We start from the raw sequence: 111,629 nt of genomic DNA, 5'->3' as shown, positions 1-111,629 counted from the left end.
GTTGTCTTCGACCAGATAGGTCTTGAAGGGCATGAGGGAATAGGTCACTGGAATGCTGCGGCTCAGAAGAATCTCTGAGACCCATGATCGCGCCGCATCGGCTGCAGGCGGTGAGCCATGCAGGCCAATGCGGGTAGTCCGATGCCTACGGGGTCCGTGCGCCGCCGGCGCGGGCCGGGTCGGCGTTCAGGCCGTGACCGTGCTGCGCGCGCGCTCGCCCAGGCCCAGTCGCGCCGGCGACACATACTGCTGCCGATAGACCTCGAAGGGCATGGTGTCGGCCGCCTCGATGTCCTTCTGCGCGCCGATCGAGTCGGCGCTCTCCTGCGCGAAGCGCGCCTGGTCCTCGGGCGCGAAAGGCTGGGTGAGCAGCGCCTGGCGCGTGGCCTCGGACTGCGCCCGCACGAAGGAGGTGAAGGAGTTGCCGTGCTCGGCCGCCATGGCCGCGAGCACGCGCGCCGAAGGCAGGCTGTGGGGATCGCGCAGGCCGTTGAGGGCCGCGTGCACCGCATCGGCATAGGCCGAGCCCCCGTGGGCCGCATCGAGGGCCGCGGCGATGGGCGCGCACTGCGCGACCAGCTCGGCCCCCCATTCGGTCAGCGCCACCTCCTGGCCGCCGCGCAGCAGCTGCAGGCCGGGCTCGCGACCGCGGGCGGCCGTCAGGTGCTGGTTGTGCGCCAGTTCGGTGATCTCTTGCGGCGTGTCGTCGGGGCTGTCAGACAGCAGGCAGTGCAGCAGGAACACGTCGAGGAAGCGGATGGTCTGGGCCGTGATGCCGACCGGCACGAAGGGGTCGAGGTCCATCAGCCGCACTTCGACGTATTCGACGCCGCGCTCGCGCAGCGCATGCAGCGGGCGCTCGCCCGGGTAGATCACGCGCTTGGGACGGATCGTGCCGTAGAACTCGTTCTCGATCTGCAGCAGCGTGGTGCCCAGCTGGTTGTAGTCGCCGCCGGGGTTCTGGATGCCGATGGTTTCGTAGGCCGGCCAGGGCCGCGTGAGCGCGTCCTGTAGCGAGGCACCGTAGCCCTCGAGGCTGTTGTAGCTGACCTTCAACGACGCCTGCGCCTCGCTCTGGTAGCCGAGCCGGCCCATGCGCAGCGAGGTGCCGAAGGGCATGTGCATGCTGCCGTCGCCCAGCGGCCTGAGTTCGTGCGGACGGTTGGCGACGAAGGTCGAACACAGCGCGGGCGAGGCGCCGAACAGGTACAGCAGCAGGAAGGCGTGGCGGCGGAAGTTGCGGATCAGCCCGAAGTACTGCTCGCTCGACACCTCGGGCAGCGACCAGTTGTAGTGGATGCCCGAGATGGTCTGCATGCGCCGGCCGTAGCGGTGGCTCAGGCCCATGCGGTAGACGCTCTTGGCACGCCCGACGTTCGAGCTGCCGTAGCGCCCGATGGGAATGGTCTCGTCGGTCGGCAGGCCGCAGGGCATGCTCGACACCCACATGCGCTCGTCGCCCAGCTCGTTGAGCACGCGGTAGGTGAACTGGTGCACCTGCGTGAGTTCCTCCAGCGCGGCCTCGACGCCGGCGTGCACGCCGGTGATCAGCTCCAGCTGCGATTCGCTGAAGTCGGTGGTGATGTGCGGATGCGTGAGCGCCGACCCCAACGCGGAGGGGTGCGGCGTGAGCGCCAGCTGTCCATCCGCGCGCGCGCGCAGGCTTTCCTTCTCGATGCCGCGCCGCATGCCCTTGAGCCGCGCGGGCGAGAGCGCGTCCAGTCGCTCCTGCAATTTGCTCATGTTCTTATCACTCATCCGTCTTTGGTGGGGCTGGAAGGTAGCACTTCTCGGTACAGGCTGCTCGCACGGGGAATCCGCCGGGCATTCGGCCGTGGCAACCCGCGATCCCGCTTTTTTTGCTAGGCCAGCACGCGTAGCAGGAAAGCGTTGAGGTCGGCGATCTCTTCCATGCAGACCGAGTGCGCCATCGGATAGTCGTGCCATTCCACCGCATAGCCCAGATCCTTGAGCGCCTCGCGCGTCTCGGCGGCCCGCGGCAGCACGACCACGCCGTCCTGCGTGCCGTGCGCCAGGAACACCGGCGTGTGCTGGTTGGCCGGCGCGCGTTCGGCCGCCAGCGTCGAGGCCAGCGGCAGGTAGCCCGAGAGGCCGACGATGCCGGCCAGGCGCTCGCCGTGGCGCAGGCCGGTCATGAGCGCCATCGCGCAGCCCTGCGAGAAGCCGGCCAGCACGATCCGGCTGGCGGGGATGCCGCGCGCCTTCTCGTGGGCGATCAGCGCCTCGATGCTGTCGCGCGAACGGCGCAGGCCGGGCTCGTCCTCGCGGCGCACCAGGTCGGGCTGGAAGATGTCGTACCAGGCGGGCATCGGATAGCCGCCATTGACCGTCACCGGCATCACCGGCGCGTTGGGGAACACGAAGCGCACCGGGCCGACGGCCGACAGGTCGAGCTCGCGCGCGATCGGCACGAAGTCGTTGCCGTCGGCGCCCAGCCCGTGCATCACGATGACGGTGGCGGTGGGTTCGGGGGCGGTTTCGATTTCGATGGGCGCGAGCGACATGACGGGTTCGGAATGAGTGACAGGCCGACACGATAGCGCACGCAGGCGGCCTACCCTGTGCGCACACCCCACGAACCCCGAAAGCCGCCATGTCCGATGCCCCCACCTCCCTGCCTCCGGCCGCCGACGCCGAGCCCTTCGTCAAGCCCAAGTTCGGCGGCCTGCTGACGGTCTGCGGCGATTGCCAGCGGCGCAGCAGCGGCCCGACCCGCCACACGGCCAAGGAATTGCGCAGCGAACTCAGAAAGGCCGTGGGCCACGCGCCGGTGCGCTGGCGCGTGGTCGAGTGCAGCTGCCTGGGCCTGTGCCCGAAGAAGGCCACCGCCGTGGCCGCCTGCGCCAACGGCGCACCGCCGCTGCTCGCCGCGGTGCGCAAGCGGCGCGACGTGGCGGCCGTGGCGCAGCGGTTGCGCGACGGCACGCGCTGAGCCCGTGCCCACCCGGGTGGGCCGTTAAATCCTTGGTTCTAACACCGAGCGACTGTGCCGCGCTCTGTGCGTTCCTTCACGAAAAAAACCGTCTACAAAAAGTCACAAGTTGCTCTTGAATGTCACACGGACGAAACGCCAGCGCACATTGAAGGCTGTGTGTCGAGCGGCCGCTTCCCGGGGCCCTGGCACACGTCGAGGCGCCTTCGCCGCGCAGCCCGCGGCAGGCCGGTTTCACGTCCACTTCAGGAGTCACACATGACTGTTTCTTTCCAACCGCGATTTCAATCGCTCGTGGGCGTTGCGGCGGTGGCCGCGGCGCTGGCCCTGCTCGGTGGCTGCTCTTCCAGCGGCCGCATGGGTTTCGATGCTGGCGGCGCGTCCGGCTCCGCCCAGCCCGGTGGTGCCGGCAGCGGCGGCGGTGACAGCGCCAATGCCGGCGGCGGCGGTGCGGGCAATGGCGGCGGCGGCAACAACAATGGCGGCGGGGGTGGCGGCAATGGCGGCGGCAACCCCGTCGCGTCTTCGGCCACCGGCCAGGTGATCGGCGGCGTCGGCCAGACCGTGACCGGCGCGGGCACCGTGGTCTCGAGCCTCGGCCAGACCACGCCGGCCGCCGGCGTGCTGGCCAATGCCGGCAACACGGTCGGCAGCGCCGGCACCGCGGTGAGCGGCGGCCTGGGCCAGCTGGGCACCGGCAAGGACGCGCTGGGCAACACGCTGGGCGGCCTGCCGCTGGTGGTGGACAACACCGGCAAGACGGTGTCCAGCGCCGGTGAACTGGTCAGCAGCATCGGCAAGACCACGCCGCTGCAGCCAGTGACGAACGCGGCCGGCGGCCTGGTCGACAAGGTCGGCGACGGCGTCAGCGGCCTGGCGACCCCGCTGGCCGGCGTCACCAACAACGGCGCGGTGCGCAAGGTCACCGGCGGCGCGACGCAGGCGGTCGACCGCATCGACGACAAGCTGGTCACGCTGACCCAGAAGGTCGGCGACGGCACCGGCCTGGGCCTGCCCGTGGCCGGCCTGGCCAACCAGGTGGGCATGGGCGTGCAGCAGGCCGGCGCGGGCACCCCGCTGGCCGCCGTCACGCAACCGCTGGGCGGCACGGTGGGCTCGGTCGGCGGCCTGGTGACGGCGGGCAACGGTGCGGGCACCGGCCTGGGTGGCCTGGCTGCGGGCGTGGGCCTGGGCGGCGGCGTGGCGCTGGCCAGCAACGGCAGCGGGATTTCCGCGGGTGCCGGCGTGGGCGCCGGGCTGGGCGTGAGCGCGCCCCTCAATGCCGTCGCCCCGCTCACGACCCCGGTGTTGCAGGCGGCAGCCCCCCTGACGGCGCCGGTGCTGCAGGCCACGGCGCCCTTGACCGCGCCCGTGCTGGCGGCGGTCGCGCCTTTGACCGGCGCGGTCACGGCACCGCTGACCGGCGGCAGCACGCAGGCATCCGCCGGCAGCACCGTCGGCGGCGTGGTCCAGAACGTCGTGGGCGGCGTGACCGGCGTCGTCGGCGGCCTGGGCCTGAAGAAGAACTGAAGCCGATGCGGATGCGCCCTCCTCCTGTCGCAAGGACCGGCCTGGCCGGCCTAGCGCTCGCGCTGGCCGGCGCGGCACCGCTGCTCCATGCGCAGACGCCCTCGGCCGGCAACCCCCTGAGCCAGCTGCCGGCGCCGGCGCCCATCCCGCAACCGGCGGCCGTCGCGCCGCAGGTGGAACTGCGCGCGCCGGCCGGGCCGAGCGGCAGCGCGCTCGACCGGGCGCTCACCCCCACGCGCTTCGACATCGAGGGCGTCGACGCGCTGGCCTTCGCCGACGTGGCGCGCCGCTTCACGGCGCTGGTGGGGCGCCCGACGACGGTGGGCCAGCTGGTCGCGATCGCGAACGAACTCAGCACCCTCTACAAGGACAGCGGCCTGCCGCTGTCCTTCGTCTACGTGCCCGACCAGCGTTTCGAGGGTGGCGTGGTCCGCATCGTCGCGGTCGAGGGCTACATCGCCAGCGTGCGCATCGAGGGCGATGCCGGCCCGGCCACGCCCAAGTTGCGCGCCATGGCCGAGCGCCTGACCCAGGAGCGGCCGCTGCGCCTCGCGACCTTCGAGCGCGTCACGCAGCTGCTGGCCCGGCTGCCGGGGCTGCGCGTGAGCGCCGAGGCCTCGATGCCCGGCAGCACCGACGGCGCCACCGCGCTGGTGCTGAAGGTCCAGCGCGAACCCTACAACGTCTCGGTGGGCGCCGACCTGCGCCAGCCGACCTCGCGCGCCGTGTTGAGCGGCGTGTGGAACGACCCGCTGCTGCCCGGCAGCCAGATCAACGCCTCGACCCTGCTGGGCGACCTGCGGCGCGAGAAGCTGCTCACGCTGGGCTACAGCCAGCTGGTGGGCACCGACGGCCTGACGCTCAAGGCCCAGGCCACGGCCTACAACGGCTACCCCGACAAGCGGGCCCAGGAAGGCGCGCCGCTCGAACGCTACAACACCAACCGCCGCGTCGAGCTGTCGGCCAGCTATCCGCTGATGCTCAGTGCGCGCAGCAGCCTCACGCTCAACGGCGGCTTCTACGGCGTCGACAACACCGACGACTACCGCGTGCCCGCTACCGGCCTCCGGCTGGTCGACCAGGCCCGCGTGCGCGCCCTGTTCGCCCAGCTGGCCTATGCCGACGCGCAGCCCGATCGCAGCCGCAGCGCCAGCCTGCTGCTGGCCCGCGGCATCGACGGCTTGGGCGCCTCGACCGAACTGCGCAGCAACGTGCCCGGCCTGTCGGGCCCGGGCACCAGCAAGCTCGACTTCACCCGGCTCACGCTCGATGCGAGCCAGCGCGACCGCTTTGCCAACCGCTGGGGCACCGCCTTCGGCCTGGGCGCCCAGTACAGCCCGGATTCGCTGGCGGCCTCGGAACGCATCGCCTTCGGCGGCGCGCGCTTCGGCCGCGGCTATGCGGCGGGCGACGGCGGAGGCGATTCGGGCTGGGGCCTGTCGGCCGAACTCAACCGCGCCTTCCCACTCGACATGGTCTGGCTGCGGCAGGTCGAGCCCTACCTGCTGCTCGAGGCCGCGCACGTGTCGACGAAGCTCGGCCAGCCCGTGCCCCGGAGCCTGCGCTCGGTGGCGCTCGGCGTGCGGCTCACCGATGCAAAGCACTACAACCTCGACCTCGCGGTCGCCAAGCCCACGGGCGACCCGGCCGTGGACAACCCCGAACGCAAGCTGCGCCTGAGCGTGCAGCTCAGCTACCAGCTCGCGGCGCCCTGAGGCGGCGCGGCCGGTTCAGGCCGCGTCGGAAGGCCGCAGGTCAAGTGCGGCCGAGGCCTGCGCGATGCACTCTGCGAAGAGCTGCGCGGCCGGCGTCTGCGCCCGGCCACGCCGCTGCAGCACGCACACCCGCAGCATGGGCATCGCATCCTCGACCTCGATGCGTCGGATGCCGTGCCGCGCAAAGGCCAGCTGCGCGAGCGGCTCGACGAACAGACCCACCAGGTCCATGTGGCCGACCAGCGCCAGCGCCACGGTCACCGACTGCCCCTGGATCACGCGCGCCGGCGCGTCGAGGCCGTGCGGCGCGAACAGCGGCAGCACCGACGTGCGGCCCATGTCGCCATCACCCGGCAGCACCCACTCGGCGTCGTGCAGTTCCTTGAGGGTGCGCGCATGGCGCAAGGGGTGGCGCTGCCGCGCCCCGACCACCAGCCGTACCGCGAACAGCTCGAAGCTCTCGAACTGCGGGTCGAGCGTGCCGGGCACCACATGCGCCACCGCGAAGTCGAGCCGCCCGTCGCGCAGGCCGTCGAGCATCGAGGGCAGCACCGCTTCGCTGAAGCGCACCTCCACGGCCGGCAGCTTCTCATGGAAGGTCTTGAAGGCGGCCGGCAGCACGGTCAGCGCGAAGGAGGTGCTGACCGCGACCGACACGGTGCCGGTCGCGCCGTCGCGGATCTGCGCGATCTCGTCGCGCGCGCGCCGCATGTCCTCGAGCAGCAGCCGCGCACGCGGCGCGAAGGCCTCGCCGAACTGCGTGAGCCGCACGCCCTTCACGCTGCGCTCGACCAGCGGCGCGCCGACCTCGCGCTCGAGCTCGCGCACGATCTTGGTCACGGCAGGCTGCGACAGGCCCAGCACGCGCGCCGCCCCGCGGATGCTCATCTGCTCGACCACGGCCACGAAGGCGTGAAGCTGGTTGGGTTTCAAGGGTGTGCCGTCCTCATGACAACGAAAAGTTATCGTTCGACCCCGATTATTGTCTTTTCACGAGCGCCATCGCTCTCTAGCATCCGCGCCAAACAACACCCGGAGTCACATGCCTTCCTCGCCCGCCCACACCCGGCCCGGCCGTCGCAAGACGATCGTCGCGACCACCATCGGCAACGCCCTCGAGTTCTTCGACTTCACGGTCTACGGCTTCCTGGCCCTGACCATCGGCAAGCTCTTCTTCCCGACCTTCAATTCCTACGGCCAGCTGCTGCTGACGGTGGCGAGCTTCGGCGTCGGCTTCATCATGCGGCCGCTGGGCGGCATCGTGATCGGCGCCTATGCCGACCGCGCCGGGCGCAAGAAGGCCATGACGCTGACCATCTTCCTGATGGCGCTGGGCTGCCTGCTGATCGCCGCCGCGCCCACCTACGCCCAGATCGGCGTGGCCGCACCGCTGCTGATCGTGCTGGCCCGGCTGATCCAGGGCTTCTCGGCCGGCGGTGAAGTCGGCGCCTCCACCACCTTGCTGGTCGAGCACGCCACGCCGCAGAACCGCGGCTACATGGCGAGCTGGCAGTTCGCGAGCCAGGGCCTGGGCATCCTGCTGGGCGCGGTGGTGGTGGGCCTGCTGTCGTACACGCTCACGCCGCAGGCGATGGAAAGCTGGGGCTGGCGCGTGCCCTTCGTGATCGGCCTGGCGATCGCGCCGGTCGGCATGTACATCCGCCGCCACCTCGAGGAATCGCTGGAGGTCGCGCCCCCGCCGCCGGCCGGCACCAAGCGCGAAAGCAGCATCAGCGAGGTCTGCCGCCTGCACGGCCGCACCGTGCTCAACGCCATCCTGACCATGGTCGGCGGCACCGCGGCCGCCTACGTCGTGAGCTTCTACATGCCGACCTATGCGATCCGCGAGCTCGGCATGGCGCCGCCGGTGGCGCTGTTCGGCGCGGCCATCACCGGGCTGCTGTCCTTCGCCCTGGCGCCGCTGGTGGGCCTGTGGGCCGACAAGGTCGGGCGCAAGCCGCTGATCCTCTGGAGCCGCATCGCGCTGGCCATCATGATCTATCCGGGCTTCTACTGGCTCAACGCCTCGCCCACGCCGGCCGTGCTGTTCACCGTGGTCGGGCTGCTGAGCATCACGCTGGTGATCCAGAGCGTGCCCGGCATCACGATGCTGCCCGAGATGTTCCCCAAGCACGTGCGCGCCAGCGGCATGTCGCTGGTCTACAGCGTGGGCGTGGCGCTGTTCGGCGGCTTCTCGCCCTTCATCAGCACCTGGCTGCTCAACGCCACCGGCAACAAGCTCGCGCCGGCCTGGTACTTGCTCGCCATGACGCTGGTCTCGCTGATCGGCCTGTACAGCCTCAAGGACCACACCGGCCAGGACATCGACAAGGTCGCGCGCCCCGCGGCCGCCTGATCGCCTCTTCCGCGCTTCTTCGCACAAGGACACACCCCATGCACAGCACCCAAGCCACCCGTCATTTCTCCGGCACCTATGTCGAGGCGCGCCGCAAGTTCCTCGAGGCCGCGGCCGAGCGCCAGGCGGCGATCGAATCCTTCCCGCTCGAGGGCCACACCGGCGCCCTGGGCGAAACGCTGTCCACCGACACCGCCTACATCGGCGCGCCCAATGCCGAGAAGCTGCTGCTGGTGAGCTCCGGCACGCACGGCCCCGAGGGCTTCTGCGGCTCGGGCTGCCAGGTCGCGATGCTGCACGACACCGACCTGCTGGGCCGGTTGGAACGCGCCGGCGTGGCGCTGCTGCTGGTGCATGCGGTGAACCCGCACGGCTTCTCGCACCTGCACCGCACCAACGAGGACAACATCGACCTCAACCGCAACCACATCGACTTCACGCAGCCGCTGCCGGTGAACGCGGCCTACGCCGAGGTCGAGCCGCTGATCCTGCCGACGCAATGGCCGCCGACCGCCGCCGACGAAGCCGCCGTCGCGGCCTACATCGAGAAGCACGGCATGCGCGCCTACCGCGCGGCCGTGACCACCGGCCAGTACACCTCGCCGGACGGCGTGTTCTATGGCGGCACCGGCCCCTCCTGGAGCAACCGCACGATGCGCGCGATCCTGCGCAAGCACGGCGCCGCCGCCAGGCACATCGCCTGGATCGACGTGCACACCGGCCTGGGCCCCTACGGCCACGGCGAGAAGATCTACCCGGGCCGCCCGGCCGGCCTGCCACGGGCGCTGGCCTGGTGGGGCGCGGACGTGTTTGCACCCTTTGACGGCACCTCGGCCTCGGCCGACGTGACCGGCCCGGTGGTCTCGATCGTCTACGACGAATGCCCGCAGGCCGACACCGCCCTGATGGGCCTGGAGTTCGGCACCCTGCCCGACCTGGAAGTGCTCGACCGGCTGCGCGCCGACACCTGGCTGCGCCGCCATCCCGAGGCGCCCGCAACGCAGCAGCGCGCCATCCGGCGCGACGTGCGCGACGCCTTCTACTGCGACAACGACGAGTGGAAGGGCATGGTGCTGGGCCAGGCCCGCGCGGTCATGCTGCAGAGCCTGCAAGGCCTGCAGAAGGCCTGAGGTTCAGCGGCGCGCGGCCTGCCGGCACTGCTGCCGGTTGGCCTCGAAGCGCGGCGCCAGCCCGGGCTCGCATTCGCTGCCGTTGGGCATCAGCCTGCAGAGCCCGACGATCACGAAGTCGGACACCGCGTCGGTGCACATCCGGTAGCCGGCCAGCGCCGGACTGGCGTGCGACTTGAAGCCCCAGTCCTCGGAGAACGCGACGATGCGGCCCATGGCCGCCTCGAAGTAGTCGCGGTCGCGCTCGGCCACCGCGGCCGCCATCTTCGGCAATTCCTCGTCGAGAAAACCCGTCGCGGCCGCCGGGTACTGCGCGGGATCCGACTGGGCCGCGGCGCCGGCACAGGCCAGCGCGGTCGAGAGGGCCAGCATCAGCCGCGCAAGGGGTCGGATCAGGGGCATATCGGCTCGTGTCATGGCGTTGATTCTCGCCTGCCGAACAAGGGGAAATCGGCGCCGCACGAGGCCATGCCGCGCGCGCGGCTACGCTGTAGCCTTTGACCTGCAGCGAGACCCATGTTCACCGGCATCATCCAAGGCACCGCCACCCTCACGCACATCCTCGATCACGAGGGCATGCGCACCTTCACGCTGGCCTTTCCGCCCGGCTTCTGCACCGACCTGGCCATCGGCGCCAGCGTCTCGGTCGATGGGGTCTGCCTCACGGTGACCGAGTTGCTGTCGGCCGACACGGCCTCCTTCGACGTGATCCTCCAGAGCCTCAACGTGACAACACTGAGCGCCTATGCGGTCGGTGCCGTCGTCAACGTCGAGCGGGCCGCGAAGGACGGCGCCGAGATCGGCGGGCACCCGCTGTCGGGCCACATCGATTTCTCCGCCACCATCGAAGCGGTGCGCAGCTCCGACACCAACCGCGTGATGCGTGTCGCCATCCCGAGCGACTTCCGCAAGTACGTCTTTGCCAAGGGCTACATCGCGATCAACGGCGCGAGTCTGACGGTCTCCGAGGTGAACCGCGCCGAGGGCTGGTTCGAGGTCTGGCTGATCCCCGAGACGCGCCGCATGACGGTGTTCGAGCAGAAGCAGGCCGGCGACCGCCTCAACATCGAGATCGAGCGCGGCACGCAGGTGGTGGTCGACACGGTGCGCGAAGCGGTGCAGGAAAGCCTGGGCAAGCTGCAGCCGCTGCTCGAGGCCATCCTGAAGGAAAAGGGCCTGGTGCTCGAGGACCTGCTCGAGCTGCCGAAGCAGGTCCGTTGAGGGCGGCGGCGGCGCGGCCGCCTACACTCGCCCCATGGCTTCCAAACCCTCCCGTCAACCGCGCATGGTCGAACGCGGCATCCTCTGCCTGCTGATCGGCGTGGCCGTGATCGTCGCTCCCTATTTTCTTCCGCCCTCCGGCACGCGCGACATGATCGCCGGGGCCGTCGTGGTCGGCTGGTTCGCCGTCGTGCTGGGCGCGGCGCTCACCGTGGTCGCGCTGGTGCAGCGCGCCAAGGGCCGCGGCGGCTAGCCGCGCTTCAAGACCTTCTTCGCCACCTCGACCACCGCCAGCACCAGCGCGCCGACGACGATGCCGACGCCCGCGTTGGCGAGCATGCCGCCGACCGTGCCCAGCGTGTCGTTGGCGGCGGCCCAGGCCTCGACCGCATGGCCCAGCGCCGGCACGCCGTGCACCAGGATGCCGCCCCCGACCAGGAACATGGCGGCCGTGCCGGCCACCGACAGCGCGCGCATGAGCCAGGGCGCGAAGGCCAGGATGCCGCGGCCCAGCGCCTGCGAGGCCGCGCCCGCGCGCTGGCTCAGGTAGAGGCCGGCGTCGTCGAGCTTGACGATGCCCGCGACCAGGCCGTAGACGCCGACGGTCATCAGCAGCGCGATGCCGACCAGCACGCTGAGCTGGGTGCCGAAGGGCTGGCCCGCCACGGTGCCCAGCGTGATCACGATGATCTCGGCCGACAGGATGAAGTCGGTGCGGATCGCGCCCTTGACCTTGGCCTTCTCGGCCGCCGCCACGTCGACCGCGGGATCGGCCGTGCCCTGCGCGGGGCTTGCGGCCTCGTCGGCATGGTCGTCCTTGTGCAGGAACTTGTGGGCCAGCTTCTCGACGCCCTCGAAGCACAGGAAGGCGCCGCCGACCATCAGCAGCGGCGTGATGGCCCAGGGCAGGAAGCTGCCGATGAGCAGCGCGGCCGGCACCAGGATCGCCTTGTTGACGAAGGAGCCCTTGCACACCGCCCACACCACGGGCAGTTCGCGGTCGGCCTTGACGCCGGCCACCTGCTGCGCGTTGAGCGCCAGGTCGTCGCCCAGCACGCCGGCCGTCTTCTTGGCCGCCACCTTGGTCAGGATGGACACGTCGTCGAGCACCGTGGCGATGTCGTCGAGCAAAAGGAAGAGACTGGCGGCCATGGAGGAGGGTCGGAGCGGATGAAGCGCCGGAGCTTAGCCTGCCGCCGCGACGGGCCCGCGAAAAGACGTCGGCGGCCTACGCGCTGTCGCGCCCGTCCGGCAAGCCGGGGGCGGACGGGGGATGCGTCAGGCGACCGAGCGCTTGAGCCGGATCTCTTCGATCTTCACCGTGCCGATCGCGGTGGTCTTGGCGGTCTTCATCTCGCGCTTGAAGCCGGCCAGTTCGTGGAAGCGCATCGCGCGCTCGTTGCGCAGCGGCACCCAGATGGTGACGACCGTGCAGCCTTCTTCCTCCAGGCCTTCGCGGGCGGCGTCCCACAGCGCGACGCCGACGCCCTTGTCCCAATGGGCGGGCAGCACGTAGACGGCCCAGATCTCGCCGGTGGTCGAGGGGGTCTTGGGGTCGCGCGAGCGGTCGTAGCCGACGAAACCGACGACCTCGTCGCCCAGCACCGCGACCTGCACCTGGGGCTCGGCGAACTCGATGGCTTCGCGCCACTTGGCTTCGCGGGTGGCCGGGGCCAGCGCGTGCAGTTCCTCTTCGGGCAGGATGTCCTTGTAGGCGGCCCTGGCGGCGGCGGCATGGACTTCGGCGATGGCTTTGGCATCGCGCATCGTGGCGGGGCGGACTTCGTAGTGGGACATGAAATGCAGAGTTCTTCGATGGAACCGCCTATTGTCGCCGCGCCGCTAAACTCCCCGCCATATCAACCATTCTTCTGCGGAGAGTCCACCATGGCCAAAGGTCAGCAACGCGCCAACAAAGAGGCCAAGAAGCCCAAGAAAGACACCTCGCCGCCCAAGCCCATCTCGGCCGCTGGCGAGCCGATCCGGACCATCACCACCGCGGTGATCCCGCGCGGCAAGCTCAAGAACAAGTGACGTCTTCCGACGCCGCACCGCCGCCCGCGCCGGCCCAGCCGCGCAACCCGCTGCACGGCCTCACGCTCGAGGCCATCGTGCGGGCGCTGCAGGCGGAGTACGGCTGGCCCGGGCTCAACGAGCGCATCCCGCTGCGCTGCTTCGAGAGCGACCCGAGCGTCTCGTCCAGCCTCAAGTTCCTGCGCAAGACGCCCTGGGCGCGCGAGAAGGTCGAGAGCCTGTACCTGTTCATGCTGCGCGACCAGCGCCGGCAGCAGCAGCAAGGCGCGGCGCCGCGCTGAATTCCATGAAAGTGCGCATCGCGCCGGGCGGCTTCGAATTCGAGGCCGCGCCCGAGCAAACCCTGCTGCGCGCCGCCGATGCCGCCGGCATCGAACTGCCCAGTTCCTGCCGCAACGGCACCTGCCGCACCTGCATCTGCCTGCTGCGCGACGGCCAGGTGCGCCACACCATCGACTGGCCCGGCCTGAGCGCCGAGGAAAAGACCGAAGGCTGGATCCTGCCCTGCGTGGCGCAGCCGCTGTCGGACGTGACGCTCGAGGTGCCGCAGGCCTTCTCGGTGTTCGGCGACGCCTGACCGCCTGCGCGCTTCAGGACGCGTCAATGCCCGCGCGCAGGGCCGCCGCCAGGATCGCCTGGCGCAGGCCGTCGTTGCGCGCGAGCGGCCCGCCGATGCGCGTGCCCGCCAGCACGCCCTTGACGCGGTCGCCGAAGAGCACGACCGAGCGGTCGCGGTCGCGCTGGCGCGACATCCACACCAGCCCATCGACATCGGCGAACCGATGGTGCAGCGCCTGGGCCCAGGCCGCCGTCGCCGGGTAGTCGCGCGAGGGGCTGGCGATCAGCTCTTCCTTCGGCACCTTGATGCGGTGCAGCCCCTCGCTGGTGAGGTCGACCAGCCGCAGCGCACGCTGGGGCTGCAGCTGGCCGTGGCCGCGCTGGGCGAAGGCGTCGAGGTCCACGTACTTGTCGGGCGCATCGAAGGGCACGTCGTGGAACACCGTCTCGAAGATGGCGCAGTCCAGGGTCGCGCCACCATACAGGTACGGGACGAGCTTGCCCTTGGCGTCGCGGATCGGCGCGAAGCGCGTCGGCTTGCGCGGCACGCCGGCCGCATCGGCGCCCGGGTTGAAGCTCTCGGGCGCGAAGGCGGTGTCATGGATGACGTGGATCGTGTCACCCGCGGGCCAGTCTTCGAACAGGGGGTCCAGCGGCGCGGTCGGGACGCGGCAGCTCAAGCCGCGCTCCCCTCGGCGTCGCGCCGCGCGGCGGCGACCACGGCCTGCGGGTTGGTGCCCAGCAGGTCGACCGGCCGCGCGCTGCCGGGCAGGCCGCCGTTGTTCGAGGTGAACCACAGCGCCAGCTTCCAGCCGCCCTTGTGCGCGCCGAAGGCTTCGAGCACCTCGTGCACCGCCTTGATGGGCTTGTGGGCCTCGAACTGGAAGGCCGGATAGACATCGCGCTCGCGCGCCGTCTTGTCCGGATGCGGCACCGTGAACACCTGCCGGCGCTTGCGCCAGTTGTCGGCCAGCGCGGAGCGGTTGCCGGCCTGGGAGCCGTTGGCATCCGCCAGCTGCTCGGCCGTGAAGTGGCCGAACTCGTTGAGCACGCGCGCGTGGCGGGTGGCGAGCCGCCGGGCCATGTCCAGCTCGACCGCGCTGGGCACCAGCATGCGCTCGGCCATGAAGTCGACCACCTCCGCCATCTGCCGCTCGCGCACCGTCGTCATCTTCTCGACCAGCAGCCGGTCGAGCATCGACAGCGAGGCCAGCAACATGCTGGAGCTGGCGGCGTCCTTGACCTCGAGCAGGAAGGTCCGGCCCGGCGTGCGCCGGCCCGAGGCGTCGCGGTAGGGTTCCACGGAGAGCAGATCGCCCTGCAGCGTGGCGGATGCGGCTTTGGCCATGTTGTGGGCTCCTTTGATCTGATTGATGAGATTTTACGCCTTCAGGTCAATCAGATCAAACTCACCTCCTCGTGCCACCGGTCCAGGTCAGCGCGGCGGCGCGGACACCATCCGATCCCGCTTCGCCAGCGAGGGGAACAGCCGGAACCAGGCCAGCGCCACCACCATCGTGCCGGCCCCGCCCAGCACCACCGAGCCCACCGGCCCGAGCAGCGCGGCCGTGGCGCCCGATTCGAATTCGCCCAGCTGGTTGCTCGCGCCGATGAAGATCGAGCTCACGGCGCCGACCCGGCCGCGCATGTCGTCGGGAGTCTCGAGCTGCACCAGGGTCTGGCGGATCACCACGTTGACCATGTCGGCGCCGCCCGAGATCGCCAGCGCGATCAGCGAGACGGTGAAGCTGCGCGAAAGGCCGAACACCACCATGCAGAGCCCGAAGGCGCCGACCGCGAACAGCAGCGTGCGGCCGATGTGGCGCTCGATCGGCCGGCGCGTGAGCACGATCGAGGTGAGCAACGCGCCGACCGCCGGCGCGCTGCGCAGCAGGCCCATGCCCCAGGGCCCGGTGTGCAGGATGTCCTTCGCATAGATCGGCAGCAGCGCCACCGCCCCGCCCAGCAGCACCGCGAACAGGTCGAGCGAGATCGCGCCCAGCACCGGCTTGCGACGCCAGATGAAATCGACGCCCGCAAACACCGTGGCCAGCGTGACCGGCTCGCGCACCCGCACCGGCTGCACATAGCCCAGCCGCGCCACCAGCACGCAGCCGATCGCGAACAGCAGCACGCTGACGCCGTAGACCACGCCGGTGCCGGCCGCGAACAGCAGGCCGCCCAACGCCGGGCCGCCGATGACCGCGCCCTGCATGCCGGCCGAGCTGAAGGCCATGGCGCGCGGCAGCATCAGCGGCGGCACCAGCATCGGCGTGAGCGCCTGCTGGGCCGGCATCTGGAAGGCGCGCACCGCGCCCAGCACCACCGACAGCCCCAGCAGCAGCGCACGCGAATCGTGCTGCAGCAGATGCGCGCCCAGCAGCGTGGCGCCGACCGCCCCCTGCAGCGCCAGGCAGGCCGCCACGATGCGGCCCCGGTGGTGGCGGTCGACCACATGGCCCGCATAGAGCGCGAGCACCAGCGCGGGCACGAACTGGTAAAGCCCGACCAGGCCCAGGTCCCAGGCGCTGCCGGTCAGGTCGTACATGTGCCAGCCGATGGCCACCAGCAGCATCTGGCTCGCGGCCGTGCCGAACAGCCGTGCCACCCACAGCCGCATGAAGGGGCGCTCGCGCGTGAGGTCGGAAAAGGTCGGGGCGAACGGGGGATCGGAGGCGGGAGCGGCGGCGGACATTCGTTCGAGAATAGCCCAGCCCATGAAACCTTCGCTGCCGCTCAACCTGCCGCCCGAGCCCACGCTCGTTCACGAGGACCCGCACCTGCTGGTGCTCGACAAGCCCTCGGGCCTGCTGTGCGTGCCCGGCCGGGGCGAGGACAAGCAGGACTGCCTGAGCGCGCGCGCCCAGGCGCGCTGGCCCGAGGCGCTGGTGGCGCACCGGCTCGACATGGCGACCAGCGGCCTGGTGCTGATGGCGCGCAGCCCGGCGGTGCAGCGCGCGCTGGGCGATGCCTTTGCCGAACAGGCGGTCTGGAAGCGCTACGAGGCCGTCGTCGACGGCGTGCTGGCCGAGGACCCGCACTGGTCGGTGATCGACGCGCCCTTGATGGCCGACTGGCCGCGGCGCCCGCTGCAGAAGATCGACCCCGCAGGCAAGCCCAGCGTCACGCGCTGGAGGGTGCTGGAAGCGCTGCCTGCGCTGGGCGCGAGCCGGCTGCTGCTCGAGCCCCGCACCGGTCGCACGCACCAGCTGCGCGTGCACCTGGCGTCGATCGGCCATCCGATCCTGGGCGATGCGCTGTATGCCGACGCGGCGGTGCAGGCTCGCGCCTCAAGGCTGATGCTGCATGCCAGCGTGCTGCAGTTCCGCCATCCGGTCGATGGGCAGGCGCTGCGCTTCGAAAGCCCGGCGCCGTTCTGACGGCCCCCCTGGCTCAGGTGCCTTTGACCACCAGCACCGGCACGCGCGAATCCTGCAGCACGCGCTGCGTCACGCTGCCCAGCAGCAGCTTCTCGATGCCGGTGCGGCCGTGCGAGCCCATCACGATCAGGTCGACGCCCAGGGCATTGGCGGTGTCGACGATGCCTTCGTGCACCACATGGCCGTCGATCACGCGCTGGTCGCTGTGCAGGCCTTCGGCCGCCAGCGCCGCCACGCCGCGGGCCAGCGCCGCATTGGCGCTGGAGGTGGCCGCGGCCAGGTACTCGTTCTGGCCCAGCGCGTAGTCGGCGCCGACGCCGATGAAGGGGTAGTTGTCGATCACATGGATCAAGGTGATGCGACTGCCGAAGGCGAGCGCCAGTCCGCTGGCCTTGCTGACCGCGTACATCGATGTTTCGGAACCGTCGATCGGAACCAGGATGTGGTTAAACATGGCATGCCCTCGCTGCGTTCTTGGCTCGCGCGGAGCCGGGGTTGCAATTTAACCCGAGTGCGGCACTCGGGCTTGTAGGACGGGCGCGGCGACAGGCCGCGCCCCCCGCGCGTTCTGCCCGCGTCGCGCTCAATCGCCCTGGAAGGCGCCCGCGCGGCAGGTCACGACCAGCGTGTCGCGGTGGCCGCCCTCGCCTTCGGCCAGCGGCTGGATCGGCGTCGATTCGTGGATCACGCGCGCGTCGTCGAGCAGCAGCAGGGTCCAGGGCTCGGTCATGGTGAAGCGCTCGCCGCGCCGGCCATCGGCCTCGAACACGCGGGTCTCGCCGCCCTTGATGCCCTCGCGCCCGACCAGCATCACGGCCACCAGGTCGACCCCGTCGCGGTGCGCGCCCTCGGGCGTGGGCCGGCCGATGCCGTCGGCGGTGTCGATGCGGAACTGGTGCGCCTCGACGAACCAGCGCTGCGCGCCGCGCAGGTCGCTCGCGGCATCGGCGATGCGCATCATCAGCCGCTGCCAGGTCGGGCTCTCGACGGTCTCGGCCACCATGGGCGCGAACCAGCGCTGCATGCCGCCATGCAGCGCGTTGTACTCGACCGGCTGCCAGTGGGCGCGGTGCGGCACCGAGGCCAGCGACGGGCCCTCCACCTCGAAACAGGCGTGGCGCCGCTGCCGGTAGCGGCCGCCGTCCTTGAGGTACTCGTCGGGCGGCAGCGCATTCCAGTCGGCCTGCAGTGCATCGAGCGCCGACAACGGCAGGCCCAGCCATTCGGCCACGCCTTCGGGGCTCAGCACCCCGTAGCCCTGCGTGCGCAGGGCGGTGGCGAGTTCGGCGGGTGGGGTGGCGAGGGGTTGGAAGCTGGTCGCGCTCACGCTTCGACCTTCACGCCCTTCCAGAAGGCGACACGGTCCTTGATCTCTTCGGCTTCGGGCTTGGGGTCGGCGTAGTACCAGGCGGCGTCGGCATGCAGCTCGCCATTGACCAGCAGCGAGAAGTAGCTCGCCGAGCCCTTCCAGGGGCAGGTGGTCTTGTGGTTGCTGAAGGTCACGTAGTCGCGATTGAGCGCGCTCATCGGGAAATAGTGGTTGCCTTCGACGAGCACGGTGTCGTCGCTCTCGGCGATGGTGACGCCGTTCCAGGTTGCTTTCATGGTCTTGGTCTCTATGGGAGGGGTTGCGGGCGCGGGGCGTTGCGCTGCCGTATGGGGCGGTTGGTATTGTGACGCTGTGGCGACGGGGGTTTGCTTGTTCGACGGATCAACCCTTTGCGGGGGTCTGGGGCCGGGTCTCGCCCCGGCGGGCGACTCACTTTTCTTTGCTTCGCCAAAGAAAAGTAAGCAAAAGAAAGGCGACCCCACCGTCTGCGACCCTTCCGCTTCGCTCCAGGGCACCTTGCGGTGCTCACGTTTCGCGGGGTCTCGCTCGAACTCGCTTCGCTCAAACATGAGCGAGCCCTGATCCGCGAAACGCTCCGCTCCTCAGCACATCCAGAGGGGCTTGAAGACCGCTCGGGCCTTTGCTTCGCTCGGCCTCCAACACGCTGCAGGCGCGTGGCGCCTGCAGCGCTGGGGTTTGTTGTTCTTGTATTTCGTCGGGCCGAGCGAAGCGATGGCCCGTTCGTCTCCCCAATCCCTTCTGGCTGCGCCGAGGAGCGCAGCGGTTCGCGGATCAGGGCTCGCGATTGTCTGAGCGAAGCGAGTTCGAGCGAGACCCCGCGAACCGCGAGCACCGCAGGTTGCCCGCAGCGAAGCGGAGGGTCGCAGACAGCAGGGTCGCCTTTTCTTTGCTTACTTTCTTTTGGCGAAGCAAAAGAAAGTGAGTCGCCCGCCGGGGCGAGTCCCGGCCCCCGTCCCCAGCAGAGACAACTAAGCAGCCAACCAATGCACGCTGAACAACCTCTCCGGATCCGTCCAAACCGCCACCGGCCGAAACCCCGCCCGCACAGCCAGAGCACGCAACCCCTCCACCGTGAACTTGTGCGAATGCTCGGTATGCAAGGTCTCCCCTTCCGCAAACTCGAAGGTCTCACCGTTCAACACCACGCTCTGCGCACAGCGGCTGACGAGATGCATCTCGATCCGCTGCAAGGGCGCGTTGTAGAAGGCCGCATGACCGAAGGCCTCGAGGTCGAAGTCGGCCCCCAGCTCGGCATTGGCGCGCCGCAGCAGGTTCAGGTTGAAGGCGGCCGTCACGCCTTGCGCATCGTTGTACGCCGCGTGCAGCAGCGCCGGGTCCTTGACCAGGTCCACGCCCAGCAGCAAGCCGCCGCCACGCAGCAGGCGGGCCGCCAATTGCAGGAAGCTCAAGGCCTCGTCCGGCGTGAAGTTGCCCAGGGTCGAGCCCGGGAAGAAGCCCACGCGCCGCCCGGCCCCTTCGCCCGGTGCGGGCAGCACCAGCGGCATCGTGTAGTCGGCCGCCACCGGCTGCACCACGAGCTGCGGATAGTCGGCGCGCAGGCGTTCGGCCGCGGCCTTGAGGTGCTCGCCCGAGATGTCGATGGGCAAGTAGCGCCGCGGCGTTTCCAGTGCATCGAGCAGCAGGCGCACCTTGGTCAGCGAACCGGCGCCGAACTCGATGATCTCGGCGTTCGGGCCGATCTGCTGCGCGATCTCCGCGGCGCAGTCGGTCAGGATGCCCAGCTCGGTGCGCGTCGGGTAGTACTCGGGCAGCTCGCAGATGCGGTCGAACAGCGCCGAGCCCTCGACGTCGTAGAAGAACTTGGGTGACACGCTGCGCGCGCGGCGTGACAGGCCGGCCTGCATCTCGCGGCCGAACTCGGACAAGGGCACCGGGGTGGAAGGCGTGGCGCCGCGCGAGACGTCCGCGGGCAGGGAGGCGGGATTGCGCATCAGAGATCCTTTGCGAGCCGCAGGCCCGAGAACTGCCAGCGCGCGGCCGGCGGGAAGAAATTGCGGTAGCTGGGCCGCGTGTGGCCGGCCGGCGTCGCGACGCTGCCGCCGCGCAGCACCAGCTGGCCGACCATGAACTTGCCGTTGTATTCGGCCGCCACGCCGGGCAGCGGCCGGAAGCCGGGATACGGGTCGTAGGAGGAACGGGTCCACTGCCAGACATGGCCGGTCATCTCGCCCATGCCGGCGTCGGCGCAGGCGGCCTCCCACTCGAACTCGGTCGGCAGGCGCGCGCCGGCCCATTCGGCGTACGCGGCGGCTTCATAGAAACTCAGCTGCGCCACCGGCGCCTCGTGCGCCAGCGGCCGCACGCCGTGCAGGCCGAAGAGCTGCCAGCCCACGGCCGCGGGCGCGCCGCCGGCCAGGCCCAGCCGCGGATCGTCGGGCGCAAGCCAATAGGCCGGCGCGCGCCAGCCCTGCGACTGCACCGCGGCCCAGCCGTCGGACAGCCACAGCTCGGGCCGCTGGTAGCCGCCGTCGGCGATGAACTGCGCATAGTCGCCGCAGTTCACCAGCCGGTCGGCGATGGCATAGGGACGCAGCAGCACGCGGTGACGCGGCGTCTCGTTGTCGAAGGCGAAGCCCTGGCCCTCGTGCCCGATCTCGAGGTGGCCGCCGGACTGGGCGCGCCAGTGCATCTCGGGCGCCACCGTGGCCAGGCGCAGGGCCGGGCCGCCCGCGGCGCGGTAGGCCGGCAACAACGGGTTGCAGGACAGCGCATGCAGGATGTCGGTGAGCAGCAGTTCCTGGTGCTGCTGCTCGTGGTGCAGCCCCAATGTGAGCACCGCCGCCACCTCGTCCCAGGCCGCCGCGTCGACCGTGTCGAGCAGCCGCTCGACGCCGGCATCGACATGGGCCCGGTAGGCATGCACCTCGTCGACCGAGGGCCGCGTGAGCAGGCCGCGCTGCGGGCGCGGATGGCGCGGGCCCAGGGCCTCGTAGTAGGAATTGAACAGGTACTGGAAGCGCGGGTCGAAGGGCCGGTAGCCGCTCGCATGGGGCTGCAGCAGCACGGTCTCGAAGAACCAGGTGGTGTGGGCCAGGTGCCACTTGGTCGGACTGGCGTCGGGCATCGATTGGATGCACTGGTCCTCCGCCGACAACGGTGCCGCGAGTTCGAGGCTGGCAGCGCGCACCGCGCGAAAGGTGTCACGCAAGGCGTCGGGGGCCTGCGTGCTCGGCCGGGAAAGCTTCATGGGGAGGACTCCAGGGATCGCATCGGGCGTTGTAGTCGATGACGGTGACATGCGTCCGTAGGACAAGCCCGCGCGCGTGCGACCCGACGTAACAGCAGCTTTCCGTTGCCCATAATGCCTGCATGAATTCCACCGCCCCTGCCCGCCGCCCCCATGTCCTCATCGTCGGCTGCGGTTTCGGCGGTCTAGAGGCCGCCCGCCGGTTGCAGCGCGAGGCGGTCGACGTGACCGTCATCGAGAAAACCAACCACCACCTGTTCCAGCCGCTGCTCTACCAGGTGGCCACCGCCGGCCTGGCCGCGCCCTCGATCGCGGCGCCCACCCGGCTGCTGTTCCGCGGCCAGGCCTCCATCACCACGCTGCTGGGCGAGGTGACCGACATCCTGCCGGCCGAGCGCGCCGTGCAGCTGCGCGACGGCCAGCGCATCGGCTACGACCACCTGATCGTCGCGGCCGGCGCCACCCACAGCTACTTCGGCAACGACCACTGGGCCCGCTTCGCGCCGGGCCTCAAGACCCTGGCCGACGCCTTCGAGATCCGGCGCCATGTGCTGATGTCCTTCGAGGCGGCCGAGAAGGAAAGCGACCCGGTGCGCCAGCGCGCGCTGCTGACCTTCGCCGTGATCGGCGCCGGCCCGACCGGCGTCGAGATGGCCGGCACGCTGGCCGAGATCGCGCGCCACACGCTGGCCGGCGAGTTCCGCCGCATCGATCCGGCCAGCGCCGAGGTGCTGCTGATCGAGGGCGGCCCGCGGGTGCTGCAGGCCATGCCCGAGGGCCTGAGCCAGAAAGCCAGGGAACAGCTCGAGCGGCTGGGCGTGAAGGTGCGGTTGAACGCACGGGTCACCTCGATCGACGCCACCGGACTGGACATCGCGGTGGGGGCCGAAGGCAGCACAGAACGCATCGACACCCACTGCGTGGTCTGGGCCGCGGGCGTGGCGGCTTCGCCACTGGGCCGGTTGCTGGCGACCGCGGTCGGCGCCGAGGTCGATCGCGCGGGCCGCATCCGCGTCGAGCCCGACCTGAGCCTGGCCGGCCATCCCGAGATCAGCGTGGTGGGCGACCTGGCGGCCGCCCTGAGCCATGCGCCCGGCAAGGACCCGAAGCCCGTGCCCGGCGTCTCGCCCGGCGCCAAGCAGATGGGCCGCACCGCCGCGGCCAACGTGCTGCACCGGCTGGCCGGCGAGCCGACCGAGGCCTTCCGCTACCGCGACTACGGCAACCTCGCGACCATCGGCCGCAACTCGGCCGTGGTCGACCTCGGCACGCCCTTCGGCCCGCTGCGCTTCAGCGGCAAGCTCGCCTGGCTGTTCTGGCTGTTCGCCCACGTCTACTTCCTGATCGGTTTCCGCAACCGCCTGGTCGTGCTGATGGACTGGGCCAGCGCCTACTGGAGCTTCCAGCGCTATGCGCGCGTGGTGGCCGACGTGGACGTGGCGGGCAAGGGCGAGTCTTAGCGCCCCTTGCGCTTCAGAGCGTGGCGTTGCCGTCGCGCGCGGCCTGCCGCGCCTGCGCACGCACCGCATCGCGTGTGATGGCGCCCTGCCCCAGGCTCAGCACGCCGGCCGAGGCCGCGTCGCCATAGAGGTTGCCGGCGCGGCTCGCGGCCAGCGCACCGGCGCGCACCGCGCCGCGGTCGGCCTGGTTCACCGCCACGGCCGGGGTCTGCGCCACCGAGGCTTCGCCGAACACCGGCGCGCGGGCCGCGGCACGCGCATCGACGGCGACGTCGGCACGCGAACGGACCGCATCGATGCGCTGCACGCCCTGTTAGCTTTCGGCCTGCACGCCGGTGGCGACGCCCAGCAGGGAGAGAACGATGGCGCCGAGAACTTGGGTGGTCTTCATGATGGATTTCCTTGGGTTGAAACGGGTGCGGCGGAGATCACTGCTGAAGGAAATTCAGCAGGTCGTTGTTGAGCCGGTCCTTGTGGGTGTCGGTCAGGCCGTGCGGCGCGCCTTCGTAGACGATCAGCTTGGCGTTCTTGATCAGCCGGGCCGAGGCGCGGCCGGCGGCGTCGATGGGCACGATCTGGTCGTCGTCGCCGTGGATCACCAGGGTGGGCACGTCGAAGCGCTTCAGGTCTTCGGTGAAGTCGGTGGCCGAGAAGGCCGCGATCGAGTCGTAGGTGTTCTTGTGGCCGCCCTCCATGCCCTGCGCCCGGAAGGACTGGATCGCGCCCTGCGAAGGCTTGGCGCCCGGCCGGTTGAAGCCGAAGAAGGGGCCCGAGGCGATGTCCAGGTACAGCTGCGAGCGGTCTGACAGCGAGGCCTTGCGCAGGCCGTCGAAGACCTCGATCGGCAGGCCGCCCGGGTTGGCCGCGGTCTTCAGCATCAGCGGCGGCACCGAGCTCACGAGCACCGCCTTCTTCACCTTGGCCGTGCCGTGGCGGCCGATGTAGCGCGCCACCTCGCCGCCGCCGGTGGAAAAGCCCACCAGCGTGACGTCCTTGAGCTGGAGCCCGTCGATCACGGCGGCCAGGTCGTCCGCGTAGTGGTCCATGTCGTTGCCGTCCCAGGGCTGGCTCGAGCGGCCATGGCCGCGGCGGTCGTGCGCCACCACGCGGTAGCCCTTGGAGGCCAGGAACAGCATCTGCGCTTCCCAGCTGTCCGAGTCCAGCGGCCAGCCGTGGCTGAAGGTCACGACCGGGCCGTTGCGCGGACCCCAGTCCTTGTAGTAGAGCTGGACGCCGTCCTTCGTGGTGATGTAGTTCGCGCTCTGCACGACGCCCGCCACGGGGCGTGCCGGCGTCGGCTCGGCCGCCAGCGCGGCGCCGCATGCGAGGGCCACGGCGGCGAGAGCGGCAAGACGGGGGATGGTTTTCATGGCTTTTTCCTTTGACGGGGATGTGTTGAAGCGACAAAGGCAACTTTAGGCGCCTGGAAAAACGATTGGTGATAAAAAGTCCTGATAATTTGACTTGGAGTATTCATGGTCGATCGACTCGAGGCGCTGCTCGCGCACTTCAGCGTGAGGGCGAAGGTCTTCCAGCGCGGCGCGCTGTGCGGCATCAACGAACTCTCGGACCGGGGCGGCTGCGGCCACCTGCACCTGGTGCGCAGCGGCGAGGTGGGCGTGAGCCATGGTGGCGCGGAGGTGCTGCGGATCACGCAGCCCAGCCTGCTGCTCTACCCGCAGCCGATGGCGCACCGCTTCCTCACCGACCCCAAGCACGGGGCCGATTTCGTCTGCGCGCAACTGGATTTCGAGGGCGGTGCCCACAACCCGATCTGCGCCGCGCTGCCGCCCTTCGTCTGCGTGCCGCTGGCCGAGATCGGCGGCGCGCAGCAGGTGCTGACGCTGCTGTTCGAGGAAGCCTTCGCGCAGCACTGCGGCCGGCAGGCGCTGCTCGACCGCCTGTTCGAGGTGGTGCTGATCCAGGTGCTGCGCCACCTGATGGAAAAAGGCCAGACCCGCGCCGGCATGCTGTCCGGGCTGTCGCACGCGCGGCTGCGCAACGCGATCGTGGCGATGCACGAGGGCGCCGAGCGCGACTGGACGCTCGACACGCTGGCCGAGCGCGCCGGCATGTCGCGCAGCGTGTTCGCCACCCAGTTCCGGGACACGGTGGGCTGCACCCCCGGCGCCTACCTGCAGCGCTGGCGCGTGGGGCTGGCGCAGCAGGCGCTGCGCCAGGGGCGATCGCTCAAGCTGATCGCCGGCGAGGTCGGCTACGGCAGCGAGGCCGCGCTGTCACGCGCCTTCAAGGCGCAGTGCGGGCTGTCGCCGCGCGAGTGGAAGCAGGCGCAGCAAGCCTAGGGCGATCAGGTCGCCGCGGCCGGCTCCTTCTCCTGCAGCAGCCGCCACATGACCTTGCCCGCGCCGCTCTTGGGCAGCGCGTCGACGAATTCCACCCGGCGCGGGATCTTGTAGACCGCCATGTTCTCGCGGCACCAGTCGATGATCTGCTGCTCGGTCGTGTCCTTGTGGGTGGCGCGCAGCACCACCACGGCCTTGACCGACTCGCCGCGGTAGGCGTCCTTCATCGCGATCACGCAGGCTTCCTGGATCGCCGGATGCTTGAACATCAGCAACTCGACCTCGGCCGGCCAGACCTTGAAGCCGCTGGCGTTGATCATGCGCTTGAGCCGGTCGGTGATGAAGAAGTAGCCGTCTTCGTCGACCCGGCCCATGTCGCCGGTGCGGAAGTAGCGCTTGCCCTCGAACTCGATGAAGGCGGCCGCCGTGGCGTCGGGCCGCTTCCAGTAGCCCTGGAACACTTCGGGGCCGCAGGTGATGATCTCGCCGGACTCGCCGACCGGCAGCTCCTTGAAGGTGTCGGGGTCGACCACGCGCGAGTCGCTGCTCATGAAGGGAATGCCCAGGCACTGCTGCTTGGGGTGGTCGGCCGGCTGCGCGTGCGAGGGCGCCGCGGTCTCGGTCAGGCCGTAGCCTTCATGGTAGTGGAGGCCGTACTGCTCGAACAGCCGCTGGGCCACGGCCTGCGGCATGGCCGCGCCGCCGCCGCCGATGTAGACCATGCTGCGCAGGTCGAAACTCGCGAAGTTGGGGCTGGCCATGAGGTCGATCACCATGGTCGGGATGTTGGTCCAGCTGGTGATCTTGCGCAGCGAGATCAGCCGGCCCGCGACCTCGCGGTCCCAGCGCGGCATGATGACCAGCGTGCCGCCCGAGAAGATCGTGGTGTGCATCATGCTCACCACGCCGGTGATGTGGAACATCGGGACCACCGCCAGCACCACCGCCTCCGCCGACACCGAGCCCCAGAGCTGGCTGGCGACCGCGTTGTGCATCAGGCTCGAATGGTGGTGCACGCAGCCCTTGGGCAGGCCGGTGGTGCCGCTGGTGTAGGGCAGCAGTGCCATGTCGTTGGCGCCGACCACGTGCTCCGGCACCGGATGGCCCGCGTCCAGCGCGTCCTGCCAATGCATGGCGCTGCCGCCGGCCAGCGCCGGCAGCGGGTGGCGCGCCAGCAGCCAGTCGCGCCAGGCCTGCGCGGGCGCCTCTTCGCCGCTCACCTCGGCATCGAAGGCGTCGGTGAACTGGGTGACGATCAGGTGCGCCAGGCGTTGCGCGGGCTCGAGCGCGTCGCTGGCCTTGGCCAGTTCGGGCGCCAGGTCGCCGGTGGTGATCGCCACCTTGGCGTCGGGGTCGACGATGTAGTGCTTGAGCTCCTCGGCCCGGTTCATCGGGTTGACCGGCACCACCACCGCATTGGCGCGCAGGATCGCGAAATGCGCGATCACGAGTTGCGGGCAGTTCTGCATGTCGAGCACCACGCGGTCGCCGCGGCGCACGCCCAGAGCGTGCAGCGTGCCGGCCAGGCGCTCGGCCTGGTCCACCAGTTGGCGGTAGCTCAGTTCGCGGCCGAAGAAGACCAGCGCCGCCTTGTCCGGGTACCGCGCGGCCGAAACGGCGAGGTTGTGCCACAGCGAGGTGGCGGGCACGGTGATGGCATGGGGCAGGCGCTGTGGCCAGAACTTGTGATGTGGACGGTCCATGAAGTCTCCCTTTTGAGCCCGACAGCCTACGACGCGAAGTCGGGCCCATGCATCGGGGAAGCCCCGAAGCGCGTCACCTGCGCGACGCCGAAAAAACCGACGATGGGCTGCGCGCCGACAGACGGCCGGGCGCGGGGGCTCTAAAAGGGGTCTCCATCCACCACCCCGAGGAGCTCCCATGGCAGCAGACAAGAAGGCAAGCGTTCACTGGGAAGGCGCCGGCAAGACCGGCCAGGGCCAGGTCAGCACCGAGACCGGCGCCCTCAAGGACTACCCCTACGGCTTCGCGAGCCGCTTCGGCGACGACCGCAAGGGCACCAACCCCGAGGAGATCGTGGGCGCGGCGCATGCGGCCTGCTTCACCATGGCCTTCGCCTTCGCGCTCGAGGCCGAGGGCCTGGCCGCGACGACCATCGACACCCGCGCGGCGGTGCGGCTGGCGAAGGACGGCGCGGGCTTCAAGATCGACCGCATCGCGCTGGAACTCGACGCGGCCGTGCCCGGCCTCGACGAGGCGAAGTTCCAGGCCATCGCGGCCGCGGCCAAGGCCGGCTGCCCGCTGTCGAAGGCGCTGACCGGCGTGCCCGAGGTCACGCTGAAGGCGGTGCTCAAGGGCTGATCCAGGCGGAGGGGTCCGGCTCGGTGCCGGTGAGGCACTCGCCGAAGACCCGGATGCCCGCCACCCCCTGCGCCTTGGCGGCATACATGGCGCTGTCGGCATGGCGCAGCAGCAGGTCGGGGTCGCGCCCGGCCTGCGGGTAGAGCGCGATGCCGATCGAGGCCGCCACCGACAGCGCATGGCCCTCGATCCGCAACGGCTCGGCCAGCGCCGACAGGATACGCTCGGCCAGGCGCCGCGCCGGCGCTTCCTCGCGCACGCGGTGCTGCAGCACCGCGAACTCGTCGCCGCCGAGCCGGGCCAGCACCTCGCCCGCCCCGCTCACCCGCCGCATCCGCTCGGCCACCGCGATCAGCACCTGGTCGCCCACGGCATGGCCGAAGCGGTCGTTGATCGGCTTGAACTGGTCGATGTCGATGTAGTGCACGGCGAAGGGCTCGCCGCCCTGCGCGGCCGCGGTGCTCGCGGTGCGCAGGTGCTCGAGGAACACCTCGCGGTTGACCAGCGCGGTGAGGCCGTCGTGGCGCGCCAGGTGGCGGATGCGCTCCTCGCTGCGCCGCCGCTCGGTGATGTCGGTGTAGGTCCGGACCACGCCGCCGCCCTCGATCGGCACGCTGAAGATCTCGATCACGCTGCCGTCGGGGCGCTGCCGCTCGTAGCGCTGGACCGTGTCGAGGATGCCGCCGGACCGGATGAAGTCCATCACGTCCGCGGGCGTGCTGGAGAACTCGCCCTTGGCCATCTGGTGGTCCAGCACCTGCTGGAAGCTGGGGCGCGAGGCCATCAGCGCCTCGGGCAGGTCGAGCAGCTGCATGGCGCGCCGGTTGCACACCTCGACCACCCGCTCGGCACTGACCATCATGATGCCTTGCTCCATGCGCTCGAGCGTGGCCTCGAGCACTGCCGATTTCTGGCGCAGCAGCGCCTCGCTTTCGCGCGCGCGCCGCTCGGCCACCCGCAACTGCTGCTGCTGGCGCTTGAGCGTCGTGATGTCCACGTGCGCATAGAAGCCCTTGCCGTCGGGGCTGCGCTGCGCGATCACCCGGCTCCAGCGTGCGCCGGGCAGCGGCAGCTCGAAGGGGGCGCCGGCAAAGCGCATGTTCTCCTCGAGGATCGCCATCCCTTCCTCGAACAGCGCCCGCTCGTCGCCGCGGTTCTCGGCCCAGGCCTGGCGGTAGGCTTCGGCGAAGCGCAGCCCGTGCGCCGCGCGCCGGTGCGGCAGCCCGTACATCGCGACGAAGGGTTCGTTGACCCACAGGATGCGGTCGTCGCTGCCGGTCACCATGACGCCGTCGGCCACGTGGTCGAACAGCACCGTGCCGTCGATCTCGGGGGCGCCCGACAGGCCGCCGAAGGCCGAGATCACGTCGCCATCGCGTTCGGCCGTCTCCTGCTCCTTCCAGAGCCGTATCCGCCCCACGCCCGGCAGGGGCAGCGATGCGACGCACAGGGAGCGGCCCTCGTGCTCGAAGACGAAGGGCCGCTGCTGCGCATGGTGGCGTGCCAGGCCCTCGGCGATGTAGCGCTCGATGGCCGGCATCTCGCGCTTGTCGAGCCGCCCTTCGTAGAAGCGGCGCAGGTTGGCGGCATAGGGCTCGCCGACCTGGACATGGCCCGCGTGCTGGGGAAAGAAGCGCAGGAAGCTGCGGTTCCAGAGCAGGACGGCGTCGTCCTCGTCGAACAGGCAGAGCGCGACGCCCAGCCCGTCGAGCGCAGCAGCCACCGGCCTCAGCAGATTGGCGGCGGCATCCGGGCCGACGCCCGCCGGCAACTCTTGAGCGCTCATCGAAAGGTCTCCACGCGGTGTTCTGGCTGGGTGCAATTTTTGTTTTGCGTGGATTCTGCCTGCGAAGCCGGCGCCCCCCGGCGCGCGGCCGCCCGGACGGCCGTGCGCACAGCGCTTGCATACCAGCAGGCACGGAACCTGCTGATGCCTGTGCCATGTCCATCTCCGCCTCCGAAATCAGTGCCCGCATCGTCGAAGCGGTGATGGCGGGCAAGCTCGCCCCCGGCTCGCGCCTGGGCGAGCAGCAGCTCGCCATGCTTTTCGACTGCAGCCGCACCATCGTGCGCGAGGCGCTCACGCGCCTGGCGGCCCGCGGCATCGTGACCGTGTCCTCGCGCCGCGGCTGGTTCGTCATCGAGCCCTCCGAGGACGAGGCGCGCGAGGCCTTCGAGGCCCGCCGCGTGATCGAGGTCGGCCTGATCCGCAGCGCCGGCCGCATCGAGAAACCCGCGCTGCGCCGGCTCAAGCTGCACCTGCAGCGCGAGCAGGCCGCCGTGCAGGGCACCGACGTGGGCACGCGCAGCTTCCTGCTGGGCGACTTCCACGTCTGCCTGGCCGAGTGCCTGGGCAACAGCCTGCTGGCCGACACGCTGCGCGACTTCACCGCGCGCACCACGCTGATCGCGATGCTCTACCAATCGACGCACGATGCCGCGCAATCGTGCGGCGACCATGTGCGCATCGTCGATGCACTGGCACGGGGCGACGCGGCCCAGGCCGAGGCATTGATGGCCGAACACATCGGCACGGTGCAGTCGGCCCTGCGCCTGCAGGCCCGCAGCGACCCGCTGGCGCACCTGCGCGATGCATTGGCACCGGTTCAGGGCGGCGACCTGAACGACAAGAACAAGGCACACGTCTTGCATACAAGCCCCCGCAAGACGAAGGCCCCGCGCAAGGCGACGCCCTCTTCCCCCTCTCCCGACGATTCATCGACCTACCTAGGAGCCCTGCTGTGAAGTCCTTCCTTTCCGCCACCCTCTCGACGCGCCGCGTCGCCGTGCTCGCGCTGGCCTCGGCCACGCTGTTGGCCGCCGGTGCCGCCCAAGCCCAGGCCGCGCTGGACAACATCCTCAAGTCGAAGACGCTCAAGGTCGCGGTGCCCACCGACTACCCGCCCTACGGCTCGGTCGACCGCACCATGACGCCCATCGGCCTCGACGTCGAGATGGCGCAGCTCATCGCGTCCAAGCTGGGCGTGAAGGTCGAGCTGGTGCCCGTGACCAGCGCCAACCGCATCCCCTACCTGCAGACGAAGAAGGCCGACCTGGTGATCTCCACGCTGGGCAAGAACCCCGAGCGCGAGAAGGTGATCGATTTCTCCTCCGCCTATGCGCCCTTCTTCCAGGCCGTGTACGCGGCCAAGAGCATGAAGCTCGCGAGCTTCGCCGACATGGCCGGCAAGACCGTGGCCGTGACGCGCGGCGCGATGGAGGACCAGGAGCTCAACAAGGTGGCGCCGCCCAACGTCGACTACCGCCGCTTCGAGGACAACAACGCGACCATCGCCGCCTTCGTGGCCGGCCAGACCCAGACCATCGCCACCAGCGCCGCGGTGGCGGGCGACATGCTGGCCAAGAACCCCAAGGTCAGCGCCGAGTTCAAGCTGCTGCTCAAGGACAGCCCCTGCTTCGTGGGCATCGCCAAGAACGAGACCGCGTTGAAGACCAGGGTCAACGAGATCATCGCGGCCGCGAAGAAGGACGGCACGCTGGACGCCATGTCGAAAAAATGGCTCGGCAAAGCCGCCGGCGACCTTCCTGCATAGGCCCACCCCCGACGCGGCTCACTCCGTGTAGCCGCCTCCCCCTCCAGGGGGCGACACCAGCGGCCCGGCGAAGCCGGTTCCGCGGTGTCCCACGACTGAAGAACAAGTGCGATCGCTGTTCATGTGCCTGGCACCAAGGAGCCTTTGATATGGAATTCGACTTCGGCGCCGTCCTCGTCGACTGGCGGCTGCTGGCCAAGGGCATCGGCTGGACCGTGGGCCTGACGGCCATCGCCACGCTGATCGGCATGGTGGTGGGCGTGGCCTGCGCCTGGGCGCGGTCCAGCGGGCCGGCCTGGCTGCGCTGGGGGGTGGGCACCTATGTGGAGCTGATCCGCAACACGCCCTTCATCGTGCAGCTGTTCTTCATCTTCTTCGGCCTGCCGGCCGCGGGGGTGAAGCTCACGCCGGAGACGGCCGCGGTCATCGCGATGGTGGCCAACCTCGGCGCCTACGCGACCGAGATCATCCGCGCCGGCATCGAGGCCACGCCGCGCGGCCAGATCGAGGCCGCCGTGAGCCTGGCGCTCAACAAGGTGCAGGTGTTCACCCGCGTGGTGCTGCCGCCCGCGCTGAAGAAGGTCTGGCCCGCGATGGTGAGCCAGATCATCATCGTGATGCTGGGCTCGGCCGTGTGCAGCCAGATCTCGGTCGAGGACCTGAGCTACGCCGCCAACCTGATCCAGAGCCGCAACTTCCGCGCCTTCGAGGCCTTCATCATCGCCACCGTGCTGTACCTGGCGCTGTCGGTCGGCCTGCGCCGCCTGCTCAACTGGGCCGGCCCGCGCTGGTTCTTCGGCCGCTGAAAGCGGGGGAAAGACCATGAACGACTTCTCCCTCTGGGACATCCTGCGCAACCTGCTGATGGCGCTGCGCTGGACCGTCGCGCTGTCGGTGATCGCCTTCGTGGGCGGCGGCGTGGTGGGCGCGCTGCTGCTGTTCCTGCGGCTGCGCGCGGGCAAGGCGCTCGACCGCGCGATCGGCACCTATGTGCAGCTGTTCCAGGGCACGCCGCTGCTGATGCAGCTGTTCCTGGCCTACTTCGGCATCGCGCTGATGGGCATCGAGGTCTCGGCCTGGACCGCGGCCTCGGTGGCGCTCACGCTCTACACCAGCGCCTACCTCACCGAGATCTGGCGCGGCTGCGTGGCCTCGATCCCCAAGGGCCAGTGGGAGGCCTCGGGCAGCCTGGCGCTCGGCTTCGGCGAGCAGATGCGCCACGTGATCCTGCCGCAGGCCCTGAAGATCGCGACCGCGCCCACGGTCGGCTTCCTGGTCCAGGTGGTCAAGGGCACGGCGCTGGCCTCGGTGATCGGTTTTGTCGAACTGACCAAGGCCGGCAGCATGATTTCCAACGCCACCTTCCAGCCCTTCGTGGTGTTCAGCTGCGTGGCCCTGATGTACTTCGCCCTCTGTTTCCCGATCAGCCTCTATGCGCGGCACCTCGAAAGGAAGATCCATGTCCATCGTCGCTGAAGCCCCGGCGCATGCCGCCCATGTGGCGGCCGGCGCGCCCATCGTGCAGATCACGGCGCTGCGCAAGTCCTACGGCACGAACGAAGTGCTCAAGGGCATCGACCTCACGGTCAAGCGCGGCGAGGTGATCGCGATCATCGGCAAGAGCGGCTCGGGCAAGAGCACGCTGCTGCGTTGCATCAACGGGCTCGAGGTGTTCCAGCAGGGCTCGCTGAGCGTCGACGGCAAGCCGCTGCTGCACGAGAGCGCAATGGCGATGCGCGAGCTGCGCCAGCGCGTGGGCATGATCTTCCAGGGCTTCAACCTGTTCCCGCACCTCACGGTGGGAAAGAACGTGATGCTCGCGCCCACGCTGGTGAAGAAGCGCAGCACGCTCGAGACCGCTTCGCAGGCCCGCAAGCTGCTCACGCGCGTGGGCCTGGCCGAGAAGTTCGACGCCATGCCCGACCAGCTCTCGGGCGGCCAGCAGCAGCGCGTGGCCATCGCCCGCGCGCTGGCGATGGAGCCGGCGGTGCTGCTGTGCGACGAGATCACCTCGGCCCTCGACCCCGAACTGGTGGGCGAAGTGCTGCGCGTGGTCGAGTCGCTGGCCGACGAGGGCATGACCTTGCTGATGGTCACGCACGAGATGAGTTTCGCGCGCAAGGTCGGCGACCGCGTGATCTTCATGCACCAGGGCCGGGTGCACGAGATGGGGCCGCCGGCCGAGCTGTTCGCCAATCCGCAGACGCCGGAACTCCAGCAGTTCCTGTCCTCGCTGCACGACTGACGGTCATCGCTCAGCCCGCCTCGGGCTGGTACTGGCAGACCGCCTTGGCCGCCTCGAGCGCCGCGATCTCGTCCGCTTCAAAGCCGAACTCGGCCAGCACCTCGCGCGTCTGCTCGCCGATGCGCGGCGCGGCCGAGCGCGCGAAGGGCGCCTCGCCGTCGAAGTGGATCGGCAGCCCCAGCGAGCGCGTGTGGCCGCCTTCCGCATGGTCGACCTCGACCACCATGCCGATGGCGCGCGACTGCGCATGCTCGAGCGCCTGCCCCACGTCGTGCACCGGGCCGACCGGCACGCCGGCCTGGTCGAAGCGCTCGATCCAGTAGGCCGCCGGATGCGCGGCCAGCGCCTCGGTGATCAGCGCCTCGAGCGCACGCTGCGCACCCAGGCGGTCGCGGCCAGTGCGAAAGCGCGCCTCCTGCAGCCATTCGGGATGGCCCAGCACCTCGGTGATGCGCTGCCAGTTGGCCTGGTTGCCGCCGCCCAGCGCGATCGCGCCTTCGCCGCAGCGGAAGGTCTGGTAGGGCGCGATCAGCGGATGCGCGGTGCCCATGGGCTTGGCCACCGAGCCGTCGGAGAAGTAGGCGGCCGCGAACCAGTACATCTGCTGCAACGAGGCCTGCAGCAGCGAGGTCTCGACCTTGGCGCCCTGCCCCGTGCGCAGGCGCTGGATGTAGGCCGCCAGGCAGCCCATCGCGGCCAGGATGCCGGCGTTGATGTCGGCCACCGAATTGCCGGGCTTGGCCAGTTCGCCATCGATCGAGCCGGTCACGCTGATCAGTCCGGAGAAGGCCTGCAGCACCAGGTCGAAGCCACCCTTGTCGCTCAGCGGGCCGTTGGGGCCATAGCCGGTGATCGAGCAATACACCAGCTGCGGGTTGATGGCGCGCAGCTGTTCGTAGCCCAGGCCCAGCGCATCGAGCTTTCCGCGCCGGTAGTTCTCGGTCACGATGTCGCAGCGGCCGACCAGGCGCCGGATCACTTCCTGCCCGGCGGGCTGGCGGATGTCGACCGCCACCGAGCGCTTGCCGCGGTTGAGCATCAGGAAGCTGGGCGCCAGGCCCGGATCGCCGGGCCGCGCATAGCCGCGCGAGTCGTCGCCGGCGGGAAACTTCTCGATCTTGATCACCTCGGCACCCATGTCGGCGAGCATCAGGCCGCAGATCGGGCCGGCCATGATCTGCGAGAGTTCGAGCACGCGCACGCCGGCCAGCGGCAGGTCCTTGGGGGTGGTGGTCATGCGCTGCTCAGTGGCCCGCGAAGACGGGCTTGCGGTTCTCGGCGAAGGCCGCCAGCGCCTCCTGGATGTCGCGCGTGCCCAGGCTCGCGCCGTAGGCGGCCGAGGCCGTGGCCTCGTCGTACTGGCCGCGCGCCACCTCGTTGAGCGTCTTCTTCATCGACACCAGCGGCACCGGTCCCTGCGCCAGCAGGTCGTCGGTCCACTGCATGAGTTCGGCATCGAGCTGCGCCGGTTCGACCAGCGCATCGAGGTAGCCGATGCGCAGCATCTCCTCGTCCTGTATCGGCCGCGAGGTGAGGAACAGCCGTTTGGCCGCGCCCAGGCCCAGCCGCGACACCCAGCGGCGGATGCCGTGCGGGTAGTAGTGCAGGCCCAGCCGCGCGGCCGGCATGAACATGCGCATGCCGCGCACGCCGAGGCGGAAGTCGCAGGCCAGCACCAGGTCGGTCGAGCCGCCATAGACCGGCGCATGCAGCCGCGCGATGGTGATGGCGCGCGCGTTCTCGATCTCGTCGGTGAGCATCTCGAAGGTGTTCTCGTGGGCGCTGGCCGCGCCGCCCAGGCGCGTGAGGTCGAAGCCCGAGCTGAAGCTCTTGCCGCTGCTGGCGAACACGATCACGCGCACGCTGGCATCGGCATTCAGTTGTTGCAGATAGCCGCGCAGCACGCCGACGTCGTCGGGCTCGATGCGGTTGTGGGTGGCCGGGCGACGCAAGGTGATGGTGGCGATCGGCCCGTCGATCGACAGCAAGGGCGCCGCGGCGGGGGCTTCGGTGGTGGCTTCGGGTGAGAGGCTCATGACAGTGGGAAGGTGAAGAAGAGGAAGTGGAGGAAGGAAAGCTCAGTCGAAGCGCAGGTTCTGGTCGCGGATCACGCGGCCCCATTTCCTGAAGTCGACGCCGACCAGTTCGGTGGCCGCTTCGGGTGTGCCCGGCGCCACGTCGTTGCCCTGCGAGATGAACTTGTCGCGCAAGGCCGGCGTCTGCAGCGCGCTGTTGAGCGCCGCATTGATCTTTCGGGTGATCTCCGCCGGCATGCCCTTCGGGCCGGCCAGCACGAACCAGCCCTGCGCGTCGTAACCCGCCACGCCTTGCTCGCCGATCGGCTTGACGCCCGGGAAGGCCGGCACCGGCCGCGCCGAGGTCACGGCGATGGCCCGGACCCGGCCCGACTGCACCAGCGGCACGGCCGGCGCGATGGTGGCGAAGGACACCTTCACCGAGCCCGCCATGAGGTCGTTCAATGCCGGTGCCGCGCCCTTGTACGGCACGTGCAGCAGCGAGGTCTGCGTGTTGGCCGACAGCAGTTCGGCCGCCATCTGGTGGATCGAGCCCAGGCCCGAGGTGCTGTAGCTCACCGCGCCGGGCTGGGCCCGCGCCAGCGCCAGCAGCTCCTGCAGGTTGTTCGCCGGGACCGAGGGGTGGACCAGCACCACCAGCGGCGCCTTGGACACCACGCCCAGGTAGCTGAAGCTGGCCGTCGGGTCGTAGCTCACCTTGCGCGCATGCGGAATGATGCTCAGCGGCGCGCCGTCGACCAGGCCGATCGTGTAGCCGTCCGGTGCCGCCGTGGCCACCGTCTCGGCCGCGATGGCGCCGCCCGCGCCGGGCTTGTAGTCGACGACCACCGGCTGGCCCAGCGACTTCTCCATCAACGGCGCCAGGTCGCGCGCCACGGCATCGGCCGCGCCGCCCGGCGTGTAGCCCAGCACCAGCCGGATCGGCCGCGTGGGCGACCAGGGTTCCTGGGCATGGGAGGATGCGCCCAGCCCGACCAAAATGAGGAAGGCCCCCAGAACACCCCGTAAACCGCCGGCTCTGCGCATGAAATGTCTCCGTTGAAATATTTATAAGAGTTATAAATATACTTTCAGTCAATCTCAGTATGCAACCCAGTCAAAACCCTGAGGTGGGCACGACGCTCGCCGAATCCATCCGTCTCACCATCATTCGGGACCTGTCGAGCGGCGCCATGCGGCCCGGGCAGCCGATCGACGAGCGGGCGCTGAGCGAGCGCTTCAACGTCTCGCGCACCCCCATCCGCGAGGCGATCCTGCAGCTGGCCGCTCAGGGCTTCGTGGTGGTGGGCCCGCGCACCGGCGCCTCGGTGCCCAAGCTCTCGATCCACATGCTGCGCGAGCTGCTGGAACTGCTGGGCGAGATGGAGGCCACCGCCGCCAAGTTCGCGGCCAAGCGCATGCGCCCGGCCGAGAAGCAGGAGCTCGCGGCCAGCCTGGCGCAGTGCGGCACCGCGGCGCAGGCCGACGACCCCGCGGCCTACCAGCTGGCCAACGACCGCTTCCATGAACTGATCTATGCGGCGGCGCGCAACGAAGCGCTGGTGGCCCAGATCCGTAACCTGCGCACCCGCAGCGCCGGCTACACCGCCGACCGCTTCGAATCGCCGGGCCGGATGCGGCTGTCGGTGCTGGAGCACACGCGCATCGCCGAGGCCCTGCAGCGCAGCGACCCGGCCGAGGCCCAGGCCGCGATGCTCGACCACATCTCGATCGGCGGGCGCGACTTCGCCGAATTCGTGAGCGGCCTGCCCGAGGCGCTGCTCAAAGATTGAGGCGCGGGCCGGTTTCGGGGAACGCGGCGAAGCGTGGCAAGCTCACACCACCATGCCTTCACGCCACCGCACGCTCCCCCTGCCCGATCCGCATCCACGCCGCCAGCTGCTGCGCCTGCTCGGCGCCGCGGCGGCCGGCGCACCCCTGGCCGCGCTGGCCGGCTTCAACTTCTTCACCAGCGAATACACCATCGGCCGCGACGAGCTGCAGGCGCAGATCGCCAAGCGCTTCCCGGTACGCCAGCGCTATGCCGAGCTGTTCTCGGTGAGCCTGCGAGATCCGCAGCTCACGCTCGACCCCGCCACCAACCGCGCCAGCATCACGGCGAACATGACCATCGGCAGCCCGCTGCTGCAGCCCTCGAGCGTCGAGGGGATCGTGTCGGTCAGCAGCGCCTTGAAATACGACGTGGCCGCGCTCGCGCTGCGGCTGCACGAACCGCGCGCCGAGCGCATCGAGCTGCAGGGCCTGGACGGCCGCGACGCCGAGCGGCTGCAGAAGATCGGCGGGCTGGTGGCGCAGGAGCTGCTGCGCGACTACCCGCTGCGCACCTTCAAGCCCGAGGAGCTGACCGTGGGCCGCAAGACCTACCAGATCGGCGACATCACGGTGCAACGAGACGACATCAAGGTAGCCTTGCTATGACCCCCCCGAAGCGCCTGCGGCCCCTCCCCCCAGGGGGCGCACCGAGCGGCCTGGCGGCGCCAGTTCCGCGGGTGCCCTGGCCTCGGGTCGTATCGGTTTCATGCGCTGCGGGCGCCTACACCCTGGAGATCTGAAATGCCACGTGCACGCCCCTTGATCGCCACCGCGCTGCTGGCGCTCGCGACCTTCGCCGCCCAGGCCTTCGACATCCAGGCCCACCGCGGCGGCCGCGGGCTCTGGCCCGAGAACACGCTGCATGCCTTCGACCAGGCCGTGACCATGGGCGTGAGCACGCTCGAGCTGGACATCGGGCTCACGGCCGACGGCGTGGTCGTGGTCTCGCACGACATGGCGCTCAACCCGGCGCACACGCGCGATGCCAAGGGCCAGTGGCTGCCCGCGGCCGGGCCGCTGATCCATTCGCTCACGCTGGCGCAGCTGCAGGCCTACGACGTGGGCCGGCTGCAGCCCGGCAGCAAGTACGCCGAGCAGTTCGCCAGCCAGACCGCCCATGACGGCGAGCGCATCCCGACGCTGGCCTCGGTGTTCGCGCTGGTGCAGGCGCGCCGCGCGCATGCGGTGCGCTTCAACATCGAGACCAAGATCGACCCCACGCAGCCCGACAGCAGCGCCGCGCCCGAGGCGATGGTGCGCGCGCTGCTGGCCGAGATCGACAAGGCCGGCATGGCCGATCGGGTGACCCTGCAGAGCTTCGACTGGCGCACGCTCGCGCTGGTGGGGACACTCGCGCCGTCGATGCCGCGGGCCTACCTCACGACCGCGCGCACCCTGAAGGACCCGCGCTGGACCGCCGGCCTGAACGCGGCCGATTTCGGCTCGACGCCCAAGCTGGTCAAGGCCGCGGCCGGCGACGGTACGGCGCCGGTGCTGTGGTCGCCCGCCGGCAACGACGTGACGCCCGCGGCCGTCAAGGAGGCGCAGGCGCTGGGCCTGAAGGTCGTGCCCTGGACCATCAACAAAGCCGCCGACATCCAGGCCCTGCTGGACATGGGCGTCGACGGTCTGATCAGCGACTACCCGGACCGGCTGCGCACGGCGGTGCGGGCGCAGGGGCTGCCCATGCCGCTGCCGACGGGGCCCGTGAACTGATCGGCTAGACGTGCCGCGTGGCCGAGGTGCCACGCTCGCCCTGCAGGGCCTGCGCGTCGGCGCGCTCGTGCAGCGACTCGATGATGTGGCACTGCGCATCGCTGCCGTCGCAGCTGTCGCGCAGCGCGAGCAGGTCTTTCTCCAAGGTGCGCAGTTCGTCCAGCCGTTCGCGCACATGGCCCAGGTGGGCATCGAGCGCGACGCAGGCCGCGTCGCAATCGGCCTTGCTGCGCAGGTCCAGGCCCAGCAGGGTACGCACCTCGTCGAGCGACATGTCCATCGCGCGGCACAGCCTGACGAAGCGCAAGGCGTGCACGTCGGCATCGCTGTAGAAACGGTAGCTGTTGTCGGCCCGGCCGGGCGGCGCGATCAGGCCCTGCTTCTCGTAGTAGCGGATGTTGGCGGCGCTCACGCCGCTGGCCGCGGCTGCCTCGCCGATGCGGTAACCCTGGGTGGCGTGCGGCTTTGGAAGGGACATGGCTTGACCTTGGAGTGACTTCAACCTTTCCAATCGTGGCACATCTTCGAGAACAACCAGGAACCGACGACCGATGTCCTCACAACGCTCCTCCTCCGCCCTGCCGCCGGTGACGCCGCTGGTCCAGCCCGACGCGGCCTCGGGCTGCGCCAGCGACGGCTGCTGCGGCGCGCCGATCAGCCTGCGCGACAAGCCGCACGCGGCCCACAAGGGACACGAAGGCCACGCGCACGATCACGACCATGAACACGCCGAGGCCGGCGACGGCCACGATCACGGCCCCCTGCCCGGCTGGCCGCGCATCGCCGCCGCGCTGGTGGTGGCGCTGGCGGCCGAGCTGAGCCACCTGCTGCTGCCCGAGACCACCGCCTGGCGCATCGCCGGCATGGCGTTGGCGGCCGTGGCGATCGCGCTGGCCGGCACCGGCATCTACCGCAGCGGCATGAAGTCGCTGCTGCGCGGCAAGCTGGGCATCGACGCGCTGATGGCGGTCGCCGTGACCGGCGCCTTCCTGATCGGCCAGTGGCCCGAGGCCGCGATGGTGATGGCGCTTTACGCATTGGCCGAGCTGATCGAGCACAAGGCGGCCGACCGCGCGCGCAACGCCATCGGCGGCCTGATGGCGCTGGCCCCCGACGAGGCCGAGGTGCGCGAGGCCGACGGCAGCTGGCGCCGCGTGGCCGCGCGCGAGGTCACGCTCGACGCGGTGGTGCGCATCCGCCCGGGCGAGCGCGTGCCGCTCGACGGCGTGGTCACGGCCGGCGCCAGCGCCATCGACCAGGCCAGCGTCACCGGCGAGAGCATCCCGGTCGACAAGGCCGTGGGCGACACGGTCTTCGCCGCCACCGTCAACCAGAGCGGCGAGCTGCAGGTGCGCGTGACCGCCATCGCGGGCCAGACCACGCTCGACCGCATCATCGAATCGGTGGAGCAGGCGCAGGCCGCGCGTGCACCGACCCAGCGCTTCGTCGAACGCTTCGCCGCGGTCTACACCCCCACCGTGTTCGTGCTCGCCATCGCGGTGGCCGTGCTGCCGCCGCTGCTGCTCGACTGGCTGTGGCTCGACGCGATCTACAAGGCCCTGGTGCTGCTGGTCATCGCCTGCCCCTGCGCGCTGGTGATCTCGACGCCGGTCACGGTGGTGAGCGGCCTCACGGCGGCCGCGCGGCGCGGCATCCTGATCAAGGGCGGCACCCACCTCGAGGCCGCGCGCAAGCTGCGCGCCGTGGCGCTGGACAAGACCGGCACGCTGACCGAAGGCAAGCCCAAGCTGGTCGACTGGCAAGCCTGGGGCGCGGCCGATAAGGCGCTGGTGCGCGAGGCCGCGGCCAGCCTGGCGGGCCGCTCCGACCATCCGGTGTCGAAGGCATTGGCCGCAGGGCTCGACGGCGCGCATGCGCAAGTCGATGACTTCCGCGCGCTGGTCGGCCGCGGCACCGAGGGCCGCATCGGCGACCGCGCGCTGGTGCTGGGCAACCACCGGCTGATCGAGGAGCGCGGCCTGTGCAGCCCCGAACTCGAGGCCGCGCTCGCGGTGCACGAGCAGCAGGGTCGCACCGTCACGCTGCTGGCCGACGCGCGCGCCGTGCTCGGCATCTTCGCGGTGGCCGACACGGTCAAGCCCGGCTCGCGCGAGGCGGTGGCCGCGCTGCTCGCGCTGGGCGTCACGCCCGTGATGCTCACCGGCGACAACGAGACCACCGCGCAGGCCGTGGCCCGCGAGGCCGGCATTGCCGACGCCCGCGGCAGCCTGCTGCCCGAGGACAAGCTGGGCGCGGTGCGCGCGATGCAGCAGCGCTACGGCGCGACCGGCATGACCGGCGACGGCATCAACGACGCGCCCGCGCTGGCCCAGGCCGACATCGGCTTCGCGATGGGCGCCGCCGGCACCGACATCGCGATGGAGACCGCCGACGTGGTGATCATGAACGACGACCTGGGCCGCATCGCCGAGACCATCCGGCTGTCGCGCCGCACGCACGCGGTGCTGTGGCAGAACATCGCGCTGGCGCTGGGCATCAAGGCCGTGTTCTTCGCGCTGGCGGTGTTCGGCAGCGCGACCATGTGGATGGCGGTGTTCGCCGACATGGGGGCGAGCCTGCTGGTGGTGGGGAATGGCTTGAGGTTGCTGCGCGCCCGACTTTAGAATCGGGTGCCATGCGCATCCTCGTGCTCCTTCTTGCCATCGTCCTGCTGCCCCTGCGCGGCTGGATGGGCGACGCCATGATGCTGGCGCCGGTGCAGCCGGTGGCCGCGGCGCAGGCGATGCACGAGATGTCGCATGAGATGTCCGGCGAAGCGCACGCGATGCACATGGCACATGCCTCCGTCGATGCGGGCCACGCCATGGATCAAGGCGATGCCCCCACGGCCCATGCCGGCCACGCCACCTGCGACACCTGCCAGTTCTGCCATTCCGTCGCCGTGACGGCCTGGCCCGAAGTTCCCCTGCCGGCCGAGGCGCCACGCCACGCGCCGGCCGCCGAGCCCGTGCTGTTCGCCAGCGCCGATGCCGGCCAGGGCTTCAAGCCGCCCATTTCCTGATCTCCCTGCCCGCAGTCCGTCCGCCGTGCCCCTTTTGGGGGGTCCAGGCGGCCGCTTCCTCGCTCGTGGAGATCCACCGTGTTCCTTTTTCTTCATCGCCCTTCGAGGGCTGCGCCGCGCATTGCTGAGCGCGGCTCGACGCCCCCTTCCCTTGTTCCCCGTGCCCTGACGCTGGCCGCCGCGCTCGCATTGACCGGCTGTGCCAGCCTCGCGCCCGACGGCGGCGAGCGCGACGTGCAGTCGCTGGTCGGTGGCAACGCCATCCTCGGCGACGCCACGCCACGCGCCGCGCCCGACGCGGCCAGCCGCCAGGCCGTCGACGCGCTGCTCGCCCAGCCGCTCGACGCCCAGGCCGCGGTGCGCATCGCGCTGGCCAACGGCCCGCGCATGCAGGAGGCCTTCGCCATCCTGCAGCTCAGCGATGCCGACCGCGTGCAGGCTGCGTCGCTGCCCAACCCCCTGTTCGCCTTCGGCCGGCTGCGCGAGGGCCGCGAGCTCGAGATCGAGCGCGCGATCGGCTTCAACGTGCTGGGCCTGCTCACGCTGCCCTGGCAGGCGCGCTGGGCCGGCCAGCGCCACGAGGTCGCCAAGCTGCAGGCCGCGCAGAGCGTGCTGCAGCTGGCGGCCGACACGCGCCGCGCCTGGGTGCGCGCGGTGGCCGCGCAGCAGGCCGTGGTCTACCTGCGCGACGCGAAGTCGGCCACCGAGGCCGGCGCCGAACTGGCCGAGCGCATGGCCAGGGTCGGCAACTGGAGCGCGCTGCAGCGCACGCGCGAGCAGTTGCTGCATGCCGATGCCGCGGCCCAGCTGGCGCGTGCCGAGCAGGCCGCGCTGTCCGCGCGCGAGCAGCTCACGCGCCTGCTGGGCTTGAGCGCGGCGCAGGCCAACTACCGGCTGCCCGATCGCCTGCCGCCCCTGCCCGTGTCGATGCCCGCGCTCGCCGATGTGCAGGCCAGCGCGCTGCGCGACCGGCTCGACGTGCGCGCCGCCCAGGCCCAGACCGCGGCCACCGCGGATTCGCTGGGCCTCACGCATGCGACCCGCTTCGTCGATGCGCTGGGAATCGGCGGCGTGCGCAACACCACCTTCGAGAACGACGCCGACGGCAGCCGCCGCACGCAGCAAGGTTTCGAACTCTCGCTGCCGATCCCGCTGTTCGACTGGGGCCAGGCCCGCAGCGCGCGGGCCGAGGCGCTCTACCGCCAGTCGGCGGCCCGCGTGCGTGCCACCGGCCTGCTGGCCGCCAGCGAGGCGCGCGAAGCCTACGGCGGCTGGCGCAGCGCCTGGGACATCGCGCAGCGCTACCAGACCGAGGTGCTGCCGCTGCGCCAGCAGGTCAACGAGCAGATGGTGCTGCGCTACAACGGCATGCTGGCCAGCGTGTGGGAGCTGCTGGCCGAGACCCGCGCCAGCATGCTGGCCGTCAATGCCGCGATGGACGCCCAGCGCGACTTCTGGCTGGCCGACACCGACCTGCAGTTCGCGCTCACCGGCAGCTCGCCGGCCGGCGTGAACGCGCTGCAGTCACCGGGCGACAGCGCCGCCCTCCCTTCCACCGCAGGAGCCCACTGATGGACCGCCGCCACTTCTTCACCGGCGCCGCCACCGCCATCGCCGCGGCCGGCGTGGGCCGTGCCGCGCTGGCCGCGCTGCCCGAGGCACACACGCAGGCCTCGACCGCCACCGCCGCGCCGCTGCTGCCACCCGACGGCCGCCCCTACGACCCGGTGGTCACGCTCAACGGCTGGACGCTGCCCTGGCGCATGAACGCCGGGGTCAAGGAATTCCACCTGGTGGCCGAGCCCGTGGTGCGCGAGATGGCGCCGGGCTTCAAGGTCAACATGTGGGGCTACAACGGCCAGTCGCCGGGCCCGACCCTTGAGGTGGTCGAGGGCGACCGCGTGCGCATCTTCGTGACCAACCGCCTGCCCGAGCACACCACCGTGCACTGGCACGGCCAGCGCCTGCCCAACGGCATGGACGGCATCGGCGGCATCACGCAGCCGCACATCCCGCCGGGCAAGACCTTCGTCTACGAGTTCACCGCGCGCCGGCCCGGCACCTTCATGTACCACCCGCATGCCGACGAGATGGTGCAGATGGCGATGGGGATGATGGGCTTCTGGGTCACGCACCCGAAGGCGCGGCATCCGCTGATCGCACCGGTGCAGCGCGACTTCTGCTTCCTGCTGGGCAGCTTCGACGTCGAGCCCGGCGCGGCCACGCCCAAGGTCAACACCATGACCGACTTCAACATCTGGAGCTTCAACAGCCGCGTGTTCCCGGCCATCGACACGCTCAACGTGCGCCAGGGCGACCGGGTGCGCATCCGCGTGGGCAACCTCACGATGACCAACCACCCGGTGCACATCCACGGCCACGAGTTCGAGGTCACGGGCACCGACGGCGGCCCGGTGCCCAAGAGCGCGCGCTGGCCCGAGGTGTCGGTCGACGTGGCGGTGGGCCAGATGCGGCAGATGGAATTCATCGCCGACGAGGAAGGCGACTGGGCCCTGCACTGCCACAAGAGCCACCACACGATGGGACCGATGGGCCACGAGGTGCCGACCATGATCGGCGTCGATCACAGGGGCGTGGCCGAGAAGATCCGCAAGCTGGTGCCCGACTACATGGTGATGGGCGACAAGGGCATGGCCGACATGGGCAGCATGGAGATGCCCATTCCCGACAACACGGTGCCGATGATGACCGGCAGCGGCCCCTTCGGCGCGGCCGAGATGGGCGGCATGTTCACCCTGCTCAAGGTGCGGCGCGACCAGAAGCCCGGCGACTACAGCGACCCGGGCTGGTTCAGGCACCCGGCCGGCACCGTGGCCCGCGAGGTGCCGAACGGCGACGCGCCGCCACCGACGCAGGCCGCCCCGGCGGCAGGCACGCCCGACGCCAGCGTGCGCAAGCCCTCGGGCCATGGCGCACACGACCACTGAACCCCTTCACGACATTCCCATCACCATGCACAAGACACTCGCATCCCTCGCCGCCGGCCTCGTGCTCGTGGCGGCCACCGGCGCCACCATGGCGCACGAGAACCACGCTGCCAGGCCCCAGGGCGCGGCCACGCTCGCGCCCGAGCAGAAGCCCTGGGGCATCGCCGGCGAGGCCCGCGCCGTGACCCGCACCATCGACATCGCGATGGCCGACGACATGACGTTCACGCCCTCCGTGATCGAGGTGCGCGAAGGCGAGACGGTCCGGCTCCGGTTGAAGAACCGCGGCCAGGCACTGCACGAGCTCGTGCTCGGCACCCAGGCCGAGATCGAGGCCCATGCCGCCATGATGCGGAAATTCCCGGACATGGAGCACGACGATCCCTGGATGGTGCACGTGCCCGCGGGCAAGACCGGCGCCATGGTCTGGACCTTCAACCGCGCCGGCGATTTCGACTTCGCCTGCCTGGTCGACGACCACTACGAACTGGGCATGGCCGGCCGCATCCGCGTGCGGGCCGCCGCCGCCAAACCCTGATCTGAACACGAACGAAAGGAAGAACGATGCAACGACGCACATTGCTGAAACGCGCGGGCCCGCTGCTGGCGCTGGCCTCCGGCACCCTGCCGCTGGCCGCCCTGGCGGCCGCGCCCATGGTCGAGATCTGGAAGGACCCGAACTGCGGCTGCTGCCAGGACTGGGTGCTGCACCTGAACAAGAACGGCCTGGCCACGCGCGTGCACGACGAAGGCAACAATGCCGCCCGCGCGCGCCTGGGCATCCCGGCCAAGCTGGGCTCCTGCCACACCGGCCTGGTCGGCGGCTACGCCATCGAAGGCCATGTGCCGGCGCGCGAGGTGTTGCGGCTGCTCAAGGAAAAGCCCAAGGCCGTCGGCCTCGCGGTGCCCGGCATGCCCATCGGCTCACCCGGCATGGACGGGGCGGCCTATGGCAACCAGCGCGACGCCTACGACGTGCTGCTGGTGCTGGCCGACGGCAGCACCCGTGTCTACCAGAGCTACCGTTGAAACCACTCAAGGAAGAACAGATGAAGAAGCCATGGAACGCGGCGCTGGCCGCGATGCTGACCGCCGTGACGGTCAACGTCTTCGCGCAGGGCGCCCTGCCTGCCGTCGAGGGCGAGGTGCGCAAGGTCGACCCGCTGGCGCAGAAGATCACGCTGCGGCACCAGGAGATCCCGAACATCGAGATGAGCCCGATGACCATGGTCTTCCGCGTGCGCGACCCCGCGCTGCTGGCGCAGCTCAAGGAAGGCGACAAGGTGCGCTTCACCGCCGACAAGGTCGACGGCGCGCTCACCGTGCTGTCGATCGAGCCGCTGCGCTGAGCGCAAGCCTTCTCAGCCGAAGCGCTTCGGATCGAAGGGCGCGAGCGAGGTCTCGGGCGCAACGCCCGCGAGCAGCTGCGCCACCCATCGGCCGGTGCGCGCCGAGCCGCCCAGGCCCACATGGCCGTGGCCGAAGGCCAGCACCACATCCTGGCTGGCCGCCGAAGGGCCGATGCAGGGCAGGCCGTCGGGCATGCTGGGGCGGCGGCCCAGCCAGTGCTTGACCTTCGCGGCGTCGCCCTCGGGCAAGGCCGGGAACATCGAGCGCAGATGGCGCAGCAGGATGTCCGCGCGGCGCCAGTTGGGCGCGGCATCGAGCCCGCCGATCTCGACCTGGCCCGCGGCGCGCAGGCCGCCGTCCATCCAGTGCGCGATCAGCTTGCCGTCGGCCACCATCACCGGCGTGCGCGGCCCCACGGTCGCGCCTTCGATCACCACGTGGTAGCCGCGCTCGGTGTCCAGCGGCACCGGCGAGCCCGCGGCCGCGGCCAGCGGGCGCGAGTAGGCGCCCGCGCAGACCACGGCCGCATCGCAGGCGATGTCGCCGCCTTCGGTGTGCACCGCGCGCAGGCGACCGCCTTCGATGCGGAAGCCCGTGGCGCGCGAGACCACGCGGCGCGCGCCCTGGGCCGCGGCATGCCGCGCCAGCGCGGCCACGTAGGCGCCCGGGTCGCGGCAATGGCCGGCCTCGGGCACGAAGATGCCCAGCGTGTAGCGCGCGTCCAGGTCCGGCTCGCGGCGATGCAGTTCCTCGGCCGGCCACTCCTCCCAGTGCACGCCGACCCGCGCGCGCACGCGCCAGCCCAGCGCATCGCCCTCGAACTCGGCCCGCGAGCGGTAGGCATGCAGCAGGCCGCGCTGCTCGACCAACTGCGGCACGCCGGCCTCGGCCGCGAGCCGCGCATGCAGCGCGGGTGCATCCGCGAGCAGGCTGCGCAATGCCTCGGCCGTGCGCTGCACGCGCGCCTCGGTCCAGCCCGAGGCCAGGTAGCGCAGCAGCCAGGGCAGCGCGCGCGGCAGGTAGCGCCAGCGCAAAGCCAGCGGCCCCAGCGGGTCGGCCAGCCAGCCCGGCACCTTGCGCCAGGCGCCCGGCAAGGCCGGCGGCACCACCGAATGCGAGGACAACCAGCCCGCATTGCCATAGCTCGCGCCATGCGGGCTGCCGGGCGCCTCGGGCTCGACCACGGTCACGCGCAACCCCGCGCGCCGGGCCTCGATGGCGGTGGCACTGCCCACCGCGCCCGCGCCGATCACCACCACGTGGCGCCTTGCGTCGCCCTGCGGAGCGACACCATTTGCTTCAACTGTCATGGGCCTATCGTAGAGGCTCAGTCCCATAATCGGCCGCCATGTCCGCACCCTCCTCCTTTCTCCCTCCCTCCGCCGGTTCGATCACCGACGTCGCCGGCATCGAAGTCGGCCATTTCAGCGACCCGCGCCGGCCCACCGGCTGCACCATCATCCTCACGCGCGAGGGCGCGGTCGGCGGCGTCGACGTGCGCGGCGCCGCGCCCGGCACGCGCGAGACCGACCTGCTCTCGCCCGGCAACCTGGTGCAGCAGGTGCACGGCGTGATGCTGGCCGGCGGCAGCGCCTGGGGCCTGGCCGCCACCGACGGCGCGATGCGCTGGCTCGAGGAACGCGGCGTCGGCATGGACGTGCGCTTCGGCACGCTGCCCATCATCCCCTCGGCCGTGCTGTTCGACCTGCCGGTGGGCGATGCGCGCATCCGTCCCGATGCCGCCGCGGGCTATGCGGCCTGCGAGGCCGCGTCGACGCAGCCGCCGGCCGAAGGCAACGTGGGTGCAGGCTCGGGCGCGCTGGTCGGCAAGCTGTTCGGCGTCGACCGCGCGATGAAGGGCGGCATCGGCTGCGCCTCGGTCACCGTCGGCGGCGTCACCGTGGGTGCGCTGATCGCCTGCAACGCGCTGGGCGACGTGATCGACCCCGACACCGCGCAGGTGGTGGCCGGTGCGCGCACCGTCGATGGCCGCGCGCTGCTCGACATCCGGCGCGCGCTGATGCGCGGCGAGGCACCCCGGCCGCTCCTGGCCGGCACCAACACCACCATCGGCGTGATCGCCACCGATGCGGTGCTGACCAAGGTGCAGGCCAACCGGCTGGCCATGGTCTCGCACGACGGCCTGGCGCGCAGCATCAACCCGGTCCACACCATGAGCGACGGCGACACCCTGTTCGCGCTCGCCACCTGTCGCGTGCCGCTCGAGGGCGATGCGCCCGGCATGACGGTGCTCAGCGCGATGGCGGCCGAAGTGGTGGCGCGCGCCACGCTGCGCGCGGTGCAGGCCGCGCGCTCACTCGACGTCGGTGGCCAGCACTTCCCCTGCGCGGCCGAACTGGCGGGCGCGGCGCCTGCCTCCCGCTGATGGCAAGGCCTGCCATGTCGATGCCCAAACCCCTCAAGCTCTTCCTGCTCTCGATCCGCGACCTGATCGCCTCGGCCGGGCCGGTGGTGTTCCTGGTGATCGGGCTGCTGGTGGCCGCCTACTGGTGGCTGCAGCCGCAGCCGCCCCAGCGCGTGACGCTGGCCACCGGACCCGCCGGCAGCGCCTATGCGGAGTTCGGCAAGCGCTATGCGCAGGCCCTGGCCACCAGCGGCATCCAGGTCGAGCTGCGGCCCAGCGACGGCTCCTCCGACAACCTGCAGATGCTGCGCAACGGCGATGTGGACGTGGCCTTCGTGCGCGGCGGCAGCGCCGACGTGGTGGCCGACGAGGAGGCCGGCCTGCGCTCGCTGGGCAGCCTGTTCTACGAGCCGCTGTGGGTCTTCTACCGCAGCGACACGGCGCGGCGCATCGACCGCAAGACCGGCACGCTGAGCTCGCTGGCCCAGTTGCAGGGCCTGCGCGTCAACGTCGACAAGCTGGGCAGCGGCGTGCCCGAGATCATGGACAAGATGTTCCGCGCCAACCACCTCGACCCGGCGCAGATGCAGCTCTCGCACCTGGAGCAGAAGTCGGCCAGCGAGGCGCTGCAGGCCGGCCTGCTCGACGTGATCGTGCTGGCCTCGGCGCCGCAATCGCCGCAGGTGCAGCACCTGCTGCGCACGCCCGGCATCGCGCTGCTGGACTTCGGCCAGAGCGACGCCTACTCGCGCCGCTTCGCCTTCCTCTCGGCCGTGTCGCTGCCACGCGGCGTGGTGGACCTGGCCAAGGACCTGCCGCCGTCCGACGTGTCGATGCTGGCCGCCACCACCTCGCTGCTGTCGCGCGAGCAGACGCACCCTGCGCTGCAGCAGCTGTTCGCCCAGAGCGCGCAGACGCTGCACGGCGAGGCCGGATGGTTCAACCGCGCGCGCGACTTCCCCAACACCCGCACCAGCGAACTGCCGGTGAGCCCCGAGGGCGACCGCGCGATCAACGGCACGCCGCCCTTCTGGCAACGCTACCTGCCCTTCTGGGCCAGCAACCTGGTCGAACGCATGTGGCTGGTGCTCGGCGGCCTGGTGGTGCTGATGCTGCCGCTGTCGCGCGTGGTGCCGCCGCTCTACCAGTTCCGCGTGCGCTCGCGCGTGTTCCGCTGGTATGCGCGGCTGCGCGAAGTCGAGACCCGGCTCGAAGGCGGCACCGATGCGCAGGACAAGCTGCTCAAGGAACTAGACGACCTCGACAACCGGGTCAACAAGGTGGCGGTGCCGTTGTCGTATGCCGACGAGCTCTACGCCCTGCGGCGCAACATCGCGACCGTGCGCCGGCGCGTCGAGACCATGCGTTCGCCGGCCGCGAAGCCGGTCAGTACTTGATCGTCACGCCAGCCTTGACCGCGGCGCTCTCCTTGCGTCCGTCGGACTGCACGCCCGCGGAGAAGGACACGTCGCCGCCCGTGCTGGCGCCCACCGAGTAGGTGGGCCGCTCGCCCGCGGTGTTCATGCCGCCGTAAGCGGTGCTGCCATCGGGCTTCTGCACGCCGACGGTGGCACCGTTGGTGACCACGGTGTTCTCGGTCGACACCACGTTGGGCGTGACGTAGACGATGCGCTGGTCGTTGCTGTCGATGGGGACCTTCACCTCGTCGGCGCCGGCGACGCTTCCGAGTGCGCAGGCACCCAGGGCAAGGCAAAGAGAGAAGGATCTGTTCATGACACCATGCTGGCCGCGAGGCAAAAGCCCATGGTGTCAGTTTCGCGGCGACTGCGGCGTAGGACGATGCCCGCCATCCGGCGCCCGCGGACTCAGGCGCTGCGCAGCGCGCGGCGCGAGGCCGGGTCGCCGACCGCGGCCTCGAGCGGCCCGAGGCGGCGCATCTTGTCGTAGAGCGTCTTGCGCGGCACGCCCAGCCGCTCGGCCGCCGCGGTGGCGCTGCCGCCGCAGGCCTGCAAGGCTTCCTGGATCAGGTAGCGCTCGAAATGCACCATCTGCTCGTCGAGCGAGCGCGGGCCCTGTGCCTCGCTGCTGAAGCCGGGCCCGCCGTCCCACAGCCCGAGCACGAAGCGGTCGGCCATGTTGCACAGCTCGCGCACGTTGCCGGGCCAGGCGTGCGTCATCAGGGCCTGCAGATGGCGAGGCGACACGTTCGGCAGCTCGCGTTCGTAGCGCAGCGCGGCCTGCATCGCGAAATGGGTGAACAGCAGCGGGATGTCCTCACGCCGTTCGCGCAGGGGCGGCAGCGTCAGCACCACCACGCTCAGGCGGTAGTAGAGGTCGGCCCGGAACTTCTGCTCGCCCGCGGCCTCGAGCAGGTCGGCCTTGGTCGCGGCGATCACGCGCGAATCCATGGGCAGCAGTTCGTTCGAGCCCAGGCGCTCGAACTTGCGCTCCTGCAGCATGCGCAGCATCTTGACCTGCAGGCTCATCGGCATGGTCTCGATCTCGTCGAGGAACAGCGTGCCCGCGCGCGCATGCTCGACCTTGCCGATGCGCCGTTTCGAGGCGCCGGTGAAGGCGCCGGCCTCGTGGCCGAACATCTCGCTCTCGAACAGGGCCTCGGGCATGCCGCCGCAGTTGATGGCGGCGAAGTGCCCGCCGCGGCGCCGTCCGTAGTCGTGCAGGCAGCGCGCGACCAGCTCCTTGCCGGTGCCGGTCTCGCCCAGGATCAGCACGTCGGCATCGGTGCCCGCCAGGTCGAGCACCATGCGGCGCAGGCGCTGCATCGCCGACGAACGCCCGATCAGCTTGGCCTCGATCGCCTCGTAGCCTTCGAGCTTGCGGCGCAGCCGCTCCACCTCCAGGCTCAGCGCCCGCTTCTCGAGCGCGCGCTCCACCACCTCGGTGAGCTGCTCCGGCGAGAAGGGCTTCTCGATGAAGTCGTAGGCGCCCAGGCGCATCGCCTGCACCGCCATCGTGATGTCGCCGTGCCCGGTCACCAGGATCACCGGCAGCGTCGGGTCGACCTCCAGCGCATGGGCCAGCAGGGCCAGCCCGTCGGCGCCCGGCAGCTTGACGTCGGTGACCAGCACGCCCGCGAAGCCCGGCACCACGTGCGGGCGCACCTGCTCGGCTGAGACGAAGCCCGACACGCGCAGCCCGGCGAGTTCCAGCGCCTGCGTGCTGCCCAGGCGCACCGCGGGATCGTCTTCGACAAACATCACTTCGAGTTGTTCAGGCATGAGAAGGGGTTTCCGCGCGCTGTCCGCTGCGCAAGATGACGATGAAGACCGCGCCGCCGAGCTCGCTCTGGCCGGCGCGCAGCAGGCCGCCGAAGTCGCGCACAATGCCGGCCGAGATGGCCAGGCCCAGGCCCAGGCCGACGCCCTGTTCCTTGGTGGTGAAGAAAGGCTCGAACAGCCTCGGCATGACCTCGGGCGCGATGCCCGTGCCGTTGTCGTGCACCTCCAGCCGCGCGCCTTCCGGGCCGCTGCGTGCCACGATGCGCACCCGGCGCAAGATCGCCGGGGCGCCGCCGGTCGCGGTCAGCGTCGCGTCGAAGGCATTGGTCAGCAGGTTGACCACCACCTGCTCGAGCCGGTTGCCCTCGCACAGCGCCAGCAGGCCCGGCTCGATGGCCTGCTCGATCCGGATCTGGTCGTGGCGGATGCGTTGGTTCAGCAGGAACAGCGCGTCGGCGATCACGTCGCCCAGGATCACCGGCTGCAGCGCCACCGCCGAACGGCGCGCGAACTTCTTGAGCTGCGCCGTGATCTGGCCCATGCGATCGGTGAGCTGGCAGATGGTGCGCAGGTTGAAGTCGACCTGCGCGCCCTGCCCGCGCGCCAGGTACACCATCGCGTTGGCCGACAGCGTGCGCAGCGCGGCCAGCGGCTGGTTGAGCTCGTGCGTGATGCCGGCGGACATCTGGCCCAGCACGGCCATCTTGCCGGTCTGCACCAGGTCGTCGAGCGTGGTCTTCAGGATCTCCTCGGCCCGCTCGCGTTCGGCGATCTCGCTCTGCAGGTGGTGGTTGGCCGCACTGAGCGCCTCGGTGCGCAGCCCCACCATGTGCTCGAGTTCGTCGTAGGCCTGCTGCAGCGCCTCGCGCGCCGCCAGCCGCTGGTGGACGATGCGCCGGCGCTGCTGGAAGAACAGCACCAGCAGGGTGAGGAAGACCAGCGCGAACATGGTTGCGAGTGCGCTGGTGCGGGCGAGCGCATGGGCGGGCTTCATGTCCGACAGCATGATCAGCTTCCAGTCGGTGCCGTCCACCGGCCGGCTGTCGAGCAGGTAGTCGGGGCCGAAGGGCTCGCCGCCGGTCTGGCGCCGGGCTTCGTTCGCGCTCAGCTGCACCACCGTGCTGTCGCCGCCCGAGAGCCGCTTCTTCTCGCGCATCTCGATCGGCGTCAGCTCGCCGGCCTCGGCGTACTGGCGCGTCTTCGCGAGCTCCATCAGCGTTTCGCTGGACAGCGGACGCAGCGCGCGGAATTTCCAGGCCGCGTCGGACGACAGGAAGACGACGCCGTTGCCATCGACCGCCAGCACCTTCTCGGTGGAGTGCGACCAGGCCTCGTCGAGCTTGTCGAGGCTGACCTTGACGGTGGCCACGCCCAGCATGTCGCCCTCGCCCGGAATGCCGAAGGAGAAGTAGTAGCCGGGCTCGCGGCTCACCGTTCCGATGCCGTAGAAGCGCCCGTGCTGCCCGCGCAGCGCATCCTGGAAATAGGGCCGGTAGGAGAAGTTGATGTCGACGAAGCTGCCGCGCTGGTTCCAGTTGCTGGCGGCCAGCGTGAGGCCCTGCGCGTCCATCACGTAGATGGCCGAGGCCAGTGCGTGCGCATTGACGGTCTCGAGGTAGACGTTGGCGTCGAACTGCAGGTTCCTGTCGGCGGGCTTGCGCAGCAGGTCCAGCACGTCCGGGCTCAGCGACAGCACCTGCGGCAGGTACTCGTAGCGGTTGAGCTCGCTGCGCAGGCTGGCCGAGTAGATGTCGAGCCGGTGCGTCGTGCCCTGCTGCAGCGAATGAATGCCTGCGCGCTCGCCGAGCGTGTGAGCCAGCATGCCCCCCGAGGCGATCAGGCCGAGCCAGGCACCGATGGCGATCCAGCGGCGCACTGCATGCCAGCGCTCGGACGCGCCGGGAGGCTCGGCCTGGAGGCCCGCCAGCACGCCGTCGGGCGCGCCCGCGAAGCCGGGCCGGCGGGGCGTGGAGAGGTTCAGCACGGCACGGCCGACGGACAGGAGCAGTGACACGGGAGCAGCGTGGAGCGAGGACCCGCGCGACGGCGGCGACGGGGCTCGATCCTAGTCACCGTGCCGGCGTGCTGCGCCACGGACTTACCCTCGCCATCGCGCGCGGACCCTGGCATGCCCGCCTCAGTCCGCGTACACGCCCGCGGCCTTGATCACCGGCCCGAAGCGCGCGACTTCCGCCTGCACGAACTTCTTGTGCTCCGCCGGCTCCACGCGCTTGTCCGTCACCACCACCGCGCCCAGGCCCTCTTCCTTCTTGATGAAGTCCGGGTCCTTCAGTGCCACCTTGACCGCGTCGTTGAGCTTCTTCAGCACCGCCGGCGGCGTGCCTTTGGGCGCGTACAGCCCGTGCCAGATCGTGACCTGGAAGTTCTTCATGCCCGACTCGTCCAGCGTCGGGATGTCCTTCAGGGCCGGCGTCGTCAGCCGCTTGAGCGTGGTCACCGCGTACGGCTTGACCTTCTTCGCCTCGATCTGGCTCGTGGTGTTGGTGGTCTGGTCGCACAGCAGGTCGATCTGGCCGCCCAGCAGGTCGGCGATGGCCGGCGCCGTGCCCTTGTACGGCACGGTGGTCATTTCCGCCTTGAGCTCGCTCTGGAACAACAGGCCGCACAGGTGCGAGGCCGAGCCGATGCCCGCGTTGCCCAGGTTCACCTTGCCCGGGTTCTTGCCGATCCACTCGCGCAGTTCCTTGAAGTTGTTGGCTTCCAGCTGCGGCTTGCCGATCACGGTCATGGGCACGTCGTTGATCAGGCCCAGGTACTCGAAGTCGGTCTCGTAGTTGTAGGGCAGCTTGCGATACAGCACCGGGGTGGTGGCCATGCCCACGTGGGTGAGCAGCAGCGTGTAGCCGTCGGCCTTGGCGCGCGCGACCTTGGCGTTGCCGATGGTACTGCCGGCGCCGGCTGCGTTGTCGATCACGATGCTCACGCCGTCCAGCGGCTTGCGCATGGCCTCGGCCAGGTCGCGTGCCACGCGGTCGGTCGGGCCGCCGGCTGCGAAGGGCACCACGATCGTGATGACCTTGCCGTCGGGAAAGCTCTGGGCCGAGGCGCCCATGGACAGGACAGCGGCCGCCAGGACGGCCAGGGATTTCTTCGTCGTCGTCGATGATTTCAAGTGCGAACTCCAGGAAAGAAAAAATGCAGACGCCAGGCCGCGCGCGGCCCGGCATTCGATCGCTCAGGCGATCACATGAAGCTGGCGAGCAGCCGCTTCGTGATGTCGAACAGCAGGTTGACCGGCGAGGGCCCGAAGGACAGCCAGGTGCCCGTCAAGGCCTGCTGGCCCACGCCCGCCTTCGTCCAGTCGCAGACACCGCCGGGGAACGCGGCCTGCATGCGGCCCCACTGCACCGGGCTGAAGATCACGCGGTAGTCCGAGGGGTTCAGCGGCTTGAGCTGGCACTTCGCGATGTCGTCGGTCAGCGGGCCGCCGGCCGCCATGCGCGGCGTCGTGCCCGCGGGGTAGAAGGTGTTGCAGGCGCCGGTGCCGAAGGCGGTCTGCTCCTCCACGTACTTCAGGCCGTTGCTCCAGCAGGCGTCCTTGAGCTCGGCCGGCCGGTTGGCCGCCACCTTCTGCGCCTTGCTGCGGCCGGAGCTGTCGGCACGCACCGCCGACAACCAGGTGTTCATCTGGTCGAAGGCTTCGGCTTCGCTGCCCCCCTTGGTCCACATCACATGGTTGTCGATGTGGCCGTTGGCACGGCGCAGGCGCTCGCGCATCGAGAAGGAATGGATCTTGGTGTGGATGTCGCCGCCCACCGTGCCGTCGTTGTAGTCGCGCAGGTCGATGATCGCGGTCGATGCGAGGCCGCCGCCGCCGTTCACGATCCGTCCCGACTGATAGGCACGGTTGAGCGCCTCGACGTCGCCCACGGTGCGGGTGGCGGTGCGCTTCATGTCCCGGTCGACGCCGCCCACGCGCTCGTTGAGGTCCAGGAACTTGTCGATCGAAAGCTTGCCTTCGTTGAGCGCATTCAGGCCGTACTGGATGCCGACGTTGTCGATCGGCCGCAGCGCGAAGCCTTCGGCCTCGGTCTTGCCGTAGACGTTGGCCGTGTGATCGAAGACCGTGGCACGCGCACCCGTCGGGTTGGTCAACGGGTTGTAGCGCTGCTCCACGGGCACGCCGGCCGGGAAGGACACGGTCGGGTCGAGCCGGCCCGCGCTGCCGCTCATGTTGGCGATGTTGCCGATCTGCAGGTAGCCCGAGATGGCCTGCTTTTCCGCCACGGTGTAGGCCAGCGCCGAGGTCGCCGGGTCGTTGAAGTAGTTGTTGAGCACGCGCGAGTCGTGCAGCTTGAAGATGGTCGACGAGGTCACGTCGGCGAACACCTGGCTCACCACCACGCCGTCGAACAGACCGGGATAGTTGTCGCTGGTCTGGTGGCTCTGGTAGGAGCCGCCCGAACCGCCCACGCCGATGGTGTACTTGGGCACGCCGAAGTTCTCGATGAAGCGCTCCTTCACCATCGCGATGGTCTCCGAGGAGAGCTGGTCGTTGCAGTTGGTGCCGAAGACGTTGAGCGTCGAGGTGGTCACGGCGAAGCCGCGGCTCTGGTAGACCGGGTTGATCAGCGTGCCGAAGTCGTTGCCCTGCTGGAACCAGCCGCCCTGGCAGCCGCCGCCCAGCGGATAGAGCAGCTGGCCGTTCCAGCCGGCAGGCGGCGTGGTCGGCGACGGCGCGGGCTCGTTGAGCACGTCGTGCAGGATGGCCGACTGGTAGAGGCCGCGGTTGATGGTGCCGCTCTCGAGCCGCACCACGTAGGGCACGCTCTTGCCGTTGACCGTGAGGTAGGTCATGTTGGCCGGATAGGCCGTGATCGACGCGGGCTCGAAGCGCGTGTTGCCGCCGCTGCTGTTGCGGTAGTAGTAGTCGACCCGCGTCTCGACCGAGCACTTGCCGTCGTCCAGCGACTTGAGCGGCTGGCCGCCCATGCGGGTGAAGGTGGCGTAGCCGCACACGAAGGGTTCCTCATGCGGACCCGAGATCACCGGGCCGGTGACCGGATAGGCCGTGAGCGCCAGCGTGGTGCTGTAGTCGCCGTAGCGTGTGACCAGCTGGTTCTCGCCGAGCTTGAGCCCCGTGACCTTGCCCAGCAGGCGGCCGTCGGCGGGGTTGCGGGCGAAGGCCGCCGTCACGTCGCGGCCGTCGACCGTCACCGACAGCGTGCTCATCGGCTTGTCGCCCAGCAGCTGGAGCTCGACCAGTGCATCGTCGCCGGTCACGAGCTTGGGCGATGACGACAGCACGCTGACCTTGACCGTCGCATCCGCCGGCGTGCCGGGGTTGGGACTGCCGGGGTCCGGCACGGGCGTGACCGGGTTGCCGCCGGTCGGCGGGTTGGTACCGCCGCCGTCGTTGCTGCTGCCGCCGCAGGCCGACAGGATCAGCGCGGCCAGCAAGGCGCTGACGCGCGCCGAGTTCCGGCCGAAGCGGGGGGTGTTCTTTTCGAATCTCATGCTCAAGGTCTCCGTCTTTTTTGTGAAGGGAAAAGGCTTTGCCCATGCGGCGGCGCGACACGGTCGAACCGGGTCGTCGCGCCGGGCGTGCGGCGTCAGTGCGGGGGCGGGAAGAAAGGCGCGCCAGGCGCCGGCCTCGCCCGTGAAGGCGGTGCCGGGGGTGCGCGGGTCGTGCAGTGCTGCGGGCTCATCGGTGTCTCCATCCTCGGGTGTTGTGCCAGTTCAATAGCAACCGACGTGCCACGCCGCGCACGCGATGCAAGTGATTGAATTCAAAGGATGTTCTTCCGCAGCATCGTGGTTTTCCCGCGCCGCGGCGGATGAAAAACCGGCCACGCGGCAAGCGCCCTGTCCGGGAATCCGCACGCCCGCCGCCGCCATGACAGCGCCGGCGACCGCGGGCGCTTCAGGCGAAAAAAAACCGCCCGAAGGCGGTTTTCCGAGGCGGTGGTGTCAGCACCGGGGCGCTCTCACCACTTGTCGTCGCGCGCCGGCGCCGCCGCCGGTGCATCGCTGCGCGTGGCGGCCGGGCGTGCGGGCTTCGGCTTGGTCGCAGGTGCCGCGGCGGTGTCGGCCGCCGCCACACGCGCCGTCACCATCCCGCGCAGTTGCAGCGCGCCGGGCTGCAGGCCGTCGAGCGGCATCTGCACGCGTTCGAGCCGGCCCTGGGCCATGGTCGGCGTCACGCGTTCGATCACCACCTCGCAGCAGTCGGATTCGACCCGGCCCAGCGACTGGTTGGTCTGCGGGTCGAACATCTCCTTGCCCATGTAGGCCAGCTGGTAGCGCCCGCCTTCGCGCACCGCCTGGCCGCCCTGGCTCAGCACCACGGCGTTGCCGTCGCGCGAGATCACGGTCACCGGGTAGGTGCGCGAGACGATGCCCGAGACGATGCGGTTGGCGATCTCGTTCTGCATGCCTTCGCTGACCTGCGCGCCGTCGATGCCCGAGCCCAGCGTGGTGGCCGCGACCTTGGGCGCTTCGCCGCGCAGCGACTCCGACAGCATGACCTGCCGCGTCGACACGTTGACCAGCTTCTGCGAGACACCCCAGCCGCCCGAGTAGCTCACCAGTTCGCGGTCGCTGGTCTGCAGCTGGCGCGCGTGGCGGTTGTAGGCGAAGGAAGTGATCTTGCCGACCCAGATCACGTCGGCGCTCATGGCCTGGCCCAGCTTGCCGAACTCGGCGCGCGGTGCCTGGCCCGAACTGATCATGTCGAGCTCCTGCGCGACCTCGCCGCCCATGTCGCGGTCGAGCACGGTGAAGCGCCCGGTGTTGGTCAGCGCGGTGAGGATCTGCTGGCGCAGGTCCTCGGCCACCTTCTCGGCCGGCACGCTGCGCCCGCCCATGGGGAAGGACGCGGTGTCGTAGCGCAGCGGCGCGATCACGATCTTGAGCTTCTTGCTGTCGGCCGCGGGCGGCGTGTACTTGGCGACCGAGGCCTCGATGTCGGCCTGGTAGAAGCCGCGGCTGTCGGGGCCGTCGAGCGCGTTGACCTTGAAGCCGGTGATCGCGCCACCCGCGCTCTGCACCACCTGCTCGGCGAAGGCCGTGCCGCGCAGGGCCTCGGCGTTGCGGCCGCGCGCCAGCGTCAGCGTGACCTTGATCTGCTCGCTGCCCAGGTCCATGGTCGTGCCGTTGACCATCTTGAGCGCCAGGCGCATCGCTTCGTCGACCGCCTCGGCCGCGCTGGCACCCGTGCCCTGCGCGTTGACCGTCACGGTGCCGACCTTGCCGGCGTCGGGCAGCGCGGCCACGGGCGAAGCCGATGGCGGGGGCGCCACCGGCGCGACCGGCGTCGCGACCACCGCAGGCACTGGCTTGTTCTTGCCGGTGTACTTGTCGATCATGGTCTGGGCCTGGTCGCAGGCCGAGACCGAGAAGGCCAGCGACAGCGCCAGCGTCAGTCGGACGGTGCCCATGGCCTCAGAACGCGCCCAGCGCCTTGGTCGCGTCGGTCGGCACGGGGATGTCGTGGCTCTTGGCGTAGGCCGTCGAGTAGCTCAGCGTGTCGTAGACGTTCTTCGCGTTGCTCGGGAAGTTGGTCACCACGTAGGCGCCGGCGTTGAGCTTGGTCATGGCCAGCATCGGCGAAGCCTTGAGCGTGTTGCTGAAGGCCAGCACATGCGGGCGCAGGCCGACGTACTTGACCACGCCCAGGCCCAGCGAGGCCATGCCCGACTGGTACAGCGCCTGCGACTGCGCATCCATCTTCAGGTTGCTGTCGTTGAGGCGGGCGCTGATCTCCTTGGACGAATCGCTCTGGATCTTGTCGGCGTCCGACAGGTTGCCCTTGGTCGCGCCGTCACCCAGCGCATCGGCGGTGGACTTCAGCTTGGCCGCCGATTCCTTGAGGCCCACGGCCTCGGCCATCTTCGACTGCGCGACCAGCACCTCCTTGTTGGCCGACACGTAGGCGCGCACCAGCGAGTCCTGCTCGGCGCCCTGGTCGCCGCCGCCCGAAGCGGCGCCACCGGTGATGCTGCCGATCGAGGGCATCGAGAACTGCGCGAAGGCGCAAGGGGCGATGAAGGCGGCGGCGAGTGCGATGGCGGTCAGTTTCTTGGACATGTTGTGGTGTTCTTTGGAGTGAAAGAAAAAGGAAAAGAAGAAAGGTGTGCGCTGGTCAGCGCAGGCCGAGGTTGGTGACCTGGCTCACGAGTTCGCGCGCCGCGCTGTCGGCGGCCTTCTTGAGCGCGTTGCCGCGGGCTTCGGCTTCGGTCGGGCCGACGCCGGCGTACTGCACCGGGCCGACGGTCGAGATGTTCTCGGGGATGCCGCTGGTGAGGTCGAGAATCTTGCCGGTCACGGTCACGGCCACGCGCTGCAGGCCGCTGGACGGATCGGTGTCGGTCAGGCCCACGTCGAGCGTGCCGAAGGCCAGGTACGGTACCTGGGCCGCCTGCAGGCCGCGCACCACATCGCGCAGCGTCGCGGGGTCGAGGTCGTTGCCGGTCTTGTAGTCGTTCTCGACGTTCTTGATCTTCATGAGGCCGTTGGTGTAGGGCTCGACGAAGCCGGCCTCGAGCACCTTGAAACCGGCTGAGGCGAAGATGCCGGTGAACACCGAATTCAGGTTGGCGCTCGGGAAGATGCGCCAGGTCGATTCGCTCGCGCGGCGCGTGGTGCTGCCGCCGGTCTCGATGGTGTCGGTGCGCTTGGCTTCGAACGCGGTCTCGCGGCTGCGCGATGCGTTGGTGCCGATCTGGCCGCCACGGATCGATTCGCCCTCGGCGCCGCGGCGCTTGTCGGAACCCTGCGCATCGACCTTCACGCCGCGGTCCACGCGCTGGTAGACGCGGTCGTCGAAGGTTTTCTCGGAATCGACCTGGCGCGACACGAACAGGAAGGTCAGCTTGGAGCGGTCGCCCTTGGCCGTGGCCGTGGTGGCCGATCCGGCCTTGACCGCGTTGCGCAGCTTGGCCACGTTGATCGAGGTGCGCACCGTGACGGTGTAGACGCGCTTGTCGGTCTGGTCCTGCTCGTCGAGGACGGTCGCGTCGAGGATGAACTTGTCGAGGTTGGCGCCCACGCGGTCGCGGATCGCGTCGAAGTTGGCCGACTCGGACTCGCCGGCTTCGGCGTAGTAGAACTCGACCGCCTTGACCTGCGCCTCGCGCATCGCGCGCTCCTTGACCTCGGGGCTGGCCTTGCTGCCGAACACCGAGCCCTCGTAGGTCACCGAGGCCTTGCCGCGGGCGGTCGCGACCTGCGCGTGCGCGGCCAGGCCCATGAAGAACAGGCCGAAGGCGAGCAGCATCAGGACGACGCTGCGCATCGGATGGCGCGCGATCGGCGCGGCGAGTGGCAAGGCTATTTGCATGACTGGATGACCTCTTTGGTGGCGGTGATTTGCTTGTCGATGTCCGGGGCGGCGGCCGCATCCTTGAGCCACGGATCATTGCCCCCGGCGAGCACGCCGGAGAGCTTGGTGAACAGGCCGCGCAGGCTGTCGCTGTAGGCGGGGAAGTCGTCCACGCTGCGCTGCGAAGAAGGCACGGTCTTGACCTCGCCGTTCTTGAATTCCGAGTTCATGTAGACGCGGTTGGCCAGCGGCTGCTGCACCTTGACCGCGACCTTCGAGGCGTAGATGTAGCTGGTGCCGGCCGCGACCTTGGCGTGCTCGAAGCGGCCGAAGCGCGTGAGGTCGACCGCGATCGCGTAGTCGGGCTCGGGCAGCTTGAGCTCGTAGACCGAGCCGTCGGCCACGCGCATCGACATCACCTTGCCGATCGCATAGCCCTTGGCATAGGGCAGGATCGGCACGCCGGTGCGGCTGGAGATGGCTTCGGCCAGCATGTCGGCGACCCAGGTCTCGGCCACGCCGGGCTGGCTCGCGAGTTCGGCCGGCAGCAGCTTGCGCACTTCATCGCTGACGCTGGCCTGCGAGACCTGCAGGAAACGCGGCACCTGGGCCGGCAGGCTGGCGCGCGCGAGCGCTTCGGAGAAGCGGTTCAGGATGCCGGGCGTGGTGCCCGCGCCGAGGTAGAGCGTGCGCACGCGCTCGGCGATCTCGTCCTCGGTGGGCGCATGGTCGAGCAGGTCGACATAGGCCACGCTGAACGGGTAGGCGCGCAGCACGGTCATGGTCTTGAAGTCGAAGAACATGGCCTGCGCGCGCAGCTGGATGAAGACCTTCGACAAACCGCCGAAGCGCTCGGTCGACACCGTCTCGCCGTTGAGCATCAGCGCGACCGCGATGGCCTGGTCGCGGCCCTTGAGCTCCATCAGGTTGGCCGTGTCGAGCTCGAAGGCGGTGGGCGGCTGGGCCGCTACCACCTGCCGGATCAGGCCGTTGATGCCGCCCGCGCCCAGCGATTTGTCGAGGCGCTGCGAATGCGGGAAACGGGCCGTGATGCTGGCCGCATCACCCGAGTAGGCGAAGCCGGCGAGCGAGACGCTCAGCGCGAGTGCCTGGCCGACGAGGCCTCCCCAAAACAGAAAGAGAAAAGCCACCCATCTGGAATGCCGAACCATCCGTCCCCCTCGTTATGTAAAGTTCGGCGAGTCTATGTGAGTAAGTGTTATTTGCCCTGTCAGACAAAGGCCTTTTCAATGAAAAAAGCCAGCGAGGCGCTGGCTTTTTGGTATGCATTCGAAAGGCTTACTTGAGGGCCTTGTAGCGCATGCGCTTGGGCTTCGCGCCCTCTTCGCCGAGGCGCTTCTTCTTGTCGGCTTCGTACTCCTGGTAGTTGCCGTTGAAGAAGGTCCACTGGCTGTCGCCTTCGGCCGCGAGGATGTGCGTGGCGATGCGGTCGAGGAACCAGCGGTCATGGCTGATGACCATCACGGTGCCGGCGAATTCGAGCAGCGCGTCTTCGAGCGCGCGCAGGGTTTCCACGTCCAGGTCGTTCGACGGTTCGTCCAGCAGCAGCACGTTGCCGCCGGCGATCAGGGTCTTGGCCAGGTGCAGGCGGCCGCGTTCACCACCCGACAAGGTGCCGACCTTCTTCTGCTGGTCCGCGCCGTTGAAGTTGAAGCGGCCCGCGTACGCGCGGCTGGCCATCTGGAACTTGCCGACGTTGATGATGTCGAGGCCGTTCGAAATGTCTTCCCACACGGTCTTGCTGTTGGCCAGCTCGTCGCGATGCTGGTCGACGAAGGCCATCTTCACGGTCTGGCCGATCACGACCTCGCCCGAATCCGGTTGTTCCTTGCCCGCGAGCAGCTTGAACAGCGTCGACTTGCCGGCGCCGTTGGGACCGATGATGCCGACGATCGCGCCCGGTGGCACGGTGAAGCTCAGGTTGTCGATCAGCATCCGGTCGCCGAAGGACTTGCTGACGTTGTGGAACTCGAACACCTGCTGGCCCAGCCGCTCCGCCACAGGGATGAAGATCTCCTGCGTTTCGTTGCGCTTCTGGTATTCCATGTCGCTCAGCTCTTCGAAGCGAGCCAGACGCGACTTGCTCTTGGCCTGGCGCGCCTTCGGGTTCTGGCGCGACCATTCCAGTTCCTTCTTCAGGGCCTTGGCATGGGCTTCTTCGCTCTTCTGCTCCTGCGCCAGGCGTTCGCCCTTCTGCTCGAGCCAGGTGCTGTAGTTGCCCTTCCATGGGATGCCGCGTCCGCGGTCCATTTCCAGGATCCACTCGGCCGCGTTGTCGAGGAAGTAGCGGTCATGGGTGATGGCCACCACGGTGCCCGTGAAGCGCTGCAGGAACACTTCGAGCCACTCCACCGATTCGGCGTCCAGGTGGTTGGTGGGTTCGTCGAGCAGCAGCATGTCGGGCTTGGACAGCAGCAGGCGGCACAGCGCCACGCGCCGCTTTTCGCCGCCCGACAGCAGGCCGATCTTCGCGTCCCACGGCGGCAGGCGCAGCGCGTCGGCGGCGATTTCCAGCTGGTGTTCGGAATCGGTGCCGGCCGTGGCGATGATGGCTTCGAGCTGGGCCTGCTCGGCGGCCAGCGCGTCGAAATCGGCGTCTTCGGCGCCATAGGCGATGTACACCTCTTCGAGGCGCGCCTTGGCCGCGAACACCGCGCCCATGGACTCTTCGACCGATTCGCGCACCGTGTGCTCGGCGTCGAGCTTGGGCTCCTGCTCCAGATAGCCGATCGTCATCCCCTGCATCGGCAGCGCCTCGCCCTCGAACTCCTTGTCCACACCCGCCATGATCTTGAGCAGCGTGGACTTGCCCGAGCCGTTCAGGCCGAGCACGCCGATCTTGGCGCCGGGGAAGAAGGAGAGCGAAATGTCTTTCAAGAGCTGCCGCTTGGGCGGCACGGTCTTGCTGACGCGGTTCATCGAATAGACGTATTGAGCCATATCTCTTGCAGGTTGGAACAGTTGGAACAAGGGCCGCGCCAAGCGCTGCGGGCGGTCAGCGAGGGGCGGCGAACCTTCTATTATCCCCAATGACGTGGGTGGCCCCGTCGGCGCCGCCCCGTTCCGGCACGGGGCCCGAGGTTTTAGCGGCGCCCGCCCGCGCGCCGCAAGGCCTTGCGCACGACATTTGGAGGCACAGCGCCTACTCATGCGACAATGGGCCTTCGTTGCCGGGTCCAGTTGCCCGCAACAGCGGCTCTTCTGCCGGGGACAAGAAGGCTTTGCGCACACCCATGCGACTGGCTCTCGGCTCCCACCCTTGACACATCAGCCTTGACTGACCGGGTCGCCCCAACAAAGGGCACCGCGGTGGGCCGATGCCACTGCGCCATGCAAGGCGCTATTGCTTCCAAATGACTTTTGAAGATCTGAAGTTGGCCCCGGCCATCCTGAAGGCCGTGCTCGAACACGGCTACGACACGCCCACGCCCATCCAGGCCCAGGCGATCCCCGTGGTGCTCGAGGGGCACGACCTGCTCGGCGGCGCCCAGACCGGCACCGGCAAGACCGCGGCCTTCACGCTGCCCATGCTGCACAAGCTCACCATGAGCCGCAGCGCCACCAACAAGTTCGGCGGCACCGGCATCCGTGCCCTGGTGCTGACCCCCACGCGTGAACTCGCGGCCCAGGTCGAAGAGTCGGTGCGCACCTACGGCAAGTACCTGCAGCTCGACTCGACCGTGATCTTCGGCGGCGTCGGCATGAACCCGCAGATCAGCAAGCTCAAGAAGGGCGTCGACATCCTCGTGGCCACGCCCGGCCGCCTGCTCGACCTGCAGCAGCAGGGCATGCTCGACCTGTCGCAGGTGCAGATCCTGATCCTCGACGAAGCCGACCGCATGCTCGACATGGGCTTCATCCACGACGTGAAGAAGATCCTCGCGCTGGTGCCCAAGGACAAGCAGAGCCTGCTGTTCTCGGCCACCTTCAGCGACGAGATCCGCGACCTGGCCGCCCAGCTGCTCAAGAACCCGCAGAGCGTGCAGGTCACGCCGCGCAACACCACCGTGCAGCGCATCACCCAGGTGATCCACCCGGTGGGCCGCGGCAAGAAGAAGGCCCTGCTCGCCCACATCATCAACGAGCACAACTGGAGCCAGGTGCTGGTGTTCACCCGCACCAAGTTCGGCGCCAACAACGTGGCCGAATTCCTGACCAAGAACGGCATCGAGGCGATGGCGCTGCACGGCAACAAGAGCCAGAGCGCACGCACCCAGGCCCTGGCCGGCTTCAAGACCGGTGCCATCCGCGCGCTGGTGGCGACCGACATCGCGGCCCGCGGCATCGACATCGACGAGCTGCCGCACGTCGTGAACTACGAGATCCCCAACGTCAGCGAAGACTACGTGCACCGCATCGGCCGCACCGGCCGCGCGGGCAACAGCGGCGAGGCCGTGAGCCTGGTCTGCCTGGACGAGGAAGGCTTCATGCAGGAGATCGAGCGCTTCACCAAGCAGCAGATCCCGGTGAAGGTCGTCGACGGCTTCGGCCCTGAAGAAGGCGAACGCGCCGAACCGATCGCCATGGGTCGCCAGACGATCTGGGGCGGTGCCGGTCGTCCGCCGAGCCGTGAAGTGATGCAGGCGGCCGCCAAGGCCGCACGCACCGAGATGCTGCAACGCGTGCGCGACAACAAGGCCGGCCAAGGCGGCGGCAACGGCGGCGGCGGTGGCGGTCAACGCCGCGGCGGCGGCGCGGCACCCCAGGGTGCGCGCAGCGGCGGCGGCGGCGGCGGCCAGGGTCCCGCACGGGGCCAGGCACCGCGTCCGCAAGGCGGTCCGGGTCGCGGCCCGCAGGGTCCGGCGCGCGCGCCGCACCATGCACCGCAAGGCCTGCCGCATGACGAGCGCCAACCGCGCCATCACGGCAACAGCCACAGCCCGACGCAGGCCAACCAGGTCGCGCACCTGCGCGCCGAATCGGTCGGCGGCGGCGACGGCCAGCCCGATCCGCTGCGCACCAGCGTCGACAGCATGGGTGGCGGCCGCGGCCGTCGCGGCGGCGGCGGTGGTGGTGGCGGCTACGGCGGCAACCGCTCGGGCGGCGGCGGCGGTGGTGGCCGTTCCGGCGGCGGCGGTGGTTACGGCGGTGGCGGTGGTGGTCGCTCCGGCGGCGGCGGTGGCCGTTCCTTCGGCCGCTGAGCCGGCTGCTGCCCTCGATGGCAGCACCCCACTCTCCTCAAGGGCGCTTCGGCGCCCTTTTGCTTGGCCGGTCGGACCGCGCACCGAGCACCGCTTCGATGTCGCTGCGCGCGCTGTCGATCAGCGCCAGCACCGCGCGCTCGGCCTGGTCCGGGTCGCGCGCGCGCACCGCATCGAGCACCGCGCGGTGCCGCGGCAGCGACAGCGCGGGCCCGTTGTGCAGGGTGCTGGAGATCTCGAAGCTGGTGCGCAGCAGCGCGTTCAGCGCCTTGCTCATCTGCGCCAGCATCAGGTTGCCCGCCGCGCGCAGCAGGCCGTGGTGGAAGCGCAGGTCGTGCGTGGTGTAGTCGGCGCCGTGCGCCGCCACCGCCTGCGCCATGCCGGCATAGGCATCCTCCAGTTCCGCGAGGTCCTGCGCGGTCGCGCGCGCGGCCGCCAGGCGCACCGCGGCCGGCTCGACCATGCGCCGCAGGTCCTGCAGGTCGCGCAGGAACTGGGGCGTGAGGCCGACCTTGGCCTTCCAGGTGATGACGTCGGGATCGAACCAGTTCCAGTCCTGCTGCGGCAGCACCCGGCTGCCGACCTTGGGTCCGGTCACGACCATGCCCTTGGCGGCGAGCGCCTTGATGGCCTCGCGCACCACCGTGCGGCTCACGCCCAGTTCCTGGCCCAGCACCGGCTCGGGCGGGATCACGCCGCCTTCCGGGTAGCGGCCCGAGACGATCGCCTCGCCCAGCAGGTCGACCGTCTGGCCGTGCGCGTTCTTGGCCATCGCCTGTGCCGACCTTCTCAGGCCGGGACCGGCGTGAGCAGCGGCTCGCCCGCGAAGTGCGCGCGCAGGTTGTCGAAGGTGAGCTGCGCCATCGCCTCGCGCGTCTGCCTGGTGCCGCTGCCGATGTGCGGCGTGAGCACCACGTTGTCCATGGCCAGCAATTCGGCCGGCACGTGGGGCTCGTCGGCGAAGACGTCGAGCGCGGCGCCGGCGATGGTGCCGGCCTGCAGCGCCGCGATCAGCGCCGGCTGGTCGACCACGCTGCCGCGCGCCACGTTCACCAGGTAGCCCTGCGGGCCCAGCGCTTGCAGCACCTTGGCGTCGATCAGGCCGCGCGTGGCCGCGCCGCCGGGCGTGATGACGACCAGGAAATCGACCGCGGCGGCCAGCGCCGCGGCATCGGGGTGGTAGGTGTAGGGAAGGTTCGCGCGCGGCGAGCGCGCGGTGTAGGCCACGTCCATGCGGAAGGCCAGCGCGCGCTGCGCGATCGCCTGGCCGATGCGGCCCATGCCGACCACGCCCAGGCGACTGCCCGCGACCTTGCGCGCCACCGGGATCGGGCCCTTGAGCCATTCGCCGCCGCGCACGAAGCGATCGGCCTGCGGGATGCGCCGCGCCGCCGAGATCAGCAGCCCCAGCGCAAGGTCGGCCACGTCGTCGTTGAGCACGCCGGGCGTGTGGGTCACGGGAATGCCGCGCGCCCGGGCCGCCGCCACGTCGACGCCGTCGTAGCCGACGCCGAACACCGTGATCATCTCCAGCGCCGGCAACTGCGCGATCAGCTCGGCCGGCACCTTCGACTCCCCGGTCGCGACCACCGCGCGGATGCGCGGCGCCGCCGCCGCGAAGGCGGCCGGGTCGTTCAGGTGCAGGCGGTCGTGCACGGTGGCCGCGCCGCGCAGCGCGTCCATCAGGAAGGGCATCACCGGCGCGACGACCAGCACCTCCGGGCGTTCGACGCTCATGCGCGGATCCCCACCTTCTGCACCAGCTCCTTGAAGTACAGGTGGTCGCGCTCCATCGATTGGCCGAACTCGGCCGCGTCGAGGTAGGAGAAGCCCAGGTTGAGCTTCTCGAGCGCCTCGCGCATGGCCGGTTCCTCGGCGGTCTTGCGCGCCGCGGCACGCAGCACGTCGACCACCGCCGTCGGCGTGGCCTTGGGCACGGCCAGGCCGCGCCAGGTGCCGATCGACAGGTCGATCTTGCGTTCCTTCAGGGTCGGCACCTTGTCGAAGGCCTTCAGGCGCTGGTCGGCCATCACGGCCAGGATCTTGAGCTTGCCGGCCTGCACGTGCACCGCCACCTCGCCCGGGCTCACGGCCACCGCATCGATGTGGCCGCCGAGCAGCGCCACCACGCCGGGCGCCGCGCCCTGGTAGGGCACATGGTTGAACTTGACGCCGGCCTTGTCCTCCAGGCCCGCGGCCGCGAGGTGCCAGATCGAGCCGTTGCCCGAGTTGCCGACCCGCATCTCGCCGGGCTTGGCCTTGGACGCCGCGAGGAACTCCTCGATGGTGTTCCAGGGCGCATCGGCCTTGACCGTGATGGCCGACGGGTCGGCGTTGAGCCGTGCGATGGGCCGGAAGTCGGCATAGGTGAACTTCGACAGGTTCAGGTGCGGCAGGATCACCAGCTCGGCGATCACCACCGACACCTTGTAGCCGTCGGGCTTGCTGTTGAGCACCTCGCCCATGCCCACCACGCCGCTGGCGCCGGGCTTGTTGTTGACGATGAAGGGCTGCGGGAAATGCTTCCTCGCGATCTCGGCGAAACCGCGCGCCAGTGCGTCGGTGCCGCCGCCCGCGGAGGCCGGCACCACCAGCTCGACCGGCTTGCTGGGGTAGTCGTCGGCGAAGGCGGCGAAAGGCAGGGGCAGCAGCATCGCGCCGAGGCCCTGGAGAAGGTGGCGGCGCTGCGCCGAGAGGGTGTCTTGCATGGCTCTGTCTCCAGTATTGGGGCACGAACACCCGGCTCTGCCCGGGCTCGCCGGCTTATCATATGATGATTGAAAATGCCGTTTCCGCAGGAGAAACCCTGGGATGCGGACGCCATGACGATGAAGCTGGAGACACGCCACGATGCATTGGGTCGCAGTTGATTGGGGCACGAGTTCGCTGCGCGGCGCGCTGCTGGATGCCGATGGAAAGGTGCTCGAAGAACAGAGCCACGCACGCGGCATCCTGAGCGTGCCGGCCGGCGGCTTCGGGGCCGTCTTCGACGAACTGTTCGGCGCCTGGATGGCGCCCGCGGGCACGCGCTGCCTGATCTCCGGCATGGCCGGCAGCAAGCAGGGCTGGGTCGAAGCCCCCTACTGCGCCTGCCCGGCCGGCCTCGCCGAGATCGCGGCCAAGGTGATCGAGGTCCAGTCCGGCCGCGTCGCGATGGTGCCCGGCCTCAGCGACGAACACGACGGCGTGCCCGACGTGATGCGCGGCGAAGAGGTGCAACTCTTCGGCGCCATGGCGCTGACCGGCCTGCGCGACGGCCTCTTCGTGCTGCCCGGCACGCACAACAAATGGGTGCGCGTGGCCGAGGGCCGCGTGGCCGGCTTCCGCACCTTCATGACCGGCGAGTTCTACGCGCTGCTCGGCACCCATTCGATCCTGGCGCGCACCCTCGACACCTCGGCGCCGCTCGACGAGGCCGCCTTCCTGCAGGGCGTGACGCAGTCGGCCAACAACGAAGGCCTGCTGCACAACGCCTTCGGCGCGCGCACGCTGGCGCTGTTCGATCGCATGTCGGCGGCCGACCTGGCGAGCTACCTCTCGGGCCTGCTGATCGGCGAAGAGCTGCGCACGCAGTCGCTGCGCGCCGCGGGCGAGGTCGTGCTGATCGGCTCGCCCGCCCTCACCCAGCGCTATGCGCTGGCCCTCCATGCCAGCGGCGTGGCCAGCCGGACCCTGGGCGCCGAAGCGACCTGGGCCGGGCTGCATGCCGTGGCCACCACCCTCGCACCATGAGCACCGCTGCCCTCGACACCTTCCACGCCGCCGTGCGCCGACTCCCGCTGGTCGCGATCCTGCGCGGCCTCACGCCGGCCGAAGCGCCCGCCGTCGGCGATGCACTGACCGACGCCGGCTTCGAGCTGCTCGAAGTGCCTTTCAATTCGCCGCAGCCGCTGGAGAGCATCGCGCTGCTGCGCCAGCGCTTCCCCGCTGCGCTGGTCGGTGCCGGCACGGTGCTCACGGCACAGCAGGTGCGCGAGGTGCATGCGGCCGGCGGCGCGCTGATCGTCGCGCCCAACTTCAATGCCGAGGTGGTGGCCGAGGCGGCCCGGCTCGGCATGGTGAGCCTGCCCGGCGTGGCCACGCCCACCGAGGCCTTCGGCGCGCTCGCCGCCGGTGCCACCGGGCTCAAGCTGTTCCCGGCCGAGGCGGCCTCGCCCGCGGTGGTCAAGGCCTGGCTCGCGGTGCTGCCCAAGGGCACGCCGCTGATGCCGGTGGGCGGCATCACGCCGGCCAACATGGACGCTTGGCGCGCGGCCGGCGCCACCGGCTTCGGCATCGGCTCCGCGCTCTACAAGCCCGGCAAGAGCGCCGCCGCGGTGCGCGAGGATGCGCTGCAGTTCGCCGCCGCCTGGAACCACGCCCTGCGCGCCTGAAAGCCCGTCCCATGCCGAACGCCGACGCCCAGTACGCCAGCCCTCAGGTCCAGGGCCTGCGCGAAGACCTCGCGCTCGCCCTGCGCGCCGCCGCGCACCACGGCCTGTCCGAAGGCGTGTGCAACCACTTCAGCGTGACGCTGCCCGGCACCGTCGACCGCTACCTGATCAACCCGCGCGGCCTGCACTGGAGCGAGGTGCGGGCCGACGACATCGTGCTGATCGACCTGCACGGCGAGGTGCTGGCCGGACGCCACCGCGTCGAGCCGACCGCGCTGTTCATCCACGGCGCGGTGCACCGCCTCACGGGCCATGCGGTGGTGCTGCATTGCCACATGCCCTACGCCACCGCGCTCACGCTCACCAGCGACCGCGCGCTCGACCCCACACTGAGCCAGAACGCGATGCGCTACATGGGCCGGATCGCGATCGACGCGCAGTACAACGGCCTGGCGCTCGACGATGCCGAGGGCGAGCGCATCGCGCGCAGCATGGCCGACGGCAGGGATGTGGCCTTCCTCGCCAACCATGGCGTGATCGTCGCGGGCGCCACCATCGCCCATGCCTACGACGACCTCTACTACCTGGAGCGCGCCTGCCTGCACCAGGTGCTCGCGCAATCGACCGGCCGGCCGCTGGCACCGGTCGACCCCGCGCTGGCCGCGCGCGTGGCGGCCCAGGTGCAGGGCGAGCGCGAACAGTCCGACATGTTCTTCGAGGCGCTGCGCCGGCTGCTGCCCTGAAGTCGCGCGTGCCGCAAGCCCGGCCCGCTCGTCGCTCCCTCAGGCCGGAACGCCGTTCGGCGCGGGCTTCTCTCGCTGCGACGAATGCCAGCCCAGGTGACGGATCTCCGCGAACTCGATGGCCTTGAACAGCAGCACGCCCATGAGGCAGAGCAAGGCCAACGCCACGAAGACGGTCGAGGTGTCGAAGCTGCCCTGCGCCACCAGGATCACATGCCCGAGCCCGGATTCCCCGGCCACGAACTCCCCGACGATGGTGCCCACCAGCGCGAAAGACACCCCCACCTTCATGCCCGCGAAGATGCTCGGCATCGCGTTCGGGAAGCGGATCTTCCAGAGCATCTTGGCGCGCGAGGCATGGTTCACCCGCGCCATGTCGAGCATGTCGGGGTCGGTCGAGCGCAAGCCGAGCACGGTGTCGATGAGGATCGGGAAGATCGCGATCAGCATCGCGATCGCCACCTTGGGCATGGCGCCGGTGCCCATCCAGATCACGAAGAGCGGCGCCAGCGCGACCTTGGGCACCGCGTTGAGCGCCACGAGCAGCGAGTAGAGCGTCCGGTCCAGGAACTTGGAATAGACGATGCCGATGGCCGCCGCGACCCCCAGCAGCAGCGCGAGCGCGAAGCCGTAGACCGTGGTCCGCAGCGTGTCCAGGCTCTCCATCAGCAGATAGCCGGGTTGCGCGAAGAACTGACCGGCGATCTTCGACGGCGCCGGCAGCAGGAAGTCGCGGATGCCCAGCAGGCGCACGCAGGCCTCCCAGATCACCAGCAGCACCACGAGCGAAAGCAGGGCCTGGCGGCTGCGCTGCGTGCGTACCCAGAGTTGTTTCATGGTGCTCAGCCCTTGTAGATGCCGATTTCTCGGAAGGTGTCGCGGATGCGTGCGACATAGGCGGCGAACGCCGCGGTCTCGCGCACCTCAAGGCCGCGCGGCCGCTCCAGTTCGATGGGCACGACGTCGGCGATGCGCCCGGGCCCGCGCGCCATCATCACGACGCGGCTGCCCAGGAAGACGGCTTCGGTGATCGAGTGTGTGATGAAGACCACCGTCTTGCGGGTCTCGAGCCAGGTGCGCTGCAGCTCGGCATTGAGCTCGTCGCGCGTGAAGGGGTCGAGCGCGCCGAAGGGTTCGTCCATCAGAAGCAACTGCGGGTCGAGCAGCATCGCGCGGCAGATCGAGACCCGCTGCCGCATGCCGCCCGACAGCTCGCGCGGAAAGCGGTCCAGATACGCCGACAGGCCGAAGAGGCCCAGCAGCTCGCGCGCACGCGGCTCGAGCTCGCGCCGGTCGCGGTCATGGAACTCCGCCGCCACCAGCACGTTGTCGAGGATGTTGCGCCATTCGAGCAGCAGGTCGCGCTGGAACACCACGCCCATGTCGTCCGGTGGCGCATCGATGGGCCGCCCATGCAGCGCCAGCCTGCCGCTGGTGATCGGCTCCAGGCCCGCCATGCAACGCATCAGCGTGCTCTTGCCGCAGCCGCTGGGCCCGACGATGCAGACGAACTCGCCTTCCTCGATGTGCAGGTCGATGTCCTGCAGCGCGTGGATGGGTTTGCGCTCGGAGGCATAGACCTTGTTGAGGCGCTCGATCTCGAGAAAGCTGGACACGGAGGGGTTCCTCGCGAGGGGGAGGTCAGACGGCAAGCAGCGCATTGGTGTAGTAGTCCGAGGGCTTGTGGCCGGGCTTGATCTGGCCGGTCTGTTCCATCGACCGGATGGCGGCGGTCCAGTCGGCGTCGTTCTGCACTCCGAAGGGCTGGTTCCTGGCGGAGGGGCTTTCGAAGAAACTGCGGTAGGCAGTGATCTGGCCGCGCAGCACCTCGGGGTCAAGCCGCGCATTGGGCCGCTGGGCGACGACGGCCCCGACCGCCTCCTCGATGTGGCCGTCGTAGATGTACTGCCATGTGCGCACCTGCACCTGAACGAACCTGGCGATGGCATCGCGCTTGGCCGCGAGCGCCTTCGGCGTCGCCGCCAGGCCGTAGCTCGGGAAACTGATGCCGCTGTCGCCCAGCAGCAGCGCCGAGGACTTGCGGGTCTTCAGCACCATCGGCTGGCCGAACGGCGCCTGCGACATGAAGCCGTCGCTGTTGCCCGAAGCGTAGGTCGAGATCATCGCGCTGGGCGCCACCATGACCAAGCCGATGCTGCTCTTGCTCATGCCGTTGGCCTTCAGGAAAGGCTCGATGAACGGCGCCCAAGGGCTGGTGGTGAAACAGACGATCTTCCTGCCCGCGAGGTCCCGGGGAGTCTTCACGCCGAGCGTCTCGTCGACCATCACCGCGAGGTCGCCGGTCCGTGCGAAGCCGGCGATCGACACGAGGTCCAGGCCGTTCTCCTTGGCCACCGCCATCGTGCCCAGCGCCACCTGGCCGATGTCGACCTGGTCGGCGGCCAGCAGCTGCAGCGTCGAGATGGTGCCGGTGCCGTCCTGCACCTCCACGTCCAGGCCCTGGGCCTTGAACAGGCCCTTCTGCTGTGCCAGGTGCATGGCGGCATGCAGGCCCCAGGGCGAGAAATCGAGTCGAACGCGCAGCTTCTCGGCGCCTTGCGCGCGCGCCGGGAGGCTGCCCAGCGACAGCGCGGGCGCGGCGAGCATGGCCGCCAGTCCTTGGCTCAGGGTCCGTCGTTTCATTGTTTTCTCCGGTTGCGGTGGATCGTGGAAATGTCTTCAGGCCGTCCGCTCAGACGGGCAACATGGCGCGCAAGGCCTGGGTGGCGGCCAGATCCGCCTTGCCCGTGGCCGGGTCGACGACAGCGGCGTGGTGCTGTCGCACGAAGGCCGCGCTGAGCTTGTGATTCCAGACGTCGTGCTCGAGTTCGGGCAGCGGGCGCAGCAGCGGGTCGCCGAAACCGCCGCCGCCCGGCTGGATGTGCGTCACCTGGTCGCCGCGAGCAATTCGCATGCCGACCTTGCTCGGCAGCGCCTCGACCGTGTCGCCATGCGCCAGCGTATTGGACGCGGCCCTGGCGGGGCCGCCGCCGTTCAGGCCATAGGGCTGGAACTTCATGCGGTCGGCGCGCAGCTGCAGCAGCACGTCGTCGGCCAGCACGCGGTAGCTGCGGCGGATGCCCAGGCCGCCACGGTAGCGGCCCGCACCGCAGGAGTCGGGCTCCATCTCGTAGGCCTCGACACGCACGGGATGCTGCGCCTCGAGCGTCTCGACCGGCGTGTTCGAGAGGTTCTGCGAGGCGTTCGTGATGGCCTCGACGCCATCGGCATGCGGCCGCGCGCCCCAGGCACCGCAGATCATGTCGACGATGATGTACGGCTTGCCTGTGTCGTCCTGGCCCGAGAGGCAGACCACGGTATTGCCGCCTTCTCCCGCGGCCGGGATCCGGTCGGGCACCACCTGCGCCAGCGCGCCGAGCATGGTGTCGAAGACGCGGTAGCCGGTGAGCGCGCGCGCCGCCACGGCCGCCGGCTCCACCGGGTTGAGCACCGAGCCTTCGGGCACGTGGATGCTCACGCAGCGGAACACGCCGGCATTGTTCGGCACGTCGCCCTTGAGCGCGCAGCGCACGCTCAGATAGGTGCAGGAGTTGGTGTACGAGCGGGTGGAGTTGATGGCCGCGCGCACCTGCGGCGAGGATCCGGTGTAGTCCACGCTGACATGGTCCTCGTGCACCGTGAGCGCCACTCGGATCGGGATCGGCTCGGGCGACAGGCCGTCGTCGTCGATGAAGTCCTCGAAGGTGAAGGTGCCCTTGGGCCAGGTGCGGATCTCGGCGCGCGTGAGCCGTTCCGCGTAGTCGAGCAGTTCGGCGAAGTAGGTGCGCGCGGCTTCGCGCCCGTAGCGGTCGAGCAGGCCGGTGAGCTCGCGCACGCCCACCTGAGAGGCGGCGTACTGCGCGCGCAGGTCGCCCAGCACGCGGTCGGGCAGCCGGACGTTCTGAGCGATCACGCGTTCCATCGTGTCGTTGACCACGCCGGCCTCGTACAGCTTCACGACCGGGATGCGCAGGCCTTCCTGGTAGATCTCCGTCGAGTCGCTGGCATTCGAGCCGGGCACGCGGCCGCCGACGTCGGTGTGGTGGCAGATCACCACGCAGAAGCCTTCGAGTTCGCCTTGGTAGAAGAAGGGCACGAACATGAAGATGTCCGGCAGGTGCATGCCGCCCTGGTAGGGGTCGTTGACGATCACGGCATCGCCGGGTGCGAGGCTGTCGCCGTAGCGCGCCTTCACTGCCGCCATGGCCTCGGGGATGGCGCCCAGGTGCAGCGCGATGGTCTTGGCCTGCGCGATCATCTGGCCGTCGCGGTCGCAGATCGCGGCCGAGTAGTCCATGACGTCCTTGACGATCTCCGAACGCGCGGTGCGCAGCACGGTGTAGGCGACTTCGTCGACGATGGCGTCCATCGCGTTCTTGATCACGGCGAAGGTAATCGGGTCGATGGGCGTGGTCATGCGGCTTGCTCCTGGAGGTCGATAATGATGTTGCCCACGGCGTCGGCATGGGCGCTGCAGTGCGGCGGCACGACGATGGTGGTGTCGTAGGACTCGATCACGAGCGGCCCCTGTTCAGGCGCCTGTGTCAGTTGGGCGCGCGGCACGACGCGGGTGGCCACGGGCGCCTCGTTGGCGGCGAAGCTCACGGAGCGCGTGCCGGCCTCGCCCTGCAGCGCGGTGCCGTCCACCTGGCAGGTCGCGAAATCGAGCCGGTGCTTGCTGCGGCCGCGCGCGGACACGCGCAGGTTGACCAGCTCGAGCGGCTCGTCGCTGCTGTAGCCGAAGGTCTGGTGATACATCGCCTGGAAATCGCGCACCAGCTGTTCGATGGCCTCGAGGCCGAAATGCGCGGAGGCCAGCGCCACGGTGAGCTCGGAGCTCTGCCCCACGTAGCGCAGGTCGGCGGCGAGCACGATGGTCGCGTCCTCCGGCTGATAGCCCTCGGACGCCAGCACCGAGTAGCCCTTGTCGCCGAGCGCGGCCGCGATGCCGCCCAGCTCGGCCGGCGCGCAACCGGCGAGCGGCTTCAGCACCGCCTTGACGAAGTTGTGCTCGGCGTCCGCCGACAGCATGCCGGCGGAGCAGAAGACCCCGGCCATGATCGGCGCGATCACCCGGCGGATGCCGAGCAGCCGCGCCACCGACACCGCGTGCAGCGGCCCGCCGCCGCCGAAGGCGATTATCGACATGTCGCGCGGATCGCGGCCGCGTTCCACCGTCACGGCGCGGATTGCGCGCGCCATGTTCACGTTCGCGACCTGCCGGATGCCATGCGCGGCGGCCAGCAGGTCCAGCCCCAGCGGTCCGCCGACGTGGCGCTCGATCGCCGCCTTCGACAGTTCGGGCGACACGCGCAGGCTGCCGCCGGCGAGCGCGCGCGGATTGAGGTAACCCAGCACCATGTTGGCGTCGGTCACGGTCGGGCGGTCGTTGCCGTTGCCGTAGCAGGCGGGGCCGGGCGTCGCACCCGCCGACTCGGGGCCGACGCAGAGCAGGCCGCCGGCATCGATCCACGCGATGGAGCCGCCACCGGCGCCCACCTCGGCGATGTCGATCGCCGGCACCTTGAGCACATAGCCGCCGCCCTTGACGAAGCGGCTGGGGGCGCTGATGCCGTCGCGGAACTCGTACTCGTTGGTCAGCGAGGGCTGGCCGCCCGCGATGATCGAGGCCTTGGCGGTCGTGCCGCCCATGTCGAAGACGATCAGGTCGGCGTCACCGCCCAGGTGGCCGATCTCGACCGCGCCCGCCACCCCGCCCGCCGGGCCCGAGGCGACCGCAAAGACCGGCTTGTCGGTGGCAGAGGCAATGCCCATCATCCCGCCGTTGGAGGCCATGACCTGCAGCGAGGCCTTCACACCCATGCGTTCGAGGTCTTGCCGCAGGCGCGCCAGATAGGTGCGCATGGCCGGCAGGATGTAGGCATTGACCACCGTGGTGCTGGTGCGCTCGTACTCCTTGATCTCCGGCAGCACCTCGCACGACACGCTCAGCAGCAGCGACGGGAAATTCGCCTGCAGCAGCGCCTTGGCAGCGAGCTCGTGGACCGGGTTGATGTAGCTGTTGAGGAAGCAGACCGCCATCGAACCGACGCCTTCGTCTACCAGTGCGCGGGCCTCGTCCAGCAGCTGAGCCTCGTCGAGCGGCGTGACGATGCGGCCCTGCGCATCGATGCGCTCGCGGATGCCACGGCGCCAGCGGCGCGGCGAAAGCGGCGCGGGCTTGGACCAGCTGAGGTCGAACATCGTGGGCGTGCGGATGCGACCGATCTCGAGCACGTCGCGAAAGCCCTCGGTGGTCAGCACGCCCGTGCGCGCGCCGACCTTCTGCAAGATGGTGTTCGAGGCCGTGGTCGTGCCATGCACGATCTCGGTGATGTCGCCGGGCGATACGCCGGCCTGCTCGATCAGCGACCCGAGACCCTGCACGATCGCGCGCCCGAGGTCGTCGGGCGTGGTCGAGGTCTTGTTCACGTAGAGCCGTCCGTTGGGCATCGCCAGGACGATGTCCGTGAAGGTGCCTCCGATGTCACAGCCGACCCGAACGCCTTTGGAAGCGTGCTTTTTCAAGTTCATCCGCCACTCCGATTCCTGTGCCTTGCGGCTGGTTGATAATCCTGCGACCAGGACGGATAACTAACTAACCATCCAGTACAACAACGAGCGAAATATAGGAGACGCAATGGACCTCTGTCAACGTGTTCGTGCATCGGGTTTTCTCGGGGGCTGGCCATGGGATCTGTAAACTCCGGGCGCCGGGCCGCCCGTCCGGTGCCACCCTCCGAGTCCATGACAGCCCCCCCTCCCGCCGCCGCCAAAAAACGTCCACGCAACGCGCAGGCAAGCCGCGAGCGCATCATCAAGTTCGCGAGCAAGGAGTTCGCGGCGCGTGGCTACGACGGCGCACGCATCGATGCCATCGTTGCGCGATGCAAGATCAGCAAGAACCTGATCTACCACTACTTCGAAGGCAAGGAAGCCCTGTTCATCGAGGTGATGGAGCAGGCCTACGGTGCCATGCGCGAGCGGCAGAACGAGCTCGCGCTCACGGGTGACGACCCGGTGGCCGACATGCGCGAACTGGTCATGAAGACCACGCAGCATTTCATCGACCAGCCCGACTTCCTGCAGCTGCTGTCGACCGAGAACCTGCACAAGGCTGCGCACATCCGCAAGTCCAAGCTGATCCCGGCGATGTTCAATCCGCTGCGCACCGCCCTGGCCGAGGTGCTGAAGAAGGGCAAGGCCCAGGGCGTGTTCCGCGAGGATGCCGACTGGGTCGATCTCTACGTGTCGATCTCCGGCCTTGGTTCGTACTTCATCACCAACCGCTACACGCTGTCCTATGTGCTGGACGTGGACCTCGGCGCGCCCGAACGCGTGAAAGGCCGGCTGGCGCATGTGGCCGACATGGTGATCAGCTACCTGTGCGACAAGGGAAGCAGCAACGGCGTCCGGCCGGCGCCCTGAGCCGCGGCGTGCGCGGACCGGCAGGCCTCGCCGACGCCGGGCCGTGCCTTACCATGCGCACTCGCCCGCGCGATTCGCCGGGCGCACGCTCTCCCGCAGACCATGCTTGCAGCCCCCACCGGGACGCAAGCGCCATCGGTCTGCGCCCTCCCGAGGAAAAGAACCCACCCATGACCAGCCCCCTCTACAGCGCCAGCATTCCCGTCCTCCAGCAGATGCTGGGCGCCCTCTCCGACGTGCTCGCCAAGGCCGAAGCCCACGTCACGGACAAGAAGATCGAGCCCGCCGCCCTGCTGCAGGCACGCCTGTTCCCCGACATGTTCCCGCTCGTGCGCCAGGTGCAGATCGCCGCGGACTTCGCCAAGGGCATCGGCTCGCGCCTCGCGGGTGCGCCCGTGCCCTCGTGGCCCGACACCGAGACCAGCTTCGCCGACCTGCAGGCGCTGATCGCCAAGGCGAAGGACCATCTGGCGAGCTTCACGCCCGAACAGTTCGCAGCCAGCGAATCGCTGGAGATCGTGCTGCGCCCCGGCACGCCCAAGGAGAAGAAGCTCTCGGCCAGTGCCTACCTGCTGCACTACGGCCTGCCGCAGTTCTTCTTCCATGTGACGACCACCTATGCGATCCTGCGCCACAACGGCGTCGAGGTCGGCAAGCGCGACTACATGGGCGCGTACTGAGCCTTGCCGCTCACAGCGCGAGGTGCAAGGCCTCGCCTGAAGACGCCGCCGGCACCGCGCAGCAGATCAGCGCCGCGCCCTCCGCCACCGCGAAGGATGGCGGCGTGGCGTAGCTGACCGCGCCCTGCAGCACGCGCGTGCTGCAGGTGCCGCAGCTGCCGCCGCGGCAACCGAAGGCCGGCGCCAGGCCGCGCGCCTCGGCCGCTTCCAGCAAGGACCCGTCGCCCGGCTTCCATCGCGCCTCTTTGCCCGAGGTGGCGAAGACCAGGCGCACCGGCTGCGTGGCCGCGGGCGCCGATGCCTGGACGGCACGGGCGTCCGCCTTGCGCTGCAGCGAGGCCGGCCCGAAGGCTTCGGCATGGATGCGCGCATCCGCCACCCCGAGGCCGCGCAGGCCGTCGTAGACCGACTGCATGAACGCCGGTGGGCCGCACACATAGAAGTCGTGGTCGCCGAAGGGCAGCGTGGCCTGGAGCAGTGCCATGTCGATGCGGCCTTCGGCATCGAAGTCCAGGCCCGCCTTCGCGCCCTGCGGCGCGCTCAGCACGCGGACCCAGTGCACGCCGCCCTTGCCGGCCTGCACGAGCGCGGCGATCTCCGCATCGAAGGCACGCTCGCCCACGGTACGCGCCGACTGGAACAGCCAGGTCGGCCGCAAGGTGCGCGTGCGTGCGCCCTCGTGCACCACGTGGCGCAGCATCGCGAGCATCGGCGTGATGCCGACACCCGCGGCCAGCAGCACGGCCGGCCTGCGCTGCGCCGCGTCGAGCGTGAAGCGGCCCGCGGGCGCGCGCACTTCGAGCAGGTCGCCTTCCTTCAGCGCATGCAGGTGCTGCGACACAGGGCCCTCGCGCTTGACGCTGATGCGGTACGCGCCATCGGAGGGCGCGGTCGAGAGCGTGTAGCTGCGCTGCACCGGGGCCTCGGCTTCCGGCAGCACGACGCGCACCGGCAGGTGCTGCCCGGCCTGGTGCGGAACGATCGCGATGCCATCCATCGGTTCGAGATGGAGCGATCGGATCGTCGCGCTCTCGTCCACCGTGCGCGCCACGCGAAACGGCCGCCAGCGTTCGGCCAGTGCCGCGGCCTCGAGGCGCTGCGCGGCCTGCGCCCAGTCGCCGGTCATCGCGAGATGGGGCGACCAGCCGTCGGCTTCGAAGGTCCAGCGCAGCGGCAGCCCCTCGGGCCGGTGCACGACGCGCCGCGGCCGGAAGCGCCACAGGCGCTCGGCCCCTTCGAAGGCCGCGATCTCGGGCGAGTCGAGCACCACCTCGGCGTCGCCGGTCATCTGCAGCATGTCGCCCGTGGCCGAATCGACGAACAGCAGGCCGGCCTTCGGATTGAGCAGCAGGTTGCCCAGCGTCATGAAGAACAGGTTGCCGTTGAAGTCCGGGATGGTGAGCACGCCGTCGTCGCCGATGCGCACGAAGCCGGGCTTGCCGCCGCGATGCGACACGTCGACCTGCCGCGTGCCGTCGTCGCGGTCCACGTACGAGGCCACGTAGAAGGTGTCGGCGGCCGTGATCAGCTGCCGTGCGCGCGCATCGAGGGCATCGAGATGCACGGCCGGTGGCCGGGCCGGCTCCTGCGGATCGCGCACCAGCGAGAAGCGGCGATTCTGGATGTAGCGCGGGCAGTTGCCGAAGCTCTGCGTGACGGCCAGGTCGAAGCCCTCCGCGCCATCGCGCCGCACCGTGCCGTTGAGCCGGTTGCGCCGGCGCGTCAGCAGGTCGACGCCCACCATGCCCACCGCGTGGCCATCGGCTATGCCCGTCTCGGCCGGATCGGCCGCCTCGCGCCGCGAGCGCACCCGCAGCGTGCCGGTGTCGGGCGCCTGCAGGAAACCGGGCTCGCCGGCCCGCATCGTGGCCCAGGCATCGCCCGCGGGGTCGACCGCGCCGATCGCGATGAAGGGCAGCAGTGGATAGAACTCGCGATGCTGGTCGAGCAGGAAGTTCCGCACATAGAGCCGGCCCGGCCGGTCCATGTGTTCGACCACGCCGATGCTCTGCTGGATCGCGAGTTCGCCCGCATGCCAGGGCGAAGCGGGAATCTGCGTGGACGGGGTCGACATGGGCTGGTGCTCCGCGTTCGCTGTGGTGAAGGCTCAGGCCCCGAGCCCCACCGGGGTGCGGCGGAAATCGACGAAGCCCGGCAGCGCCTCGATGCGCGCGAGCCAGCCCCGGACCTGCGGGTAGTCCGAGAGGTCGACGTTGCCCTCGGGTGCGCGGGCGATGTAGCTGTAGAGCGCGACGTCGGCAATGGTCGGCTGCTCGGCGGCGATGAAGGCCTGCGAGGACAGCTGGGCCTCGATCAGCGCCAGCACGCCGTGCGCACGCTGGATCACTTCCTCGGGGCGGAAGTTCGCGCCGAAGACCGTGATGAGCCGCGCCGCGGCCGGACCGTAGGCGATCTGCCCCGCGGCCACGCTGAGCCACTTCTGGATGCGGGCCTCGACGAGGGGCGAGGTGGGCAGCCATTCGGTCTTGCCGAGCTTGCGTGCGAGATAGACCATGATCGCGTTCGAGTCGGTCACGATGGTGCCGGCGTCGTCGAGCGCGGGCACCTGGCCGAAGGGATTGATGCGCAGGTAGTCCGGCGCCTTGTGCGCGCCCTTGGCAAGGTCGACCTCGACCAGTTCGTGCGGCACGCCGATCAGCGACAGGAACAGGCGGGCACGGTGCGAGTGGCCGGACAGCGGGTGGTGGTAGAGCTTCATGGTGGATTTCCTGGTTTCGAGAAAGAACAGACCGGCAAGCACCGGGGCTGGGACCAATGATCATTTTTTCGGGCGCTCTCTAGAATCCCCGTCTGCGGCAAGTCACTCTTCTCGATTCACGAACAACCACGCGCTGCCACAGAGGAACCCGGGTATGGATCGCATACAGGCCATGTCGGCCTTCCTGGCCGTCGTCGATACCGGCGGCTTCGCCTCGGCCGCGCGCAAGCTCAACGTCTCGCCCTCGGTGGTGACGCGCGCCGTCACCGAACTCGAGGAACGCCTGGGCACGCGCCTGCTCACGCGCACCACGCGCTTCGTGCGGCTCACCGAAGCCGGCGGCGGCTATGCAGACGGCTGCCGGCGCCTGCTGGCGGATCTCGAGGACGTCGAGAGTTCGGCCGCGGGCACGCACGCCGCACCGCGCGGGCAATTGACCATCACCTCGCCGGTGAACTTCGGCCGCATGCACGTCGCGCCCGTCGTGCGCCACTACCTCGCGCAATACCCCGAGGTCGACATGCAGTGCTGGTTTCTCGATCGGGTGGTCAACCTGGTCGACGAGGGTGTCGACGTGGCGGTGCGCATCGGCGCCCTGCCCGATTCGTCGCTGCAGGCCACGCGGGTCGGCCGCGTGCGGCAGGTGCACTGCGCCTCGCCCGAGTACCTGGCGCGCCACGGCGTGCCGCAGCGGCCCGAGGACCTGGCCGCGCACGTGATCGTGGCCGCCACCGGCGTGTCGCCCACGCTGGAGTGGCGCTTCCTCGATGGCGACAAGCCGGTGCAGGTGCGCTTCCAGCCGCGCCTGTCGACCAACACCAACGAGTCCGCCGCCGACGCCGCCACCGCGGGCTTCGGTATCACGCGGCTGCCGATCTATCACATCGCGCGGGCGCTGCAGGAGGGCACGCTGAAGCTGGTGCTCGAGGATTTCGAGCGCCCCGCGCTGCCCATCCATGTGGTGCACCGCGAAGGCCGGCATGCCACGCGCAAGGTGCGCGCCTTCATCGACATGGCGGTGGAAACGCTGCGCCAGAACCCGAACCTGCAGTGAGGCCGCGGCGGAGAAAAGTGCATTGCCGATTCCGCAGCACTGCAGCGCGAGGCCCGGTGCTAGCCTTCCAGGCATCGTCACCCATCGATCCACAGGAGCCCCGCCATGGACACGCGCCCACCCCTTCCGCCCTTCACGCACGAGACCGCCGTGCAGAAGGTCCGCCTGGCCGAAGACGGCTGGAACACCCGTGACGCCGCACGCGTCAGCCTGGCCTACACGGAAGACACCGTGTGGCGCAACCGCACCGACTTCCCCGTGGGCCGCGAGGCCGCGCGCGCGTTCCTCGAACAGAAGTGGGCGCGGGAACTCGACTACCGGCTGATCAAGGAGCTCTGGGCCTTTGCCGGCAACCGCATCGCGGTGCGCTACGCCTACGAATCGCATGACGCCTCGGGCCAGTGGTTCCGCAGTTTCGGCAACGAGAACTGGGAGTTCGCGCCCAACGGCCTGATGAAGCGCCGCTTCGCCTGCATCAACGACCTGGCCATCGACGAATCCCAGCGCCTGTTCCACTGGCCGCTGGGCCGCCGGCCCGACGACCATCCAGGGCTGAGCGAACTCGGGCTCTGATGGCGATCGGGACGTTGTCGCGCGCTCAGCCCGCGTAAGCCGGCGTGGCGCTCGACAGGCTGGCCTTGACGCCGCGGCTCACGTCGTCGGCCAGCACCTCGAACAATCCGGCCTCCACGCCTTCGAGCGTGACGCGTGCCACGTCGGCCGGTGCGCTCTTGGGCGCGTCGATGCCGTCGGTCATGTCGGTGTCCATGTAGCCCACGTGCAGGCTGGTCACCTGCGTGCCCTGCTCGCGCAGCTCGTTGCGCAGGCCGTTGCTCAGCGACCAGGCCGCCGCCTTGCTGGTGCTGTAGGTGGCCACGCTCGGGAAGGTGGCCCAGGCCAGCGCCGACAGCACGTTGACGATGGCGCCGCCGCCGTTGGCCTTGAGCACCGGCGCGAAGGCCGCGGCCAGCGCCCAGACGCCGAAGAAGTTGGTCTCGAACTCGGCGCGCGCTTTCTCGACCGAATTGGGCGACAGCAGGTCGGAGCCCAGCGAGATGCCCGCGTTGTTGATCAGCAGCGTCACGTCGCCGCAGTCGCGCGCCGCGGCCGCGACCTGCGCCGCGTCGGTGACGTCGAGCGCGATCGGCACCACGCCCGGGAGCGTGATGCTGGCCGGGTTGCGGGCGGCCGCATAGACCTTGCGTGCGCCGGCGGCCAGCGCGGCCTGTGCGAAGGCCAGGCCCAGGCCGCGGTTGGCGCCGGTGATGAAGACGACGGAATCTTGGAGCTTCATGGATTGCTTTCGGGGTGAGGAAGAAAGGAGGGATGAGGAACCGCGCTCACGCGCCTTGCAGCCGCTGCATCAAGGCGCGCGGCGTGCGCGGCCAGCCCACGCGGCCGAACCAGGCGCCGCCGGCGATGGCCGCGGCCGTGATCACGCCGTAGACCACCAGCGCCACGCCCTGCGCGACGAAGACTTGCGTCAGCTCGCCGCTCCAGCGCAGCGCCAGCCAGCCGCCCAGGCCCGCGACCGCGAGCCGCGCGAGGTTGCCGATCACCGGCCAGTAGAGCCGGCCCGCGCCTTGCGACGCGAAGTACAGCACCAGGCCGACGCCGAAGAAGCCGTAGAACGGCCCCACCGCGCGCAGGTAGTGCGTGCCGGCCTCGAGCATGGCCGGGTCGTTGCCGAACAGCAGCAGCCAGGGGCGCGGGAACAGCGCCGCGGCCAGGCCGATGGTCTCGGTCAGCGCGAAGGCCATGCCCACGCCGATCCAGCTGGCGTGCAGCGCGCGCTCGCGCTGGCCGGCGCCGATGCAGGTGCCGACCATGGCCAGCAGCGGCGCGCCCAATCCGAAGACCAGCGGCACCAGCAGGTACTCGAGCCGCGAAGCGGTGCCGTAGCCCGCGATGGCGCCCGGCCCGAACTGGCCGGCCAAGGCAGTCGCGACGCCGATCGACAGGTTGACGCAGACCGTCGCGATGGCCGAGATCAGGCCCACGCGCAGGATGTCGCGGAACAGCGGCCAGCGCAGCTGCAGGCCGGCGAACGAGAGCTTGAGCAGGCTGCGCTTTGAGCGCATGTAGAGCAGCAGTGCCGCGGTGCCCAGCAGGTAGTACAGCAGCAGCGCCATGGCGCCGCCCGCGATGCCCATGGCCGGCACCGGGCCCCAGCCGAAGATCAGCAGCGGCGACAGCGGGATCAGCACCACCACGCCGGCCACCGTCACGTTGGCGGGCACCGCCATGTTGCCGGTGCCGCGGATCACGGCCGCCAGCGAGTTGAAGAGCCAGACCAGCACCGCGCCCGCGAACACCCAGTGCGAGTAGGTGACGGCCGCTTCCAGCGAGGCGCCACTGCCGCCCATCTCCGCATAGAGCCAGCGGCCGCCGAACAGCAGCACCACGCTGAAGAGCACGCCGAAGCACAGCGCCACCGCGATCGCGTGCAGCACCAGCGCGCGCGCATCGTCCATGCGCTTGGCGCCCAAGGCGCGCGCGATGGCCGAGGCGATGCCGCCGCCCACCGCGCCGGCCGAGGTCATCTGCATCAGCATCACGATCGGGAACACCAGCGCCATGCCGGCCAGCGCGTCGGTGCCGAGCTTGCCGACGAAGTAGGTCTCGATCAGGCCGACCGAGGCCTGCGCCACCATCACCACCACGTTGGGCGCGGCCAGGCGCAGCAGGGTGGGCACGATGGGCGCCTCGAGCAGCAGGCGGGTGCGGGGGTCGAGGTCCGAGGTGGTGGTCATCGCAGTTCCTGGTGCGGGTGTTCAGGCACGCGCGCCGGCCGTGACCGCCGCGCCGGCCTTGGCCGCGGGGCGGCGGATCAGCATCACGATCACCGCGGCCACCAGGCAGGCGGCTCCGGCGGCGTAGAGCGCCGGCGTGTAGGTCAGCAGCAGCGTGCGCGCGAAGCCCGCGCCGTAGGCGGCGGTGGCGGCGCCCAGCTGGTGCGCGGCGAAGATCCAGCCGAACACCAGGCCCACCTTGGCCGGGCCGAAGGCCGCGCCCGCGAGCTTGACGGTCGGCGGCACGGTGGCGATCCAGTCGAGGCCGTAGAACATCGCGAAGATGCCCAGGCCGTAGATGGTGAATTCCGAATGCGGCAGCCAGAACAGCGAGAGCCCGCGCAGGCCGTAGTACCAGAAGAGCAGCTTGCGGTTGTCGTAGCGGTCCGACAGCCAGCCCGAGAGGATGGTGCCGACGAAGTCGAAGGCGCCCATCATCGCGAGCACCGAGGCGGCGGGCACGGCCGCCATGCCGTAGTCGCCGCACAGCGAGATGAAGTGGGTCTGCACCAGGCCGTTGGTGCTCAGGCCGCAGATGAAGAAGGTGCCGGCCAGGATCCAGAAGGTGCGGTTGGTCGAGACTTCCTTGAGCACGCGGAAGGGCGTGGCGAAATTCATCATCGGCGCGGCAACGGCGGGTGCCGCGGGCTGCGTGCCGGGCGTTTCACCATAGGGCAGCAGGCCGATGTCCGAAGGCCGGTTGCGCATCAGGCACAGCGCGAGCACGCCGATCAGGATGCTGCCGATCACGATCGGCACGATGGCCGAACGCCAGCCCCAGTGCTCGATCATCCAGGCCGCGAAGGGCAGGAAGGCCAGCTGGCCAGTGGCCGAGCTGGCGGTGAGCATGCCGATCACCAGGCCGCGGCGCGCCACGAACCAGCGGTTGGCCACCACCGCGCCGAGCACCAGCGCGGTCATGCCGGTGCCCAGGCCCAGCAGCAGGCTCCAGAGCACGAACAGCTGCCACAGCTGCGAGGCCATGGTGACCAGCGCCATGCCCAGGCCGACCAGCGTGAGGCCGGTGCAGATCACCGCGCGCAGGCCGTAGCGCTCCATCAGCACCGCGGCGAAGGGGCCCATCAGGCCGAACAGCGCGAAGCGCAGCGCCAGCGCCGACGAGATCTGCTCGGTGCTCCAGCCGAACTCCTTGGTCAGCGGCTGCAGCATCGCGCCCGGCAGGCCCAGGGCCGCCGACATGGTCAGCATGGTCAGGAAGGTGATGGCGGCGACGATCCATCCGTAGTGGATGCCGCGGCGCTGCAGCCATGCGGAAACTTGGGTGGCGAACATGGGACCTCGGCTGTTGGAATGGAATGTGAGGAGGCGAGAGACGCGTGCCTGCGTGGGCTGGCACACGCGAAGAAAAGTGTGGGAGGTCCTGGGTGGGATGGCGATCAGTCGTCGACGGCCGAGCCGTCGTCGGCGCCGAGCAGCGCCATCGCTTCGTCGATCAGCTGGTGCAGCGCGATCACGCGCTCCACGCCCAGCAGCGTGTTCATCTTCTGCTGGGCCGTCTTCCAGTACTGCTGCGCTTCGCGGCGCTTGGCCTCGCCCGACTCGGTGACCTGCACCAGCTGGCTGCGCGCGTCGGCACCCGCGCTCTGCACGATCCAGCCCGCGGCGATCAGCGGCTGCAGGTTGCGGCTCAGCGTCGAGGCCGTCATCTGGAGTTCGGCCGCCAGGTCGACCGGACGCGAGGGGCCCAGCCGCGCCAGGTTCGACAGCAGCGAGTACTGCGTGGTCTTGAGGCCGCTCTGCGCGACCTCGGCGTCATAGCGCTGCGACAGCCGGCGCGACAGTTGCCGGACCTTGAAGTTGGTGCAGCCGCTCGGCTTGATGGTGGTGCTCATGGGATATTATTGTAGGTGCAACTGTTGCATATGCAACTTACCCTCCATCCCAAAGCCCACAAGGGGAACATAGGCATGACATCACCCGCCCACCAGCTCGAAGCCTGGATCGAAGAAGAACGCCGCATCACCGAGCGCCTCGATGCCGGGCCCGGCCCCGGGGTCGCGGCCCTCGAACAGATCGAGGGCAAGAGCGGCCTCCAGATCATGCAGGCCATGATCGACGGCGAGATTCCCTACGCCGCCATCGCCAAGACGCTCGACTTCACCGTGCTCTCGGTGCAGGCCGGCGTGTCGGTGTTCCAGGGCACGCCGATGGCGCGGCACCTGAACCCGCTGGGCACCGTCCACGGCGGCTGGGTCGCGACGCTGCTCGATTCGGCGCTGGGCTGCGCGGTGCACACCATGCTGCCGGCGGGCCGCAGCTACACCACGGCCGAGCTGGGCGTGAACTACGTGAAGGCGGTCACGCCCAAGGTGCAGCGCGTGCGCGCCGAAGGCCGGGTGATCCACTGCGGCCGCCAGCTGGCCACCGCCGAGGCACGGCTACTCGGGCCCGACGGCACGCTGTACGCGCACGCCACCACCACCTGCCTGGTGTTCGAACTGAAGAGAGCCTAAGGCCCTCGGCGCCTTACTCCACGGCTTCCTGCGGATCTCTTTCCGCGGCGCCTTCGGGGCGCACCCGCGTCGCGGCGAGCGGACCGTCGTCGCGCCTGGTCGAGAGGTTGTATTTCCTCAGCTTGTCGGCCAGCGTGGTCTTGGGCACCTTCAGCGAGCGGGCGCTCAGGGACGCGTTGCCGCTGTGCTTGACCAGCACGCTCTCGATGATCGCTTTTTCGAAGTTCTCGACCATGTCGACCAGGCCGGGATCGTTGTCCAGGTCGGGGTCCGCGTCGGGCTCGCGCCGGGTGATGACGCCGCACGGCACGTTGAGCACCAGGCATTCGGCGATGTTCTTGAGCTCCCGCACATTGCCGGGCCAGTCGTGTGCCAGCAGCTGGTTCTGCTGCGCCTGGCTGATCTCGGGCAGCGGTCGCGCATAGCGGCTCGAGGCCAGCAGCAGGAAGTGGTTGAGCAGGACCGGGATGTCCTCCCGCCGCTCGCGCAAGGGTGCCATCTTGACCGAGGCGATGTTCAGCCGGTAGTACAGGTCGGCCCTGAACGTCCCTTCCTGCGCGGCCTGCAGCAGGTTGATCTTGGTCGCCGCGATGATGCGGACGTCCACATGCAGCTGCTCGTTGGAGCCGATGCGCTCGATCTTGCGGTCCTGGATCACCCGCAGCAGCTTCATCTGCATCGAGATGGACATCGACTCCAGCTCGTCCAGGAACAGGGTGCCGCCGTTCGCGAACTCGATCTTGCCGATGCGTTTTTCCAGCGCGCCCGGCATGGCGCCCGGCTCGTGCCCGAAGAGCTCGCCATCGAGAAGCTGGTCGGACATGGCGCCGCAGTTGATGGCGACGAAGGGCCCCTGGCGGCGGTCGGACTGGGTGTGCAGTGCCTGCGCGACCACTTCCTTGCCGGTGCCCGTTTCACCGGAGATCAGCACGTCGATGGGCGAGGCGGCCAGCTCCGCCGTCAGTGTGCGCACGTTCTTGATGTGTTCGGAGGCGCCGACCAGTTGCCGCTCGAAACCGTGCAGGTCCGCCAGGCTCCGCCGCAGCTTCAACACTTCCAGCGTAAGCCGCCGCTTCTCGAGGGCGCGTCGGGTCACGTCCAGCAGCGTCTCCCTGGAAAAGGGCTTGGTGATGAAATCGTAGGCGCCGTTTCGCATGGCTTCCACGGCCAGCCGGACGTCGCCGTGCCCGGTGATCATCACCACCGGCAGTTCGGCATCGAGCTGGCGGCAGAACTTGATCAGCGCCAGGCCGTCGTCGCCGGGCAGCTTCATGTCGGTGATGACCACGCCGGGAAAGCCGGGCTGCAGCAAGGGGCGGGCCTCCTCCACGCTCGCCACCGCGCGGGAGGGGATGCCGTCGAGGTCCAGCGCCTGCGTGCAGCCCAGGCGCATGTCGGGCTCGTCTTCCACCAGCAGGACCATCAGGTTGCTGCCGGCACATTCATCACGGTTCATACGACGGTATCCTCAAACGAAAGCAGGTGCCGCGACCCTGCGTGGAGACGATTTCGATCGTGCCGCCGAACTCGGTCAGGATGTCGCGCGAAATGACCAGGCCCAGGCCGAGGCCCGCGCCACTTTCCTTGGTGGTGAAAAAAGGTTCGAACAAGCGGGCGCGCGTGGCTTCGTCCATGCCCGCGCCGTTGTCCGAAACACTGATGCGGGTCATGCGGGCATCGCATGGCCCATCGCCGCCCTGCTCGGCCTCGACCGTGATGACCCGCGGCGAATCCTGCGCTTCGAGCGCATCCAGCGAATTGCTCAGCAGGTTGATCAGCACCTGCTCGAGCCGGTTCTGTTCGCAGCGAACGAAGAACTGGCCCTTCGCGACCGGGTTGCGGATCTCGACCTGGAGCGCGCGGATCCTGCTGCTCAGGAGAAAGAGCGCGTCGCCCAGCGATTTGCTCAGGTCGACCTTCTGGAAGACAGGCTCGGACTTGCGGGCGAAGTTCTTCAGCGGCTGGATGATCCCGCCCATCTGGTCGACCAGGCGGCCGAGGATCTTCAGGTTCTGGATCGCGCTGTCGGATTTTCCGCGCAGCAGGAATTCCTCGGCATTGCCGGCAATGGTGCGCATCGCGCCCAGCGGCTGGGTGAGCTCGTGGGTGATGCCGGCCGAGAGCTGCCCCAGCACCGCCATCTTGCCCGCCTGCACCAGCTCGCTCTGCGCGGCCCGCAAGGACTGCTCGGCCACGTTGCGCTCGTGCACCTCGCGGCGCAACTGGTCGTTGATGGTGCTGAGGTCGTGCGTACGCTCCGCGACCTTGATCTCGAGGGCCACGTTCGACTGCTCCAGCATCCGCCGCACCAGCCGGCGCTGCTTGGCGATGCGCCGCCACTGGACCGCGGCCAGCGCCAGCAGCAGCAGCAAGGTGGCGGCGCCGCCGCCGGTGAGCGCGGCCATCCTCGCGGTGCGGTGCACCTGCTTCAGGTCGAGCACGATGCTGACGCGCCAGTCCATGCCGTCGAGCGGACGGATCAGCGTCATCTTCTGGCCGTCGGTCCGGACGTCGCCATCGGCGCCGATGTTCAGGAAATCCTGGACCGGCAGGATCTCCAGGTCGGAATAGGCCCGGGTGAGCTGCAGGTTCACGCGCTGCTCCACGGACAGCGGCGAGAGCGCGCGGTAGCGCCATTCGGGCCGCGACGCGAGGATCACCACCTGGTTGGCGTCCGCGATCAACGCGGGCGAACCGACCAGGTCCCAGAGCTGGTCGACCGGGTGCAGCCCGATCTTGATCACCGCCACGCCCACCACCACCGCGCCGTCCCGCACCGGGTACGAGACGAAGTAGCCGGCGCCGCCGCCGTCGATGCCGATGGAGAAATGCTTGCCCACACGGCCGGCGAGCGAATCGAGGAAATACGGCCGGAAGGAGACGTCGGTGCCCAGCAGGCTGTCGTCCTGCGCGGAGGTGTTGCTCGAAGCCACCACCACGCCCCGCACGTTGAGGGTGAAGGCCGCCAGCCCGCCCACATGGGCATTGAGGCGCCGGAGATAGTCGTTCACCGCGCGGGTGGTGCGCAGCGTGCCGGGCGTGCGCAGGATCTCCAGCACGTCCGGATGCAACTGGATGGTGGCCGGAATGTTTTCGAGCGGCTTGGCAACGCCCTCCACCGCCGATGCAAAAAGATCGAGCCGGTGGTTGGCTTCGGTCATGAGCTGTCGAATACCGCTTTCTTTTCCCCGCTGATAGGAAAACATCGCGGCGGCGGCGATCAGCACCAGCGCCACGACGCCGATGGCGGCCTTGAGAATATTGGCAATTGCCGGACCCCGCACCATGGGGGCGCTATTCCGACGGCTGGTCGTTGGGATGTGCGTACAGATCCCGCAATTCCGGCGAAGCCGGCCAGGCCAGATTCAGCCCGCGCGGTGGAATGGGTTTTTGAAACCACTTCTGGTGCACCTTCAATATGTCTCCGCTTGTCATCATTTTTATCAGGGCACCGTCGACGATCTTCTTGAGCTGATGGTCTTTCAATCGCATCATGCATCCGTACACTTCGGATGACATCGGCGTGCCCACCACATCCCAATCCTGCGGATTCGCCACTTTTGCGCGCTCGCCGTACAACAGGGCGTCGTCCATCATGAAGGCATCGGCCCTGCCGCTCGTCACCAATTCGAAGGATTCGCCGTGGTCCTTGCCCACCAGGATGCGAAAGCCCTTGGCCGAACGTTCATTGTAGGTTCTCAGCAGCCGCTCGGAGGTCGTTGCCGAAGTCACGGCCACGCGTTTACCCGCCAGATCGGGGAAATCATGGATGCCCGAGGCCCGGTGTGTAAGAAGACGTGTCCCGATCTGGAAAAAAGAGGTGGAAAAAGCGACCTGGCGGGCGCGCTCGCGATTGTGGGTGGTCGATGCGCATTCGATATCCACGCTGCCGTTCTGCACCAGCGCCATGCGGTTCTGCGGCGTCACCGGCACCAATTTGATCGTCAATCCCGGGAGCCCAAGATTCGATTTGAGCGTGTCGACGATCTTCAACATGAGGTCATGTGAAAAACCGACCGCATTGCGCTTTTCGTCGTAATAGGAAAATGGAATGGACGATTCGCGGTGGCCCAGGCGAACGGTGCCGGTGTCCGCAATGCGCTTCAGCGTGTCGATGTCCTGGGAATGCGCTGCACACGTGCTGCCGAGCGCCAAAATGGCAATCAACCGACAAATCACTGACCACCCACGACATGCCATGAGTTGTCTAAAGATCAACGTCTCTTGCGCCTTTGCAGGATTTCGATTCACCACGGCGATCTATGAATTTGAATTGCAGGCCCGTGCAGGCATGTCGACATGATCGAGGCTTTTGCACGACCTGGGTCATTGGCCGGTGCTGCCGGGCACCCGTGCGCCCGGCAGCACCGGCCATGGCTCAACGCAGGGCCAGGCCCGGGTTCACGGTGTAGCGGATATGCGCCGGCGCGCCGGCCGTCACGTCACCCGCCTTGACGCCCCGGAAGGCGTTTTCCGCATCGGCGCCCGCCTTGGCCGCAGCCGTGATCTTGCTCACCACGTCGGCATAGGCCGTCGCGTCGGCCGCCGTCAGCTGCAGTTCGATCAGGCCATCGGAGGCGATGCTGTTTACCGAGTTGCCGCCGGTCACGTTGGTGATGGTGTAGCTGCCATGCGGCAGGTTGGCCTGCTGCAGGAAGATCACCGCGCGCCCCGCGGCGTGAAGGGCGCTGGTGCGACCGTAGTTGCCGCTGCTGTGGCCCCCCGGCCCCTGGAACTCGACCGCGACGGTGCCCGTCTGCTGGGCGTGGGCGGACAGGCCGGCCAGTGTCAACGCGGCCAGGCAGGCCGCCTTCTTCAGAAATTGCGTGTTCATGTGGGTGTTCCTTAGCGCACTTCGCGGGTGCGGTTGCCGATGGGACCGACGGAGGGCTGCACGATGGTGCCGTCCGCGGCGTGGTAGCCGGACTGGATCAGGGTGGCGGTGAGCACACGACGCATGCGCTGCACCTCGAGCTCGGGCGCGCCGCGCGTGCCCCACTCCCAGAAGGCATGACCGCCCGCACCCGCGGCATTGGAGGCCAGGGTGAAGTTGTAGGTCGGCACGCCGGTGTTGGCCGGCACGTTGTCGTTCAGGCTGCCCGACGAGGTGTTGACCGTGGTGCGGGTGTCCGTCCCGGTGGTCAGGCCCGACTGGATGCCGGCATGGATCGCCGGGGTGTTGGGCTGCGTCAGGACGAAGGCGGGACGCAGTCCGTACCAGACCTGCTCCATGGACAGGGCTTGCGCGCTGCCCTCGGTACGGCTGTAACGGGCGTTCTCCGCCATCAGGCCGGCCTGGAACTGCGGCACGATGGAAGCGCGCACCTCGTTGAGGGTTTCCGTGATCGGCGAGCGCATGTCGACTTCCAGCGAGCAGCTAGGCACGACGCTGCTGCCGGCCGCCGGCGCCTCGCAGGATGCGCGGCCGACCGTGTAGGTCGTCCGGGGTGCATCCTTGCGAAGTTCGGAGGGGGTCTTCACCTCGGCGATCTTCGCGATGGCGGCGGCCATGGCTTCCGGCGCGCTCGGGTCGCCGCTGCCGGCCGTGGCCGGCGCCTTGAACTTCATCTCGAAGCGGTAGCTGCCCAGGAAGTTGACGGTGCCGCCGCCTTCCAGGCCCATGCTGGAGACGAAGTTCAGCGGGTTCGATCCGGTGCCCAGGTCCTGCTCGAAGCCGAAGAGCTGCTTCATGCCGGCCAGGTTGCCCTTGCCTTCCTCGCCCGCCGTGCCGCAGATCCAGACGTCGTAGACCGGCCGAATCTTGAACTTCTTCATCGCCGCGGCGAGCACGAAGGCATTGGAGGTGCTGGACATCATGTCGCCGTAGCCCGGCACATACACCCGCACGCCGCCGCCGTCCTTCGCGGCGGCTTCGTTGGCGAAGACCTTGCTGGCGATGCCGTAGTTCGTGTCCTCGATGACCCGGCCGGTCCCATCGAAGCGCAGCACGTCGTTGATCGCGGCGAGCTGGGCCGGCGTTTCGACCACCGGCTGGCTGAAAGGCTGCAGGCGGATCTTGTTGAAGGGATCGCCGGCCGGCGGCAGGCTTTCCGGATTCACCACGTCGATGTGGCCTTCGACCAGCACCTTCGGGAATTGACCGTTGTAATGCTTCGCGGCGGCCGAACTGGAATAGGAGCCCTTGATTTCGACGCAGGCGTTATAGACCGGCAGGCCGTCCACCACATTAACGTCGGTGCCGTACATGATGCCGTCGGCACGGGTCTTGATTTCGGTGGGAGAAAATCCCCACTCGTTCGTCATGCGCTGGTGAATTTCGGCGGCCATACGGAGTTCGGAGCGCGACGGCGAGGCGATTTTCACCAGTTCGAGGAATTGATTCCAGCGCGATTTCGCGGCGGTGGCCGAACTCTGGTCCGCCAGCAAGGCCTTGATTTGCGCATCGCCATCGATCTTGGCCGCAGCCGCGACGACTTCCGGCGGAATGACGAATTTATTGGGATCGGTCGGGGTCGATGGATCCGGGGAAGGCGTGGGGTTTTCGCTCACTGGAGGCGTGGTCGCGACCTGCGTGTCGTTGCTGCCGCCGCACGCGGCAAGGAACAATGCGGCGGTCATTACCGAAAGACGCCAATTACTTATATCGATCATTTCTACTCCTGGAACTACGGATTGATGCAAATCAGCTTGCGCCGGCATTTGCACACGGGGTCGCTCACGAGAATCGGGGCATGCGTACTGGAGCATGGTCTGTGCCAGCTTGTTTACCTCGTAAACCCGAGTTTCGATCTGAAAACCCGCAAATCCGCCGCTTGAAGCGCGCTGGATCGTTCAGACGCGTACGGATATTCGTACAACGCTCAATTACGTCGAACGGAAATCCGTCCGGGATATCTTCAGCGCCAGGATGAGGTGCATTAATTGGCAGATATTTGCCGAATTGCGCCATGTTGGCCCGGCATTTGGCCATTTGCGCTTCCTTGGTGCGGGGGGCTGCCGGGCCGCGTCGACGGCAAAGAAGAAGGTTCAGCGCGCGCTGATGCGCGCCGCCCCGCCAGGCCCGGTCCTCAGGGCCGCCGGCCCTCTTCCTTCGCCCGCGCGAGGATGAAGTCGATGAAGGTCGAGGCCGCGCGCGTGTGGTGGCGGTTGGGCATGTAGAGCATGAACATGCGGGTGCCGAAGATGCTCAGCTGCAGCGCGTCGAGCGCCGTCACCACCTCGCCGCTCGCGATGTCCGGCTGCACCACGTAGTCGGGCACCAGCCCGATGCCCAGGCCGGCCAGGATGGCCTGGCGCAGGAACACGAAGTTCTCCGAGATCAGCGTGGGCTCGAGCAGCAGTTCCTCGCGCTCGCCCTCGGCATAGGCCGACACGCGCAGCTGCTTGCCGACCACCGAGGCCGTGATCACCGGCGCGCCGGCAAGGTCCGCGAGCTGCGTCGGCAGCGCGTGCGCCGCCGCATAGGCGCGCGAGGCGCAGGCCACGTAGCGCACCACGCCCAGCTCGCGCGCCACCAGCGCGGCCGGCGGCTCGGGCATCACGCGGATCGCGAAGTCGACCTCGTCGCGCAGCAGGTCGTCGACCCGGTTCTCGAACATCACGTTGAGCACGATGCCCGGGTAGCGCCGCTTGAAGTCCAGCAGCCAGTCGGACATCACCAGCTGGCCGTAGCCGCTGGGCACGCTCAGGCGCACCTGGCCGCGCAGTTCGTCGCCCAGCGAAGACACCGACTCGCGCGCGGCCAGCAGCTCGTTCTGGATCCGGCGCCCGTGCGCATAGAGCCGCAGGCCGATCTCGGTCGGCTCGGCACGCCGGGTGGTGCGGCGCACCAGTTGCGCACCCACCGAGCGCTCGAGCTGCGCCAGGTGGTAGCTCACGTTGGCCCGGCTCATGCGCAGCCGCCGCGCGGCCTCGCTGAGGTTGCCCGCGTCCAGGATCTCCACCAGCAGCGCGAGCGCGCTCAAGTCCATCTCCGTTGCCATGCTTGCGCTGCCCTCGCCGGTTGATTGTCAAAAATTCTTTGACAGCATGTCAATCAGCCATCCCATTGTCAAGACGCCCTGGGCCCCGAAGAATGCGGCACCGGCTCCTTTCCCAGGCCGTGCCTCGGCACGCGCCGCCCGCACGAGACAACGACGATGACCGACGCCCTTCCCTCCTCTCCCTCCCCCGTGAACTACCGCATCGCCGACGGCGTCCTGGTCGTGACCGTCGACAACCCGCCGGTCAATGCGCTGAGCGCGGCCGTGCGCCGCGGCCTGCTGGCCGCCATCGAAGCGGCCGAGGCCGATGCCTCGGTGCGCGCCCTGCTGCTGGTGGGCCGGGGCCGCGGCTTCATCGCCGGCGCGGACATCCGCGAGTTCGGCCAGGCGCCGCAGCCGCCCGCGCTGCCCGAGGTCTGCCGCCGGCTCGAAGGCTGCGCCAAGCCCGTGATCGCCGCGCTGCACGGCGCCGCGCTGGGCGGCGGGCTCGAGGTCGCGCTGTCGGCGCACTACCGCATCGCCTTGCCCGACGCCAGGCTCGGCCTGCCCGAGGTGCTGCTGGGCCTGCTGCCCGGCGCAGGCGGCACCCAGCGCACGCCGCGCCTGATCGGCGCCAAGGCCGCGCTCGACCTCATGCTCAGCGGCCGCCACGTCGGCGCGAAGGAAGCGCTGGCGCTGGGCCTGGCCGACCAGCTCAGCGAGGCCGGCGATGCCACGCAAGCCGGCCTCGGCTACGCGCGCGAACTGCTCGCCCGCGGCGCCTTGCCCCGTCCCACGCGCGATGCGAGCGGCCTGCAGGACCGCGCCGCGAGCCAGGCCGCGATCGATGCCGCGCGTGCCGAAACCGCGAAGAAGGCGCGCGGCCTGTTCTCGCCGCTGAAGATCGTCGACGCGGTGCAGGCCGCGCTCGACCAGCCCTTCGACGACGGCCTGGCGCTCGAACGGGCGGCCTTCACCGAATGCCTGGCCAGCCCGCAGCGGGCCGCGCTGATCCACGCCTTCTTCGCCGAGCGCGAAGTGGCCAAGGCGCCCGAGACCCGCAGCGCCAAGCCGCGCCCGCTCGCCCACGTGGGCATCGTGGGCGGCGGCACCATGGGCGCGGGCATCGCGGTGTCGGTGCTCGACGCGGGCCTGCCCGTGACCATGGTCGAGCGCGACGAGGCCGCGCTGGCGCGGGGCCGCGCCAACGTCGAGAAGGTCTACGACGGCCTGGTCGCCAAGGGCCGCCTGAGCGCCGAGGCCAAGGCCGCGGTGATGGCGCGCTTCGACGGCAGCACGCGCTACGACGCGCTGGCCGAGGTCGACCTGGTGATCGAGGCCGTGTTCGAGGACATGGACGTCAAGCTCGCGGTCTTCGCCGAACTCGACCGCGTGTGCAAGCCCGGCGCGCTGCTCGCGACCAACACCTCCTACCTCGACATTGACCGCATCGCCGCCGCCACATCGCGCCCGGCCGACGTGATCGGCCTGCACTTCTTCTCGCCGGCCAACATCATGAAGCTGCTGGAGATCGTGGTGTCCGCCACCACCGGCGCCGAGGCCGTCGCCACCGCCTTCGCGCTCGCCAGGCAGCTGAAGAAGGTGCCGGTGCGCGCCGGCGTGTGCGACGGCTTCATCGGCAACCGCGTGCTCGCGGTGTACCGCGCCGCGGCCGACCACATGATGGAAGACGGCGCCTCGCCCTACCAGATCGACCAGGCCCTGCGCGACTTCGGCTACCCCATGGGCCCGTTCCAGGTGGCCGACCTCGCGGGCGGCGACATCGGCTGGGCCACGCGCAAGCGCCGCGCCGCCACGCGCGACCCGAAGGCGCGCTACGTGCAGATCGCCGACCGCCTCTGCGAGCGCGGCTGGTTTGGCCAGAAGACCGGCCGCGGCTTCTACCGCTACCCCGAAGGCGCACGCACCGGCCAGCCCGACCCCGAGGTGCTGGCCATCGTGGAGGCCGAGCGCGCCCGCGCCGGCGTCACGCCGCGCCCCTTCAGCGATGCCGAGATCGTGCGCCGCTACATGGCGGCGATGGTCAACGAGGGCGCCAACGTCGTGCACGAAGGCATCGCGCTGCGCCCGCTCGACGTGGACGTGGCCTTCCTCTCGGGCTACGGCTTCCCGCGCTACCGCGGCGGCCCGATGCACTACGCCGACACGGTCGGCCTGGCCACGGTGCTGGCCGACATCGAGGCCTTCGCCAAGGAAGACCCGATCTTCTGGCAGCCCTCGCCGCTGCTGGTCGAGCTGGTGGCGCGCGGCGCCGACTTCGCGAGCCTGAACAAGACCGAATAACCCACCCCTTCATTTCCGGAGACCACACCATGCGCGAAGCCGTCATCGTTTCAACCGCCCGCACCCCGCTCACCAAGGCGCACCGCGGCGAATTCAACATCACGCCCGGCCCCACGCTGGCCGCCTTCGCGGTGCGCGCCGCGGTCGAGCGCGCGGGCATCGACCCCGCGCTGATCGAGGACGCGGTGCTCGGCTGCGGCTACCCCGAAGGCCGCACCGGCCGCAACATCGCGCGCCAGAGCGTGATCCGCGCCGGCCTGCCGATCGGCATCGCGGGCACCACGGTCAACCGCTTCTGCGCCTCGGGCCTGCAGGCCATCGCGATCGCCGCGGGCCGCATCGTGGTCGACGGCGCGCCGGCCATGATCGCGGGCGGCGTCGAGAGCATCTCGGGCATCCGCTCGCGCGAGGACGGCGAAACCGGCATCGACCCCTGGATCCAGCAGCACAAGCCGGACCTCTACCTGTCGATGATCGAGACCGCCGACATCGTGGCCTCGCGCTACGGCATCAGCCGCGAAGCGCAGGACATCTTCTCCGCCGAGAGCCAGCGCCGCACCGAGGAGGCCCAGCTGGCCGGCCGCTACCGCGACGAGATCGTGTCGGTCACGACCACCATGGCCGTCACCGACAAGGCCACGGGCGCGGTGACGCAGCGCGAAGTCACGGTCGATGCCGACAACTGCAACCGCCGCGGCACCACCTACGAGGCGCTGGCCAAGCTCGCGCCCGTCAACGGGCCCGACAAGTTCATCACCGCCGGCAACTCCTCGCAGCTGTCCGACGGCGCCTCGGCCTGCGTGCTGGTCGAGGCCAAGGAGGCCGAGCGCCTGGGCCTGAAGGCCCTGGGTGCCTTCCGCGGCATGGCCGTGGCCGGCTGCGAGCCCGACGAGATGGGCATCGGCCCGGTGTTCGCGGTGCCCAAGCTGCTGCAGCGCCATGGCCTGAAGGTCAGCGACATCGGCCTGTGGGAACTCAACGAGGCCTTCGCCTCGCAGTCGATCTACTGCCGTGACAGGCTCGGCCTGCCGGACGAACTGCTCAACGTCAACGGCGGCAGCATCTCCATCGGCCACCCCTTCGGCATGACCGGCGCGCGGCTCGCGGGCCATGTGCTGATCGAAGGCAAGCGCCGCGGCGCGAAGTACGCGGTGGTCACCATGTGCATCGCCGGCGGCATGGGCGCCGCGGGCCTGTTCGAGATCTTCTGAACGACTGCCTTCATGGACCTGAATTTCACCCCTGAAGAAGAAGCCTTCCGCCGCGAGGTGCAGGCCTTTCTCGCGGCCAAGGTGCCGGCCCGCCTGTCGGACCTGGTGCGCAGCGGCAAGCGGCCGGCCAAGGCCGACATGGTCGAGTGGCACGCGATCCTCAACGCGCAGGGCTGGCTGGGCAACCACTGGCCCAAGGAGCACGGCGGCCCGGGCTGGACCGCGATCGAGAAGTTCATCTTCGAGAACGAGTGCGCGCTCTACGGCACGCCGCGCGTGGTGCCCTTCGGCGTCAACATGCTCGCGCCAGTGCTCATCAAGTACGGCAACGAGGCGCAGAAGCGCCACTGGCTGCCGCGCATCCTCGACGGCAGCGACTGGTGGTGCCAGGGCTATTCGGAGCCGGGCGCCGGCTCGGACCTGGCCTCGGTCAAGACCACCGCGGTGCGCGAGGGCGAGCACTACGTGGTCAACGGCCAGAAGACCTGGACCACGCTGGGCCAGCACGCCAACATGATCTTCTGCCTGGTGCGCACCTCGAAGGAAGGCAGCAAGCAGGCGGGCATCAGCTTCCTGCTGGTCGACATGGCCTCGCCCGGCGTCGAAGTGCGACCCATCATCACGCTCGACGGCGAGCACGAGGTCAACGAGGTGTTCTTCACCGACGTGCGCGTGCCGGCGGAGAACCTGGTGGGCGAGGAAAACAAGGGCTGGACCTACGCCAAGTACCTGCTGACCTACGAGCGCACCAACATCGCGGGCGTGGGCTTCTCGGTGGCGCTGCTGGAGCGCCTGCGCCGCACCGCCGCCACGCAGCGCCGCAACGGCCGCCCGCTGGCGCAGGACCCGCTGTTCGCCGCGCGCCTGGCGCGCGCCGAGATCGACCTGGAGAACATGAAGACCACCAACCTGCGCGTGCTCGCGGCCGTGGCCGGCGGCGGCGTGCCCGGGGCCGAGAGCTCGATGCTCAAGATCCGCGGCACCGAGCTGCGGCAGGAGCTGTCGTCGCTGATGCGCCGCGCGATGGGCCCCTATGCGCAGCCCTACATCGAGGCCGCGCTGCACGAGGGCTATGGCGAGGCGCCCGTGGGCCCGGCCGACGCGGCCGGCGCCGCGGCGCTGTACTTCAACAACCGCAAGCTGTCGATCTTCGGCGGCTCCAACGAAATCCAGAAGAACATCATCTCCAAGATGATCCTGGGACTGTGAGCGCGACACCATGAACTTCGAACACACCGAAGAACGCCGCATGCTGGCGGAAACGCTGGACCGCTTCGTGGCCGAGCAGTACGGCTTCGCCACCCGCGACCACATCGCGCAGTCGACGCGCGGCTTCAGCACCGAGCTCTGGCAGCGCTTCGCCGAACTCGGCGCGCTGGGCGCGCTGTTCGGCGAGGCCGAGGGCGGCTTCGGCGGCGACGGCTTCGACATCGCCGTGGTCTTCGAGAGCCTGGGCCGCGGGCTGGTGGTCGAACCCTTCCTGGGCGCGCTGGTGGTGGGCAGTGCGATCGCGCGGGCCGGCGGCACGGCGCACAGGCCGCTGCTGGACGCGGTGATCGAAGGCCGCACCGTGGCCGCGCTGGCGCACGACGAGCCCGCATCGCACTACGAACTCGCGAACGTGGCCACCACCGCGCGCCGCAGCGGCGAGGGCTGGCGCCTCGACGGCGCCAAGGCCGTGGTGCTGCAGGGCGAGCAGGCCGAACTGTTCCTGGTGAGCGCGCGCACGGCCGGCGAACAGGCCGACGAGGCCGGCCTCTCGCTGTTCCTGGTGCCGCGCGACACCGCGGGCCTGTCGCTGCGCGGCTACCCGCGCGTGGACGGCGGCCGGGCTGCGGAGCTCACGTTCGACAAGGTGGTGCTGGGCGCCGAGGCGCTGCTGGGCACCGAAGGCGAAGGCTTCGCGCTGCTCGAGCACGCGGTCGGCCGCGGCCTGCTCGCGCTGTGCGCCGAATCGCTGGGCGCGATGGACGCGGCGCGCCAGGCCACGCTCGAGTACCTGCGCACGCGCAAGCAGTTCGGCGTGCCCATCGGCAGCTTCCAGGCGTTGCAGCACCGCATGGCGCAGCTGCTGCTGGAGATCGAGCAGGCCCGCTCGGCCGTGATCAACGCCGCGGCCGCGCTCGACGACGCCGACCGCACGACGCGCGAACGCGCGCTGTCGGCCGCCAAGTTCACCATCGGCCGCGTCGGCACGCTGGTGGCCGAGGAGAGCATCCAGATGCACGGCGGCATCGGCATGACCTGGGAGCTGCCGCTGGCCCACTACGCCAAGCGGCTGGTCATGATCGACCACCAGCTGGGCGACGAGGACCACCACCTGGCGCGCTACATCGCGCTCGGGGCGCAGGCGGCCTGACAGACTGTGGCCGCCGCCGCTGGATGCATCCGGCGGCGCGGGGCCAGGCCGCGGCGCGGCGCGCTCACGCCGCCCGCGATGCGCAGCCCGGTCTGCTGCGCGCAGTGGTCCAGCGACTGGCGCAGCACCGTGTCGACGGTGCGCAGCGAGATGCCGAAATGCGCCGCCACCTCGCTGCGGCTGCAGGCATCGACGCGGATCGCCACCAGCACCGCGCGGTGGCGCCGCGGCAGCTGCTGGAAGGCCTGGTCGATGGCCGCGATCTCCGAGCGCATCTCCGTGAGCTGGGCCGGCCCGGGCGACAGGTCGGCGAGCTCGGAGGCCTCGCTCTCGTCCACGTACTGCCACAGGCTGCGCGTGCGCAGGCGGTCCATCGCGAGGTTGGAAGCCGCGCGATAGACGTAGGCCTCGGGCCGGTCCAGCGCATCGGCCACAGCCTCGCCCAGGCCGAGCCAGAGCTCGTGCAGGCACTCGGCCGCGAACTCGGGGCAGCGCAGCTGCCGCGTCAGGCGCCGGCGCAGCGTGGCGTAGTGGCGCACCAGCACCTCGCGCAGCGGCAGGCCCGGCAGGGCCGGGACGGCGGCGTCGCCGCGCTCCGCCATGGGTTCCACCGTGAGGCCGTGCATCACCGGTCCTGCTGCACGCTGCGGCGCTCGGCCTCGGTCAGGCGCTGCCAGCCGGCGGCGTCCATGTCGGCGCCCAGGCCGACGATCTGCACCATCTTCGAACGGTCGTAGGCCGCGCGGTTCGCGGGCCGGGGCGCGGGTGGGCCCGAGGCGGGCGCGCCCTGGGCGCCCGGCGCCGCGGGTTCGCCGCCGAAGCCCAGCACCCGCACCGTGAACACCGAGGGCAGGGTCTGGCGGGCCGCCGCGCGCTCGCGCTGCAGCACCTCCTGCGCCGCGGCCGCCGCCTGCGATGCCGCCGCGCTGGCGTTGGTCAGCGCGCCGATGTTGACCGCCGCGATCACCGGCAGGCCCTTGATCTCGCCCTTGACCTGGATGTTGTCGGCGTTGAGCACCTGCAGCGCCGCGATGTTGAGGTTGCCCGCCACCCGCAGGCCGGCGTCGCCCGCATTGACCGTGCCCAGCGGCGCGACCAGGTCGACGTCGCCGTCGCCCACGGTGCCGATGCCGCTGCCGCTCATGTCGGAACGCTCGCGCACCGTGGTGTTGCCGTCGACGTCGGTGCCGATGTCCGGGCCGGACGGCACGCGCACGGTCTTCGAGCCCCGGCCCGCGTCGATGTCGCCCACCGTCGACCAGATGATCTGGTCGCTGCCCTGCTGCGTCGCCTCGGGCACGAAGGACAGGATGCGCGAGCGGTTGACCGTCACGTCCTCCCTGGCGAAGACGTTGATGTGGCCCGAGGCCAGCGTGACCAGGCCGTAGCCGTCGGGCACGGTCGCGCCCAGCGCCGCCACCTGCAGGCCGCCGCCTGGCGTGAGCACGTCGATGTCGCCGCCGGCCATGGTGCGCAGCATCAGCTTGTTGGCCGCCACGTCGCCCTTCCACCGGTCGCCCGGGAACAGCGTGGCGATCGCCGCGTAGCCGCGGTTGTAGCCGCCGTTGCGCGGCAGGCCGCCGGTGCCCGGCTCGTTCTGGTCGCGGCCGGCCTCGCGCAGCTCGAGCAGGTAGACCTGGCGCAGGAACTGCTCGCGGGCCAGCGGCTGCAGGGTCTGGAAACGCGCCCAGGCGGCCAGCGGGTCCAGCGTCTCGCCGGTCATGTCCTTCATGTACGAGACCAGGCCGCGGCGCACCGTCTTCTCCTGGCCGTTCGCGCGGCGCTCGACCTGGTCGGTCAGGTAGATCGGCAGCATGCGGCCGTCGGCCGCGCGGGCCTTGAGGTGCTCGGGCATGGCCGCGACCTGCGCCGGATCGAGGTAGGCGCTGGCGAAGGCCTCGTAGCCGGCGGCGTGGTTCATGCCGGCCATCACGGTGATCGCCGCGCCCTGGTCGGGCAGGCCCTTGACCCGGGTGTCGGGCAAGGGGCGGTTGGCGCCGTCGAAGAGCTGGTTGCCGACGCTGCGGATCTGCACGTCGTCGGCATACACGTCGCGCCCGGCCGTCAGCAGCAGCGTGCCCGCGCCCTGCATCACGACGCCGCTGCCGCCGCGCGGGCGCAGCGGCGTCATCGCGAGGATGTCGTTGCCGGCCTCCAGCAGGGTCACGTCGTCGGCGTGGTTGTTGCGCCCGCTCATGCGCAGGCCGCGGATGTCGGTGCCGGCGCGGGTCCAGGTCTGCTCGCTGGCCATCATGTCCAGGCCCAGCACCGAGCCCTGCGAGGCGTAGACGCGGCTGGGCTCGCGGTCGCCGGCCAGCGGCAGCACCTCCGGGTTCTTGAGCTCGCTGTAGCGGCCGCCGGGGAAGGCGCCGATGTCGACGCTGGGCCCCTGCACGTTGCGCAGCAGCGCATCGAGGTTGACCTGGCGGAAGTTGCCCAGCGGCGCAAAGGCCGACGGCATCATCTCCGGCGTCGCGTACGACATGATGATCTCGGCGTAGGGCTCGTTGTTGTAGGTCGCGTTGTAGCGGGTGTTGCCGGCGAGGGCGCGGAGCAGGCTGTAGTTCCGGTTGTTGAAGAACACGTCCTTCTGCGCCAGCAGCCGCACGTCGTTGGTGCTGCCGGGCATGACGAACATCGGCCCCTGGATCTCCAGCGAGCCGTTCATCGCAGTGGCCTGCGTGATCGCCGGGAAGCGGTTGGAGCCCTTGCCGACCAGCCCGTCCTGGGTGGTGGTGGCGCCCTGCAGCGCCACGTCCCTGAAGGCGAACTCCGCCTGGTTGACCAGCGTCAGGTCGCCGCCGGTGGACGACAGCCGCAGCGCGCTGCGGCCGGTGTAGCCGCTCATGTAGGCCTGGTAGTCGTTCTGGTTGCCGGACGCGTTGTAGCCGTCGCCGTAGCGCACCAGCAGGGGGTCGATGACCGCCTGCAAGAGCAGGTGGCCGGCCGTGCGCAGGCTGAGCGTGGCGTCGCCCAGCGAGAGCACCGGCGCCAGCGCGAAGTCGCCGACCACGTCCTGCGTGGTGCTGCCGCTGCTGCGCCGGACCTGGATACCGTGGCCGGTCGCGGTCTCGTTGGCGCGGAGCTCGGCCGCGCCGCGTGCCACGTAGTACTGGCCGCCGCGGATCGCGCCGCCGGCATCGACCGTCATCAGGCCGCCGTTGCGCATTTCCTGCGCCATCGCCGCGCCCGGGCGCAGGCCGCCGCGCAGCCGCAGGTTGGTTGTCAGCATCACGCCGAGGTCGCGCAGGTCACCGCCCGCGCTGACCTTAACGTTGCCCCCACCCAGCGCGCCCACGCCCTGGCGGAACTCGCCGTAGTTGACCCACCAGCTCGACTGGGCGGGGCCCTCGACGATCGGGCCGTAGCTGCCGTCCGGCCGGGTGCCAGAGCGGATCGAGTACTCGCCGAAGTAGCCGTCCTGGTTCACCATGCCCTGGCGGTTGAGCCATTCGGTGTAGCGCTGGCCCGAGGCCTGCGCGCCGATGTCGCCCTGCGCGGCCAGGTCGAGGTGGCCGCCGGCCACGCCGTAGGTGGCGTCGGCGCGCGCGGTCGTGAAGTCGGCCCAGGTCGTCATGTCCTTGCGGCCGGCGGTGTAGGCCACCGAATCCTTGTGCGCCAGCGTGAAGTCGCGGCCGGCGCGGACCGTGAGGTCGCCGGTGCCGGTGCGCAGCAGCTTGCCGGCGCCGTTGTCGAGCGCCGGGTCGGTGCTGGTGTTGGCCGTGCCGATGACGACCGAGCCCGTGCCCGCTGCCAGCCCGGCCAGCGGCCGGAGCGCGAGCCGGTCGGCCGAGGCGAGGTCGGCGCCGGCGACCAGGCGCAGGTCCCAGGAGGCGGCGTCCTGCAGCACGCCGTCGCGCCCGGCCTGGTCGAAGCCGTCGCTCAGGTGGCCGTTCAACAGCAGGTTGCCGCCGGCGCGCAGCGTCAGGCTGCCTTCGCGGCTGGCGGCGAAATCGCGGAACAGGTTCCAGTCGCCGTTCATCACCAGGTCGCCGGCGCTGGCGATCTCGATGCCGGCGGCGATGGCGATGTCGCCGCGGCCCAGGCGCGCGGCCAGCGCCGGCGCCAGGGCGGCGAAGCGCGCGGCGTCGGCGACCGCATCGGCCTTCACCGCGTCGACGCTGCGGCCGTCGTAGTCGGCCACGTCGTAGCCGCGCACGCCTTCGAGCACCGCCGAGCGCGCGCCCTGGATCGCGGTGCGCAGCGCCGTGACCTGCAGGTCACGGTGGTCGGCGCTCTGCCGCGCGCGCAGGCGCACCTTGCCGCCGTCCGCGCCCACCACGTCGATCAGGCCGCCCTGCAGGTCCAGCGATCCGCCGGCGGCGTCGAGCGTGACCCGGCCGCTGCCCAGTTCGCCGGTGGCGCCGGCCCGCAGCTGCGCGCCGGCCTGCATGGCGACGCCGTTGCCGCCGGTGATGCGCACCGCGCCGCCGTAGGCCGCGCGCGCATCGATGCTGCCGCTGATGTCGACGCGGCCCTGGTCGGCCGTCAGCACGAAGTCCTCCACCGTGGTGAGGCCGCCCAGCGCGACGTCGCCCTGGCGGATGCGGAACTGGCGCGAGCGGTTGAAGCCCGCGTCGTTGAGCCGCTGGCTGAAGCCCGCGAAGTCCGGCAGCGCGGCGATGTCCAGCGCGAAGGCGCCGGCCTTGCCGCCGGCGCCGGCCTGCGCGGCGATGGCGCCGTCGAGCACCACCGTGCCGCCGCCCGAGGCGGCCAGGCTCAGCGTGCCGGCGCTGCCGCCGTCCCGGTGCGCGGCCAGGTTGAGGCGGCTGCCGGCGGCCAGGCGCACGTCACCGCCCAGGGCCGAGAGGCTGATGCGGCCCGCGTCGGCGAAGTCGGCGACGTCGAAGAAGTTCTTGGCGAAGCCGCCCACGTCGAGCCGCGCGCCGTCGGCCACCACCACGCTGCCGCCGGTGGCGCCGAGTTCGATGCTGCCGCCCAGCGCCAGCGCCTGGCTGGCGAACAGCAGGTTGCGCCCGCTCAGCGACAGGCGCGAGCCCAGGCTGTCCTGCGGCGCCGCCGCCGCCGTGCCGGACGAAGCCGACGCCAGCACCTGCAGGTCGCCGGTGGTGGCGATCGACTGCACCGCGCCGCCGCGGCCGGTCAGCAGCGGCGTGCGCAGCGTCAGCGCGCTCGCGCCCGACAGGCTGCCCTTGCCTTCGCCGACGATCTGCTCGCGCGCGGCCAGCTCGATGCGGCCGAAGCCGGCGAAGGCCTTGTCGCCGCCGCCCAGCACCAGCGTGCGGGTGTCGAGGACGAAGGCGCCACCGGCCTGCGCGGGATCGACGGCGGCCGCGCCGCCGCTGTTGGCCAGGGTCACGGTGTCGCCCTGGATCCTCAGGTCGCCCGGCGCGCGGCTGGCGAAGGTCGCGCCGTCGAAGGTCAGCGCGACCAGGCCGGCGGCGCCGAGGTCGAGCGAGCGGTAGAAGTCGAAGCTCGAGTAGCTGCGCAGCGTGAGGGCCTTGGCGTTCGACAGCTGCGCCAGCGTGGCCGTGTCCAGCAGCATGCCTTCGCTGCCGCCGCCGAAGCTGATGCGGCCGGCCGCCACCGACAGCCGCTCGGCCGAGAGCCGCGCCGAGCCCGCCAGCTCGGTCGTGCGGGTCGCGTCGATCAGCAGCGAGGCGCCGCCCTGCAGCACCGCGCCTTCGCCGATGCGCACCCGCCCGCCGGTGGTGGTGTCCACCCCTTCGCGCAGCACGGTGGTGGCGTCGCCGTTCGACAGGCGGACCAGCGCGCCGTGGTCGCGCGCCGGGCTGGTCAGCACGTCGTCCTTGGTGTCCTTGGCGTCGATCACGCCATCGTTGTTGTCGTCGAGGTTGCCGTCGGGGTCGGTGTAGACCGCCGCCACGCGCGGCTTGACGACCAGCTTCCCGCCGCCGGGCGAGACCGTGCCGACGGCGCGCAGCACGCTGCCGCTGTCGATGCCGACCTGCTCGCTGGCCGCCAGGATGATCTCCGGCCCGCTCAGCGCCGAGCCGGCGCCGTTGCGCACCACGATGTCGGTGGCCGTCACCTCGAGCCCGAGGCCCTGCGGGTTGCCGATGCGCTTGCCGCCCACCAGCAGGCTGCCGGCGCCGAAGTTCGACAGGCTCGCCGCGTCGATGACCAGGTAGCCGTCGGCGCGCAGGTCGGCCGCATCCAGGCCGCGGCCGACGATGGCGATCTTCTGGCCGGCAATGTCGACCAGGCCGCCGCGTCCGCCCGTGTCGGGCGCGGACTTCAGGCTGCCGTCCAGCACCAGGCTGGCGGTGGCGTCGAACACCACCGCGCCGCCGTCGCGCGCCAGCCGGGGCGTGACGATGTCGCGTCCGGTCAGGCGGTACTGCGTGAGCCTGAAGGCCTCGGACGAGAAGAAGGCGTTCGATGCGGCCTCGTTGTACTCGGTGTACTGGCGCAGCGTCGCGCCCGACATCACGCGCCAGCCGGTGGCGGGCGCGTCGCTCACCGGGCCCAGCGCGTCGCCGGCCCGGCCCTGCACCACATGGCTGCCGTCGGGCTGGGTCGAGGCCCGGGCCGCCGTGCCCAGCCAGGCGCGGCCGTTGTCCTGCACCGCGAAGGCGCCGGGCAGCAGCGCGTAGCGGGCCGGCAGCAGCGTGTACCAGCCGGCCGCGAGGCCCGGGCTGCCGGCCAGCCAGACGCGCCGGCCCGCCGGCGCACCGGCCACCGGCGCCGCGCTGCCGTAGCCCGGCAGCACGGCGTACATGCCGGGCACGTTGAGCACGTCGTGCGAGCCGCCCGGGCCCGGCACGAATTCGGCCGCGAACAGGTCGCCGCCGCCGCTGATGTCGAGCACCGCGCCCGCCGCCAGGCCGACCTCCGGCGCCTTGAGCGTGATGCGCTTCTCGGGCGGCGCGACCAGCGCGCCCTCGGACGGCGTCACCGTGTTCGGCGCCTTGCGCGGGTCCTGCCAGTGCTCGTTGTTGATCAGGCTGCCGTAGGGCACGTTCAGGCCCGCGCCCGAGACCGAGCTCAGGCTGCCCGCGCCCAGCGTCAGGCGCTGGCCGGCGACCAGCTCGATCTGGCCGAAGGGTGCGCGCAGCACGCCGTTCTGTTCGATCACCGGCGCTTCGAGGCGCAGCGTGCCGCCGGCCGACAGGGGCGCGGGGCCGGCCTCGCCGAAGCGCTCGACGGTGATCGAGTCGCCGGCGCGCAGGATGCCGGTCATGCCGGTCGACGGATAGACCTGGCCGGCGCGCACGACCAGGTCGCCGTCGACGCCGAGCGTGATGTCGGTGTTGAGCGCGCCCGAGAACTGCGCCGGGAATTCGCCGATGAAGCGCAGGTCCTGGCCCTCGATCACCGTGCGCGCGAAGCCGCCGATGCGCATGCCCGCGCCGGGCGCGTTGCTGCCCTGGATGTCGATCAGCTGGCCCTTGAGCGTGAGCTGGCCGCCCGACTGCGCGGTGTTGGCGGCCGGGGTCGCGCCGCCGCCGATGCCGCCGAGCATCAGGTGCGGCGCGCTGAGGCTGGCGCTGCTGCCGTTCAGGCCGCTCAGCGTGCCGCCGATGGTGATCGAACGGCCCGCCTGCAACTGCACGTTGTTCAGCGAGACCTTGCCGTTGAGCGAGAGGTCGGCGAAGCCGCCGTCGGCCAGCGACTTCTGCGAGACATGCGAACTGGCCGAGACCTGCACGTCGCCGATCTGGATCCTCTGCGTCGCCGTGGCGTTCGAGAAGAAGTGGGTGTTGAGCAGCTGGACCACGCGGGCGTCCAGCACCGGGTTGGCTTCCCACGGCTTCTGCACGGTCACGCCGCCACCGCCGCTCCCCCCATCGTCGATCAGCATGCCGCTGGCCTGCACCGGCGACAGGTTGGTCAGGGCCGTGCGCATGGCGGCCGTGAGCCGCAGCGGCGCGGTGCCGTACTCGTCGAAGATGTCCAGGTCGAGTGTCGTGTAGAGGCCGTTGCGGATCACGCCGGCCTTGTCGCGGTAGTAGAGGCGCGTGGGCACGGTGATGCCGCCCGCCGGCTTCACGCCGCTGTCGGTCAGGGTCAGCGCGCCGCCGCTGGCGGAGGCCCCGCCCGCATGGCCGGCCAGGCGGCCGTCGAGCGCGAGCGCGCCCTGCACGCGGATGCTGCCGCCGTCGCTGTCCAGCCGCAGCAGCGGCGTGCCGGCGGCCTCGCCACCGAAGCGGCCGGCCGCGGGGCTGTCGACCTGGCCGCTGCTGCCCGAGACGTCGACCAGCGAGCCGGCCTGCAGCGCCACGCTGGCCAGGTCCGTCATGCCGCCGACCAGCTCGATGCGCCCGCCGTCCAGCACCCGGCCGCTCAGCCGGCCCTTGGCATCGGGGGCGATCAGCGCGGCGCCGCGCGCCAGCAGTTGCGCGTCGGCCTCGAGCGTGACCTGCCCCGCCTCGACCGTGATCGCGCCGGCCGGCGCGCTGAGCGTGCCCTGCACCGTGACGGCGCCGCCTTCGGCCTTGAGCTGGATGCGGCCGCCGGTGTCGACACCGACCGATGCACCGGCGCCGATCGTGATCCGGCTCGAGGTGTTGCTCAGGCTCAGCTCCGAGGGCTTGCGTGCGAAGCGCTGCGCTGCCGGCAGCCGCACGGCCGGCGCGGCATCGGCCAGGCGGGCGCCGCTGGCCAGCAGGCGGTGGTCGAAGCCGCCGGTGTCGAGGCTGAACGGCACCAGGCTGAGCACGGCGCCGTCGGCCACGCCGATGTCGGCCCGGCCCGCGATGCTCACCACGCCGAAGCCGCGTTCGGTGTAGAGCGTTTCCGGCAGCCAGAGGCGGGCCGGGTCGTTGCGCTCGCCGCCGAGCTGCACCACCGCGCCGGTGCTGATCGCGAGCCGGCCGGCGGAGCCCGCCGCCAGCGCGCGCATGTCGAGCGCGCCCAGGTCGGTGCGCCCGTCCACGCCGTCGAGCGTGATCAGGCCGGCCTGGCCGACCCGCAGCGTCGGCAGGCCGCGGGCGCCGGTGTCGACCCGTCCGCCGCCCGAGACGTCGAGCACGGCGCGGCTGTCGACCTCGAAGTCCTTGGCCGACAGCAGGATGCTGCCCCCGTCCATGGCCCAGCGCGCGGGCTGTACGCCGTCGAGCCAGGTGTTGATCCACTGGCCGCCGGTGTCGAAGCGGCCCTGCGCGCCGATGCGCAGCGTGCCCATCGCCGCCAGCGCGCTGATGTTGCCGCCGGGCGCGCGCAACGTGCCGTCGATGGTGACGGTGTTGGTCGAGTTCTCGAACTCGTTGATCATCAGGCTGGCACCCGGCGCCATGTCGAGCACCGCGCCTTCGGCGAGCGTGAAGTCGCGCCGCATGTGGAAGGTGATCGAGCCCATGCGCGACTGGCTCAGCGTGTCGTCCAGGATGTAGCTCAGCTTGCCCGGCTCCTCGTTGCGGCCCGGGCGCGGC

The 111,629-nt window shown here is 70.0% G+C and carries 100 protein-coding genes (2 of these 100 cut by a window edge); 44 read left to right on the top strand and 56 right to left on the bottom strand.

Annotation, left to right across the window (positions count from 1 at the left end; all coding sequences use genetic code 11):
- The 3 genes from A9977_RS02575 to A9977_RS02565 all read right to left on the bottom strand — a co-directional run.
- Nucleotides 1-33, bottom strand: partial view of a response regulator transcription factor gene (locus tag A9977_RS02575; protein WP_183023368.1) — the 5' end (the start) only. The gene continues 336 nt to the left of window position 1, outside the view; only the first 33 of its 369 coding nucleotides appear in the window; it begins with the start codon at nt 31-33; the stop codon falls past the left edge of the window.
- Nucleotides 34-186: 153 nt separating this feature from the next.
- Complete coding sequence (gene gshA, locus A9977_RS02570; RefSeq protein ID WP_259651767.1) at nt 187-1,743, bottom strand: glutamate--cysteine ligase; 1,557 nt, start codon at nt 1,741-1,743, stop codon at nt 187-189.
- Between the two features lie 119 nt (nt 1,744-1,862).
- The gene (locus A9977_RS02565; RefSeq protein WP_183023287.1) at nt 1,863-2,525 is read right to left on the bottom strand and encodes an alpha/beta hydrolase; all 663 of its coding nucleotides are present in this window, start codon (nt 2,523-2,525) and stop codon (nt 1,863-1,865) included.
- An 89-nt stretch (nt 2,526-2,614) separates the two neighbouring features.
- On the opposite strand from A9977_RS02565, the gene A9977_RS02560 reads away from it, so the two are divergent.
- From A9977_RS02560 to A9977_RS02550, 3 genes are all read left to right on the top strand, one after another.
- The gene (locus A9977_RS02560; RefSeq protein WP_183023286.1) at nt 2,615-2,953 is read left to right on the top strand and encodes a hypothetical protein; all 339 of its coding nucleotides are present in this window, start codon (nt 2,615-2,617) and stop codon (nt 2,951-2,953) included.
- A 258-nt stretch (nt 2,954-3,211) separates the two neighbouring features.
- Nucleotides 3,212-4,483, top strand: a complete 1,272-nt coding sequence (locus tag A9977_RS02555) for a collagen-like triple helix repeat-containing protein (protein WP_183023285.1) — start codon at nt 3,212-3,214, stop codon at nt 4,481-4,483.
- A gap of 11 nt (nt 4,484-4,494) precedes the next feature.
- Complete coding sequence (locus A9977_RS02550; RefSeq protein WP_183023284.1) at nt 4,495-6,198, top strand: ShlB/FhaC/HecB family hemolysin secretion/activation protein; 1,704 nt, start codon at nt 4,495-4,497, stop codon at nt 6,196-6,198.
- A 15-nt stretch (nt 6,199-6,213) separates the two neighbouring features.
- Here A9977_RS02550 and A9977_RS02545 read toward each other — a convergent pair whose 3' ends face one another.
- Entirely contained in the window at nt 6,214-7,131 is a 918-nt protein-coding gene (locus tag A9977_RS02545) for a LysR substrate-binding domain-containing protein (RefSeq protein WP_183023283.1), read from the bottom strand.
- Nucleotides 7,132-7,240: 109 nt separating this feature from the next.
- Between A9977_RS02545 and A9977_RS02540 the strand changes: the two genes are divergently transcribed.
- Nucleotides 7,241-8,554 (top strand): MFS transporter, encoded by a 1,314-nt coding sequence (locus A9977_RS02540; protein ID WP_183023282.1) that lies wholly within the window; start codon nt 7,241-7,243, stop codon nt 8,552-8,554.
- A gap of 38 nt (nt 8,555-8,592) precedes the next feature.
- Complete coding sequence (locus A9977_RS02535) at nt 8,593-9,684, top strand: M14 family metallopeptidase (protein ID WP_183023281.1); 1,092 nt, start codon at nt 8,593-8,595, stop codon at nt 9,682-9,684.
- Between the two features lie 3 nt (nt 9,685-9,687).
- Here A9977_RS02535 and A9977_RS02530 read toward each other — a convergent pair whose 3' ends face one another.
- Nucleotides 9,688-10,101 (bottom strand): hypothetical protein, encoded by a 414-nt coding sequence (locus A9977_RS02530; RefSeq protein ID WP_183023280.1) that lies wholly within the window; start codon nt 10,099-10,101, stop codon nt 9,688-9,690.
- Nucleotides 10,102-10,200: 99 nt separating this feature from the next.
- On the opposite strand from A9977_RS02530, the gene A9977_RS02525 reads away from it, so the two are divergent.
- The gene (locus A9977_RS02525) at nt 10,201-10,905 is read left to right on the top strand and encodes a riboflavin synthase subunit alpha (RefSeq protein WP_183023279.1); all 705 of its coding nucleotides are present in this window, start codon (nt 10,201-10,203) and stop codon (nt 10,903-10,905) included.
- Between the two features lie 34 nt (nt 10,906-10,939).
- Nucleotides 10,940-11,158: a hypothetical protein gene (locus A9977_RS02520; protein ID WP_183023278.1), complete on the top strand. Its 219-nt coding sequence runs from the start codon at nt 10,940-10,942 to the stop codon at nt 11,156-11,158.
- Here the strand turns inward: A9977_RS02520 and A9977_RS02515 are convergent.
- Entirely contained in the window at nt 11,155-12,057 is a 903-nt protein-coding gene (locus A9977_RS02515) for a DUF808 domain-containing protein (RefSeq protein WP_183023277.1), read from the bottom strand. The two genes, A9977_RS02520 and A9977_RS02515, sit on opposite strands and share 4 nt — an antisense overlap.
- A gap of 126 nt (nt 12,058-12,183) precedes the next feature.
- Nucleotides 12,184-12,702: a GNAT family N-acetyltransferase gene (locus A9977_RS02510; protein ID WP_183023276.1), complete on the bottom strand. Its 519-nt coding sequence runs from the start codon at nt 12,700-12,702 to the stop codon at nt 12,184-12,186.
- Nucleotides 12,703-12,792: 90 nt separating this feature from the next.
- Here A9977_RS02510 and A9977_RS02505 point away from each other — a divergent pair, with 90 nt between their 5' ends.
- From A9977_RS02505 to A9977_RS02495, 3 genes are read left to right on the top strand one after another with little or no spacing between them, the layout of a single operon-like run.
- Entirely contained in the window at nt 12,793-12,939 is a 147-nt protein-coding gene (locus A9977_RS02505; RefSeq protein ID WP_183023275.1) for a hypothetical protein, read from the top strand.
- Nucleotides 12,936-13,220: a VF530 family DNA-binding protein gene (locus tag A9977_RS02500; RefSeq protein ID WP_183023274.1), complete on the top strand. Its 285-nt coding sequence runs from the start codon at nt 12,936-12,938 to the stop codon at nt 13,218-13,220. Before A9977_RS02505 ends, A9977_RS02500 begins: the two co-directional genes overlap by 4 nt.
- Before the next feature lie 5 nt (nt 13,221-13,225).
- Nucleotides 13,226-13,516: a 2Fe-2S iron-sulfur cluster-binding protein gene (locus tag A9977_RS02495; RefSeq protein ID WP_183023273.1), complete on the top strand. Its 291-nt coding sequence runs from the start codon at nt 13,226-13,228 to the stop codon at nt 13,514-13,516.
- A gap of 13 nt (nt 13,517-13,529) precedes the next feature.
- On the opposite strand, the gene A9977_RS02490 is transcribed toward A9977_RS02495, so the two are convergent.
- The 3 genes from A9977_RS02490 to A9977_RS02480 all read right to left on the bottom strand — a co-directional run bounded on the left by A9977_RS02490 (nt 13,530) and on the right by A9977_RS02480 (nt 16,117).
- The gene (locus A9977_RS02490; RefSeq protein WP_183023272.1) at nt 13,530-14,177 is read right to left on the bottom strand and encodes an RES family NAD+ phosphorylase; all 648 of its coding nucleotides are present in this window, start codon (nt 14,175-14,177) and stop codon (nt 13,530-13,532) included.
- Nucleotides 14,174-14,845 (bottom strand): hypothetical protein, encoded by a 672-nt coding sequence (locus tag A9977_RS02485; RefSeq protein ID WP_183023271.1) that lies wholly within the window; start codon nt 14,843-14,845, stop codon nt 14,174-14,176. Before A9977_RS02485 ends, A9977_RS02490 begins: the two co-directional genes overlap by 4 nt.
- Nucleotides 14,846-14,932: 87 nt before the next feature.
- Nucleotides 14,933-16,117: an MFS transporter gene (locus tag A9977_RS02480; protein ID WP_183023367.1), complete on the bottom strand. Its 1,185-nt coding sequence runs from the start codon at nt 16,115-16,117 to the stop codon at nt 14,933-14,935.
- A gap of 97 nt (nt 16,118-16,214) precedes the next feature.
- On the opposite strand from A9977_RS02480, the gene A9977_RS02475 reads away from it, so the two are divergent.
- The gene (locus A9977_RS02475; protein WP_183023270.1) at nt 16,215-16,877 is read left to right on the top strand and encodes an RluA family pseudouridine synthase; all 663 of its coding nucleotides are present in this window, start codon (nt 16,215-16,217) and stop codon (nt 16,875-16,877) included.
- A 13-nt stretch (nt 16,878-16,890) separates the two neighbouring features.
- Here the strand turns inward: A9977_RS02475 and A9977_RS02470 are convergent, their stop codons facing one another.
- From A9977_RS02470 to egtB, 5 genes are all read right to left on the bottom strand, one after another.
- The gene (locus A9977_RS02470; protein ID WP_183023269.1) at nt 16,891-17,331 is read right to left on the bottom strand and encodes a universal stress protein; all 441 of its coding nucleotides are present in this window, start codon (nt 17,329-17,331) and stop codon (nt 16,891-16,893) included.
- Nucleotides 17,332-17,460: 129 nt separating this feature from the next.
- Complete coding sequence (locus A9977_RS02465; RefSeq protein WP_183023268.1) at nt 17,461-18,204, bottom strand: 2OG-Fe dioxygenase family protein; 744 nt, start codon at nt 18,202-18,204, stop codon at nt 17,461-17,463.
- Nucleotides 18,201-18,482, bottom strand: a complete 282-nt coding sequence (locus tag A9977_RS02460; RefSeq protein WP_183023267.1) for a DUF427 domain-containing protein — start codon at nt 18,480-18,482, stop codon at nt 18,201-18,203. The genes A9977_RS02465 and A9977_RS02460 overlap by 4 nt, the downstream gene beginning before the upstream one ends.
- Nucleotides 18,483-19,196: 714 nt before the next feature.
- The gene (egtD, locus tag A9977_RS02455) at nt 19,197-20,180 is read right to left on the bottom strand and encodes an L-histidine N(alpha)-methyltransferase (protein ID WP_183023266.1); all 984 of its coding nucleotides are present in this window, start codon (nt 20,178-20,180) and stop codon (nt 19,197-19,199) included.
- Nucleotides 20,180-21,436, bottom strand: a complete 1,257-nt coding sequence (gene egtB / locus A9977_RS02450) for an ergothioneine biosynthesis protein EgtB (RefSeq protein WP_183023265.1) — start codon at nt 21,434-21,436, stop codon at nt 20,180-20,182. Before egtB ends, egtD begins: the two co-directional genes overlap by 1 nt.
- Nucleotides 21,437-21,558: 122 nt before the next feature.
- Here egtB and A9977_RS02445 point away from each other — a divergent pair, with 122 nt between their 5' ends.
- On the top strand, nt 21,559-22,896 hold the full coding sequence (locus A9977_RS02445) for an NAD(P)/FAD-dependent oxidoreductase (protein ID WP_183023264.1): 1,338 nt from the start codon (nt 21,559-21,561) through the stop codon (nt 22,894-22,896).
- 13 nt (nt 22,897-22,909) lie between these two features.
- Here A9977_RS02445 and A9977_RS02440 read toward each other — a convergent pair whose 3' ends face one another.
- Entirely contained in the window at nt 22,910-23,203 is a 294-nt protein-coding gene (locus tag A9977_RS02440) for a hypothetical protein (RefSeq protein WP_183023263.1), read from the bottom strand.
- 121 nt (nt 23,204-23,324) lie between these two features.
- The gene (locus A9977_RS02435) at nt 23,325-24,266 is read right to left on the bottom strand and encodes an alpha/beta fold hydrolase (protein ID WP_183023262.1); all 942 of its coding nucleotides are present in this window, start codon (nt 24,264-24,266) and stop codon (nt 23,325-23,327) included.
- A 105-nt stretch (nt 24,267-24,371) separates the two neighbouring features.
- Between A9977_RS02435 and A9977_RS02430 the strand changes: the two genes are divergently transcribed.
- Nucleotides 24,372-25,199, top strand: coding sequence for an AraC family transcriptional regulator (locus tag A9977_RS02430; RefSeq protein WP_183023261.1), 828 nt, complete (start codon nt 24,372-24,374; stop codon nt 25,197-25,199).
- A gap of 5 nt (nt 25,200-25,204) precedes the next feature.
- On the opposite strand, the gene A9977_RS02425 is transcribed toward A9977_RS02430, so the two are convergent.
- Nucleotides 25,205-26,902, bottom strand: a complete 1,698-nt coding sequence (locus A9977_RS02425; protein ID WP_183023260.1) for a long-chain fatty acid--CoA ligase — start codon at nt 26,900-26,902, stop codon at nt 25,205-25,207.
- Nucleotides 26,903-27,080: 178 nt separating this feature from the next.
- On the opposite strand from A9977_RS02425, the gene A9977_RS02420 reads away from it, so the two are divergent.
- Nucleotides 27,081-27,521 (top strand): OsmC family peroxiredoxin, encoded by a 441-nt coding sequence (locus tag A9977_RS02420; RefSeq protein ID WP_183023259.1) that lies wholly within the window; start codon nt 27,081-27,083, stop codon nt 27,519-27,521.
- Here the strand turns inward: A9977_RS02420 and A9977_RS02415 are convergent.
- Nucleotides 27,511-29,307: a GGDEF domain-containing protein gene (locus A9977_RS02415; RefSeq protein WP_183023258.1), complete on the bottom strand. Its 1,797-nt coding sequence runs from the start codon at nt 29,305-29,307 to the stop codon at nt 27,511-27,513. The genes A9977_RS02420 and A9977_RS02415 overlap by 11 nt on opposite strands.
- A 155-nt stretch (nt 29,308-29,462) precedes the next feature.
- Between A9977_RS02415 and A9977_RS02410 the strand changes: the two genes are divergently transcribed.
- The 5 genes from A9977_RS02410 (at nt 29,463) to A9977_RS02390 (ending at nt 33,320) form a co-directional block, all read left to right on the top strand.
- On the top strand, nt 29,463-30,266 hold the full coding sequence (locus A9977_RS02410) for a GntR family transcriptional regulator (RefSeq protein ID WP_183023257.1): 804 nt from the start codon (nt 29,463-29,465) through the stop codon (nt 30,264-30,266).
- The gene (locus A9977_RS02405; protein WP_183023256.1) at nt 30,263-31,075 is read left to right on the top strand and encodes a transporter substrate-binding domain-containing protein; all 813 of its coding nucleotides are present in this window, start codon (nt 30,263-30,265) and stop codon (nt 31,073-31,075) included. Before A9977_RS02410 ends, A9977_RS02405 begins: the two co-directional genes overlap by 4 nt.
- Before the next feature lie 149 nt (nt 31,076-31,224).
- Nucleotides 31,225-31,881 (top strand): amino acid ABC transporter permease, encoded by a 657-nt coding sequence (locus tag A9977_RS02400; protein WP_183023255.1) that lies wholly within the window; start codon nt 31,225-31,227, stop codon nt 31,879-31,881.
- A 16-nt stretch (nt 31,882-31,897) separates the two neighbouring features.
- Nucleotides 31,898-32,551, top strand: coding sequence for an amino acid ABC transporter permease (locus A9977_RS02395; protein WP_183023254.1), 654 nt, complete (start codon nt 31,898-31,900; stop codon nt 32,549-32,551).
- Nucleotides 32,535-33,320 (top strand): amino acid ABC transporter ATP-binding protein, encoded by a 786-nt coding sequence (locus tag A9977_RS02390; RefSeq protein ID WP_220811441.1) that lies wholly within the window; start codon nt 32,535-32,537, stop codon nt 33,318-33,320. Before A9977_RS02395 ends, A9977_RS02390 begins: the two co-directional genes overlap by 17 nt.
- 10 nt (nt 33,321-33,330) lie before the next feature.
- On the opposite strand, the gene A9977_RS02385 is transcribed toward A9977_RS02390, so the two are convergent.
- From A9977_RS02385 to A9977_RS02375, 3 genes are read right to left on the bottom strand one after another with little or no spacing between them, the layout of a single operon-like run.
- On the bottom strand, nt 33,331-34,557 hold the full coding sequence (locus A9977_RS02385) for a CaiB/BaiF CoA-transferase family protein (RefSeq protein ID WP_183023253.1): 1,227 nt from the start codon (nt 34,555-34,557) through the stop codon (nt 33,331-33,333).
- A gap of 7 nt (nt 34,558-34,564) precedes the next feature.
- Nucleotides 34,565-35,356 carry an enoyl-CoA hydratase/isomerase family protein gene (locus A9977_RS02380; protein ID WP_183023252.1) on the bottom strand — a complete coding sequence of 264 codons (792 nt, stop codon included), beginning with the start codon at nt 35,354-35,356 and terminating at the stop codon, nt 34,565-34,567.
- A gap of 42 nt (nt 35,357-35,398) precedes the next feature.
- Entirely contained in the window at nt 35,399-36,334 is a 936-nt protein-coding gene (locus A9977_RS02375; RefSeq protein WP_259651766.1) for a tripartite tricarboxylate transporter substrate binding protein, read from the bottom strand.
- A gap of 131 nt (nt 36,335-36,465) precedes the next feature.
- Between A9977_RS02375 and A9977_RS02370 the strand changes: the two genes are divergently transcribed.
- The 3 genes from A9977_RS02370 (at nt 36,466) to A9977_RS02360 (ending at nt 38,884) form a co-directional block, all read left to right on the top strand.
- The gene (locus tag A9977_RS02370; protein WP_183023250.1) at nt 36,466-37,128 is read left to right on the top strand and encodes a GntR family transcriptional regulator; all 663 of its coding nucleotides are present in this window, start codon (nt 36,466-36,468) and stop codon (nt 37,126-37,128) included.
- Between the two features lie 52 nt (nt 37,129-37,180).
- Entirely contained in the window at nt 37,181-37,774 is a 594-nt protein-coding gene (locus tag A9977_RS02365) for a DUF1439 domain-containing protein (RefSeq protein ID WP_183023249.1), read from the top strand.
- A gap of 135 nt (nt 37,775-37,909) precedes the next feature.
- Nucleotides 37,910-38,884: a glycerophosphodiester phosphodiesterase gene (locus tag A9977_RS02360; protein ID WP_183023248.1), complete on the top strand. Its 975-nt coding sequence runs from the start codon at nt 37,910-37,912 to the stop codon at nt 38,882-38,884.
- Nucleotides 38,885-38,888: 4 nt separating this feature from the next.
- Here A9977_RS02360 and A9977_RS02355 read toward each other — a convergent pair whose 3' ends face one another.
- On the bottom strand, nt 38,889-39,362 hold the full coding sequence (locus tag A9977_RS02355; RefSeq protein WP_183023247.1) for a MerR family transcriptional regulator: 474 nt from the start codon (nt 39,360-39,362) through the stop codon (nt 38,889-38,891).
- Nucleotides 39,363-39,435: 73 nt separating this feature from the next.
- Between A9977_RS02355 and A9977_RS02350 the strand changes: the two genes are divergently transcribed.
- The 7 genes from A9977_RS02350 (at nt 39,436) to A9977_RS02320 (ending at nt 46,203) form a co-directional block, all read left to right on the top strand.
- Nucleotides 39,436-41,508 (top strand): cation-translocating P-type ATPase, encoded by a 2,073-nt coding sequence (locus A9977_RS02350; protein WP_183023246.1) that lies wholly within the window; start codon nt 39,436-39,438, stop codon nt 41,506-41,508.
- A gap of 11 nt (nt 41,509-41,519) precedes the next feature.
- Complete coding sequence (locus A9977_RS02345; protein WP_183023245.1) at nt 41,520-41,906, top strand: DUF2946 family protein; 387 nt, start codon at nt 41,520-41,522, stop codon at nt 41,904-41,906.
- A gap of 78 nt (nt 41,907-41,984) precedes the next feature.
- Nucleotides 41,985-43,478, top strand: coding sequence for a TolC family protein (locus A9977_RS02340; protein WP_310936076.1), 1,494 nt, complete (start codon nt 41,985-41,987; stop codon nt 43,476-43,478).
- Entirely contained in the window at nt 43,478-44,854 is a 1,377-nt protein-coding gene (locus A9977_RS02335; RefSeq protein ID WP_183023244.1) for a multicopper oxidase family protein, read from the top strand. The genes A9977_RS02340 and A9977_RS02335 overlap by 1 nt, the downstream gene beginning before the upstream one ends.
- A gap of 25 nt (nt 44,855-44,879) precedes the next feature.
- The gene (locus A9977_RS02330) at nt 44,880-45,392 is read left to right on the top strand and encodes a plastocyanin/azurin family copper-binding protein (protein ID WP_183023243.1); all 513 of its coding nucleotides are present in this window, start codon (nt 44,880-44,882) and stop codon (nt 45,390-45,392) included.
- Between the two features lie 26 nt (nt 45,393-45,418).
- On the top strand, nt 45,419-45,883 hold the full coding sequence (locus A9977_RS02325) for a DUF411 domain-containing protein (protein WP_183023242.1): 465 nt from the start codon (nt 45,419-45,421) through the stop codon (nt 45,881-45,883).
- 20 nt (nt 45,884-45,903) lie between these two features.
- Nucleotides 45,904-46,203 (top strand): copper-binding protein, encoded by a 300-nt coding sequence (locus A9977_RS02320; protein WP_183023241.1) that lies wholly within the window; start codon nt 45,904-45,906, stop codon nt 46,201-46,203.
- 12 nt (nt 46,204-46,215) lie between these two features.
- Here A9977_RS02320 and A9977_RS02315 read toward each other — a convergent pair whose 3' ends face one another.
- Nucleotides 46,216-47,514 carry an FAD-binding oxidoreductase gene (locus A9977_RS02315; protein ID WP_183023240.1) on the bottom strand — a complete coding sequence of 433 codons (1,299 nt, stop codon included), beginning with the start codon at nt 47,512-47,514 and terminating at the stop codon, nt 46,216-46,218.
- A 38-nt stretch (nt 47,515-47,552) separates the two neighbouring features.
- On the opposite strand from A9977_RS02315, the gene A9977_RS02310 reads away from it, so the two are divergent.
- Both A9977_RS02310 and A9977_RS02305 read left to right on the top strand, forming a co-directional pair.
- A complete protein-coding gene (locus A9977_RS02310) occupies nt 47,553-48,590 on the top strand; it encodes a P1 family peptidase (RefSeq protein WP_183023239.1) in 1,038 nt (345 codons plus the stop codon).
- A gap of 14 nt (nt 48,591-48,604) precedes the next feature.
- Nucleotides 48,605-49,966: a TAXI family TRAP transporter solute-binding subunit gene (locus A9977_RS02305; protein ID WP_183023238.1), complete on the top strand. Its 1,362-nt coding sequence runs from the start codon at nt 48,605-48,607 to the stop codon at nt 49,964-49,966.
- Here A9977_RS02305 and A9977_RS02300 read toward each other — a convergent pair.
- From A9977_RS02300 to ettA, 10 genes are all read right to left on the bottom strand, one after another.
- On the bottom strand, nt 49,956-50,303 hold the full coding sequence (locus A9977_RS02300) for a hypothetical protein (RefSeq protein WP_183023237.1): 348 nt from the start codon (nt 50,301-50,303) through the stop codon (nt 49,956-49,958). The genes A9977_RS02305 and A9977_RS02300 overlap by 11 nt on opposite strands.
- 92 nt (nt 50,304-50,395) lie before the next feature.
- On the bottom strand, nt 50,396-51,769 hold the full coding sequence (locus tag A9977_RS02295) for a sigma-54 dependent transcriptional regulator (protein WP_183023236.1): 1,374 nt from the start codon (nt 51,767-51,769) through the stop codon (nt 50,396-50,398).
- Complete coding sequence (locus tag A9977_RS02290; protein WP_183023235.1) at nt 51,762-53,783, bottom strand: ATP-binding protein; 2,022 nt, start codon at nt 53,781-53,783, stop codon at nt 51,762-51,764. Before A9977_RS02290 ends, A9977_RS02295 begins: the two co-directional genes overlap by 8 nt.
- 123 nt (nt 53,784-53,906) lie before the next feature.
- Entirely contained in the window at nt 53,907-54,842 is a 936-nt protein-coding gene (locus tag A9977_RS02285; protein WP_183023364.1) for a tripartite tricarboxylate transporter substrate-binding protein, read from the bottom strand.
- A 131-nt stretch (nt 54,843-54,973) separates the two neighbouring features.
- Nucleotides 54,974-57,247 (bottom strand): DUF6351 family protein, encoded by a 2,274-nt coding sequence (locus A9977_RS02280; RefSeq protein ID WP_183023234.1) that lies wholly within the window; start codon nt 57,245-57,247, stop codon nt 54,974-54,976.
- A gap of 470 nt (nt 57,248-57,717) precedes the next feature.
- Complete coding sequence (locus A9977_RS34570) at nt 57,718-59,169, bottom strand: CsgG/HfaB family protein (RefSeq protein ID WP_183023233.1); 1,452 nt, start codon at nt 59,167-59,169, stop codon at nt 57,718-57,720.
- A gap of 4 nt (nt 59,170-59,173) precedes the next feature.
- Nucleotides 59,174-59,818 carry a hypothetical protein gene (locus A9977_RS02270; RefSeq protein ID WP_183023232.1) on the bottom strand — a complete coding sequence of 215 codons (645 nt, stop codon included), beginning with the start codon at nt 59,816-59,818 and terminating at the stop codon, nt 59,174-59,176.
- Nucleotides 59,819-59,873: 55 nt separating this feature from the next.
- Nucleotides 59,874-61,070 (bottom strand): hypothetical protein, encoded by a 1,197-nt coding sequence (locus A9977_RS02265; RefSeq protein WP_259651764.1) that lies wholly within the window; start codon nt 61,068-61,070, stop codon nt 59,874-59,876.
- Nucleotides 61,061-62,203, bottom strand: a complete 1,143-nt coding sequence (locus A9977_RS02260) for a hypothetical protein (RefSeq protein WP_310936075.1) — start codon at nt 62,201-62,203, stop codon at nt 61,061-61,063. The genes A9977_RS02265 and A9977_RS02260 overlap by 10 nt, the downstream gene beginning before the upstream one ends.
- Before the next feature lie 148 nt (nt 62,204-62,351).
- Nucleotides 62,352-64,013 (bottom strand): energy-dependent translational throttle protein EttA, encoded by a 1,662-nt coding sequence (gene ettA / locus A9977_RS02255; RefSeq protein WP_183023231.1) that lies wholly within the window; start codon nt 64,011-64,013, stop codon nt 62,352-62,354.
- A gap of 413 nt (nt 64,014-64,426) precedes the next feature.
- Here ettA and A9977_RS02250 point away from each other — a divergent pair, with 413 nt between their 5' ends.
- Entirely contained in the window at nt 64,427-66,214 is a 1,788-nt protein-coding gene (locus tag A9977_RS02250; protein WP_183023230.1) for a DEAD/DEAH box helicase, read from the top strand.
- 37 nt (nt 66,215-66,251) lie between these two features.
- Here A9977_RS02250 and A9977_RS02245 read toward each other — a convergent pair whose 3' ends face one another.
- Genes A9977_RS02245 through A9977_RS02235 form a run of 3 tightly spaced genes read right to left on the bottom strand, consistent with a single transcriptional unit; the run spans nt 66,252 to nt 68,922 of the window.
- Nucleotides 66,252-66,986, bottom strand: a complete 735-nt coding sequence (locus A9977_RS02245; RefSeq protein WP_183023229.1) for a FadR/GntR family transcriptional regulator — start codon at nt 66,984-66,986, stop codon at nt 66,252-66,254.
- A 17-nt stretch (nt 66,987-67,003) separates the two neighbouring features.
- Complete coding sequence (locus A9977_RS02240) at nt 67,004-67,951, bottom strand: 2-hydroxyacid dehydrogenase (protein WP_183023228.1); 948 nt, start codon at nt 67,949-67,951, stop codon at nt 67,004-67,006.
- Nucleotides 67,948-68,922, bottom strand: a complete 975-nt coding sequence (locus tag A9977_RS02235) for a tripartite tricarboxylate transporter substrate binding protein (RefSeq protein ID WP_183023227.1) — start codon at nt 68,920-68,922, stop codon at nt 67,948-67,950. The genes A9977_RS02240 and A9977_RS02235 overlap by 4 nt, the downstream gene beginning before the upstream one ends.
- 142 nt (nt 68,923-69,064) lie before the next feature.
- Here A9977_RS02235 and A9977_RS02230 point away from each other — a divergent pair, with 142 nt between their 5' ends.
- The 3 genes from A9977_RS02230 to A9977_RS02220 are packed head-to-tail and all read left to right on the top strand — an operon-like array spanning nt 69,065 to nt 71,330.
- Nucleotides 69,065-69,946, top strand: a complete 882-nt coding sequence (locus tag A9977_RS02230; protein ID WP_183023226.1) for a 2-dehydro-3-deoxygalactonokinase — start codon at nt 69,065-69,067, stop codon at nt 69,944-69,946.
- A complete protein-coding gene (locus A9977_RS02225; protein ID WP_183023225.1) occupies nt 69,943-70,587 on the top strand; it encodes a 2-dehydro-3-deoxy-6-phosphogalactonate aldolase in 645 nt (214 codons plus the stop codon). The genes A9977_RS02230 and A9977_RS02225 overlap by 4 nt, the downstream gene beginning before the upstream one ends.
- Nucleotides 70,588-70,598: 11 nt before the next feature.
- Complete coding sequence (locus tag A9977_RS02220) at nt 70,599-71,330, top strand: aldolase (protein WP_183023224.1); 732 nt, start codon at nt 70,599-70,601, stop codon at nt 71,328-71,330.
- A gap of 39 nt (nt 71,331-71,369) precedes the next feature.
- On the opposite strand, the gene A9977_RS02215 is transcribed toward A9977_RS02220, so the two are convergent.
- Genes A9977_RS02215 through A9977_RS02195 form a run of 5 tightly spaced genes read right to left on the bottom strand, consistent with a single transcriptional unit; the run spans nt 71,370 to nt 77,864 of the window.
- Entirely contained in the window at nt 71,370-72,167 is a 798-nt protein-coding gene (locus tag A9977_RS02215) for an ABC transporter permease (protein WP_183023223.1), read from the bottom strand.
- Between the two features lie 5 nt (nt 72,168-72,172).
- Nucleotides 72,173-72,946: an ABC transporter ATP-binding protein gene (locus tag A9977_RS02210; RefSeq protein ID WP_286550346.1), complete on the bottom strand. Its 774-nt coding sequence runs from the start codon at nt 72,944-72,946 to the stop codon at nt 72,173-72,175.
- 25 nt (nt 72,947-72,971) lie between these two features.
- Nucleotides 72,972-73,973: an ABC transporter substrate-binding protein gene (locus A9977_RS02205; RefSeq protein ID WP_259651763.1), complete on the bottom strand. Its 1,002-nt coding sequence runs from the start codon at nt 73,971-73,973 to the stop codon at nt 72,972-72,974.
- Between the two features lie 49 nt (nt 73,974-74,022).
- Nucleotides 74,023-75,747: a hydantoinase B/oxoprolinase family protein gene (locus A9977_RS02200; protein WP_183023221.1), complete on the bottom strand. Its 1,725-nt coding sequence runs from the start codon at nt 75,745-75,747 to the stop codon at nt 74,023-74,025.
- Nucleotides 75,744-77,864 carry a hydantoinase/oxoprolinase family protein gene (locus A9977_RS02195; RefSeq protein ID WP_183023220.1) on the bottom strand — a complete coding sequence of 707 codons (2,121 nt, stop codon included), beginning with the start codon at nt 77,862-77,864 and terminating at the stop codon, nt 75,744-75,746. Before A9977_RS02195 ends, A9977_RS02200 begins: the two co-directional genes overlap by 4 nt.
- A gap of 213 nt (nt 77,865-78,077) precedes the next feature.
- Here A9977_RS02195 and A9977_RS02190 point away from each other — a divergent pair, with 213 nt between their 5' ends.
- Nucleotides 78,078-78,758 carry a TetR/AcrR family transcriptional regulator gene (locus A9977_RS02190; protein WP_183023219.1) on the top strand — a complete coding sequence of 227 codons (681 nt, stop codon included), beginning with the start codon at nt 78,078-78,080 and terminating at the stop codon, nt 78,756-78,758.
- A gap of 170 nt (nt 78,759-78,928) precedes the next feature.
- The gene (locus A9977_RS02185) at nt 78,929-79,438 is read left to right on the top strand and encodes a DUF1993 family protein (protein ID WP_183023218.1); all 510 of its coding nucleotides are present in this window, start codon (nt 78,929-78,931) and stop codon (nt 79,436-79,438) included.
- A 10-nt stretch (nt 79,439-79,448) separates the two neighbouring features.
- Here A9977_RS02185 and A9977_RS02180 read toward each other — a convergent pair whose 3' ends face one another.
- Together A9977_RS02180 and A9977_RS02175 are read right to left on the bottom strand one after the other, a co-directional pair.
- Nucleotides 79,449-81,512, bottom strand: a complete 2,064-nt coding sequence (locus A9977_RS02180) for a pyridoxamine 5'-phosphate oxidase family protein (RefSeq protein WP_183023217.1) — start codon at nt 81,510-81,512, stop codon at nt 79,449-79,451.
- Nucleotides 81,513-81,545: 33 nt separating this feature from the next.
- Nucleotides 81,546-82,157, bottom strand: a complete 612-nt coding sequence (locus tag A9977_RS02175; RefSeq protein WP_183023216.1) for a glutathione S-transferase family protein — start codon at nt 82,155-82,157, stop codon at nt 81,546-81,548.
- Between the two features lie 154 nt (nt 82,158-82,311).
- Here A9977_RS02175 and A9977_RS02170 point away from each other — a divergent pair, with 154 nt between their 5' ends.
- Nucleotides 82,312-83,211, top strand: coding sequence for a LysR family transcriptional regulator (locus A9977_RS02170; protein ID WP_183023215.1), 900 nt, complete (start codon nt 82,312-82,314; stop codon nt 83,209-83,211).
- 105 nt (nt 83,212-83,316) lie between these two features.
- Nucleotides 83,317-83,784 carry a nuclear transport factor 2 family protein gene (locus tag A9977_RS02165; protein ID WP_183023214.1) on the top strand — a complete coding sequence of 156 codons (468 nt, stop codon included), beginning with the start codon at nt 83,317-83,319 and terminating at the stop codon, nt 83,782-83,784.
- A 25-nt stretch (nt 83,785-83,809) separates the two neighbouring features.
- Here the strand turns inward: A9977_RS02165 and A9977_RS02160 are convergent, their stop codons facing one another.
- The 4 genes from A9977_RS02160 to A9977_RS02145 all read right to left on the bottom strand — a co-directional run bounded on the left by A9977_RS02160 (nt 83,810) and on the right by A9977_RS02145 (nt 87,856).
- A complete protein-coding gene (locus A9977_RS02160; protein ID WP_183023213.1) occupies nt 83,810-84,505 on the bottom strand; it encodes an SDR family oxidoreductase in 696 nt (231 codons plus the stop codon).
- A gap of 46 nt (nt 84,506-84,551) precedes the next feature.
- A complete protein-coding gene (locus A9977_RS02155; protein WP_183023212.1) occupies nt 84,552-85,964 on the bottom strand; it encodes an MATE family efflux transporter in 1,413 nt (470 codons plus the stop codon).
- Nucleotides 85,965-85,985: 21 nt separating this feature from the next.
- Nucleotides 85,986-87,296 (bottom strand): MFS transporter, encoded by a 1,311-nt coding sequence (locus tag A9977_RS02150; protein ID WP_183023211.1) that lies wholly within the window; start codon nt 87,294-87,296, stop codon nt 85,986-85,988.
- A 104-nt stretch (nt 87,297-87,400) separates the two neighbouring features.
- Nucleotides 87,401-87,856 (bottom strand): MarR family winged helix-turn-helix transcriptional regulator, encoded by a 456-nt coding sequence (locus A9977_RS02145; RefSeq protein ID WP_183023210.1) that lies wholly within the window; start codon nt 87,854-87,856, stop codon nt 87,401-87,403.
- A gap of 75 nt (nt 87,857-87,931) precedes the next feature.
- Between A9977_RS02145 and A9977_RS02140 the strand changes: the two genes are divergently transcribed.
- Complete coding sequence (locus tag A9977_RS02140; protein WP_183023209.1) at nt 87,932-88,477, top strand: PaaI family thioesterase; 546 nt, start codon at nt 87,932-87,934, stop codon at nt 88,475-88,477.
- A 13-nt stretch (nt 88,478-88,490) separates the two neighbouring features.
- On the opposite strand, the gene A9977_RS02135 is transcribed toward A9977_RS02140, so the two are convergent.
- The 6 genes from A9977_RS02135 to A9977_RS02110 all read right to left on the bottom strand — a co-directional run bounded on the left by A9977_RS02135 (nt 88,491) and on the right by A9977_RS02110 (nt 96,408).
- On the bottom strand, nt 88,491-89,933 hold the full coding sequence (locus tag A9977_RS02135) for a sigma-54 dependent transcriptional regulator (protein ID WP_183023208.1): 1,443 nt from the start codon (nt 89,931-89,933) through the stop codon (nt 88,491-88,493).
- The gene (locus A9977_RS02130) at nt 89,923-91,638 is read right to left on the bottom strand and encodes an ATP-binding protein (protein WP_220811439.1); all 1,716 of its coding nucleotides are present in this window, start codon (nt 91,636-91,638) and stop codon (nt 89,923-89,925) included. The genes A9977_RS02135 and A9977_RS02130 overlap by 11 nt, the downstream gene beginning before the upstream one ends.
- 133 nt (nt 91,639-91,771) lie before the next feature.
- The gene (locus A9977_RS02125) at nt 91,772-92,677 is read right to left on the bottom strand and encodes a transporter substrate-binding domain-containing protein (protein ID WP_183023360.1); all 906 of its coding nucleotides are present in this window, start codon (nt 92,675-92,677) and stop codon (nt 91,772-91,774) included.
- Between the two features lie 178 nt (nt 92,678-92,855).
- Nucleotides 92,856-93,311 (bottom strand): peptidase dimerization domain-containing protein, encoded by a 456-nt coding sequence (locus tag A9977_RS02120; RefSeq protein WP_183023206.1) that lies wholly within the window; start codon nt 93,309-93,311, stop codon nt 92,856-92,858.
- A gap of 11 nt (nt 93,312-93,322) precedes the next feature.
- Nucleotides 93,323-95,089, bottom strand: a complete 1,767-nt coding sequence (locus A9977_RS02115; protein WP_183023205.1) for a peptidase M20 — start codon at nt 95,087-95,089, stop codon at nt 93,323-93,325.
- A 416-nt stretch (nt 95,090-95,505) separates the two neighbouring features.
- Nucleotides 95,506-96,408, bottom strand: a complete 903-nt coding sequence (locus A9977_RS02110) for a LysR family transcriptional regulator (protein WP_183023204.1) — start codon at nt 96,406-96,408, stop codon at nt 95,506-95,508.
- 168 nt (nt 96,409-96,576) lie between these two features.
- Between A9977_RS02110 and A9977_RS02105 the strand changes: the two genes are divergently transcribed.
- From A9977_RS02105 to A9977_RS02090, 4 genes are read left to right on the top strand one after another with little or no spacing between them, the layout of a single operon-like run.
- On the top strand, nt 96,577-98,703 hold the full coding sequence (locus A9977_RS02105; RefSeq protein ID WP_183023203.1) for a 3-hydroxyacyl-CoA dehydrogenase NAD-binding domain-containing protein: 2,127 nt from the start codon (nt 96,577-96,579) through the stop codon (nt 98,701-98,703).
- Between the two features lie 29 nt (nt 98,704-98,732).
- Complete coding sequence (locus A9977_RS02100) at nt 98,733-99,914, top strand: acetyl-CoA C-acyltransferase (RefSeq protein ID WP_183023202.1); 1,182 nt, start codon at nt 98,733-98,735, stop codon at nt 99,912-99,914.
- A 12-nt stretch (nt 99,915-99,926) separates the two neighbouring features.
- Entirely contained in the window at nt 99,927-101,123 is a 1,197-nt protein-coding gene (locus A9977_RS02095; protein ID WP_183023201.1) for an acyl-CoA dehydrogenase family protein, read from the top strand.
- 10 nt (nt 101,124-101,133) lie between these two features.
- Nucleotides 101,134-102,273: an acyl-CoA dehydrogenase family protein gene (locus A9977_RS02090; RefSeq protein WP_183023200.1), complete on the top strand. Its 1,140-nt coding sequence runs from the start codon at nt 101,134-101,136 to the stop codon at nt 102,271-102,273.
- Here the strand turns inward: A9977_RS02090 and A9977_RS02085 are convergent.
- Together A9977_RS02085 and A9977_RS02080 are read right to left on the bottom strand one after the other, a co-directional pair.
- Nucleotides 102,243-102,899, bottom strand: a complete 657-nt coding sequence (locus A9977_RS02085) for an RNA polymerase sigma factor (protein WP_183023199.1) — start codon at nt 102,897-102,899, stop codon at nt 102,243-102,245. The two genes, A9977_RS02090 and A9977_RS02085, sit on opposite strands and share 31 nt — an antisense overlap.
- A protein-coding gene (locus A9977_RS02080; RefSeq protein WP_183023198.1) for a filamentous haemagglutinin family protein crosses the window boundary here: on the bottom strand, nt 102,899-111,629 show its 3' portion. The gene runs 2,651 nt beyond the window's last position; 8,731 of the gene's 11,382 nt are visible here — the last part of the coding sequence; its start codon lies off the right edge, out of view; the stop codon is at nt 102,899-102,901. The genes A9977_RS02085 and A9977_RS02080 overlap by 1 nt, the downstream gene beginning before the upstream one ends.

The sequence above is a fragment of the Variovorax sp. UMC13 genome (genome assembly GCF_014170375.1).
GTDB lineage: Bacteria > Pseudomonadota > Gammaproteobacteria > Burkholderiales > Burkholderiaceae_C > Variovorax.
Note: the sequence above shows the minus strand (reverse complement) of the source record. Positions and strands in the feature narration are given on the sequence as shown.

What these genes read in the sequence shown, in the direction of transcription:
- A9977_RS02350 (WP_183023246.1), top strand. Translation starts at nt 39,436, where the DNA reads ATGTCCTCACAACGCTCCTCCTCCGCCCTGCCGCCGGTGACGCCGCTG.
- A9977_RS02200 (WP_183023221.1), bottom strand. Translation starts at nt 75,747, where the DNA reads ATGACCACGCCCATCGACCCGATTACCTTCGCCGTGATCAAGAACGCG.
- A9977_RS02090 (WP_183023200.1), top strand. Translation starts at nt 101,134, where the DNA reads ATGAACTTCGAACACACCGAAGAACGCCGCATGCTGGCGGAAACGCTG.
- A9977_RS02230 (WP_183023226.1), top strand. Translation starts at nt 69,065, where the DNA reads ATGCATTGGGTCGCAGTTGATTGGGGCACGAGTTCGCTGCGCGGCGCG.
- A9977_RS02295 (WP_183023236.1), bottom strand. Translation starts at nt 51,769, where the DNA reads ATGCCTGAACAACTCGAAGTGATGTTTGTCGAAGACGATCCCGCGGTG.
- A9977_RS02185 (WP_183023218.1), top strand. Translation starts at nt 78,929, where the DNA reads ATGACCAGCCCCCTCTACAGCGCCAGCATTCCCGTCCTCCAGCAGATG.
- A9977_RS02100 (WP_183023202.1), top strand. Translation starts at nt 98,733, where the DNA reads ATGCGCGAAGCCGTCATCGTTTCAACCGCCCGCACCCCGCTCACCAAG.
- A9977_RS02170 (WP_183023215.1), top strand. Translation starts at nt 82,312, where the DNA reads ATGGATCGCATACAGGCCATGTCGGCCTTCCTGGCCGTCGTCGATACC.
- A9977_RS02535 (WP_183023281.1), top strand. Translation starts at nt 8,593, where the DNA reads ATGCACAGCACCCAAGCCACCCGTCATTTCTCCGGCACCTATGTCGAG.
- A9977_RS02155 (WP_183023212.1), bottom strand. Translation starts at nt 85,964, where the DNA reads ATGACCACCACCTCGGACCTCGACCCCCGCACCCGCCTGCTGCTCGAG.
- A9977_RS02165 (WP_183023214.1), top strand. Translation starts at nt 83,317, where the DNA reads ATGGACACGCGCCCACCCCTTCCGCCCTTCACGCACGAGACCGCCGTG.
- A9977_RS02330 (WP_183023243.1), top strand. Translation starts at nt 44,880, where the DNA reads ATGCACAAGACACTCGCATCCCTCGCCGCCGGCCTCGTGCTCGTGGCG.
- A9977_RS02315 (WP_183023240.1), bottom strand. Translation starts at nt 47,514, where the DNA reads ATGACAGTTGAAGCAAATGGTGTCGCTCCGCAGGGCGACGCAAGGCGC.
- A9977_RS02115 (WP_183023205.1), bottom strand. Translation starts at nt 95,089, where the DNA reads ATGATCGATATAAGTAATTGGCGTCTTTCGGTAATGACCGCCGCATTG.
- A9977_RS02320 (WP_183023241.1), top strand. Translation starts at nt 45,904, where the DNA reads ATGAAGAAGCCATGGAACGCGGCGCTGGCCGCGATGCTGACCGCCGTG.
- A9977_RS02270 (WP_183023232.1), bottom strand. Translation starts at nt 59,818, where the DNA reads ATGTCCAAGAAACTGACCGCCATCGCACTCGCCGCCGCCTTCATCGCC.
- A9977_RS02390 (WP_220811441.1), top strand. Translation starts at nt 32,535, where the DNA reads ATGTCCATCGTCGCTGAAGCCCCGGCGCATGCCGCCCATGTGGCGGCC.
- A9977_RS02205 (WP_259651763.1), bottom strand. Translation starts at nt 73,973, where the DNA reads ATGAAACGACGGACCCTGAGCCAAGGACTGGCGGCCATGCTCGCCGCG.
- A9977_RS02180 (WP_183023217.1), bottom strand. Translation starts at nt 81,512, where the DNA reads ATGTCGACCCCGTCCACGCAGATTCCCGCTTCGCCCTGGCATGCGGGC.
- A9977_RS02460 (WP_183023267.1), bottom strand. Translation starts at nt 18,482, where the DNA reads ATGAAAGCAACCTGGAACGGCGTCACCATCGCCGAGAGCGACGACACC.
- A9977_RS02250 (WP_183023230.1), top strand. Translation starts at nt 64,427, where the DNA reads ATGACTTTTGAAGATCTGAAGTTGGCCCCGGCCATCCTGAAGGCCGTG.
- A9977_RS02425 (WP_183023260.1), bottom strand. Translation starts at nt 26,902, where the DNA reads ATGGACCGTCCACATCACAAGTTCTGGCCACAGCGCCTGCCCCATGCC.
- A9977_RS02415 (WP_183023258.1), bottom strand. Translation starts at nt 29,307, where the DNA reads ATGAGCGCTCAAGAGTTGCCGGCGGGCGTCGGCCCGGATGCCGCCGCC.
- A9977_RS02395 (WP_183023254.1), top strand. Translation starts at nt 31,898, where the DNA reads ATGAACGACTTCTCCCTCTGGGACATCCTGCGCAACCTGCTGATGGCG.
- A9977_RS02110 (WP_183023204.1), bottom strand. Translation starts at nt 96,408, where the DNA reads ATGGACTTGAGCGCGCTCGCGCTGCTGGTGGAGATCCTGGACGCGGGC.
- A9977_RS34570 (WP_183023233.1), bottom strand. Translation starts at nt 59,169, where the DNA reads ATGGGCACCGTCCGACTGACGCTGGCGCTGTCGCTGGCCTTCTCGGTC.
- A9977_RS02325 (WP_183023242.1), top strand. Translation starts at nt 45,419, where the DNA reads ATGCAACGACGCACATTGCTGAAACGCGCGGGCCCGCTGCTGGCGCTG.
- A9977_RS02380 (WP_183023252.1), bottom strand. Translation starts at nt 35,356, where the DNA reads ATGAGCCTCTCACCCGAAGCCACCACCGAAGCCCCCGCCGCGGCGCCC.
- A9977_RS02225 (WP_183023225.1), top strand. Translation starts at nt 69,943, where the DNA reads ATGAGCACCGCTGCCCTCGACACCTTCCACGCCGCCGTGCGCCGACTC.
- A9977_RS02495 (WP_183023273.1), top strand. Translation starts at nt 13,226, where the DNA reads ATGAAAGTGCGCATCGCGCCGGGCGGCTTCGAATTCGAGGCCGCGCCC.
- A9977_RS02135 (WP_183023208.1), bottom strand. Translation starts at nt 89,933, where the DNA reads ATGAACCGTGATGAATGTGCCGGCAGCAACCTGATGGTCCTGCTGGTG.
- A9977_RS02410 (WP_183023257.1), top strand. Translation starts at nt 29,463, where the DNA reads ATGTCCATCTCCGCCTCCGAAATCAGTGCCCGCATCGTCGAAGCGGTG.
- A9977_RS02555 (WP_183023285.1), top strand. Translation starts at nt 3,212, where the DNA reads ATGACTGTTTCTTTCCAACCGCGATTTCAATCGCTCGTGGGCGTTGCG.
- A9977_RS02120 (WP_183023206.1), bottom strand. Translation starts at nt 93,311, where the DNA reads ATGAACACGCAATTTCTGAAGAAGGCGGCCTGCCTGGCCGCGTTGACA.
- A9977_RS02305 (WP_183023238.1), top strand. Translation starts at nt 48,605, where the DNA reads ATGTCGATGCCCAAACCCCTCAAGCTCTTCCTGCTCTCGATCCGCGAC.
- A9977_RS02550 (WP_183023284.1), top strand. Translation starts at nt 4,495, where the DNA reads ATGCGCCCTCCTCCTGTCGCAAGGACCGGCCTGGCCGGCCTAGCGCTC.
- A9977_RS02430 (WP_183023261.1), top strand. Translation starts at nt 24,372, where the DNA reads ATGGTCGATCGACTCGAGGCGCTGCTCGCGCACTTCAGCGTGAGGGCG.
- A9977_RS02265 (WP_259651764.1), bottom strand. Translation starts at nt 61,070, where the DNA reads ATGCAAATAGCCTTGCCACTCGCCGCGCCGATCGCGCGCCATCCGATG.
- A9977_RS02505 (WP_183023275.1), top strand. Translation starts at nt 12,793, where the DNA reads ATGGCCAAAGGTCAGCAACGCGCCAACAAAGAGGCCAAGAAGCCCAAG.
- A9977_RS02420 (WP_183023259.1), top strand. Translation starts at nt 27,081, where the DNA reads ATGGCAGCAGACAAGAAGGCAAGCGTTCACTGGGAAGGCGCCGGCAAG.
- A9977_RS02515 (WP_183023277.1), bottom strand. Translation starts at nt 12,057, where the DNA reads ATGGCCGCCAGTCTCTTCCTTTTGCTCGACGACATCGCCACGGTGCTC.
- A9977_RS02175 (WP_183023216.1), bottom strand. Translation starts at nt 82,157, where the DNA reads ATGAAGCTCTACCACCACCCGCTGTCCGGCCACTCGCACCGTGCCCGC.
- A9977_RS02140 (WP_183023209.1), top strand. Translation starts at nt 87,932, where the DNA reads ATGACATCACCCGCCCACCAGCTCGAAGCCTGGATCGAAGAAGAACGC.
- A9977_RS02400 (WP_183023255.1), top strand. Translation starts at nt 31,225, where the DNA reads ATGGAATTCGACTTCGGCGCCGTCCTCGTCGACTGGCGGCTGCTGGCC.
- A9977_RS02215 (WP_183023223.1), bottom strand. Translation starts at nt 72,167, where the DNA reads ATGAAACAACTCTGGGTACGCACGCAGCGCAGCCGCCAGGCCCTGCTT.
- egtD (WP_183023266.1), bottom strand. Translation starts at nt 20,180, where the DNA reads ATGCGCAATCCCGCCTCCCTGCCCGCGGACGTCTCGCGCGGCGCCACG.
- A9977_RS02365 (WP_183023249.1), top strand. Translation starts at nt 37,181, where the DNA reads ATGCCTTCACGCCACCGCACGCTCCCCCTGCCCGATCCGCATCCACGC.
- A9977_RS02105 (WP_183023203.1), top strand. Translation starts at nt 96,577, where the DNA reads ATGACCGACGCCCTTCCCTCCTCTCCCTCCCCCGTGAACTACCGCATC.
- A9977_RS02540 (WP_183023282.1), top strand. Translation starts at nt 7,241, where the DNA reads ATGCCTTCCTCGCCCGCCCACACCCGGCCCGGCCGTCGCAAGACGATC.
- A9977_RS02360 (WP_183023248.1), top strand. Translation starts at nt 37,910, where the DNA reads ATGCCACGTGCACGCCCCTTGATCGCCACCGCGCTGCTGGCGCTCGCG.
- A9977_RS02245 (WP_183023229.1), bottom strand. Translation starts at nt 66,986, where the DNA reads ATGGCCAAGAACGCGCACGGCCAGACGGTCGACCTGCTGGGCGAGGCG.
- A9977_RS02280 (WP_183023234.1), bottom strand. Translation starts at nt 57,247, where the DNA reads ATGAGATTCGAAAAGAACACCCCCCGCTTCGGCCGGAACTCGGCGCGC.
- A9977_RS02355 (WP_183023247.1), bottom strand. Translation starts at nt 39,362, where the DNA reads ATGTCCCTTCCAAAGCCGCACGCCACCCAGGGTTACCGCATCGGCGAG.
- A9977_RS02130 (WP_220811439.1), bottom strand. Translation starts at nt 91,638, where the DNA reads ATGACCGAAGCCAACCACCGGCTCGATCTTTTTGCATCGGCGGTGGAG.
- A9977_RS02480 (WP_183023367.1), bottom strand. Translation starts at nt 16,117, where the DNA reads ATGCGGCTGTGGGTGGCACGGCTGTTCGGCACGGCCGCGAGCCAGATG.
- egtB (WP_183023265.1), bottom strand. Translation starts at nt 21,436, where the DNA reads ATGAAGCTTTCCCGGCCGAGCACGCAGGCCCCCGACGCCTTGCGTGAC.
- A9977_RS02190 (WP_183023219.1), top strand. Translation starts at nt 78,078, where the DNA reads ATGACAGCCCCCCCTCCCGCCGCCGCCAAAAAACGTCCACGCAACGCG.
- A9977_RS02235 (WP_183023227.1), bottom strand. Translation starts at nt 68,922, where the DNA reads ATGCAAGACACCCTCTCGGCGCAGCGCCGCCACCTTCTCCAGGGCCTC.
- A9977_RS02285 (WP_183023364.1), bottom strand. Translation starts at nt 54,842, where the DNA reads ATGGGCGCCTCGGCCCAGAGCTTTCCCGACGGCAAGGTCATCACGATC.
- A9977_RS02125 (WP_183023360.1), bottom strand. Translation starts at nt 92,677, where the DNA reads ATGGCATGTCGTGGGTGGTCAGTGATTTGTCGGTTGATTGCCATTTTG.
- A9977_RS02220 (WP_183023224.1), top strand. Translation starts at nt 70,599, where the DNA reads ATGCCGAACGCCGACGCCCAGTACGCCAGCCCTCAGGTCCAGGGCCTG.
- A9977_RS02510 (WP_183023276.1), bottom strand. Translation starts at nt 12,702, where the DNA reads ATGTCCCACTACGAAGTCCGCCCCGCCACGATGCGCGATGCCAAAGCC.
- gshA (WP_259651767.1), bottom strand. Translation starts at nt 1,743, where the DNA reads ATGAGCAAATTGCAGGAGCGACTGGACGCGCTCTCGCCCGCGCGGCTC.
- A9977_RS02470 (WP_183023269.1), bottom strand. Translation starts at nt 17,331, where the DNA reads ATGTTTAACCACATCCTGGTTCCGATCGACGGTTCCGAAACATCGATG.
- A9977_RS02335 (WP_183023244.1), top strand. Translation starts at nt 43,478, where the DNA reads ATGGACCGCCGCCACTTCTTCACCGGCGCCGCCACCGCCATCGCCGCG.
- A9977_RS02240 (WP_183023228.1), bottom strand. Translation starts at nt 67,951, where the DNA reads ATGAGCGTCGAACGCCCGGAGGTGCTGGTCGTCGCGCCGGTGATGCCC.
- A9977_RS02095 (WP_183023201.1), top strand. Translation starts at nt 99,927, where the DNA reads ATGGACCTGAATTTCACCCCTGAAGAAGAAGCCTTCCGCCGCGAGGTG.
- A9977_RS02560 (WP_183023286.1), top strand. Translation starts at nt 2,615, where the DNA reads ATGTCCGATGCCCCCACCTCCCTGCCTCCGGCCGCCGACGCCGAGCCC.
- ettA (WP_183023231.1), bottom strand. Translation starts at nt 64,013, where the DNA reads ATGGCTCAATACGTCTATTCGATGAACCGCGTCAGCAAGACCGTGCCG.
- A9977_RS02345 (WP_183023245.1), top strand. Translation starts at nt 41,520, where the DNA reads ATGCGCATCCTCGTGCTCCTTCTTGCCATCGTCCTGCTGCCCCTGCGC.
- A9977_RS02565 (WP_183023287.1), bottom strand. Translation starts at nt 2,525, where the DNA reads ATGTCGCTCGCGCCCATCGAAATCGAAACCGCCCCCGAACCCACCGCC.
- A9977_RS02145 (WP_183023210.1), bottom strand. Translation starts at nt 87,856, where the DNA reads ATGAGCACCACCATCAAGCCGAGCGGCTGCACCAACTTCAAGGTCCGG.
- A9977_RS02310 (WP_183023239.1), top strand. Translation starts at nt 47,553, where the DNA reads ATGTCCGCACCCTCCTCCTTTCTCCCTCCCTCCGCCGGTTCGATCACC.
- A9977_RS02435 (WP_183023262.1), bottom strand. Translation starts at nt 24,266, where the DNA reads ATGAAAACCATCCCCCGTCTTGCCGCTCTCGCCGCCGTGGCCCTCGCA.
- A9977_RS02530 (WP_183023280.1), bottom strand. Translation starts at nt 10,101, where the DNA reads ATGACACGAGCCGATATGCCCCTGATCCGACCCCTTGCGCGGCTGATG.
- A9977_RS02160 (WP_183023213.1), bottom strand. Translation starts at nt 84,505, where the DNA reads ATGAAGCTCCAAGATTCCGTCGTCTTCATCACCGGCGCCAACCGCGGC.
- A9977_RS02475 (WP_183023270.1), top strand. Translation starts at nt 16,215, where the DNA reads ATGAAACCTTCGCTGCCGCTCAACCTGCCGCCCGAGCCCACGCTCGTT.
- A9977_RS02445 (WP_183023264.1), top strand. Translation starts at nt 21,559, where the DNA reads ATGAATTCCACCGCCCCTGCCCGCCGCCCCCATGTCCTCATCGTCGGC.
- A9977_RS02520 (WP_183023278.1), top strand. Translation starts at nt 10,940, where the DNA reads ATGGCTTCCAAACCCTCCCGTCAACCGCGCATGGTCGAACGCGGCATC.
- A9977_RS02150 (WP_183023211.1), bottom strand. Translation starts at nt 87,296, where the DNA reads ATGTTCGCCACCCAAGTTTCCGCATGGCTGCAGCGCCGCGGCATCCAC.
- A9977_RS02300 (WP_183023237.1), bottom strand. Translation starts at nt 50,303, where the DNA reads ATGAACAGATCCTTCTCTCTTTGCCTTGCCCTGGGTGCCTGCGCACTC.
- A9977_RS02525 (WP_183023279.1), top strand. Translation starts at nt 10,201, where the DNA reads ATGTTCACCGGCATCATCCAAGGCACCGCCACCCTCACGCACATCCTC.
- A9977_RS02385 (WP_183023253.1), bottom strand. Translation starts at nt 34,557, where the DNA reads ATGACCACCACCCCCAAGGACCTGCCGCTGGCCGGCGTGCGCGTGCTC.
- A9977_RS02195 (WP_183023220.1), bottom strand. Translation starts at nt 77,864, where the DNA reads ATGAACTTGAAAAAGCACGCTTCCAAAGGCGTTCGGGTCGGCTGTGAC.
- A9977_RS02485 (WP_183023271.1), bottom strand. Translation starts at nt 14,845, where the DNA reads ATGGCCAAAGCCGCATCCGCCACGCTGCAGGGCGATCTGCTCTCCGTG.
- A9977_RS02085 (WP_183023199.1), bottom strand. Translation starts at nt 102,899, where the DNA reads ATGCACGGCCTCACGGTGGAACCCATGGCGGAGCGCGGCGACGCCGCC.